The sequence below is a fragment of the Sphingomonas sp. SP4 genome (assembly GCF_058313375.1).
In genome coordinates this window covers 617,751-727,414 of sequence record NZ_JBZFLE010000001.1, presented here as the reverse complement: position 1 = coordinate 727,414, position 109,664 = coordinate 617,751, and the positions used below count along the sequence as shown (strand labels likewise).

At 62.8% G+C, this 109,664-nt stretch carries 119 protein-coding genes and 3 pseudogenes (2 of these 122 cut by a window edge); 54 read left to right on the top strand and 68 right to left on the bottom strand.

Annotation, left to right across the window (positions count from 1 at the left end):
* From nuoL to AC4GYV_RS03655, 18 genes are all read right to left on the bottom strand, one after another.
* Positions 1-1,516, bottom strand: partial view of an NADH-quinone oxidoreductase subunit L gene (gene nuoL / locus AC4GYV_RS03740; RefSeq protein WP_491099315.1) — the 5' portion only. Its footprint begins 527 nt before the window's first position; the window shows 1,516 of its 2,043 coding nt (coding positions 1-1,516); the start codon lies at positions 1,514-1,516; the stop codon falls past the left edge of the window.
* Positions 1,516-1,821 carry an NADH-quinone oxidoreductase subunit NuoK gene (gene nuoK, locus AC4GYV_RS03735; protein WP_491099314.1) on the bottom strand — a complete coding sequence of 102 codons (306 nt, stop codon included), beginning with the start codon at positions 1,819-1,821 and terminating at the stop codon, positions 1,516-1,518. The genes nuoL and nuoK overlap by 1 nt, the downstream gene beginning before the upstream one ends.
* Positions 1,818-2,423 carry an NADH-quinone oxidoreductase subunit J gene (locus AC4GYV_RS03730; RefSeq protein WP_491099313.1) on the bottom strand — a complete coding sequence of 202 codons (606 nt, stop codon included), beginning with the start codon at positions 2,421-2,423 and terminating at the stop codon, positions 1,818-1,820. The genes nuoK and AC4GYV_RS03730 overlap by 4 nt, the downstream gene beginning before the upstream one ends.
* A gap of 24 nt (positions 2,424-2,447) precedes the next feature.
* A complete protein-coding gene (gene nuoI, locus AC4GYV_RS03725; protein WP_491099312.1) occupies positions 2,448-2,930 on the bottom strand; it encodes an NADH-quinone oxidoreductase subunit NuoI in 483 nt (160 codons plus the stop codon).
* A complete protein-coding gene (gene nuoH, locus AC4GYV_RS03720; RefSeq protein WP_491099311.1) occupies positions 2,927-3,979 on the bottom strand; it encodes an NADH-quinone oxidoreductase subunit NuoH in 1,053 nt (350 codons plus the stop codon). The genes nuoI and nuoH overlap by 4 nt, the downstream gene beginning before the upstream one ends.
* A complete protein-coding gene (nuoG, locus tag AC4GYV_RS03715) occupies positions 3,976-5,985 on the bottom strand; it encodes an NADH-quinone oxidoreductase subunit NuoG (RefSeq protein ID WP_491099310.1) in 2,010 nt (669 codons plus the stop codon). Before nuoG ends, nuoH begins: the two co-directional genes overlap by 4 nt.
* On the bottom strand, positions 5,978-6,112 hold the full coding sequence (locus tag AC4GYV_RS03710; protein WP_491099309.1) for a hypothetical protein: 135 nt from the start codon (positions 6,110-6,112) through the stop codon (positions 5,978-5,980). The genes nuoG and AC4GYV_RS03710 overlap by 8 nt, the downstream gene beginning before the upstream one ends.
* Positions 6,109-7,419: an NADH-quinone oxidoreductase subunit NuoF gene (gene nuoF / locus AC4GYV_RS03705; protein WP_491099308.1), complete on the bottom strand. Its 1,311-nt coding sequence runs from the start codon at positions 7,417-7,419 to the stop codon at positions 6,109-6,111. The genes AC4GYV_RS03710 and nuoF overlap by 4 nt, the downstream gene beginning before the upstream one ends.
* Entirely contained in the window at positions 7,419-7,565 is a 147-nt protein-coding gene (locus AC4GYV_RS03700; RefSeq protein ID WP_491099307.1) for a hypothetical protein, read from the bottom strand. The genes nuoF and AC4GYV_RS03700 overlap by 1 nt, the downstream gene beginning before the upstream one ends.
* Positions 7,562-8,254 (bottom strand): NADH-quinone oxidoreductase subunit NuoE, encoded by a 693-nt coding sequence (gene nuoE, locus AC4GYV_RS03695; protein WP_491099306.1) that lies wholly within the window; start codon positions 8,252-8,254, stop codon positions 7,562-7,564. The genes AC4GYV_RS03700 and nuoE overlap by 4 nt, the downstream gene beginning before the upstream one ends.
* Positions 8,254-9,561 (bottom strand): NADH-quinone oxidoreductase subunit D, encoded by a 1,308-nt coding sequence (locus AC4GYV_RS03690; protein WP_491099305.1) that lies wholly within the window; start codon positions 9,559-9,561, stop codon positions 8,254-8,256. Before AC4GYV_RS03690 ends, nuoE begins: the two co-directional genes overlap by 1 nt.
* A complete protein-coding gene (locus AC4GYV_RS03685) occupies positions 9,558-10,448 on the bottom strand; it encodes an NADH-quinone oxidoreductase subunit C (RefSeq protein ID WP_491099304.1) in 891 nt (296 codons plus the stop codon). The genes AC4GYV_RS03690 and AC4GYV_RS03685 overlap by 4 nt, the downstream gene beginning before the upstream one ends.
* Positions 10,448-10,996: a NuoB/complex I 20 kDa subunit family protein gene (locus tag AC4GYV_RS03680; protein WP_491100381.1), complete on the bottom strand. Its 549-nt coding sequence runs from the start codon at positions 10,994-10,996 to the stop codon at positions 10,448-10,450. The genes AC4GYV_RS03685 and AC4GYV_RS03680 overlap by 1 nt, the downstream gene beginning before the upstream one ends.
* A 23-nt stretch (positions 10,997-11,019) precedes the next feature.
* On the bottom strand, positions 11,020-11,397 hold the full coding sequence (gene ndhC / locus AC4GYV_RS03675; RefSeq protein WP_491099303.1) for an NADH-quinone oxidoreductase subunit A: 378 nt from the start codon (positions 11,395-11,397) through the stop codon (positions 11,020-11,022).
* Between the two features lie 71 nt (positions 11,398-11,468).
* Positions 11,469-12,281 (bottom strand): inositol monophosphatase family protein, encoded by an 813-nt coding sequence (locus tag AC4GYV_RS03670; RefSeq protein WP_491099302.1) that lies wholly within the window; start codon positions 12,279-12,281, stop codon positions 11,469-11,471.
* Between the two features lie 3 nt (positions 12,282-12,284).
* Positions 12,285-12,848 carry an elongation factor P gene (gene efp, locus AC4GYV_RS03665; RefSeq protein WP_491099301.1) on the bottom strand — a complete coding sequence of 188 codons (564 nt, stop codon included), beginning with the start codon at positions 12,846-12,848 and terminating at the stop codon, positions 12,285-12,287.
* A 65-nt stretch (positions 12,849-12,913) separates the two neighbouring features.
* Positions 12,914-13,522, bottom strand: a complete 609-nt coding sequence (locus AC4GYV_RS03660) for a M23 family metallopeptidase (RefSeq protein WP_491099300.1) — start codon at positions 13,520-13,522, stop codon at positions 12,914-12,916.
* Positions 13,523-13,539: 17 nt separating this feature from the next.
* The gene (locus AC4GYV_RS03655) at positions 13,540-14,631 is read right to left on the bottom strand and encodes a L,D-transpeptidase family protein (RefSeq protein WP_491099299.1); all 1,092 of its coding nucleotides are present in this window, start codon (positions 14,629-14,631) and stop codon (positions 13,540-13,542) included.
* Between the two features lie 40 nt (positions 14,632-14,671).
* Between AC4GYV_RS03655 and AC4GYV_RS03650 the strand changes: the two genes are divergently transcribed.
* On the top strand, positions 14,672-15,421 hold the full coding sequence (locus AC4GYV_RS03650; protein WP_491099298.1) for a DUF72 domain-containing protein: 750 nt from the start codon (positions 14,672-14,674) through the stop codon (positions 15,419-15,421).
* On the opposite strand, the gene thiE is transcribed toward AC4GYV_RS03650, so the two are convergent.
* From thiE to tkt, 5 genes are all read right to left on the bottom strand, one after another.
* Complete coding sequence (thiE, locus tag AC4GYV_RS03645; RefSeq protein WP_491099297.1) at positions 15,402-16,076, bottom strand: thiamine phosphate synthase; 675 nt, start codon at positions 16,074-16,076, stop codon at positions 15,402-15,404. The genes AC4GYV_RS03650 and thiE overlap by 20 nt on opposite strands.
* 2 nt (positions 16,077-16,078) lie before the next feature.
* A complete protein-coding gene (locus AC4GYV_RS03640; protein WP_491099296.1) occupies positions 16,079-16,978 on the bottom strand; it encodes a fructose bisphosphate aldolase in 900 nt (299 codons plus the stop codon).
* A 2-nt stretch (positions 16,979-16,980) separates the two neighbouring features.
* Entirely contained in the window at positions 16,981-18,189 is a 1,209-nt protein-coding gene (locus AC4GYV_RS03635; RefSeq protein WP_491099295.1) for a phosphoglycerate kinase, read from the bottom strand.
* Positions 18,190-18,303: 114 nt separating this feature from the next.
* Positions 18,304-19,311 (bottom strand): type I glyceraldehyde-3-phosphate dehydrogenase, encoded by a 1,008-nt coding sequence (gene gap / locus AC4GYV_RS03630; RefSeq protein ID WP_491099294.1) that lies wholly within the window; start codon positions 19,309-19,311, stop codon positions 18,304-18,306.
* Positions 19,308-21,296, bottom strand: a complete 1,989-nt coding sequence (gene tkt, locus AC4GYV_RS03625) for a transketolase (protein ID WP_491099293.1) — start codon at positions 21,294-21,296, stop codon at positions 19,308-19,310. The genes gap and tkt overlap by 4 nt, the downstream gene beginning before the upstream one ends.
* A 129-nt stretch (positions 21,297-21,425) precedes the next feature.
* Between tkt and AC4GYV_RS03620 the strand changes: the two genes are divergently transcribed.
* From AC4GYV_RS03620 to AC4GYV_RS03605, 4 genes are all read left to right on the top strand, one after another.
* A complete protein-coding gene (locus AC4GYV_RS03620) occupies positions 21,426-21,599 on the top strand; it encodes a hypothetical protein (RefSeq protein WP_491099292.1) in 174 nt (57 codons plus the stop codon).
* A complete protein-coding gene (locus AC4GYV_RS03615; protein ID WP_491099291.1) occupies positions 21,599-21,934 on the top strand; it encodes a cell division protein ZapA in 336 nt (111 codons plus the stop codon). Before AC4GYV_RS03620 ends, AC4GYV_RS03615 begins: the two co-directional genes overlap by 1 nt.
* A gap of 205 nt (positions 21,935-22,139) precedes the next feature.
* Positions 22,140-22,712, top strand: a complete 573-nt coding sequence (locus AC4GYV_RS03610) for a 5-formyltetrahydrofolate cyclo-ligase (protein WP_491099290.1) — start codon at positions 22,140-22,142, stop codon at positions 22,710-22,712.
* A gap of 54 nt (positions 22,713-22,766) precedes the next feature.
* Positions 22,767-23,258: a PilZ domain-containing protein gene (locus tag AC4GYV_RS03605; RefSeq protein ID WP_491099289.1), complete on the top strand. Its 492-nt coding sequence runs from the start codon at positions 22,767-22,769 to the stop codon at positions 23,256-23,258.
* 53 nt (positions 23,259-23,311) lie between these two features.
* On the opposite strand, the gene AC4GYV_RS03600 is transcribed toward AC4GYV_RS03605, so the two are convergent.
* The 4 genes from AC4GYV_RS03600 to AC4GYV_RS03585 all read right to left on the bottom strand — a co-directional run bounded on the left by AC4GYV_RS03600 (position 23,312) and on the right by AC4GYV_RS03585 (position 26,180).
* Positions 23,312-24,802, bottom strand: coding sequence for a PAS domain-containing protein (locus AC4GYV_RS03600; protein ID WP_491099288.1), 1,491 nt, complete (start codon positions 24,800-24,802; stop codon positions 23,312-23,314).
* Positions 24,803-24,948: 146 nt separating this feature from the next.
* A complete protein-coding gene (locus AC4GYV_RS03595; protein ID WP_491099287.1) occupies positions 24,949-25,575 on the bottom strand; it encodes a MarC family NAAT transporter in 627 nt (208 codons plus the stop codon).
* Positions 25,576-25,701: 126 nt separating this feature from the next.
* A complete protein-coding gene (locus tag AC4GYV_RS03590) occupies positions 25,702-25,863 on the bottom strand; it encodes a hypothetical protein (protein WP_491099286.1) in 162 nt (53 codons plus the stop codon).
* Positions 25,864-25,985: 122 nt separating this feature from the next.
* Complete coding sequence (locus tag AC4GYV_RS03585; RefSeq protein ID WP_491099285.1) at positions 25,986-26,180, bottom strand: hypothetical protein; 195 nt, start codon at positions 26,178-26,180, stop codon at positions 25,986-25,988.
* A 156-nt stretch (positions 26,181-26,336) separates the two neighbouring features.
* Between AC4GYV_RS03585 and AC4GYV_RS03580 the strand changes: the two genes are divergently transcribed.
* The 4 genes from AC4GYV_RS03580 to AC4GYV_RS03565 all read left to right on the top strand — a co-directional run bounded on the left by AC4GYV_RS03580 (position 26,337) and on the right by AC4GYV_RS03565 (position 29,925).
* Entirely contained in the window at positions 26,337-27,725 is a 1,389-nt protein-coding gene (locus AC4GYV_RS03580; protein ID WP_491099284.1) for a serine hydrolase domain-containing protein, read from the top strand.
* A gap of 7 nt (positions 27,726-27,732) precedes the next feature.
* A complete protein-coding gene (locus AC4GYV_RS03575) occupies positions 27,733-29,130 on the top strand; it encodes a leucyl aminopeptidase family protein (RefSeq protein ID WP_491099283.1) in 1,398 nt (465 codons plus the stop codon).
* A 107-nt stretch (positions 29,131-29,237) separates the two neighbouring features.
* Positions 29,238-29,618 (top strand): MarR family transcriptional regulator, encoded by a 381-nt coding sequence (locus AC4GYV_RS03570; protein ID WP_491099282.1) that lies wholly within the window; start codon positions 29,238-29,240, stop codon positions 29,616-29,618.
* A 91-nt stretch (positions 29,619-29,709) separates the two neighbouring features.
* Positions 29,710-29,925 carry a hypothetical protein gene (locus AC4GYV_RS03565; RefSeq protein ID WP_491099281.1) on the top strand — a complete coding sequence of 72 codons (216 nt, stop codon included), beginning with the start codon at positions 29,710-29,712 and terminating at the stop codon, positions 29,923-29,925.
* A 1-nt stretch (position 29,926) separates the two neighbouring features.
* On the opposite strand, the gene AC4GYV_RS03560 is transcribed toward AC4GYV_RS03565, so the two are convergent.
* From AC4GYV_RS03560 to AC4GYV_RS03545, 4 genes are all read right to left on the bottom strand, one after another.
* Positions 29,927-30,256 carry a hypothetical protein gene (locus AC4GYV_RS03560; RefSeq protein ID WP_491099280.1) on the bottom strand — a complete coding sequence of 110 codons (330 nt, stop codon included), beginning with the start codon at positions 30,254-30,256 and terminating at the stop codon, positions 29,927-29,929.
* Positions 30,253-31,215 carry an endolytic transglycosylase MltG gene (mltG, locus tag AC4GYV_RS03555; protein ID WP_491099279.1) on the bottom strand — a complete coding sequence of 321 codons (963 nt, stop codon included), beginning with the start codon at positions 31,213-31,215 and terminating at the stop codon, positions 30,253-30,255. Before mltG ends, AC4GYV_RS03560 begins: the two co-directional genes overlap by 4 nt.
* Complete coding sequence (gene fabF / locus AC4GYV_RS03550) at positions 31,212-32,471, bottom strand: beta-ketoacyl-ACP synthase II (protein WP_491099278.1); 1,260 nt, start codon at positions 32,469-32,471, stop codon at positions 31,212-31,214. Before fabF ends, mltG begins: the two co-directional genes overlap by 4 nt.
* 107 nt (positions 32,472-32,578) lie before the next feature.
* Positions 32,579-32,815: an acyl carrier protein gene (locus AC4GYV_RS03545; protein ID WP_491099277.1), complete on the bottom strand. Its 237-nt coding sequence runs from the start codon at positions 32,813-32,815 to the stop codon at positions 32,579-32,581.
* 98 nt (positions 32,816-32,913) lie between these two features.
* Between AC4GYV_RS03545 and AC4GYV_RS03540 the strand changes: the two genes are divergently transcribed.
* Positions 32,914-33,360, top strand: a complete 447-nt coding sequence (locus AC4GYV_RS03540) for a vgr related protein (protein ID WP_491099276.1) — start codon at positions 32,914-32,916, stop codon at positions 33,358-33,360.
* A 4-nt stretch (positions 33,361-33,364) separates the two neighbouring features.
* Here AC4GYV_RS03540 and AC4GYV_RS03535 read toward each other — a convergent pair whose 3' ends face one another.
* Together AC4GYV_RS03535 and hrcA are read right to left on the bottom strand one after the other, a co-directional pair.
* Positions 33,365-33,913 (bottom strand): nucleotide exchange factor GrpE, encoded by a 549-nt coding sequence (locus AC4GYV_RS03535; protein WP_491099275.1) that lies wholly within the window; start codon positions 33,911-33,913, stop codon positions 33,365-33,367.
* Complete coding sequence (gene hrcA, locus AC4GYV_RS03530; protein ID WP_491100380.1) at positions 33,910-34,944, bottom strand: heat-inducible transcriptional repressor HrcA; 1,035 nt, start codon at positions 34,942-34,944, stop codon at positions 33,910-33,912. Before hrcA ends, AC4GYV_RS03535 begins: the two co-directional genes overlap by 4 nt.
* A gap of 71 nt (positions 34,945-35,015) precedes the next feature.
* Here hrcA and rph point away from each other — a divergent pair, with 71 nt between their 5' ends.
* Genes rph through hemW form a run of 3 tightly spaced genes read left to right on the top strand, consistent with a single transcriptional unit; the run spans position 35,016 to position 37,506 of the window.
* Positions 35,016-35,732: a ribonuclease PH gene (rph, locus tag AC4GYV_RS03525; protein ID WP_491099274.1), complete on the top strand. Its 717-nt coding sequence runs from the start codon at positions 35,016-35,018 to the stop codon at positions 35,730-35,732.
* The gene (rdgB, locus tag AC4GYV_RS03520) at positions 35,729-36,340 is read left to right on the top strand and encodes an RdgB/HAM1 family non-canonical purine NTP pyrophosphatase (RefSeq protein WP_491099273.1); all 612 of its coding nucleotides are present in this window, start codon (positions 35,729-35,731) and stop codon (positions 36,338-36,340) included. Before rph ends, rdgB begins: the two co-directional genes overlap by 4 nt.
* A complete protein-coding gene (hemW, locus tag AC4GYV_RS03515) occupies positions 36,337-37,506 on the top strand; it encodes a radical SAM family heme chaperone HemW (protein ID WP_491099272.1) in 1,170 nt (389 codons plus the stop codon). The genes rdgB and hemW overlap by 4 nt, the downstream gene beginning before the upstream one ends.
* Here the strand turns inward: hemW and AC4GYV_RS03510 are convergent.
* On the bottom strand, positions 37,469-37,876 hold the full coding sequence (locus tag AC4GYV_RS03510; protein ID WP_491099271.1) for a hypothetical protein: 408 nt from the start codon (positions 37,874-37,876) through the stop codon (positions 37,469-37,471). The two genes, hemW and AC4GYV_RS03510, sit on opposite strands and share 38 nt — an antisense overlap.
* A gap of 83 nt (positions 37,877-37,959) precedes the next feature.
* Here AC4GYV_RS03510 and rsmI point away from each other — a divergent pair, with 83 nt between their 5' ends.
* The 3 genes from rsmI to gshB are packed head-to-tail and all read left to right on the top strand — an operon-like array spanning position 37,960 to position 40,130.
* Positions 37,960-38,793: a 16S rRNA (cytidine(1402)-2'-O)-methyltransferase gene (rsmI, locus tag AC4GYV_RS03505; protein ID WP_491099270.1), complete on the top strand. Its 834-nt coding sequence runs from the start codon at positions 37,960-37,962 to the stop codon at positions 38,791-38,793.
* A complete protein-coding gene (locus tag AC4GYV_RS03500; protein ID WP_491099269.1) occupies positions 38,790-39,140 on the top strand; it encodes a YraN family protein in 351 nt (116 codons plus the stop codon). The genes rsmI and AC4GYV_RS03500 overlap by 4 nt, the downstream gene beginning before the upstream one ends.
* Before the next feature lie 33 nt (positions 39,141-39,173).
* Positions 39,174-40,130 (top strand): glutathione synthase, encoded by a 957-nt coding sequence (gshB, locus tag AC4GYV_RS03495; RefSeq protein WP_491099268.1) that lies wholly within the window; start codon positions 39,174-39,176, stop codon positions 40,128-40,130.
* Positions 40,131-40,326: 196 nt separating this feature from the next.
* Here the strand turns inward: gshB and AC4GYV_RS03490 are convergent, their stop codons facing one another.
* Together AC4GYV_RS03490 and AC4GYV_RS03485 are read right to left on the bottom strand one after the other, a co-directional pair.
* Positions 40,327-41,262 carry a tyrosine recombinase XerC gene (locus AC4GYV_RS03490; RefSeq protein ID WP_491099267.1) on the bottom strand — a complete coding sequence of 312 codons (936 nt, stop codon included), beginning with the start codon at positions 41,260-41,262 and terminating at the stop codon, positions 40,327-40,329.
* Positions 41,235-41,807 carry a DUF484 family protein gene (locus AC4GYV_RS03485; protein ID WP_491099266.1) on the bottom strand — a complete coding sequence of 191 codons (573 nt, stop codon included), beginning with the start codon at positions 41,805-41,807 and terminating at the stop codon, positions 41,235-41,237. Before AC4GYV_RS03485 ends, AC4GYV_RS03490 begins: the two co-directional genes overlap by 28 nt.
* A gap of 95 nt (positions 41,808-41,902) precedes the next feature.
* Between AC4GYV_RS03485 and AC4GYV_RS03480 the strand changes: the two genes are divergently transcribed.
* A complete protein-coding gene (locus AC4GYV_RS03480; RefSeq protein ID WP_491099265.1) occupies positions 41,903-42,520 on the top strand; it encodes a hypothetical protein in 618 nt (205 codons plus the stop codon).
* A 76-nt stretch (positions 42,521-42,596) separates the two neighbouring features.
* Here the strand turns inward: AC4GYV_RS03480 and AC4GYV_RS03475 are convergent, their stop codons facing one another.
* Both AC4GYV_RS03475 and fsa read right to left on the bottom strand, forming a co-directional pair.
* Positions 42,597-42,755: a Flp family type IVb pilin gene (locus AC4GYV_RS03475; protein ID WP_491099264.1), complete on the bottom strand. Its 159-nt coding sequence runs from the start codon at positions 42,753-42,755 to the stop codon at positions 42,597-42,599.
* A 200-nt stretch (positions 42,756-42,955) separates the two neighbouring features.
* A complete protein-coding gene (fsa, locus tag AC4GYV_RS03470) occupies positions 42,956-43,609 on the bottom strand; it encodes a fructose-6-phosphate aldolase (protein WP_491099263.1) in 654 nt (217 codons plus the stop codon).
* 86 nt (positions 43,610-43,695) lie between these two features.
* Between fsa and AC4GYV_RS03465 the strand changes: the two genes are divergently transcribed.
* Complete coding sequence (locus AC4GYV_RS03465) at positions 43,696-44,460, top strand: enoyl-CoA hydratase (RefSeq protein WP_491099262.1); 765 nt, start codon at positions 43,696-43,698, stop codon at positions 44,458-44,460.
* On the opposite strand, the gene AC4GYV_RS03460 is transcribed toward AC4GYV_RS03465, so the two are convergent.
* Genes AC4GYV_RS03460 through AC4GYV_RS03450 form a run of 3 tightly spaced genes read right to left on the bottom strand, consistent with a single transcriptional unit; the run spans position 44,461 to position 46,870 of the window.
* Positions 44,461-44,886 (bottom strand): TadE/TadG family type IV pilus assembly protein, encoded by a 426-nt coding sequence (locus tag AC4GYV_RS03460; protein ID WP_491099261.1) that lies wholly within the window; start codon positions 44,884-44,886, stop codon positions 44,461-44,463. It lies immediately after the preceding gene.
* On the bottom strand, positions 44,883-45,413 hold the full coding sequence (locus tag AC4GYV_RS03455) for a TadE/TadG family type IV pilus assembly protein (protein ID WP_491099260.1): 531 nt from the start codon (positions 45,411-45,413) through the stop codon (positions 44,883-44,885). The genes AC4GYV_RS03460 and AC4GYV_RS03455 overlap by 4 nt, the downstream gene beginning before the upstream one ends.
* A complete protein-coding gene (locus AC4GYV_RS03450; protein WP_491099259.1) occupies positions 45,413-46,870 on the bottom strand; it encodes a pilus assembly protein TadG-related protein in 1,458 nt (485 codons plus the stop codon). Before AC4GYV_RS03450 ends, AC4GYV_RS03455 begins: the two co-directional genes overlap by 1 nt.
* Positions 46,871-47,093: 223 nt before the next feature.
* Here AC4GYV_RS03450 and AC4GYV_RS03445 point away from each other — a divergent pair, with 223 nt between their 5' ends.
* The 4 genes from AC4GYV_RS03445 to AC4GYV_RS03430 all read left to right on the top strand — a co-directional run bounded on the left by AC4GYV_RS03445 (position 47,094) and on the right by AC4GYV_RS03430 (position 51,923).
* Positions 47,094-48,302 (top strand): toxic anion resistance protein, encoded by a 1,209-nt coding sequence (locus AC4GYV_RS03445; RefSeq protein ID WP_491099258.1) that lies wholly within the window; start codon positions 47,094-47,096, stop codon positions 48,300-48,302.
* 5 nt (positions 48,303-48,307) lie between these two features.
* Entirely contained in the window at positions 48,308-49,093 is a 786-nt protein-coding gene (locus tag AC4GYV_RS03440; RefSeq protein ID WP_491099257.1) for a hypothetical protein, read from the top strand.
* Between the two features lie 68 nt (positions 49,094-49,161).
* Positions 49,162-51,096, top strand: a complete 1,935-nt coding sequence (locus tag AC4GYV_RS03435; protein ID WP_491099256.1) for a hypothetical protein — start codon at positions 49,162-49,164, stop codon at positions 51,094-51,096.
* A gap of 149 nt (positions 51,097-51,245) precedes the next feature.
* Entirely contained in the window at positions 51,246-51,923 is a 678-nt protein-coding gene (locus tag AC4GYV_RS03430; protein WP_491099255.1) for a hypothetical protein, read from the top strand.
* Here AC4GYV_RS03430 and AC4GYV_RS03425 read toward each other — a convergent pair.
* The gene (locus tag AC4GYV_RS03425; protein ID WP_491099254.1) at positions 51,920-53,116 is read right to left on the bottom strand and encodes a CaiB/BaiF CoA transferase family protein; all 1,197 of its coding nucleotides are present in this window, start codon (positions 53,114-53,116) and stop codon (positions 51,920-51,922) included. The genes AC4GYV_RS03430 and AC4GYV_RS03425 overlap by 4 nt on opposite strands.
* Positions 53,113-54,771 (bottom strand): phytoene desaturase family protein, encoded by a 1,659-nt coding sequence (locus AC4GYV_RS03420; protein WP_491099253.1) that lies wholly within the window; start codon positions 54,769-54,771, stop codon positions 53,113-53,115. Before AC4GYV_RS03420 ends, AC4GYV_RS03425 begins: the two co-directional genes overlap by 4 nt.
* 86 nt (positions 54,772-54,857) lie before the next feature.
* Here AC4GYV_RS03420 and AC4GYV_RS03415 point away from each other — a divergent pair, with 86 nt between their 5' ends.
* Positions 54,858-56,165: a S41 family peptidase gene (locus tag AC4GYV_RS03415; RefSeq protein WP_491099252.1), complete on the top strand. Its 1,308-nt coding sequence runs from the start codon at positions 54,858-54,860 to the stop codon at positions 56,163-56,165.
* Between the two features lie 3 nt (positions 56,166-56,168).
* On the opposite strand, the gene gorA is transcribed toward AC4GYV_RS03415, so the two are convergent.
* Both gorA and pgi read right to left on the bottom strand, forming a co-directional pair.
* Positions 56,169-57,509, bottom strand: a complete 1,341-nt coding sequence (gene gorA, locus AC4GYV_RS03410; RefSeq protein ID WP_491099251.1) for a glutathione-disulfide reductase — start codon at positions 57,507-57,509, stop codon at positions 56,169-56,171.
* Positions 57,509-58,996, bottom strand: coding sequence for a glucose-6-phosphate isomerase (pgi, locus tag AC4GYV_RS03405; protein ID WP_491099250.1), 1,488 nt, complete (start codon positions 58,994-58,996; stop codon positions 57,509-57,511). The genes gorA and pgi overlap by 1 nt, the downstream gene beginning before the upstream one ends.
* Before the next feature lie 79 nt (positions 58,997-59,075).
* On the opposite strand from pgi, the gene lepB reads away from it, so the two are divergent.
* Genes lepB through era form a run of 3 tightly spaced genes read left to right on the top strand, consistent with a single transcriptional unit; the run spans position 59,076 to position 61,497 of the window.
* The gene (gene lepB, locus AC4GYV_RS03400) at positions 59,076-59,936 is read left to right on the top strand and encodes a signal peptidase I (RefSeq protein WP_491099249.1); all 861 of its coding nucleotides are present in this window, start codon (positions 59,076-59,078) and stop codon (positions 59,934-59,936) included.
* Complete coding sequence (rnc, locus tag AC4GYV_RS03395) at positions 59,933-60,598, top strand: ribonuclease III (protein ID WP_491099248.1); 666 nt, start codon at positions 59,933-59,935, stop codon at positions 60,596-60,598. Before lepB ends, rnc begins: the two co-directional genes overlap by 4 nt.
* Positions 60,595-61,497 (top strand): GTPase Era, encoded by a 903-nt coding sequence (era, locus tag AC4GYV_RS03390; RefSeq protein WP_491099247.1) that lies wholly within the window; start codon positions 60,595-60,597, stop codon positions 61,495-61,497. The genes rnc and era overlap by 4 nt, the downstream gene beginning before the upstream one ends.
* On the opposite strand, the gene AC4GYV_RS03385 is transcribed toward era, so the two are convergent.
* Positions 61,494-62,195, bottom strand: a complete 702-nt coding sequence (locus AC4GYV_RS03385) for an NAD-dependent deacylase (RefSeq protein ID WP_491099246.1) — start codon at positions 62,193-62,195, stop codon at positions 61,494-61,496. The genes era and AC4GYV_RS03385 overlap by 4 nt on opposite strands.
* 47 nt (positions 62,196-62,242) lie before the next feature.
* Between AC4GYV_RS03385 and AC4GYV_RS03380 the strand changes: the two are divergent.
* The 7 genes and pseudogenes from AC4GYV_RS03380 to nth form a co-directional block, all read left to right on the top strand.
* Positions 62,243-62,560: pseudogene (locus AC4GYV_RS03380) on the top strand (YybH family protein); the annotation flags it as partial.
* A gap of 38 nt (positions 62,561-62,598) precedes the next feature.
* Positions 62,599-62,760, top strand: a pseudogene (locus tag AC4GYV_RS03375) (nuclear transport factor 2 family protein); the annotation flags it as partial.
* A complete protein-coding gene (locus AC4GYV_RS03370; protein ID WP_491099245.1) occupies positions 62,757-63,497 on the top strand; it encodes a DUF72 domain-containing protein in 741 nt (246 codons plus the stop codon). The pseudogene AC4GYV_RS03375 and the gene AC4GYV_RS03370, both read left to right, overlap by 4 nt.
* Before the next feature lie 9 nt (positions 63,498-63,506).
* The gene (dapB, locus tag AC4GYV_RS03365; protein WP_491099244.1) at positions 63,507-64,223 is read left to right on the top strand and encodes a 4-hydroxy-tetrahydrodipicolinate reductase; all 717 of its coding nucleotides are present in this window, start codon (positions 63,507-63,509) and stop codon (positions 64,221-64,223) included.
* Positions 64,220-65,548, top strand: coding sequence for an APC family permease (locus tag AC4GYV_RS03360; RefSeq protein WP_491099243.1), 1,329 nt, complete (start codon positions 64,220-64,222; stop codon positions 65,546-65,548). The genes dapB and AC4GYV_RS03360 overlap by 4 nt, the downstream gene beginning before the upstream one ends.
* Positions 65,545-66,618, top strand: coding sequence for a pyridoxal phosphate-dependent aminotransferase (locus tag AC4GYV_RS03355; protein WP_491099242.1), 1,074 nt, complete (start codon positions 65,545-65,547; stop codon positions 66,616-66,618). The genes AC4GYV_RS03360 and AC4GYV_RS03355 overlap by 4 nt, the downstream gene beginning before the upstream one ends.
* Complete coding sequence (gene nth / locus AC4GYV_RS03350) at positions 66,615-67,373, top strand: endonuclease III (RefSeq protein WP_491099241.1); 759 nt, start codon at positions 66,615-66,617, stop codon at positions 67,371-67,373. The genes AC4GYV_RS03355 and nth overlap by 4 nt, the downstream gene beginning before the upstream one ends.
* On the opposite strand, the pseudogene alr reads toward nth, so the two are convergent.
* The 3 genes and pseudogenes from alr to AC4GYV_RS03335 all read right to left on the bottom strand — a co-directional run.
* A pseudogene (alr, locus tag AC4GYV_RS03345) lies at positions 67,258-68,280 on the bottom strand (alanine racemase); the annotation flags it as partial. The gene nth and the pseudogene alr sit on opposite strands and share 116 nt — an antisense overlap.
* Before the next feature lie 18 nt (positions 68,281-68,298).
* On the bottom strand, positions 68,299-68,673 hold the full coding sequence (locus AC4GYV_RS03340) for a GFA family protein (protein WP_491099240.1): 375 nt from the start codon (positions 68,671-68,673) through the stop codon (positions 68,299-68,301).
* 82 nt (positions 68,674-68,755) lie between these two features.
* Positions 68,756-69,094, bottom strand: coding sequence for a UrcA family protein (locus AC4GYV_RS03335; protein WP_491099239.1), 339 nt, complete (start codon positions 69,092-69,094; stop codon positions 68,756-68,758).
* A 111-nt stretch (positions 69,095-69,205) separates the two neighbouring features.
* On the opposite strand from AC4GYV_RS03335, the gene AC4GYV_RS03330 reads away from it, so the two are divergent.
* Positions 69,206-70,135: a LysR family transcriptional regulator gene (locus AC4GYV_RS03330; RefSeq protein ID WP_491099238.1), complete on the top strand. Its 930-nt coding sequence runs from the start codon at positions 69,206-69,208 to the stop codon at positions 70,133-70,135.
* Here the strand turns inward: AC4GYV_RS03330 and AC4GYV_RS03325 are convergent.
* Both AC4GYV_RS03325 and glmS read right to left on the bottom strand, forming a co-directional pair.
* Positions 70,132-71,346 (bottom strand): flavin monoamine oxidase family protein, encoded by a 1,215-nt coding sequence (locus AC4GYV_RS03325; RefSeq protein WP_491099237.1) that lies wholly within the window; start codon positions 71,344-71,346, stop codon positions 70,132-70,134. The genes AC4GYV_RS03330 and AC4GYV_RS03325 overlap by 4 nt on opposite strands.
* Positions 71,343-73,166, bottom strand: coding sequence for a glutamine--fructose-6-phosphate transaminase (isomerizing) (glmS, locus tag AC4GYV_RS03320; RefSeq protein ID WP_491099236.1), 1,824 nt, complete (start codon positions 73,164-73,166; stop codon positions 71,343-71,345). The genes AC4GYV_RS03325 and glmS overlap by 4 nt, the downstream gene beginning before the upstream one ends.
* Positions 73,167-73,417: 251 nt before the next feature.
* Here glmS and AC4GYV_RS03315 point away from each other — a divergent pair, with 251 nt between their 5' ends.
* Together AC4GYV_RS03315 and AC4GYV_RS03310 are read left to right on the top strand one after the other, a co-directional pair.
* Complete coding sequence (locus AC4GYV_RS03315; RefSeq protein WP_491099235.1) at positions 73,418-74,032, top strand: hypothetical protein; 615 nt, start codon at positions 73,418-73,420, stop codon at positions 74,030-74,032.
* 1 nt (position 74,033) lies between these two features.
* Positions 74,034-74,519, top strand: a complete 486-nt coding sequence (locus tag AC4GYV_RS03310) for a hypothetical protein (protein ID WP_491099234.1) — start codon at positions 74,034-74,036, stop codon at positions 74,517-74,519.
* Between the two features lie 52 nt (positions 74,520-74,571).
* On the opposite strand, the gene glmU is transcribed toward AC4GYV_RS03310, so the two are convergent.
* From glmU to AC4GYV_RS03270, 8 genes are all read right to left on the bottom strand, one after another.
* Entirely contained in the window at positions 74,572-75,927 is a 1,356-nt protein-coding gene (gene glmU, locus AC4GYV_RS03305; protein WP_491100379.1) for a bifunctional UDP-N-acetylglucosamine diphosphorylase/glucosamine-1-phosphate N-acetyltransferase GlmU, read from the bottom strand.
* Between the two features lie 55 nt (positions 75,928-75,982).
* Positions 75,983-76,399, bottom strand: coding sequence for an ExbD/TolR family protein (locus AC4GYV_RS03300; protein WP_491099233.1), 417 nt, complete (start codon positions 76,397-76,399; stop codon positions 75,983-75,985).
* A 128-nt stretch (positions 76,400-76,527) separates the two neighbouring features.
* The gene (locus AC4GYV_RS03295) at positions 76,528-76,962 is read right to left on the bottom strand and encodes an ExbD/TolR family protein (RefSeq protein ID WP_491099232.1); all 435 of its coding nucleotides are present in this window, start codon (positions 76,960-76,962) and stop codon (positions 76,528-76,530) included.
* Positions 76,963-76,974: 12 nt separating this feature from the next.
* Complete coding sequence (locus AC4GYV_RS03290; protein ID WP_491099231.1) at positions 76,975-77,463, bottom strand: ExbD/TolR family protein; 489 nt, start codon at positions 77,461-77,463, stop codon at positions 76,975-76,977.
* Positions 77,464-77,536: 73 nt separating this feature from the next.
* The gene (locus AC4GYV_RS03285) at positions 77,537-78,319 is read right to left on the bottom strand and encodes a MotA/TolQ/ExbB proton channel family protein (RefSeq protein ID WP_491099230.1); all 783 of its coding nucleotides are present in this window, start codon (positions 78,317-78,319) and stop codon (positions 77,537-77,539) included.
* A 47-nt stretch (positions 78,320-78,366) separates the two neighbouring features.
* A complete protein-coding gene (locus AC4GYV_RS03280) occupies positions 78,367-79,023 on the bottom strand; it encodes a TonB family protein (protein ID WP_491099229.1) in 657 nt (218 codons plus the stop codon).
* A 209-nt stretch (positions 79,024-79,232) separates the two neighbouring features.
* Entirely contained in the window at positions 79,233-79,649 is a 417-nt protein-coding gene (locus AC4GYV_RS03275) for a dihydroneopterin aldolase (protein ID WP_491099228.1), read from the bottom strand.
* Positions 79,646-80,380, bottom strand: a complete 735-nt coding sequence (locus AC4GYV_RS03270; RefSeq protein ID WP_491099227.1) for an SDR family NAD(P)-dependent oxidoreductase — start codon at positions 80,378-80,380, stop codon at positions 79,646-79,648. The genes AC4GYV_RS03275 and AC4GYV_RS03270 overlap by 4 nt, the downstream gene beginning before the upstream one ends.
* Before the next feature lie 81 nt (positions 80,381-80,461).
* Here AC4GYV_RS03270 and AC4GYV_RS03265 point away from each other — a divergent pair, with 81 nt between their 5' ends.
* Genes AC4GYV_RS03265 through AC4GYV_RS03255 form a run of 3 tightly spaced genes read left to right on the top strand, consistent with a single transcriptional unit; the run spans position 80,462 to position 82,787 of the window.
* Complete coding sequence (locus AC4GYV_RS03265; RefSeq protein WP_491099226.1) at positions 80,462-81,028, top strand: DUF1285 domain-containing protein; 567 nt, start codon at positions 80,462-80,464, stop codon at positions 81,026-81,028.
* Complete coding sequence (locus tag AC4GYV_RS03260) at positions 81,025-81,606, top strand: CoA pyrophosphatase (RefSeq protein WP_491099225.1); 582 nt, start codon at positions 81,025-81,027, stop codon at positions 81,604-81,606. Before AC4GYV_RS03265 ends, AC4GYV_RS03260 begins: the two co-directional genes overlap by 4 nt.
* Positions 81,597-82,787 carry a CCA tRNA nucleotidyltransferase gene (locus AC4GYV_RS03255; RefSeq protein ID WP_491099224.1) on the top strand — a complete coding sequence of 397 codons (1,191 nt, stop codon included), beginning with the start codon at positions 81,597-81,599 and terminating at the stop codon, positions 82,785-82,787. Before AC4GYV_RS03260 ends, AC4GYV_RS03255 begins: the two co-directional genes overlap by 10 nt.
* Here AC4GYV_RS03255 and AC4GYV_RS03250 read toward each other — a convergent pair.
* On the bottom strand, positions 82,784-84,010 hold the full coding sequence (locus tag AC4GYV_RS03250) for a glycosyltransferase (protein ID WP_491099223.1): 1,227 nt from the start codon (positions 84,008-84,010) through the stop codon (positions 82,784-82,786). The two genes, AC4GYV_RS03255 and AC4GYV_RS03250, sit on opposite strands and share 4 nt — an antisense overlap.
* Positions 84,011-84,096: 86 nt before the next feature.
* Here AC4GYV_RS03250 and AC4GYV_RS03245 point away from each other — a divergent pair, with 86 nt between their 5' ends.
* Positions 84,097-84,846 (top strand): DUF2334 domain-containing protein, encoded by a 750-nt coding sequence (locus AC4GYV_RS03245; protein WP_491099222.1) that lies wholly within the window; start codon positions 84,097-84,099, stop codon positions 84,844-84,846.
* Here the strand turns inward: AC4GYV_RS03245 and AC4GYV_RS03240 are convergent.
* The 4 genes from AC4GYV_RS03240 to AC4GYV_RS03225 form a co-directional block, all read right to left on the bottom strand.
* Positions 84,843-85,166 carry a hypothetical protein gene (locus AC4GYV_RS03240; protein ID WP_491099221.1) on the bottom strand — a complete coding sequence of 108 codons (324 nt, stop codon included), beginning with the start codon at positions 85,164-85,166 and terminating at the stop codon, positions 84,843-84,845. The genes AC4GYV_RS03245 and AC4GYV_RS03240 overlap by 4 nt on opposite strands.
* 89 nt (positions 85,167-85,255) lie before the next feature.
* Complete coding sequence (locus AC4GYV_RS03235; RefSeq protein ID WP_491099220.1) at positions 85,256-86,941, bottom strand: putative bifunctional diguanylate cyclase/phosphodiesterase; 1,686 nt, start codon at positions 86,939-86,941, stop codon at positions 85,256-85,258.
* Positions 86,942-87,067: 126 nt separating this feature from the next.
* A complete protein-coding gene (parC, locus tag AC4GYV_RS03230; RefSeq protein WP_491099219.1) occupies positions 87,068-89,299 on the bottom strand; it encodes a DNA topoisomerase IV subunit A in 2,232 nt (743 codons plus the stop codon).
* A 43-nt stretch (positions 89,300-89,342) separates the two neighbouring features.
* Entirely contained in the window at positions 89,343-90,296 is a 954-nt protein-coding gene (locus AC4GYV_RS03225; RefSeq protein WP_491099218.1) for a LysR substrate-binding domain-containing protein, read from the bottom strand.
* A 158-nt stretch (positions 90,297-90,454) separates the two neighbouring features.
* On the opposite strand from AC4GYV_RS03225, the gene AC4GYV_RS03220 reads away from it, so the two are divergent.
* The 4 genes from AC4GYV_RS03220 to purC all read left to right on the top strand — a co-directional run bounded on the left by AC4GYV_RS03220 (position 90,455) and on the right by purC (position 93,872).
* Positions 90,455-90,643 (top strand): hypothetical protein, encoded by a 189-nt coding sequence (locus AC4GYV_RS03220; RefSeq protein ID WP_491099217.1) that lies wholly within the window; start codon positions 90,455-90,457, stop codon positions 90,641-90,643.
* A 35-nt stretch (positions 90,644-90,678) separates the two neighbouring features.
* A complete protein-coding gene (locus AC4GYV_RS03215) occupies positions 90,679-90,855 on the top strand; it encodes a hypothetical protein (RefSeq protein ID WP_491099216.1) in 177 nt (58 codons plus the stop codon).
* 132 nt (positions 90,856-90,987) lie between these two features.
* Complete coding sequence (locus tag AC4GYV_RS03210; protein WP_491099215.1) at positions 90,988-93,012, top strand: S9 family peptidase; 2,025 nt, start codon at positions 90,988-90,990, stop codon at positions 93,010-93,012.
* An 80-nt stretch (positions 93,013-93,092) separates the two neighbouring features.
* On the top strand, positions 93,093-93,872 hold the full coding sequence (gene purC / locus AC4GYV_RS03205; RefSeq protein ID WP_491100378.1) for a phosphoribosylaminoimidazolesuccinocarboxamide synthase: 780 nt from the start codon (positions 93,093-93,095) through the stop codon (positions 93,870-93,872).
* A gap of 7 nt (positions 93,873-93,879) precedes the next feature.
* On the opposite strand, the gene AC4GYV_RS03200 is transcribed toward purC, so the two are convergent.
* Positions 93,880-94,179 (bottom strand): hypothetical protein, encoded by a 300-nt coding sequence (locus AC4GYV_RS03200; RefSeq protein WP_491099214.1) that lies wholly within the window; start codon positions 94,177-94,179, stop codon positions 93,880-93,882.
* Between the two features lie 49 nt (positions 94,180-94,228).
* Between AC4GYV_RS03200 and AC4GYV_RS03195 the strand changes: the two genes are divergently transcribed.
* Complete coding sequence (locus AC4GYV_RS03195; RefSeq protein WP_491099213.1) at positions 94,229-96,391, top strand: primosomal protein N'; 2,163 nt, start codon at positions 94,229-94,231, stop codon at positions 96,389-96,391.
* A 1-nt stretch (position 96,392) separates the two neighbouring features.
* Here AC4GYV_RS03195 and AC4GYV_RS03190 read toward each other — a convergent pair whose 3' ends face one another.
* The gene (locus AC4GYV_RS03190) at positions 96,393-97,295 is read right to left on the bottom strand and encodes a CPBP family intramembrane glutamic endopeptidase (RefSeq protein WP_491099212.1); all 903 of its coding nucleotides are present in this window, start codon (positions 97,293-97,295) and stop codon (positions 96,393-96,395) included.
* Between the two features lie 190 nt (positions 97,296-97,485).
* Between AC4GYV_RS03190 and AC4GYV_RS03185 the strand changes: the two genes are divergently transcribed.
* Positions 97,486-98,685, top strand: coding sequence for a TIGR03118 family protein (locus tag AC4GYV_RS03185; RefSeq protein ID WP_491099211.1), 1,200 nt, complete (start codon positions 97,486-97,488; stop codon positions 98,683-98,685).
* Here the strand turns inward: AC4GYV_RS03185 and AC4GYV_RS03180 are convergent.
* Positions 98,682-99,749: a bifunctional transcriptional activator/DNA repair enzyme AdaA gene (locus AC4GYV_RS03180; protein WP_491100377.1), complete on the bottom strand. Its 1,068-nt coding sequence runs from the start codon at positions 99,747-99,749 to the stop codon at positions 98,682-98,684. The genes AC4GYV_RS03185 and AC4GYV_RS03180 overlap by 4 nt on opposite strands.
* A 47-nt stretch (positions 99,750-99,796) precedes the next feature.
* A complete protein-coding gene (locus AC4GYV_RS03175) occupies positions 99,797-100,261 on the bottom strand; it encodes a DUF1203 domain-containing protein (RefSeq protein WP_491099210.1) in 465 nt (154 codons plus the stop codon).
* A 234-nt stretch (positions 100,262-100,495) separates the two neighbouring features.
* On the opposite strand from AC4GYV_RS03175, the gene AC4GYV_RS03170 reads away from it, so the two are divergent.
* The 8 genes from AC4GYV_RS03170 to AC4GYV_RS03135 form a co-directional block, all read left to right on the top strand.
* A complete protein-coding gene (locus AC4GYV_RS03170; protein WP_491099209.1) occupies positions 100,496-101,050 on the top strand; it encodes a F0F1 ATP synthase subunit delta in 555 nt (184 codons plus the stop codon).
* Between the two features lie 4 nt (positions 101,051-101,054).
* Entirely contained in the window at positions 101,055-102,584 is a 1,530-nt protein-coding gene (gene atpA, locus AC4GYV_RS03165; protein WP_491099208.1) for a F0F1 ATP synthase subunit alpha, read from the top strand.
* Between the two features lie 19 nt (positions 102,585-102,603).
* A complete protein-coding gene (locus tag AC4GYV_RS03160; RefSeq protein ID WP_491099207.1) occupies positions 102,604-103,497 on the top strand; it encodes a F0F1 ATP synthase subunit gamma in 894 nt (297 codons plus the stop codon).
* 27 nt (positions 103,498-103,524) lie between these two features.
* Entirely contained in the window at positions 103,525-105,036 is a 1,512-nt protein-coding gene (atpD, locus tag AC4GYV_RS03155) for a F0F1 ATP synthase subunit beta (RefSeq protein WP_491099206.1), read from the top strand.
* Positions 105,037-105,224: 188 nt separating this feature from the next.
* Positions 105,225-105,482: an ATP synthase F1 subunit epsilon gene (locus AC4GYV_RS03150; protein ID WP_491099205.1), complete on the top strand. Its 258-nt coding sequence runs from the start codon at positions 105,225-105,227 to the stop codon at positions 105,480-105,482.
* A gap of 73 nt (positions 105,483-105,555) precedes the next feature.
* Positions 105,556-107,133 (top strand): ArnT family glycosyltransferase, encoded by a 1,578-nt coding sequence (locus tag AC4GYV_RS03145; protein ID WP_491099204.1) that lies wholly within the window; start codon positions 105,556-105,558, stop codon positions 107,131-107,133.
* Positions 107,134-107,309: 176 nt separating this feature from the next.
* Complete coding sequence (locus AC4GYV_RS03140; protein WP_491099203.1) at positions 107,310-108,830, top strand: TadA family conjugal transfer-associated ATPase; 1,521 nt, start codon at positions 107,310-107,312, stop codon at positions 108,828-108,830.
* A gap of 237 nt (positions 108,831-109,067) precedes the next feature.
* Positions 109,068-109,664 carry the 5' portion of a PQQ-dependent catabolism-associated beta-propeller protein gene (locus AC4GYV_RS03135; RefSeq protein WP_491099202.1) on the top strand. It continues 303 nt past the right edge of the window, so only the first 597 of its 900 coding nucleotides appear in the window; it begins with the start codon at positions 109,068-109,070; the stop codon falls past the right edge of the window.

Genomic DNA, 109,664 nt, shown 5'->3' with positions numbered 1-109,664 from the left:
GGACGAGGATCGACAGTGGGCCTTCGTGCGGATGATAGCCGGCGGTTCCGGGCGGCGGCAGGCCGGGGTCATGGGCGCTGTCGCCATGCTCTTCGTCGGAGGATTCGTGCACGCCGTGAACGGCGTGCTGGATGTGCTCCGAGGCTGCCCAGCGAGGTTCGCCGAAGAAGGTCAGGAAGATCAGGCGCCAGGAGTAGAAGCTGGTCAGCAGCGCAGCTAGCGAACCGGTCCAGAAGGCGATCGTACCGGGCACGCTGCCGCTGGCCCACGAAGCCTCGAGGATCGCGTCCTTCGACCAATAGCCGGCGAAGCCGATGCCCGCGACGCCAACGCCGGTGATTGCAAGCGTGCCGATCACCATCACCCAAAAGGTGATCGGGATCTCCTTACGGAGCGCGCCATAGTAACGCATGTCCTGCTCGTGGTGCATCGCGTGGATAACCGAGCCTGCGCCGAGGAACAGCAGCGCCTTGAAGAAGGCGTGCGTGAACAGGTGGAACATCGCGGCGCCATATGCGCCGACGCCCGCCGCGAAGAACATGTAGCCGAGCTGCGAGCAGGTCGAATAAGCGATCACGCGCTTGATGTCGTTCTGGGCGCAGCCGACCGTGGCCGCGAAGATGCAGGTGAAGGCGCCGACATAGGTCACCACGTGGCGCGCCGTCTCGCTCACCTCGAACATCGGCGACAGGCGGCAGACCATGAACACGCCCGCGGTCACCATCGTGGCGGCGTGGATCAGGGCGCTGACCGGAGTCGGGCCTTCCATTGCGTCCGGCAACCAGGTGTGGAGCGGGACCTGCGCCGACTTGCCCATCGCGCCGACGAAGAGGAGCAAGCAAAGCAAGGTCATCGTGTCGACGTGCATGCCGCCAAAGCCGATCGTTGATCCCGCCATGCCCGGAGCAGCAGCGAGGATCGCCGGAATCGAGACAGTGCCGAACACCAGGAAGGTGCCGAAGATGCCGAGCGAGAAACCGAAGTCGCCGACGCGGTTGACTACGAATGCCTTGAGGGCCGCCGCGTTGGCGCTGGGCTTATGGTACCAGAAACCGATCAGCAGGTAGGAGGCGAGACCGACGCCTTCCCAGCCGAAGAACATTTGCACCAGGCTGTCGGCCGTCACCAGCATCAGCATCGCGAAGCTGAACAGCGACAGATAAGCGAAGAAGCGGGGCTGGCTCGGATCGTCCGACATGTAGCCCCAGCTGTAGAGGTGCACGAGCGACGACACCGTCGTGACGACGACCAGCATCACTGCGGTCAAACTGTCGAGCCGCAGCGCCCAGTTCACGTCCAGCGTACCGGACTTGATGAAATCCAGCACCGGCACGACGACCGGCTGCGCGTCGCCGCTGATGTACTGGAAGAAGATCGGCCAGCTCAGCATCGCGCCGATGAACAATGCACCGGTCGTGACGCTCTTGGCGGCGGTCTTGCCGATCCAGCGGCCGAACAGGCCCGCGATGATCGCGGCGATGAGCGGTAGGAATACGATGAAAATCAGGGGGTGCATCAGCCGCGCATCCGGTTGGCGTCGTCCACCGCGATCGAGCCGCGGCGACGGAAGAAGATCACTAGAATGGCAAGGCCGATGGCGGCCTCTGCGGCGGCAACCGTCAGGACGAACATCGCCAGCACCTGCCCAGTCAGGTCGCCGAGGAAAGCCGAGAAGGCCACGAGGTTGATGTTCACCGCGAGCAGGATCAACTCAATCGCCATCAGCATCAGGATGACGTTTCGGCGATTGAGGAAGATCCCGAGCACGCCGATCGTGAACAGAACGGCTGCGACGACGAGATAGTGCGCGAGGCTGATCATAGCTTCATCCCCTCGCCCACGCCCGGATCGACGGTCTTCACCGCCTCTTCCGGCCGCCGTGCAATCTGCTTCCAGATCTTCTGCGGCCGAGTGTCGCGCCGGCTGCGCGACGTGAGGACGATGGCGCCGATCATGGCGACCAGCAGGATCAAGCCCGCGATCTCGAATGGGAACAGGTAGCGGCTGTAAAGCAGCTGACCGAGTGCCACGATATTCGGCTGGGTGGTTGCTGGAATGGCCGTATCGGTCATCCCGGGGCGCGCCTTCCAGGCACTGTCTGCGACAAAGATCTCCGCTAGCAAAACCAGCGCGATGATGATCCCAAACGGCAGTTCTTTCGTGAAGCCGGACCTGAGCTCCGCGAAGTCGATATCGAGCATCATGACGACGAACAGGAACAGCACCGCGACCGCGCCGACGTAGACGATCACCAGCACCATGGCGATGAACTCGGCGCCGACGAGCAGCATCAGCCCCGCCGCGTTGAAGAAGGCGAGGATCAGCCACAGCACCGAATGCACCGGGTTGCGCGCGAAAATCACGCACAGCGCCGGCAGAATGGTGAGCGCAGCGAATAGGTAAAAGGCGATGATAGCAATCAAACGGGGGACCCTGTTGCGGCGCGCTTATCGGTAGGGCGCATCGGCGGCAAGGTTAGCGGCAATCGCCTGCTCCCACTTGTCACCGTTCGCCAGAAGTTTGGCCTTGTCGTAGAGCAGTTCCTCACGCGTTTCGGTCGCGAATTCGAGGTTCGGCCCTTCGACGATCGCATCCACGGGACATGCCTCCTGGCAGAGGCCGCAGTAGATGCATTTGACCATGTCGATGTCGTAGCGCGTGGTGCGGCGGCTGCCGTCCTCCCGCGGTTCGGCTTCGATCGTGATTGCGAGCGCCGGACAAACCGCCTCGCACAGCTTGCACGCGATGCAGCGCTCTTCGCCGTTCGGATAGCGGCGCAGCGCATGCTCACCGCGGAAGCGCGGGCTCTGCGGCGCCTTCTCGTACGGATAGTTGATCGTCGCCTTGGGCTTGAAGAAATACTTCAAGGTCAGCGCGTGAGCCCGCAGGAATTCCCACAGGGTGAAAGCCTTGAGCGTGCGCGTAATCATGCGCCGGCTCCATAACGCGTCAGCATCAGCCATCCAGAGACGAGAACGACAAAAATGAGGCTCAGTGGCAGGAAGATCTTCCAGCCGAGCCGCATCAGCTGGTCATAGCGATAGCGCGGCACCGTCGCCTTCACCCAGCCGAAGCAGAAGAAAAAGAAGGACATCTTCAACAGCAGCCAGATGATGCCGGGCACGAGATAGAGCGGAGCCCAGTCGACCGGCGGCAACCAGCCACCCCAGAACAGGATGGCGTTCAGCGCGCACATCAGGATGACGTTGGCATATTCGCCGAGCCAGAAGAGCGCGAAGCTCATCGACGAATATTCGGTCTGGTGGCCGGCAACGAGCTCGCTCTCCGCCTCGACCAGGTCGAACGGCGTACGGAACGTCTCAGCCATCGAGCTGATGAAGAACACGACCCACATCGGGAACAGCAGGATGTTGAAGAAATAGCCGTTCACGATGCCGAGGCCGTGACCCTTCTGCGCCATCACGATTTCGCTCAGGTTGAACGAGTTGGAATAGAGCACGACGGTGATCAGCACGAAGCCGATAGAAACTTCGTAGCTCACCATCTGCGCTGCAGCGCGCAGCGCAGAGAAGAACGGATATTTGGAGTTGGATGCCCAGCCCGCGACGATCACGCCGTAAACGCCCAGCGAGCTGGCCGCGAGGATGTAGAGTAAGCCGACATTGACGTCCGCCAGGACTACGCCTGCGTCGAAAGGCACCACCGCCCAGACGATCAATGCGACGGTGAAGGTCACAATCGGCGCGATCAGGAACAGGCCCTTGTTCGCGCTCGTCGGGATGATGGTTTCCTTGAGGAAGACCTTCAGGCCGTCGGCGAAGCTCTGCAGCAGGCCCCAGGGACCGACCACGTTCGGACCGCGACGAAGGGCGATAGCCGCCCAGATCTTGCGCTCGGCATAGATGATCATCGCGACCGCCAGCATCAGCGGCAGTGCGATAACGAGGATTCCGATGGTCGTGGCGAGGAACCACGCCCAGTCGTACATCATGCCATGGCGGACGAAGAAGTCGGTCACTCAGCCGCCTCCCGCGTCTCGATGCCATGCACCAGCTCTTCCGAGCATATGCGCATGGTCGGGCTGTTGCGGCAGATGGCGTTGGTGAGGAAGAAGTCCTTGATCGGATAGTTGATCGCGCCTTCCGCCTTGGCGGCGAGCTTCGGCGGCGACCAGGGAAGATCGAGGAGGCCATTGACGCCGAGCTGCGGATATTCGGCAACCATCTGCTGACGAAGCTGCGCGAAACTGTCGAACGGCAGAGTCGAACCGGCCAGCTGCGACACGGCCCGCAGGATCGTCCAATCCTCTCGTGCCTCCCCCGGCGGGAACGCCGCTTTCTCACCGCGCTGCACGCGGCCCTCGGTATTCACATACGTGCCGTGCTTTTCGGCATAGGTCGCACCCGGAAGCACCAGGTCCGCCATTCGTGCACCGGCGTCACCGTGGTGGCCGATGTAGACCTTGAAGGCGCCTTTGAAGCGGTCTGCCGCTACCTCGTCTGCGCCTAGCAGCAGAACAACTTCGGGAGCCGCCGCTTCGACATCGGCGATGCCGCCAGCCTGTGCATAGCGGAGGATCAGAGACGCCATGCGCGACGCAGACGTGTGCAGGACATTGAAGCCGTTCCAGCCATCGCGAACCAGCTTCAGCGAATTGACGAGACCCAGCGCGGCACCAAGACCGCCCGCCGCAAGCGCACCCGCACCAACGATGACCGCCGGACGCTCCGCAGCCGCGAAGGCATCCGCAACATTCTTCGGCAGCTTGCTCAGCAGCTTTAGATCGTTGCCGACCCACTCGACCTTCATGCCGAGGTCGATCTCCGGCCCGACGCCGAACACCTTGCCGCCCTTTCGCGCGACCTTGCGCACGCGCGTCGCGATCAGCGGCGCTTCCCAGCGCAGGTTCGTGCCGATCAGCAGGACCGCGTCAGCATTCTCGATGCCGGCGATGGTCGAGTTGAAGTTGACTGCCGCGAGGCTGGTGACGTCGTAAGCGAGACCGGTCTGGCGGCCTTCAAGCAGCGTCGAACCCTGCGCTTCCAGCAGCTTCTTCGCGGCGTACATTGTCTCGGCATCGAGCAGGTCCCCTGCGATCGCCGCGACCTTCGCGCCGGCCTTCTTGAGGCGCTTGGCGAAGACATCCAGCGCGTCCTGCCAGCTGATCTCGCGTAGCTTGGCCTTCTCGCGCACCCACGGCCGGTCGAGGCGATTACGGACGAGTGCGTCGACGTGATGACGCGTCTTGTCGCTGATCCACTCCTCGTTCACGTCCTCATGGACGCGCGGAAGAATGCGCATGACCTGGCGCTGGCGGACGTCCAGACGGATGTTCGATCCGACCGCATCCATCACGTCGATGCCCGGCACGCGCCGAAGCTCCCATGGGCGCTGCTCGAACAGCTGCGGCTTCTGGAGCAGTGCACCGACCGGGCAAACGTCCGCGAGATTGCCGGCCAGCTCACCGTGGACCGTCCGCTCGAGATAGGTCGTGATCTGGCTGTCCTCGCCGCGGTACAGCATGCCGATCTCGTTCACGCCCGCGACTTCGGACGAGAAGCGGATGCAGCGCGTGCATTGGATGCAGCGGGTCATCGAGGTCTTGATGACCGGACCCATGTACTTGTCGTCGACCGCGCGCTTGTTCTCTTCGAAGCGCGAACCGCTGCGGCCGTAGGCCATCGCCTGGTCCTGAAGGTCGCATTCACCGCCCTGGTCGCAGATCGGGCAGTCGAGCGGGTGGTTGATGAGCAGGAACTCCATCACCCCTTCGCGCGCCTTCTTCACCATCGGCGTGTCGGTCTTGATCGTCTGGCCGTCGGCCGCCGGCAACGCACAGCTCGCCTGCGGCTTGGGCGGTCCCGGAGCGACCTCGACCAGGCACATGCGGCAATTGCCGGCGATCGACAGGCGCTCGTGGTAGCAGAAGCGCGGGATCTCCTTGCCCGCAAGCTCGCAAGCCTGCAGCACGGTCGCGCCCTGCGGGACCTCGATCTCGATGCCGTCGACTGTAACCTTAGGCATCGCCGCCGTCCTTGTCCTTCTCTACAGTGCGCTCGATGGTCGTGACGCGCGGTCCGCTATTCCGGCTCGCGATGATTGCGATCAACGCGACAGCCGCAACGATGATGATGATTGCGGTCGTGCTCACTCCGCCGCCTCCAGCATCGCTCGGCCGGCGCGCTCGGCGATGCGGCGCTCCAGTTCGGGGCGGAAGTGGCGGACGAGGCCTTGGATCGGCCAAGCGGCGGCGTCGCCGAGGGCGCAGATGGTGTGGCCTTCGACCTGCTTGGTAACGTCGATCAGCTTGTCGATGTCCTGGACCTCGGCGTCGCCCTCGCGCAGCCGCTCCATCATGCGCCACATCCAGCCAGCGCCTTCGCGGCACGGGGTGCACTGACCGCAGCTCTCGTGCTTGTAGAAGTAGCTGATGCGGCTGATCGCGCGAACGATGTCGGTCGACTTGTCCATGACGATGACCGCCGCCGTGCCGAGGCCTGAACCGAGCGCCTTCAGCCCGTCGAAATCCATCGGCGCGTCCATGATTTCGGCTGCCGGCACCAGCGGCACCGACGATCCGCCCGGGATCACCGCCAGCAGATTGTCCCAGCCGCCGCGGATGCCGCCGCCGTGGCGGTCGATCAGCTCGCGGAAGCTGATGCCCATCGATTCCTCGACGACGCAGGGAGTGTTGATGTGGCCCGACAGCTGGAACAGCTTCGTGCCCTCATTCTTCTCGCGACCAATGCTTGCAAACCAGGCCGCGCCGCGGCGCAGGATGGTCGGGACGACCGCGATGGACTCGACGTTGTTGACCGTCGTCGGGCAGCCGTAGAGGCCTGCGCCCGCCGGAAACGGCGGCTTGAGGCGCGGCTTGCCCTGCTTGCCCTCGAGGCTTTCGAGCATCGCGGTCTCTTCGCCGCATATGTAGGCGCCCGCACCGCGGTGGACGAACAGGTCGAAGTCGTAGCCTGAGGCCGCGGCATTCTTGCCGAGCAGGCCAGCGTCGTATGCCTCGGCGACCGCATGCTCCAGCACGCGCGCTTCCTGGATGAACTCGCCCCGGATGTAGATATAGCCGGCGCGCGCCCGCATCGCGTAGGCCGCAATCAGTGCGCCTTCGATCAGCTTGTGCGGATCGTGACGGATGATCTCGCGATCCTTGCACGATCCCGGCTCGGATTCGTCGGCGTTGATGACGAGAAAGTTCGGCTTACCGGGCTTCGGCTCCTTGGGCATGAAGCCCCACTTCATGCCGGTCGGGAAGCCAGCGCCGCCGCGGCCGCGCAGGCCCGACGCCTTCACCTCTTCGATGATCGCGTCCTGGCCGACGGCCATTAGGCCCTTGGTGTTGTCCCAATCGCCGCGCGCCTCAGCAGCCTTCAGCCACGGCTCCTGGAAGCCGTAGAGGTTGGTGAAGATACGGTCCTTGTCGGGAAGCGGTCCGGTGTAGCCCATTATCTGATCCGCTTCGTGCCGAACTTGTTCTGCGCGAACATGACAACGCCCACGCAGAGCGCGACGATGATCGCGATCTTGAGCAGGTGAAGGATCGCGCCGAACAACAGGATGCCGATAATGACGGCGATGATGATGCCGATCATTGTGCGCCCTCCCCGGCCGTCGCCGTCCACTGCGAGCGATAGTCGTAGTTGCGCTCAGCCATCTTCTTGAGCGTGGTTGGGCCACCCTCGGGACAGCTGGTCTGGCGCTCGACCTGCGGGCCCGGTCTCGGCATCTTGCCGGCCGCCAGCGCGTCGAGGATCGCGCCCATGCTCTCCTCGGTGAGGTCCTCGTAATTGTCGTCGTTGATCTGGACCATCGGCGCATTGGCGCAGGCGCCGAGGCATTCGACCTCGCTCAGCGTGAAAAGGCCGTCGTCGGTCGTCTTGCCCTTCTTCAGCCCGCGCTTGGCGCAGGCGGTGAAGACGTCGTCCGAGCCGCGCAGCATGCACGGCGTCGTTCCGCAGACCTGCACGTGGAAGCGGCCCACCGGCTCCAGGTTGAACATGGTGTAGAAGGTCGCGACCTCGAGCACGCGGATGTACGAAGTGTCGAGCTCCTTCGCGACAAACTCCATCACCGGGATGGGCAGCCATCCTTGGGTATTCGTCTCCGCCCCGACCTGCCGCTGCGCCAGGTCAAGGAGCGGGATTACCGCCGAGACCTGACGGCCCTCCGGGTAGCGCGCGATATACTTCTTCGCCTCGCGCGCATTCTCGGGCGTCCACTCGAAGCCTTCCCAGCGAGCGCGCTGCTCGGAATTGTCGAGGATACCTGCCTGGCCGGCCATTAGCGGTCCACCTCCCCAAAGACGACGTCGATGGCGGAAAGCACGGCGGTCGTATCCGCGAGCATGTGACCCTTCATCATGAAATCCATCGCCTGCAGGTGCGAGAAGCCGGTCGGGCGGATCTTGCAGCGGTAGGGCTTGTTGGTGCCGTCGGCGACCAGATAGACGCCGAACTCGCCCTTGGGGCTCTCGGTTGCGACGTAAACTTCGCCGGCGGGCACGTGATAGCCTTCGGTGTAGAGCTTGAAGTGGTGGATGAGGGCCTCCATTGAGGTCTTCATCTCCGACCGCGACGGCGGGAAGGCCTTTCGGTCCTCGCTTCCGACCGGGCCCTTCGGGATTTCCCTGAGGCACTGGCGCATGATCTTCGCCGACTGCCGCACTTCCTCTACGCGCACCATGAAACGGTCGTAGCAATCGCCGTTGGTCCCGACCGGAATCTCGAAGTCCATGCGGTCATAGACCTCGTACGGCTGCGACCGGCGAATGTCCCACGGAATGCCCGCCGCGCGGATCATCGGGCCGGAGAAGCCCCAGGCGATCGAATCTTCCTTCGAGACGACGCCGATATCGACGTTGCGCTGTTTGAAGATGCGGTTGTCGGCGACCAGACTGACGGCGTCCTCAAACAGCTGCAGCCGATGGTCGAGCCAGTCCTGCAGGTCGACGAGCATTTTCTCAGGCAAATCGTAGCGGACACCGCCGACACGAAAGTAATTGGCGTGCATGCGCGCACCGGACGCCCGCTCATAGAATTGCAGCGTGTCCTCACGCACCTCGAACATCCAGAGGTTGGGCGTCATCGCGCCCACGTCCATGATGTGGCTGCCGAGGTTGAGCATGTGGTTGGAGATGCGGGTCAGCTCCGCCATCAGAGTGCGGATGTACTGGGCGCGGATCGGCACCTCGAGACCCATCAGCTTCTCGACCGCCAGGACGAAGCTATGCTCCATGCACATCGGCGAGCAGTAGTCGAGCCGGTCAAAGTAAGGCAGCGCCTGCGCGTAAGTCTTATACTCGATCAGCTTCTCGGTGCCGCGGTGAAGCAGGCCGACGTGCGGGTCGACGCGCTCGACGATCTCGCCGTCCAGCTCCATGATCAGGCGAAGCACGCCGTGTGCAGCCGGGTGCTGCGGGCCGAAGTTGATCGTGTAGTTACTGATCGCCTCGTCGCCAGGATCGCGGGGGTGGCCGAGCTCGGTCCCCTGGCCGCCAGCGCCGACGCTGACTTCGACGCGGCGGGGCTTCTTCGGCTGCGCGCCGGTTCCGCCGCCTTCGGTGCGAAGATCGGTGCGGGTGTCGGTCATGCTGGACCTCCGCCCTTACGGGGACGGCCGGAACCCTTCGGCTTGGGATCGGGCCCTGCTTCCGGCTTGCTCACTTCCTTCGCAGCCTTGGCCGCGCGCGGCTTACGTGCCTCCTTCGTGGCCTGAACGTCGGCCGGTTTGCCCGCACCCGTATCGGACGGCTTGTCAGTCGTCTTCGGCGTCTTGGCAGGAGTCTTCACGTTCTCTGCCGAAGGGGCATTGGGCGCAGGTGCAGGCGATGGCGCGCCAGCCGCTTCGGCCGTGGCCTTCTCGTCGCCGGGCAGACGATATTCCGGCCCTTCCCATGGCATGAGGAAATCGAAGGTCCGGAAGTCCTGGGGCAGCGAGACGGGCTCATAAACCACCCGCTTCTCGGCTTCCGAGTAGCGCAGCTCGACATGCCCTGTGAGCGGGAAGTCCTTGCGGAACGGATAGCCCTCAAAGCCATAGTCGGTCAGGATGCGGCGAAGGTCGGGATTACCGACGAACGGAACGCCGTACATGTCGAACACTTCGCGTTCGAGCCAGCCGGCGACGGGCCATAGCCCCGTGACGCTCGGTACCGGCGAGGCCTCGTCGGTCACGACCTTGACCTTGATGCGGCGGTTTTTGGTGAGCGACAGAAGGCAATAGTTCACGTCGAAGCGCTCCGCGCGCTCGGGATAGTCGACGCCGGCGATTTCCATCAGCTGCTGATATTCCAGGCCGGGCGTGTCGCGCAGCGCCCGGCAGACCTCGACGATGCTCTCCCGACGCACGGTCAGCATGATTTCGCCGACATGTTCCGCCGCATCTAGCAGCGCGTCGCCGAGCGCCTTCCTTGCGGCGTCGATCACGCCTTCGTCCGAAGCCATCTTCGGAACATGGGTTGCGAGCTGGACGGGCATCAGCGCTCGATCGTCCCTTCGCGGCGGATCTTCCGCTGGAGCTGCAGGATCCCGTAGAGCAGCGCCTCTGCGGTCGGCGGGCAACCCGGCACGTAGATGTCGACCGGCACGATACGATCGCAGCCGCGCACGACGCTATAGCTGTAGTGGTAATAGCCGCCGCCGTTGGCGCAGCTGCCCATCGAGATGACGTAGCGCGGTTCGCTCATCTGGTCATAAACGCGGCGAAGGGCCGGGGCCATCTTGTTGCAGAGCGTGCCCGCGACGATCATCACGTCCGACTGGCGCGGAGACGCGCGCGGCGCAGCGCCGAAGCGCTCCAAGTCGTAGCGGGGCATGTTCACGTGGATCATCTCGACCGCGCAGCAGGCGAGACCGAAGGTCATCCACCACAGGGAACCGGTACGAGCCCAGGTGAACAGATCCTCGGCGGTCGTGACCATGAAGCCCTTTTCGTCGAGGTTCCGGCGGAGCTCCTCGAGATGCTTCTTGTCGATGTCGCCGGGAACCAGCCCTGCGAGACGAGCAAGCTCATTCTCATTGGGCATCGGGTCTTCGTCGGGGCGGAGCATCACTCCCATTCGAGCGCTCCCTTCTTCCAGGCGTAAGCGAGGCCGAGACCAAGCTCGACGAGGAAGATGATCATTGCGATCCAGCCGGTCCACTTGGTGAAGTCGAGGCTGACTGCCCACGGGAACAAGAACGCGGCCTCAAGGTCGAAGACGATGAACAGGATCGCGACGAGGTAGAAGCGAACGTCGAATTCGGCGCGCGCATCCTCGAAGGCGGGGAAGCCGCACTCATATTCGCTAAGCTTGGCCGGATCCGGCTTGTGAGACCCCGTCAGTCGCGACACGATCATGGGCAGCACGACGAACGCCGTAGAGAGCCCCAACGCGATGATGAGGAACAGCAGGATCGGCAGGTAGCCGGCGGCGACACTTGCCAAGGGAGAACTCCAAAACTCGAATTTGGCGGCGCTTTAGGACAGCGAGTTGCAGGTCGCAACCACTTGACACACTATCTCAAGGCACCTGCGATCAGCTTGTGAAGGCGTGAGTGAATTTCGCCATTGGCGGCGATATATTCGCCACGCTTGAACATCTGGTCCGACCCTCGGTAGTCACTGACGAAACCGCCGGCTTCGCGGACCAGCAAGGTGCCGGCGGCGGTGTCCCACAGATCGAGATCGTCTTCCCAGAAGGCGTCCATGCGTCCGGCGGCGACCCAGGCTAAGTCTAGAGCGGCAGACCCGAAGCGCCGGATTCCGGCGACATTCGGAGCGACGTTCGAATAGATCTTCGCCCACTGCGGAATGTCACCGCGGCCCAGGAACGGGATTCCCGTGCCGATAACGCAATCGGCAAGGTCGCGGCGCGCAGAGACACGCAGGCGGGCGTCGTGAAGCCAGGCACCACGGCCCTTCTCGGCCCAGAAGCCCTCGTCCGTTAGCGGCTGGTAGACGAGACCCTGCGTGATCTCGCTGCCGCCACCCGGCTTCCGCTCCTCGACCGCAATCGAGATCGAGAAATGCGGGATGCCGTGGAGGAAGTTGGTCGTCCCGTCGAGTGGGTCGACGATCCAGCGCGGCTTGTCGGGATTGCCCTCGATCTCCCCGCCTTCTTCGAGCAGCATGCCCCAGTCGGGGCGCGCGTTGCGGAGTTCCTCGACGATGGTCTGCTCGGCGCGCTTGTCCGCCATCGAGACGAAGTCGGCTGGCCCCTTGCGGCTGACCTGCAGCTGCTCGACCTCGCCGAAGTCGCGGCGAAGCCTCGGCGCCGCCTTGCGGGCGGCGCGGGTCATGACGGTGATCAGGCCGGAGTGCGAAACCATGACTCAGTCCGCGCGGCGGACATATTCCCGGTTGTAGACGTCGACGACGATCTTCGTGCCGGCCGTGATGTGCGGCGGAACGAGGACCTTCACACCGTTGTCCAGCACAGCAGGCTTGTAGCTCGAAGAAGCCGTCTGGCCCTTCACCACGGCGTCGGCCTCGACGATCGTCGCTTCGACCTGGTCGGGAAGCTGAACGCTGATCGGGCGCTCGTTGTAGAGCTCCATCACCACGTCCATCCCGTCCTGGAGGAAGTCGCCGGCTTCACCGAGCAAGTCGGCAGGAAGGCTGATCTGCTCGTAATTGTCCTTGTCCATGAAGGTCAGCATGTCGCCATCGTGAAACAGGAACTGGAAGTCCTTGGTGTCGAGGCGGACGCGCTCGACGGTCTCGGCTGAGCGGAAGCGGACATTGGTCTTGCGGCCGTCGATGAGGTTCTTCATCTCGACCTGCATGTAGGCGCCGCCCTTGCCCGGCTGCGTGTGCTGGATTTTCACGGCGCGCCAGATGCCGCCCTCATATTCGATGATGTTGCCGGGACGGATGTCCACGCCGCTGATCTTCATGATCGCCTACCTGCTAAGACTGATGAAAGAGCCGCCGTGGAGCGATCCACGGATTGGCGGGCGCCTTAGCCGCTGCCCCCTTTTCCGGCAAGCAGTGGATAGGGATTGATCGGCGTCCCCTGCCACCAGCGTTCACCCTGGCCCATCGAATTGATGGCAAAGTGGAGGTGCGGGCCTTCGGCGCTCGCGTCGCCGGTATGGCCGACGCGGGCGATCACCTGCCCACGCTTGACCTGCTGCCCTTCGTGCAGACCGGGAGCGTAGGCCGAGAGGTGGGCATAATAGTAGATCCACTTCTGATCCGGCGAGCGAACGTAGACCGTCATCCCGCCGCGGACGCTGTTGAACAGCTTCTCCACGGTGCCGTCCGCCGCGGAGATCACCGGTGTCCCTTCATTGGCCATGATGTCGATTGCGTCGTGGCGGCGCCCAGCGCCGCGCGCCGCATCATACGTGTCGGTGAGCTGATTGGCCTTGATACCGGTTACGGGGATCGCGAGGCCGGACGGAGAAACCGCCACCTGCTCTGCTACGACGACAGGTTCGGACTTGTCCGGCTTGACCGTCACGAGGTTACCGCTGCGCGCGACCGAAGCCGGCCGAGACGGCACCAAATTGTAGAACCATATCCAGAAAGCGCTGACCACGACCGCCGTGAAAACGGCCGTGAACAATGCGGTAGTGGCAGTCCTCAGCTTCGCCCTCCCTGTTCGAAGATCGCGGGGAAGCCGGGCTTCATCATGATCCGCGCCAAGCGCATCACGTCCCAATTGGTAAGCCTCAGACAGCCATGGCTTTCGGTGTGACCGATGGTCGACGGCTCAGGCGTCCCGTGGAATCCGTAATGCTCCTTCGACAGGTCGAGCCATGCGACGCCAACCGGTCCGTTCGGTCCCGGCGCCAGCATATGCTCCTGCGAAGTGTCCTTGGCGTCCCAGAACAGGTCCGGCTGGTAGTGGAACTTCGGCAGGAAATCGAAGGCGAGCACCTTCCACCGGCCGATCGGCAGAGGATCATGCTCCGACCCCATGGTGACCGGGAATTGGGCCACGAGACGCGCACTGCCGAGGTCCACGTTGCCCTCCTCCGGATCGCCTTCCGGGACCGGCCCGTCATAGACCTGAAGCACGCCCTCCTTCTTCTTTACGACGACGAACGTGCCTTTCGGCTGCTGCCCATCGACGTTGAGGAGGTTCATCAGATAACCGCCCTTGTCAGGCGAGCCGCTGTAGTCGCGAGACTTCGGCGCCACGTTCGGCAGGCGCAGCGTCTGGCCGAGACCGATCCTCTTGTCGGGACCGTTGAGTGCCACCACGGCGGCCGGACTAGTGTGATAACGCTCAGCGACCTTTTCGAGCATGTTGCGGTAGCCGAGGAAGGGGATTTTGTACTGCTTGTCGGGATCCTTCGGCAGCGGATAGACATAGGTGCTCTTCACGTCGTCCGGCCCGAGCTTCACGTAGGCCGTCGACGGCTTGTTGTTCTGTAGCAATGCCTGCTTGGTCGGGCCGTCGAGCTTGCCCGTCACTTGCAGCCCATTCGCCTTCTGAAAGCCGCTCAACGCCTGAGTGAGCGATGTGCCCTTTTTCCCATCGATGGTGCCCGGCGAGAAGCCGGCAGCATCGAGCAAGACCTGGGCATGGAAGATCTGCCCGTCGATCGGCGATCCGGGCGTGCCCGGTGCGACCCAGTTGCTGGTCTTTGTCGCAGGCTTTGACGGCTGCTGAGCGACGGCCGCCGCAGCCGCGGCGCCCAAGGCCATGGAAGCAAGAAGGAAACGCAACGCAACTCTCCGACGGAATCAATGGTTCGGCGTTGCAACGATGCAGGCTCCAAACGTTTCCCAGATTCACGTCGGCTGCTCAGGCTGGGTGTACAAGCATTGGCGCGGGATCCTCTATCCGGAGGGACTGCCGCAGCGCCTTTGGTTCCAGCGCTATGCGGAGGAATTCGACACCGTCGAGATCAACGCCAGCTTCTATCGAGTGCCGCTCGAAACCACGTTCGACGGGTGGAGGGAGAAGGCGCCGGCTGGCTTTCGCTACGCGGTTAAGGTCAACCGCTTCATCACCCACCTCAAGAAACTGGTTGGCGTCGCAGAGGAGGTGGATCGCTTCATCGGCCTGGCGCGTCGGCTGGGTGGCTCGCTCGGGCCCCTGCTCTACCAGCTCCCTCCCAGCCTCCACAAAGATCTGCCGCGTCTAGACGCCTTCCTCGCACGGCTGCCGAAGGATCTCGAGCATGTCGTCGAGTTTCGGCACAGGAGTTGGTACGACGAGGAGACTCTCGCCTTGCTCAATCGGCACGCCGTCGGCTTCGTCGCTCATGACCTGCGAGGATTGATCTCTCCGCGCTGGGCCAGTGGCCGCACTGCCTACATCCGCTTCCACGGTTCGGGCGGACGATATTCCGGCCGCTATACCGACGAGGCGCTGATCGAATGGGCCGACTGGTGCCTAGAGCAGTCGCGGCAGGGCCGAAGTGTCTGGTGTTACTTCAACAACGACATCCACGGCCACGCCATCGACGACGCGCGAACACTCAAATCGATGGTCAGGCAGATGAGCCGCTGAGCACGCTCTCAAACGCCTTCACGGCGGCGACTGGATCGTCTTTCCCCCACACCGCCTGACAGACTGCAAGGAAGTCCGCCCCTGCATCGACCAGCGGCAAAGCGTTATCTGGCGTAATTCCGCCGATGGCGACGCAAGGAATCTCGAACAGGGTGGACCACCAGGCGAGGATCGACGGCTCCGGACGGTAATCTGACGGCTTGGTCGTGGTCGGGTAGAAAGCGCCGAACGCGACATAGTCTGCGCCCTGCTCACCCGCCTCCATCGCAAGGTGGCGGCTGTCGTGGCAGGTCTTGCCTATTTGAGCATTGGGGCCAAGCAGCGCTCTTGCCTCTCGAATATCCCCGTCCTGCTGGCCCAGATGCACGCCGTCCGCTCCGAGCCGCTTCGCCAGCTTCATGCTGTCGTTGACGATGAACGCGACCTCCGCATCCGAGCAGATACGCTGCAGCGGCTCGGCGAGCCGCGCCAGCTCATGCTCCTCGACATCCTTCACGCGGAGCTGGAAGGCAGCTGCAATGCCTGGTTCCAGGGCAGCCCGGAGCCGGTCCGGGAACACGCCGCCGACTTCCTGCGGGCTGATCAGGTAAAGCTTCGCAGGCTCCGTCCGCTTCTGCGGCGGAAAATCGATCGGGTCGAACTCAGCTTCGTCCAATGTCAGGCGGGAACCTTCTGGGTGGAGGCCTCGTAGATTTCGTCGATCGCGCTTCCGAGCGTCTGATCGAATTCCTGCTCGCTCTGCTGTGAACGCAGGTCGGACAGAAGCGCGCGGCTGAAGCTCGCGATCATGCCCGGATTCTTCGCTAGCTCGCGGCAGGCCTCTTCACGAGAGAAGCCGCCTGAGAGCGCCACCACGCGCAGAACCTTCGGATGATCGACCAACGGCTGGAACTTGCCTGCCTCGGCCGGGATCGACAGCTTGAGCATCACCTGCTGGCCGTCGGTAATCTCGTCCAGTTCTTCGAGAATCGCGGAGAGCAGGAGACCGTCGCTCTGCGCACGATCGGTGCTCTTGATGTTCACTTCGGGCTCGATGATCGGCATCATTCCGTGGGCAAGCACCTGCTTCGCAACCTGGAATTGCTGGGCGACCAGCACGGCAATCCCCGCTTCGTTGGCGGCATTGATGACCGATCGCTCCTTGGTTCCGAAGACGCCCAGCGACTTGGCGCGCTCTAGCAGCTCGTCGAGTTCCGGCATCGGCTTCATCATCTGAACGCCGTTCTCTTCGGCTTCCAAACCCTTGTCGATCTTCACAAAGGGCACGACGCCGCGGTCCACGAGCGCTTGTGGCGTCGGCTTTCCAGCTACCGTCCCGTCCATCGTCCGCTCGAACAGGATCGCCCCGAGCACCTTGCCGCAACCGAAGCAAGGCGACGTGATGATCCGCTCCCGCATCTTGTGGATGAGGCCGAACATCTCCTCATCGTTCGACCAGGCGCCTTCCTCCACGCCGTAACCGGCGAGCGCCTTGGGCGTCGATCCGCCCGACTGGTCGAGCGCCGCAATAAAGCCGTCACCCTGTTGGATCTTCGCGGTCATCTCTGCCTGGTTCATGGTCACCCCTGTTGTTCCAACGCCGCGACGCCTGGAAGCGTGCGGCCTTCCATCCATTCGAGAAATGCTCCGCCTGCGGTCGAGACGAAGGTGAAATCCTGCGCCACGCCTGCATGGTTGAGCGCGGCGACGGTATCGCCGCCGCCCGCGACCGAGATCAGCGACCCTTCCTTCGTCAGCGCGGCTGCGGTTTTCGCGAGCGCGACTGTGGCTGCATCGAAGGGCGGCGTTTCGAAGGCACCGAGCGGTCCGTTCCAGACCAGGGTGCGGCAGGTCTTGAGCGCATCGGCGAGGGCCTCAACGGCAGCAGGACCGACGTCGAGGATCATCTCGTCCGCCTGGACCTCGTGGACGTTGCAGGTGCGCATGCTCGGCGGATTGGGCGCGAACTCTTTGGCGACCACCACGTCGTAAGGAAGGTGGATCGTGCAGCCGGCTTCTTCGGCGCGATCGAAGATCGCATTGGCTTCCCCCGTCAGCTCGTGCTCGCACAGCGACTTGCCGACGTTGACGCCGCGGGCGGCGAGGAAGGTGTTGGCCATCCCTCCGCCGATGATCAGGTGGTCGACCTTGCCGACAAGATGACCGAGCACGGCGAGCTTGGTTGAAACCTTGGCACCACCGACGACGGCCGCGACGGGCCGCTCAGGATTGCCGAGTGCACGCTCGAGCGCCTTGAGCTCGGCCTCCGTCGCTCGGCCCGCGAAGCTCGGCAGATAGTGCGTGATCCCTTCCGTCGACGCATGGGCGCGGTGCGAAACGGAGAAGCCATCGTTGACATAATAGTCGCCGAGCGCGGCCATTCCCTTAGCGAGGTCAGGATCGTTCTTCTCTTCGCCGAGGTGAAAGCGCGTGTTCTCCAGGATGCCGATGTTCCCAGGCAGCATCGTCGCGATGGCGCGCTCCGCTTCAGGTCCCTGGCAATCCTCGATGAAGCGTACCGACCTACCGGAAAGCCGGTGGACCGGCAGCACGAGCTGGGCCGTCGACATATCCGGCCTCTTCTCACCTTTCGGACGACCGAAGTGCGACAGCAGCAGCACGATGGCTCCCCGATCGCTCAGCTCCAGGACCGTCGGGAGCATCGCCCGGAGGCGCGTGTCATCGGTGACCCTCGCCCCGTCCATGGGAACATTGAGATCGACGCGGACCAGCACCTTCTTGCCGGTCAGGTCCTCAGGCAGGTCGTCGAGGGTCTTGAACTTGCTCATTGAGAACGAATCTTCACCAATCTTCGCAGTGACGAGCCATTCTGCGCTGATCCGGATCCCGAATGCCCGTTCCCCGGATTCAGCATAGACGAGGCTCCGAACTGTAGGACAGTCTTAGCCCAGCTTCGCCATAGCGCAGGCGGTGTCGACCATTCGGTTCGAGAAACCCCATTCATTGTCGTACCAGCTGACGACCCGGACGAGCTTGCCTTCCAGCACCGCCGTCTCGAGGCTGTCGACCGTCGAGCTTGCCGGCGTGTGCATGAGGTCGATCGAGACGACCGGCTCATCGGTATAGTCGAGAATGCCCCTGAGACGCGGCGTCTCCGAAGCAGCTTTCAAGATTTGGTTGACCTCTTCGCGCGTGGTGTCGCGCTTCGGCTGAAAGGTGAGATCGACCAAGCTGACGTCCGGCACCGGAACGCGGATCGCCGATCCGTCGAGCTTACCCTTCAGCTCCGGAAGCACCTCACCGACCGCGCGCGCAGCACCCGTCGTCGTCGGAATCATCGACATGGCCGCAGCACGGGCGCGGCGCAGATCGGAGTGGATCTGATCGAGGATCTTCTGATCGTTGGTGTAAGCGTGAACCGTCGTCATCAGTCCACGCTCGATGCCCAGCGCGTCGTTCAGCACCTTGGCGACCGGAGCGAGGCAGTTGGTCGTGCAGGACGCGTTGGAGATGATCGTCATGTCGGCGGTCAGCTTGTCGTCGTTGACGCCGTAGACGACGGTGAGATCGACACCCTTTGCCGGGGCAGAGATCAGGACGCGCTTGGCGCCTGCGTCTATGTGCTTCTGAGCGCTCGCGCGGTCGGTGAAGAAGCCGGTGCACTCAAGCACCAGCTCGACGGCCTGCTCGCCATGCGGGAGGTTGGCCGGATCTTTCTCAGCAGTGACGCGGATGCGCTTGCCGTCGACGACGATGTCGTTGCCGTCGGCCTTCACGTCGCCTGGGAACTTTCCATGGACGCTGTCATGCTTGAACAGCCAGGCATTCGCCTTCGCGTCGGCGAGGTCGTTGACCGAAACCAGGTCCAGCCCGCAGTCCGGCCGCTCGAGGATCGCGCGAGCGACGAGACGGCCGATGCGGCCGAAACCGTTGATTGCAACTTTGGTCATTGAATGCCTCTTTGCTTCATGAAGTCGGTGATGCGGGTGGCGACCTTGTCTGGCGTCAGGCCGAAATAGTCGTAGGCGTCGGGCGCCGGGGCTGAGACGCCGAAACGGTCGATGCCAATGCGAAGCCCATGAAGGCCGGTGTAGCGCTCCCAGCCGAACGTGGTGCCTGCCTCGATCGAGACGCGCAGGATCTCGCGATTGCTGACGTCCGGCAGGATGTCTTCGCGATATTCAGACGGCTGCGCATCGAAGCGCTCGGTGCAGGGCATGGACACCACGTCGGTGCCGATCCCTTGCGCTTCAAGCTTCTCAGCGGCGTCGAGCGCGATTTCGACCTCTGATCCGGTGGCCATGATTATCACCTTGCGCGCATTGCCGGCCGCCTTGAGGCGGTAAGCGCCGCGGGCGGAGAGGTTCCCGGTCCATGCGCCTGTGCGGACCGGGCGCAGGTTCTGGCGGGTAAGCGCCAGGATGCTCGGGTCCTCGCTGGTCAGCGCCAGCGCCCAGCATTCGGCCGTCTCGACTGCATCGGCAGGTCGGAAGACGTCGAGCTGCGGCATGGCTCGAAGGCTCTGCAGATGCTCGATCGGCTGGTGCGTCGGTCCGTCCTCGCCGAGGCCGATGGAATCGTGCGTCATCACGTAGATGACCTGCGCTTCCTGCAGCGCTGAGAGGCGGATCGCCGGACGCGCATAGTCGGTAAAGACGAGGAAGGTACCGCCGTATGGGATCACGCCGCCGTGCAGCGCGAGGCCGTTCATCGCGGCGGCCATGCCGAACTCGCGAATGCCGTAATAGACGTAACGGCCCGCATAATTCTCCGCCGTCAGCGGCTCGATATTCTTGGTCTTCGTGTTGTTGGAGCCGGTCAGGTCGGCCGAGCCACCAATGGTCGCCGGGATGGCAGCGTTGATTGCCTCCAATGCCATTTCCGACGCCTTGCGCGTTGCGACCGGCTTCAGATCCGCGAGGAGCTTGTCGACGTAAGGCTTGAGCCAGGCGTCGCTGACCTTGCCGTTGATGCGTGCGAGGAAGTCATCCTTGCGGCCGCTCTGTTCCAGGCGGTCCTTCCACTGCGCGTGATCGACTGCGCCCCGCTTGCCCGCGCTGCGCCAGGCGTTGAGCACGTCGTCAGGGACGGTGAATTCCTGTGGTTCGAGTCCAAGCTCGGCGCGTGCCGCTTCGACTTCATCCTTGCCGAGCGCTGCGCCGTGGGTCGCGGCAGTGCCCTGCTTGTTCGGAGCGCCGTAGCCGATGATGGTCCGGCAGCGGATCAGGCTCGGGCGCGGATCAGCAATGGCTTCCTCGATCGCGCGACTGACATCGGCACCGTCGAGACCGTCGCATTCGGTCGTGTGCCACTGCGCGGCCTGATGGCGCGCCACGACGTCCTCGTTGCGCGAGAGGTCGGTCGAGCCGTCGATGGTGATGCTGTTGTCGTCCCAAAGAACGATCAGCCGTCCGAGCCTCAGATTGCCCGCGAGCCCGATCGCCTCATGGTTCACGCCTTCCATCAGGTCGCCGTCCCCGGCGATCACGAAAGTGCGGTGATCGACCAGGTCGTTGCCGTAGATGGCGTTGAGGTGGCGCTCGGCGATGGCCATGCCCACTGACATGGCGACGCCCTGACCTAGCGGCCCAGTTGTTACCTCTACGCCCGCGAGTTCGAAATTCTCCGGGTGGCCTGCCGTTGGGCTCCCAAGCTGACGGAAGCGCTTGATGTCGTCCATCGTTGGCCGCTCGTAGCCCGCGAGATATAGCAAGGCGTAGATCAGCATCGAGCCGTGCCCGGCCGACAGGATGAAGCGGTCACGGTCGGGCCAGTGCGGATCGGCCGCATCGAACTTCAGGTGACGGGTGAAGAGAGCCGTGGCGGCATCCGCCATGCCCATCGGCATTCCAGGATGGCCGCTGTTCGCAGCCTCCACAGCGTCCATCGCGAGAGCGCGGATGGCATTGGCGAGGCGGCGGTCGTTAGGCTGCATAGGCTCCGCTTATGGGGTTCGGTCCGGGAGTCCGGACGATGCTGCCGCCCCATTAGCTGCCCTGCCCGTGGCGTCAAATCGCCGCTTCCGTACTTGCTCGAAATTGCCAACTTGCGTAGCGAAGAGCGGATGGAGGACGAGGTCCTTTTTTCAGCACTCGATCGCGCCGAAGCTGCGTTGCAGCGGATTGAGCGCGCGCTTGCCCAGCGCCAGCCCGCCGCTGGGCGGGACGAACAGCTGCGCGCGCGTGTTCGCGAAGTCGTGGAAGAGCTCGACGAGCTGATCCGCGAGGCTGCCGCCTGATGTCGGCGCTCGTGGACATCAACATCGCCGGCCGCAGCTACCAGGTAGCCTGCCGCGAGGGTGAGGAAGACCAGCTCCGCACCGCTGCGCGTCTCGTCGACGGCAAGGCTCGCGAGGCTCTGGCGGGGCTGGGCACATTGTCGGAAGCTCGCCAGTTCCTCTTTGCCTCGCTGCTCCTGGCTGATCAGCTGATTGACAAGCCCGATCGCGAGGGCGAACCTCAGGCGATAGTTCCTTCGGGGCCGGATCCACGCCTCGTCAGCCGCGCCGAAACGCTCGCAGCTCGCCTCGAATCGCTCGCGGACGCACTTGAGGGCGAGGCCGCGAATCCCTAAGTTCGAACGCGACGGGAACTGCCCGGTGCGAGCCTTCGGAAAATCCCTGAGGCGATTCAATCCACCTGGGAGCTGACCCTGCTCTGGACCCTGGTTTGGAGCAATCGGCGCCCACCTGACGTTTTGGCGTCAGAGGATTTTAGGGCAAACGGCCACGGTGGTCCCGTCACCTCCCTTCCCGCCCGGGCCCCGAACGGGGCCTGAGATGCCGCCGCTATCCAAGGAATCGCTCCGGCGAGCCGCGCTGGATGCGCGGAAAGCCTATGTGCGAACGCTTAGCGACGCGGAGCGCACGTTGCTCGAACAGCGACTCGCCCAGCATCTCACCTCGATCTGCGCAGGTGCGGCCGTCGTGGGCGGCTACGCGCCGCTCGGGTCCGAGATCAGCCCCGCTGCCGCAATGGAGGAAGTCCGCGCCGTCGGCCGAATCGTGGCCTTTCCCGCCTTCGACAATCCGGCAAAGCCGTTCAAATTCCGCGCCGGCGATCCTCTCCAGCCTGGGCCGTTCGGGATCATGCAACCCAAGCGAAGCGCGCCGGTCGTCGAACCTGACCTGGTCCTCGTTCCGCTAATTGCGATCGACAGCCGCGGTACACGGCTGGGCCGCGGCAAGGGACATTACGACCGCGCGTTGGTTCGACTGAAAACCATGCGGGTGAAACTGATCGGCGTTGGCTGGTCGCTTCAGCTCCTCGCCGACACGATCCCAACAGACGAATGGGACGTGCCTCTTGATGGCTTCGCCTCGCCTGACGGGCTGACGATGTTCGCTGGATAACAACCATTTGTTCACTTCCCGAAGGCAAAATCGCGCCGACGAGGAAGATCTCACATGGCTGAAGCAGCAAAACGTGCCGAGTTGAAACCGGAGCGCAGACGCGCTGGGCGTGCAGCGCTTAGCCTCACCGCCACGATGCGCGAGGGCAGCCGGAGCAAGGTCCAGGTTCGGATTATCGACATTTCGACCGGCGGTTGCCGGATCGAATGCTCTTCGGCGGTGCCGGTGGACGCCAATGTCTGGCTGACCATCCCCGGCCTCGAAAACCAATATTGCCGAATCGTCTGGCACTGCCAGGAGTTCGTCGGCATCGAATTTGAAAAGCCGCTAGCGCAGGCCGTCTTCGATCGCCTTCTGGCGGATCAGGGACATCTGCCTGAAAAGGCGATTTCGGAGCTCCGCGACATCGCGAACCGCGCTCACTGGCTCGCGACCAATGCTGAGATCGACGACATTCACATTCTCGCGGAGCTTTCCCGCAAATGTGCCGTCGATGCGGTCGTCGAGGGCTTCCGCCTCAGCGAGTCGAAGCGCCCGACCAAATAAGTCGGAAGTTTAGGTTTGAGGTCTCCGCCTCTGCGAGGCGAAGCCCTATTTCCTTACGCCGCTTTGGCTGTTCCGTTGAGGATCGGACCGATGCCGCCGGCTTCCTCGATGCGCTGCACCAGCGAACCGCGCGGCAGGTCCTGATCGATCGCCCAGGCAAGCACAGCTTCGAGCTGGGCGATCGTCGCGTCGTCGCACATGTCCTGGAAGGCGAGCTTCACGACCGGACGCATGGGCGCACGGAGCTGAATCTTGAGGCCGGCGCCTTCGACCAGCCGTAGATATTCTTCGGGGCTCTCTTCTGCCTCGAGTGCGAAATCGTAGGCGGCGCTGAGCCCTTCATAGAGAGCTGCGTTCGCGCGCAGCTTCGCCAGGCGGGCCTCGTCGGCCATCGCCCGTACTTCGGTGAGTTTGCTCTGCAAGGTTCCCTCCGACGCTGAACTGGATTTGCGCGGCTCTTCCCTAGCCGCCACTTCGAGATGATCTTCAGGTTGCAGCACGAGCTCTTCGGGCTCCTCTGCAACCACGTCTTCTTCTTCAAAGATTGGCTCCGCCGCTTCCTCAGCGACCGGCTCCAGAATCTCTTCAACCGGCTCAGCCACCTCTTCAGCTGCCGGCTCTTCCACGATTTCTTCGACTTCCCGCTTCGCCTTGGGAGCCGCGGGCATCACGGGTTCAACCTTTACGGGCGCCGATCCATAGAAGCCCGTCGCTGCTGCAAGGGTCTTGAAGGAGAAGCCAGCCGCCTTCTTTGGTGCGGGCGCTGGTTCGTCTTCGACCGGCGCGACATCCACCACTTCGTCGACGACCTCCTGCGGCTCTTCTTCAGCGAAATCCTCGACGGGCTCCCGCCGCTCATCGACAATGTCTTCAACCACATCCTCTTCGACCGGTTCTTCGAGTTCCAGCGCCTCGTCCTCAGGCTCACCTGCCTCGTCAGTAAGGGCTTCCTCAAGCGCAACGACTTCGTCGGGCTCTTCGAGCTCCGCAGGTCCATCGGCCGCTTCTTCCGGCTCAGAGGCCTCTTCAACGACCGCAACCTCTTCGGCTTCAGCTTCAGGTTCTTCGGGGTCAGCCTTCTTCTGCTTCTTGGTCCCCTCGCCCGTTTCGGTCTCGAAGGTCACATAGCCGTAGACATAGTCGACCCAGGCGCCCGCGGCGCTCAGCGGCAGCAACGTAACCCAGCAGCGGGTCGTCGTTCCGTTGGCTGAGAATTCGTCCTCGAAAGCGAGGAAGTTACGCGAAATGGCGACGATCGAGAGCTTGCGCGCAATGCTCGACAAGAGCGACGGACGAGCCGCCTGCGAGATCCTGTCGACGGCGTCGCCGTCCTTCAGCTTCTCGCCGACATGACGGACTTCCGCGTCTTCACCGCCTCCGATCAGCTCCAGCAAGACCGAATGCGGTGCGGCGTCGGAGATTTCCAGCGGATCAAGATCGCGCAGCGGCGGCAATTCGCGATTGCCGCGAATCGACAACCAGTAAGCGAGGACCGCCTCGTGCTTGCCGAGCTCAGCGGGCTCTATCGCCTTGAATACGTCCAACAGCGCGTCTGCTGCCGGTTGTCCGGCTGCTTCCATGCTTGAACCGGGCGCACCCATTCCCTGCCTCCGCTCCTCGTATGCGAAGGCCCTTTGTGCGCTGCTCCCTCTTAGAAAAGGTTAAAGCGGATGAAGTTTTCTTCGCCCACCTAGATGTGGGGGAGCTGGAAAAAATCGCTGACCCCCACGAGCAGGAACTGCATTCCGATGCAGATGAGCAAGAAGCCGAATATCCGCGTCATCGCGTCGATACCCGAAGGCCCCAAAGCCCGGGCCATCCACGCGGCCGCTCTCAACACCATAAACGCGAACAATACGGTTATCGCCAGGCCAAGGATCACGCCCGCGTAGACGACCAGATATTGCTCCGGATGCTTGCTCCAGATCTGCGACGCGGCGGTGATCACGACCGACATCGACCCCGGTCCCGCCAAGCTTGGCATGGCAAGCGGGGTGAAAGCGATTTCATGATCCCTCGGCTGACCTGGACCGGGGTCTGTCGTCATCATTGAGCCGCCCGGGAAAAGCATGCGAAAGCCGATCACTGAGATGATCAAACCACCGGCAATCCGCAGGCCAGGAATCGAAATTCCGAAGAAGTCGATGATCGCGACGCCAAGGAGCAGCGACAAGACCAGGATGGCGAAGGCGTAGATACAAGCCATCAGGGCGTCCCGATGGCGTCGCCGCTCACTGAAGCCGGCGGTCAGCGATATGAAGAGTGGGGCAGTGCTGAACGGGTTCATGATCGGCAAGAGCGTGCCGATGGTCAGCACAGCCGCTTCGCCGAATATACCGATGGGACCTCTCCCGCGGCATTGAACCCAGGCTCGGCGTGCCGGGCACAGGGATGATCCTCAATCGGGATTACCCTGAGCCAAAGAAAGCGAAGATTTGTGGTGCTACCAGTCCTGGCCAGTCCTATACGTCATGCCGATGGCGTGGAGCTTGCGCTCCTCCTGGCCGATCAATTCCGACAGTACGATCTTCCGGCGCTGGTTGGTCTCTGACGCGATCATCGAACGATAGAGTTCGAGCGTCCTGCGAACTTCGAGCTCGTCCATCACTGCCCCCTGTGAACACACGATCCGACAGGCAAAGCCTCTGCCTCGGGAGGTTGACCCGGAATCAGGTATTTCCCTGATATTGTGCCACGCTGGGATCGCCTGAGTGCGCTTCAGTCACGTTAGCTGTCTTCGTGGACCGAGCGCATGTGGGCTCGCGTGAGTTCGGCCCCGCGTTTGGCAGTGGCTACGGCCGCGCGAAGACGAGAGGACGCCGGCTCGTCACCAGCGTGCAGTTCAAGGAGCTTTGAGAGCCGATCCGCCAGTTCCTCGAACTGGGCCTCGACAATCCTCAATTGATCCAACTCGGCGGTCACTCGGTTACTCGCTCGTTACGCTAAACGGCTGAAAGGAACGCCATAATTGCGGCTAGTCGCCAAGAGCGAAGGTTGGCGCAGGCGTGTGTGCATGTCCCGGATCGGGAATTTTTCAGCCCGACTCGACAGGCAAACAGCCGTCGCTAGGGTGCCGCCATGCTCAAACATGCCTCCGCGCTGCTCGCGCTAGTTGCCGCCCCTGCCCTCGCCCAATCCCTGACTGCGCAAGAAACAGCCAAGATCGACAAGATCGTAGCGGATGCCCTTGCCGCAGACTCGGTGCCGTCCGCGCAGGTTGCGGTCGTTCGCGACGGGAAGATCGTCCTGTCAAAGGGCTACGGGAAGGCAAGTGATCGGCTGCCGGCAACCGCGAACCTGCCTTATCAGATCGCGTCCAACTCGAAGCAGTTTACGGCTATGGCGCTGCTGCTCCTCGAGGACGAGGGCAAGCTGAGCCTCGACGATCACGTCTCGAAATATTTGCCGGGCATCACGGATGGCGACCAGATCACGCTGCGCCAGCTGCTGTCGCATACGTCGGGACTGCAGGACTTCTGGCCGCAGGATTACAGCTTCGAGGCCATGTCGCATCCGACGAACCCGCAGGGCATCGTCGACCGCTGGGCGAAGAAGCCGCTCGACTTCAAGCCCGGGGACCAGTGGCAATATTCGAACACGGGCTACGTTGTTGCCGGCATGATCGCGGAAAAGGTCAGCGGCGAACCGCTGATGACCTACCTCAACCGCAAGATCTTCAAGCCGCTCGGGATGACGAGCGTGAAGAACCAGGACGACACTTACACGCCGGCCTATCCGACGGGGTACGGTCGCTATGCGCTGGGTCCGGTTCGCGCCGTAACGCCGCCGGCACGCGGTTGGCTCTACGCCGCTGGCGAGCTGTCAATGACCGCCGAAGATCTCGCGAAATGGGACATCGCGCGCATCAACCGGTCGCTTGTGCCGGCCGACGACTGGCAGGCGCAGGAAACGTCGGTGAAGCTCAACGACGGCAAGGACAGCAATTACGGCCTGGGCGTCTTCATCAGGCCTGGACCGCCGCGCGCGATCACCCATGGCGGCGAGGCCGTCGGCTTCCTGTCGGCGAACAATGTCTATCCTGATCAGAAGGCCGCGGTCGTCGTCCTGACGAACAGCTGGTCGGGCGGCGCCTACAACCGCATCGCTCGTGAGATCGCGAAGGTCATCCTGCCGGCAGCCCCGCAGGACGCTGTGCAGATCGCCCAGGCAACGCGGGCCAGGAACGTGTTCGACCAGCTTCGCCACGGGCAGCTCGACCGGTCACAACTGACTGCCAATGCCAATTACTATTTCACGCCGCAGGCGATCGCCGATTACGCATCGAGCATCGGGCAGTTCGGCGAGCCGACGTCGTTCGAGCCCGACGGCAAGCCGGTTCTGCGCGGCGGATACGTGATCCAGAGCTATACGATTAAATATCCGAACAAGACGCTGGACCTCTCGACATTCTATGAGCCGGGAGCCAACGGGCGCATCGAACAGTTCCTGGTGACGCCCGGAGACTAAGCGCCTCATGACCGACTTTGCATCGCTTCTCGTCGCCGACCGCGGCCAGAAGGCGCGGCCGATCCATCTTGTCGACAAGGAGAGTTTCGCGGCCTGGGTGAAGCGCCGGCCCGCCGAGGATCGGGCGCTGCTCGAAGCACATCGCTTCGATGGGAAGAGCGACGGAGCATTCGCGATCCTTCCCCGCGGCGGCGATTTCGAGGTCGTCGGCGCGGTGAAGAAGGCGGGCTCGTTGTCAGCGTGGTGCCTGGCGAAGCTCGCAACGAGCCTGCCCGAAGGCACTTACAAGCTTGTCGAAAATGAACCGGGCAAGGCGGCGTTGGGCTGGCTGCTCGCGCAACACCGCTTCGATGACTACCGTTCGAAGAGGCCTGAGACGGAGCGCGGCGATCGCACCCTCGTCACTGGCGATGCGGCGCGAATCGATGAAGCCGTTCGTCTGGCGGAAGCGACTGCCCTCGTACGCGACCTCGTCAACACGCCGGCCGCCGATCTCGGTCCCGCCGAGCTTGAGGAAGCCGCTCGCGAGGCCGCGAGCACCGGTGGCGTTCAGCTGCGAGTGATCAGTGGAGACGAACTAGCCGATGGCTACCCGCTGATCGCAGCCGTAGGCGGCGCCGCGTCACCCGAGCGCGCACCGCGCCTGATCGAACTGGAATGGGGAAAGCCCGACGATCCGCGCGTGGCAATCATCGGCAAGGGCGTGTGCTTCGACAGTGGCGGTCTCGATTTGAAACCTGCCAGCGGCATGCGTCTAATGAAAAAGGACATGGGCGGTGCGGCCCACGCGCTCGCCCTCGCCCGGCTGATCATGGCCGAGCGGTTGCCGGTCCGCCTCCACCTCCTCATCCCAGCCGTCGAGAATGCCGTCTCCAGCACCGCCTATCGTCCAGGAGACGTGGTGAAGTCCCGCAAGGGGACATTCGTCGAGGTCGACAATACCGATGCCGAGGGGCGCCTAATCCTGGCCGATGCACTGACCAGGGCCGTCGAAGGTAAGCCTGAATTGATCGTCGATTTTGCGACGTTGACAGGTGCAGCTCGCGTTGCGCTCGGCCCGGACCTGCCGGCCTTCTTCGCCAACTCCGACGATCTCGCGGCCAGCGTCGAGCGGCTCTCGCGCGATGTAGAAGATCCGATCTGGCGCATGCCGTTATGGACGCCGTACGAAGAGATGCTGAAGAGCGACATCGCGGATTTCGCCAATGCATCGAACACGCCGATGGCGGGCTGCATCACCGCAGCCTTGTTCCTGAAGAAGTTCGTGCCTGACGAAATAAGTTGGGCGCATTTCGATACTTACGCGTGGCGCGATGCGGCAAAACCGGGACGTCCCAAAGGTGGCGATGCACTCGGCCTGCGGGCGGTTTTTGCGACGCTCGCAGATCGTTACTTACAGGCGTGAAAAGTTAATTGCCGGAGAAATACGGAATTTTCGAGTAATCGCGCTGCAACATTTCGCGTCCTTACCGGTTTACTCCCGCACTACGCTTAACGCGACGGAGTGTATCAATGAGCGAGGTTTCGCTGACCGGTTGGATGAAGGCTCTCATCGCCTATGTCCGTTCGGGCGAACCAGATCTCACCAATCGTCAGATGGCACTGCTGATGCTCGTCTATCTGACGCCGGGTCCGCATACGGTCCGGGGGTTGGCGCGGGTCCTTGGAGTTTCGAAGCCAGTTGTCACTCGTGCCTTGAATACGCTTGGGGCACTCGGCTATCTCCGCCGTGAGAGGGATCAGGACGACCGGCGTAACGTATTCGTCGTCCGCACGAACAGCGGGGCAGAATTTCTTGAAGGGTTCAAACGCAACCTCCGCGAGGGCGACAACGGCTCCGCGGCACACCGGCCAATTATCGGACAGGCACCCGCCTACGCCCACCAGCGCTGACGAGTTCGCACTCGCCGGCCCATCGGTCGCGCCCGACCCGGAATACAACGCCTACCGCAAGGACCTTGCCGACGTCGCGCTCGCCGGGCGAGTGATCGCTTCGCATTACGCCGAACCGGTCGACCGGGAGATCGCGAGCTCCACGCCGCTTCGCGCGACGCCATCGGAGGATGGCGAAGTGATCCGCGAACTGGCGGCGGGCACGCATTTCGCGATGCTGGACGATAGTCTTGGCTGGGCCTGGGGCTACGCCGGGGACGATCGCCGCGTCGGGTACGTTCACCTATCGGCGGTCGACGGCGCCTGACCTAACTCAGAAGCGAGCGGGTCCAAATCAACTGGTAGATGCTCGTCCCAACGAGAAGCGCGAGTACGCCGGCAACCGCCCAGTCACGCCGTGGCTTTCGCGGCCGGCGCTGCGGGAACAGCAGCCACCCCGACAAGGCGCAGAGAATCAGCGTTCCAATCGCACTGTTGCGAACGAACTGAGCGACGACCGTTCGCACATGCTCAGTGCCGTCGGCGACGGATGGTCCATGCGGGCTCATCAACAGCGCGACGCTCCAGGCGATCACTGCCGCGAAGAGCAAGACCGAACCCATGAACATCCGGGCGCGACCGATCCCGCGGTTGCTCACATCTGCCCCCGCTGGCGGCGGATGGCGAACCACTTCGCGACGTTCGCATTATGCTCCGCCAGCGTGTCCGCGAACACGTGCCCGCCCGTGCCATCCGCGACGAAATAAAGCGCCTTCGTTTGGGCAGGGTGCAGCACGGCTTCGATGCTCGCCTTGCCGGGATTCGCGATCGGCCCATCCGGAAGGCCGGCCCTGCGATATGTATTGTAGCCGTTGTCGGCATTGAGTTCGGACCGCAGGATGCGCCGGCCCAAAGGTTTACCCTTCGTCACGGGGTAGATTACGGTCGGGTCGGCATCGAGTTTCATGCCGATGCGGAGACGGTTGCAATAAACTCCGGCGATCATCGGACGCTCGGACGCTTTGCCGGTCTCTTTCTCGACGATCGACGCCAGCACGATCGCCTGCTCCTTCATCGCGATCGGGCAATCGGTGCTACGATTCGGCCAGAGCTGATCAACTGTGCGCGTCATCGCGTTCTCCATACGGGCGACGATCGCTGCGCGGCTCTCTCCGCGCTGGTAGCCGTAGCTGTCGGGCAGGACCGAGCCTTCCGCGATCGCAGGCGAAGTACCGGTCAGATAGGGAACAGCGGCCAGCTTCTCCTGAACGAGGATGGAGGGCATGCCCTCGGTCACGGTGATCAGCCGCTGGACGGGCTTGCCGTGCTGGAGCAGGTCCAGAACCGACGCCCCGCTCATGCCTTTGGGAATGCGGAACTCACCGGCCTGGATCGGATCGGGAGACCCCAAGATACGGGCCATGGCGTAGAAGGTTCGGGCGCTGCCCGGGATCGCGCCTTGCTTGGCGAGCTGGCGAGAAACCATACCTAGCGTCGTCCCCTCCTTGACGACGACGTCGTGCGGACCGGGCTTCGGACCGGGCGCCCACCACAGGAAGTAGATGACCAGCAGCCCCGCGACGAGAAGCGCGGCGGCGGCGACGAAGATCCGCCTCACACGGCCTTCATGATCAGGCTGGCGTTCGTTCCGCCGAATCCGAAGCTGTTGTTCAACACTGCCTTGACCGGCCGTTCCTTCGCCTTGTGCGGAACGAGGTCGACGCCCTCACAGCTTTCGCTCGGATTATCGAGGTTGAGCGTGGGCGGGACGATCTGATCGCGCAGTGCGAGGATGCAGAAGATGCTTTCCACAGCGCCCGCGCCGCCGAGCAAGTGGCCGATCGCCGACTTGGTCGAGCTCATCGAGACATTCGCGATGGCGTTGCCGAACAGGCGGCGAACGGCGCCAAGCTCGAGCTCATCACCGAGCGGCGTCGAGGTGCCGTGGGCGTTGATGTAATCGATGTCCGAAGGCTGCAGGCCCGACTTGCGCAGCGCCATCTCCATCGACCGGTAGCCACCCGAACCTTCCGGATGCGGCGCCGTCACGTGATAGGCGTCGCCCGACAGGCCGTAACCGACCACCTCGGCGTAGATCTTCGCGCCGCGTTTCTTCGCGTGCTCATATTCTTCGAGGACGACGACGCCGGAGCCTTCGCCCATGACGAAGCCATCGCGGTCCTTGTCGTACGGTCGGCTCGCCTTTTCGGGCTGATCGTTGAATTGGGTGCTGAGAGCGCGGGCCTGGGCAAAACCCGCAATGCCGATTGGGCAAATGGTCGCCTCAGCGCCGCCGGCAAGCATGATGTCGGCATCGTCCATCGCGATCATCCGCGCCGCGTCACCGATGGAGTGAGCGCCCGTGGAGCAGGCTGTAACGACCGCGTGGTTCGGGCCCATCAGGCCATGCTTGATCGACACCTGGCCCGAAATGAGGTTGATCAGCCGTCCGTGAACGAAGTGCGGGCTGACCCGGCCCGGCCCCTTTTCATGAAGCACGAGGCTCTCGCTCTCGATGCCCGGAAGGCCACCAATACCTGAGCCGATCGAAACGCCGGCGCGGAGGCGCGTCGCCTCGTCCATGTCGGTAAGACCCGCGTCTTCGATGGCCTGCCCCGCCGCATCGATGCCGTAGACGATGAAGGGATCGACCTGGCGCTGGATCTTGTGGTCCACGCGCTTGTTGGAGTCGAAGCCATATTCGTGATCGGCCGGTTTCACTTCGCAGGCGATGCGGCATTTCTGGTCGCTGGCATCGAAATGCGTGATCGGTCCGGCGCCGCTCTTCGCGGCAAGGATATTCTTCCAGCTCGTTTCGACGTCACCGCCGAGAGGGGTCACGAGACCCAGGCCAGTCACCACGACACGGCGCATGTTTTCCACTCCGTATTACCCTTCAAAAACAAACGGCCTCCCGATTGGGTTCGGGAAGCCGTTCGTGCCGCCTTTCGGCGTGATGGCGGCAGGTCAGCGGACCCGATTTAGCCCTTGTTCTGATCGATATAGGTGATCGCGTCGCTAACCGTAGTGATCTTCTCCGCGGCGTCGTCCGGAATCTCGACTCCGAACTCTTCCTCAAAGGCCATGACCAGCTCGACGATGTCGAGGCTGTCGGCGCCCAGATCGTCGATGAAGCTTGCATCCTCGGTCACCTTGTCCGGCTCGACGCCGAGATGTTCGACGACGATCTTCTTCACCCGATCGGCTGTCTCGCTCATGTGGGGCTTCCTCCGTTATCTAATTTTGCCTTGCCCTAGCGTTGGGCTTTGAACGCTGCAAGTGGCGCTCTGACCGGCCGAGCGCTAGTCCCAATTCCATGGAAGGCCGATTTCTCACGTCAGGCGAGATCGAACTCGCGCGTTCAGTGTTCGGCGATGCCATCGACTATTCCCGCGTGCAGCTGTTCAAAGGCAAGTGGTGGCCTTTCCATCCCCGCAATGCGGCCATGGCGCCCACGGGCAATATCTGGTTCCATCCCGAAGGCAGCGTCTTTTCGGAGGATTTCTCGAAGGAGCCGCTCGGCCGGCAGGGATTCTTCATCCACGAAATGACCCATGTTTGGCAGGCCCAGAGAAGCGGGCGCTTCTACCTGCCGCTGATGCGGCACCCGTTCTGCCGCTATTCCTACGAGCTGAGGCCGGGGAAGCCGTTCCTTCGCTATGGCCTTGAGCAACAGGCGGAAATCGTGACCCACGTCTTCCTTGCAGAGCACGGAGCGCGGCTGCCACAGGTGCCGCCGCGCAACATGCTGCCGTTCGCTTGAGGGGTTAGTCGGGCTTCTTCGCCACTCCGACCAGCGCGGGCCGTAGCAGCCGGTCCTTCATCATGTAGCCGGGCTGCATTTCCTCGATAACCGTGCCGGGCTCCTGATCGCTCGGGAGCTCCACCATCGCCTGATGCTTGTGCGGATCGAGCTTCTCGCCCTTCGCCTGGATGCGATTCACGCCGTGCCGGTTGAACACCGAATCCAGCTCACGCGACGTCGACTCGATGCCGGCGAGGAACTGGCTGGCGACCTTGTCCTGACGGAGCTCTTCGCTGACCGCAGCAAGCGCACGGTCGAGGTGATCCTTGATCGCCAGCATGTCGCGCGCGAAGTTCGCGGCCGCATAGCTGGTCGCCTGCTGCAGCTCGCTCTCAAGGCGGCGGCGCACGTTCTGCGTCTCGGCAGCCGCGTAGAGTGCCTTGCTCTTGGCTTCCTCAAGCTGCTTTTCCAGCTCGGCCACATGGTCGTGCTCGCGCAGCTCGGGCGCGCCTTCCGCGGTTTCGTTGCGGATTTCCTCGGCCTCGTCGTGAAGCTTCTCGTTCTCAATCATGCCATCAATCTCGTCAGTGCTTTCGCTGTGAAATCCACCATGGGGACCACCCGCGCATAGTTCAACCGCGTCGGGCCGATGACCCCCACAACGCCCACGACCTCCCCCTGGCTCCCGCGATATGGCGCGGCAATCACGGATGAGCCGGATAATGCGAACATCCGATTCTCGGAGCCGATGAAGATGCGGCAGCCCGGCGCGTCGCGAGCGCCCTCGAGAAGACGTGCGATTTCCTGCGCTTCTTCCAGCTCGTCGAGTAGCTTGCGGACGCGGTCGAGATCCTCGGCGGCATGTTCATCGATGAGGTTCGCCTGGCCACGCACGATCAGAACCGGACGGCGGGACTGATCCTGGCTCCACGCTGCCAGGCCTGACGCCACCAGCTCGGCTGCAGCAGCATCTATCGCTTCCTTGCGCTCTCGAATCTCGCTGCGGAGCCGCGTTTCCGCTTCGGCCAGCGTGAGACCGGCGAGACGTGCATTCACGAAGTTGCTCACCTCGATGAGCGCGCTGGGAGTCGTTCCGTCGTCGAGCGAGACGACTCGGTTCTCCACCGTGCCATCGGCTCCCACGAGGACGGCAAGTGCGCGGGTATGGTTGAGCGGTACGAAGCTGAGCTGACGGAGACGCAGCTCCTGCTTCGGTGCAAGCACCACGCCTGCCGCCTGCGACAGGCCAGACAACGCCGCCGATGCAGCGGCCAGCGCATCCTCGATCGGCTGATCTCGAACGATCTGACGCTCGATTTCCCGCCGTTCACGAGGATCGGGCGCAGCGGCCTGCATGATTCCATCGACGAAGAGCCGGAGCCCGCTCTCCGTGGGAATGCGCCCTGCCGAGGTGTGCGGGTGCGTGAGGAGGCCCCGCTCCTCCAGTTCCTGCATCACACCGCGGATCGAGGCCGGGGACAGGCTAATGCTTCCGGCGAGCACCTTCGATCCGACCGGCTGCCCGCGTTCGAGATAGGCTTCGACCACGCGGCCGAAGATTTCCCGCATGCGGTCTGTCAGTTCGCCGATGGGCTGGGTCATGTGTTGCATCTAGGATTGGCGAGCAGTGCGGTCTAGGGACGCCGCAAACCCGTACCAAATGAGGAGTCTGCATGCGCCCGTCCGGACGCGCCCCCGATCAAATGCGCGAACTTCGTTTTGAGCCCGGCTTCACTCGCCACGCCGAGGGCTCCTGTCTTGTAAGCTTTGGCGACACGCGCGTGCTGTGCACCGCCAGCGTCGAAGAAAGGGTCCCACCCTTCCTCCGTGGCAAGGGTCAGGGCTGGGTTACCGCCGAATATGGGATGCTTCCGCGCGCCACGCACACTCGCGGAAACCGCGAGGCGGCGAAGGGCAAGCAGTCGGGACGCACGCAGGAAATCCAACGGTTGATCGGCCGCTCGCTCCGCGCTGTTGTCGATCTGCCCAAGCTCGGCGAGCGCCAGATCATCGTCGATTGCGACGTGATCCAGGCTGACGGCGGAACGCGCACAGCGTCTATCTCGGGTGGCTGGGTCGCACTTCGGATTGCGGTGAACAAGCTTCTCGCAAGCAAAGGCCTGGCGGAGGATCCAATCCGCACGCAGGTGGCTGCTGTCAGCTGCGGTATCCACAACGGCGCCGCAGTGCTCGACCTTGATTATGACGAGGATTCGACCGCTGGCAGCGACGGCAATTTCGTGCTGACCGCAGACGGAGCCATCGTCGAAGCGCAGCTCACCGCCGAAGGTGAGACTTTCGATGAGGAAGGACTGCTTCGCCTCCTTCGCCTGGCGCGCATTGGTTGCGACCAGATCTTCCAAGCGCAATTGAAAGCGGCAGCACTATGAGGCCGATCGGCGACAAGCTCGTCATTGCGACGCACAATCCCGGCAAGCTTCGCGAAATCGCGGCGCTGATGGAGCCGCTGGGGATTTCATGCGTCGGCGCGGAGGAACTTGGTCTGCCAGAGCCCGAGGAGATCGGGAATACGTTTGCCGACAATGCCGACCTGAAAGCGCGCGAAGCCGCGGACCTTTCCGGCCTCCCTGCCCTCGCCGACGATAGTGGTCTGTGCGTCGATGCGCTGCATGGGCGCCCCGGCATTTTCTCCGCTCGCTGGGCGGAAGACGAGCAGGGCAACCGCGACTGGATGCGCGCCATGGAAAAGGTGTGGCGCGAGACCGAAGCAACGGAGCCGGACGCTGCTCCGGCGGCGCACTTCATCTGCTCACTTGCGATCGCCTGGCCCAATGACGGCCAGGCCGAGACGTTCGACGGGCGCGTGGACGGAACGCTCGTCTGGCCGCCACGGGGCGATCGCGGATTCGGCTACGATCCGATGTTCGTGCCAGTCGGATACGAGCAGACTTTCGGTGAGCTCGATCCGGAGCTGAAGCACTCGATCAGCCACCGCGCCGACGCATTCCGCAAGCTCGTGCAGGCCCTCAACGAATGACAAGCGAGCCGCTGGCGCTCTACGTCCACTGGCCGTTCTGCGTCAGCAAGTGCCCATATTGCGACTTCAACAGCCATGTCCGCGCCGGCATCGATCAGGAAGCTTGGCGCGATGCGTTGCTGACGGACCTAGCCCATGAGGCGCAGCTTTTGCCGGGCCGTCAGCTGACCTCGATCTTCTTCGGCGGCGGAACTCCCTCGCTGATGAAGCCCTCCACGGTGGCGGCGCTGATACAGGCTGCACAGGGTTACTGGCCCGCCTCTGACAAGATCGAGATCACGCTGGAAGCCAACCCCAATTCGGTTGAGGCAGCGCGCTTCGCCGACCTTGCTTCGGCCGGAGTGAATCGGCTGTCACTCGGACTGCAGAGTTTCGACGATCAAGCCCTGCGTTTCCTCGGCCGCGCTCACTCGGCTGTCGAAGGGTGGCGGGCGCTTGAGATCGCTCAGAAAAACTTCAGGCGGGTGAGCTTCGACCTGATTTACGCGCTGCCCAGCGACACCGAAGATCGCTGGTCGGCAACGCTCGCCCAGGCGCTAAGCCTCGGCACCACGCATCTGTCGCTTTACCAACTGACGATCGAGCCTGGAACGCGCTTTGCGTCGATGGTCGCGAAGCATGATTTCGAGCCGCTCGATCCCGATGTCGCCGCAACCCTCTACGAGCTAACGGACGCCATGACGTCAAGCGCCGGCATGCCCGCCTACGAAATCAGCAATTATGCGCGGCGGGGCCATGAGAGTCGGCACAATCTGACCTACTGGCGCTACGGGGATTATGCCGGCGTCGGCCCGGGAGCGCATGGACGCCGACTTGGGATGCGCACGGTGCGGCACCGCAAGCCCGAGAACTTCTTGTCCGCTCTCCGTCGCAACGGTCACGGGATCGTCGAGGAAGTGCCGCTCACGTCGGTCGAGTCGGCCGACGAGGCTCTGGTGATGGGACTGAGGTTGTCAGAAGGCATTGATGCCGATGCCGTGGCCCGCCGGTTCGGGTTCGACACCATCGTGGACTGGAAAAAGGTCGACCGACTGGTCGCCTCAGGCCACCTCCGGAAAGAGGGCGGCAAGATTGCGCCGACGCCCGAAGGGCGCCTCCTGCTCGATCACATCCTCGGCGAAATCGCCGCTACTTCGGCTGCACCGCAGGAGTCGGCGGCGGCGTAGGCGACGCATCGGCTGCCTTGGGCGCACTCGCTTCCTGCTTCTTCGGAGCAGGGTCCGAAGCGTTCACATATTTGTAGCGCTCCGTCGCACTGTCCATCATCTCGCTGACCATGGAGGCGGCGTCGTCATCTGACGCCTTCTTGGACATCTTGTTCGACATGTCGAACTTGACGACGGCCCCTTTCAGTGAGCTCAGCTGACTGCTGCACGCGTTGCGGACATACGCCTCATAGGCATCCGCCGTGACCTTTTCGCTTGCAGCTTTGGTGGATGTTTCCTTCACGCAGGCCCTGAATGCCTCACGCGGTGCATTGATCGATGCTTGAAGCGCCGTCAGAACGATCGATGACGTAGCCAACAATATGATCATCGAACCTCTCCCCAGATTCTCGATGAATGACAGGATGATGACTCTTTTTGAGGTGGGTGGGAAGCGAATAATGGCGTCTCAAAATGGATGATCCTCTGCCGCCCGGCCTTCACATTGTTGCTACTCCCATCGGCAATCTCGGCGACCTGTCGCCTCGGGCGGCCGACACGCTTCGGCGCGCCGACCGGATCCTCGCGGAAGACACCCGCGTGACGGCGAAACTGCTCGCTCATGCCGGCGCGAAGACGCCAATGCTGCGCTACGACGATCACACCGAGGAGGTTCAGCGCGAGCGCATCGTCGCGAAGCTTGGCGAGGAGGCCGTCGCACTAGTCAGCGATGCAGGAACGCCGCTGATTTCCGATCCCGGCTACAAGCTGGTGCGCGCGGCGCGTGCCGCTGGATACGCGGTTCACACAATACCCGGACCTTCGGCAGCCATCGCGGCGCTGACGCTGGCTGGGCTGCCGACTGATCGATTCCTGTTCCTCGGCTTCCTTCCAGCCAAGGCCAAAGCGAGAGCCGACGCCATCGCGGAGATGGCGCCCGTTCGCGCGACGCTCGTGCTTTACGAGAGCGGACCGAGGCTCGGTGACACGCTTGCGGCGCTCGCAGAGGGTCTGGGCAATCGCGATGCCGCGGTCGCGCGTGAGTTGACCAAGCTCCACGAGGAGTGCGTGACGGGCACTCTGCCTGATCTCGCGACGCGCTACGCCGATGCTCCGCCCAAGGGCGAGATCGTCGTAGTTGTCGGACCCCCGCCCCAAGCTGAAGCGGCGAGCGACCATGATCTGGATGCTGCACTCGAGGAAGCTCTCACGCGGCTGAGCCCCTCGCGGGCTGCCGCAGAGGTTGCGGGACTGCTGAGTGTGCCGCGCAAACGGGCGTACGCCCGCGCACTCGAACTCACCAAGTGAAGCGGCAGGAGGCGGAAAAGCGCGGCCGCGGGGCCGAGACACTCGCCTGCTGGTGTTTGCGCCTGCGAGGGTGGCGAATTCTCGCACGACGCGCCCGGGTTCCGGGGGGAGAAGTCGATATTGTTGCGCGACGAGGACGGACTGTGGCCTTCGTCGAAGTGAAGGCGCGTGCGACCGAAGATGCCGCGGCCTTTTCGCTTGATCACTATCGTCTTCGCCGCGTGGCCGTTGCGGCCGAGCGCCTTGCACCGCGCTTCATGAGGACCGGCGACGATGTCCGTATAGACGCGATGTTCGTCGTTCCGGGCCGCTGGCCCCGTCACCTCACCAACGTGTGGCAAGGGTGACAAAGCAGCGGTGAAACTTTAGCGCTCCCGCTCATGTCACTGCGCGTTGCCTTTCAGATGGACCCGCTGGAGCAGATCAACATCTCCGGCGATTCAACTTTCGCGCTGATGCTCAAGGCGCAGGACCTCGGCTACAAACTCTACCACTACCTAGCCGAGGATCTGACCTACGAACGAGAGCGGCTCTATGCCGGCGCGCACGAAGTCAGCGTGCGGGCGGTTGCAGGCGATCATTTCAAGGAAGGCGAGTTCGTGATCCTCGACCTCGGCTCCGATATCGACGTCGTGATGATGCGCCAGGATCCGCCGTTCGACCTTGGCTATATTACAGCCACGCACCTTCTCGAGCGGATCCAGCGCGAGACGCTGGTGGTGAACGACCCTGCGTCAGTGCGGAATGCACCCGAGAAGCTCTGGGTGCTGGACTTCGCGCAATTCATGCCGCCGACGGTCCTGACGAGGTCCATCGGCGTTGCGCGAAAGTTCCTGGCCGAGCAGGGCGATATCGTGATCAAGCCGCTGCACGGGTTCGCCGGCGGTTCGGTGTTCCGGATCGGCCGCGACGGCCAGAACCTTGCTTCGTTGATGGAACTGTTCAACCGAACCTACCGTGAGCCGCACGTGCTCCAGGCCTTCGTCCCGGAGATTGTCGAGGGCGACAAGCGCATCGTCCTCGTCGATGGCGAAGTTGCGGGAGCGGTCAATCGCGTGCCGGGCCAAGGCGAGATCAGGTCGAATCTCGCTGTCGGGGGCACTGCTGCAAAGACCGAGCTGACTCAGGGCGAACAAGAAATCTGCGCGACCCTTGGTCCGAAGCTAAAGGAGCGCGGGCTGCTCTTTGTCGGCATCGACGTCATCGGCGGCCGCTGGCTCACGGAGATCAATGTCACGTCGCCTACGGGGATCGTCGCCATCGACAAGTTCAACGGGAGCGACACGCCAGGCCTGATCTGGAAAGCGATCGAGCGGCGCGTGGCCGCGCTGCGCTGAACGAACTGCAGCCGTTTCTGAGGTAAAATCCGTTCGAAGTCGGGGCCTTAGCTCATCGCTCGATGTCACCGTTATGGTTGTTTAGTGCCTGATTTACCTGTCGAATCCTAACCCGACTGAGCCGCGGTGCTGGCCGGTTTCCCCACTAACCGGCGTGCCGCGGCGCCTTGGTTCAGGTCTGGCTTGAGGCCTCTGCTCAGGCCCGGGGGTGGGCGTGGCGATACACGTCCAAAAGGTGCGCCGCGTCCACCGCCGTATAGATTTGCGTCGACGAGAGGCTCGCATGTCCGAGCAACTCCTGAAGCGAACGCAAGTCGGCTCCGCGCGCGAGCAAATGCGTCGCGAAGCTGTGCCGCAAAGCATGCGGTGTAAGGCTTTCCGGAAGTCCCAGACGCCGTCGGGCTGCGGCGACGGAGCGGCGGACGAGATCTGGATTGAGTGGCCCTCCCCTCGCTCCGACGAACAGCGGCGCATCGCCGCTGATCGGATAAGGGCACTCGCGCACATAGACCTCGATAGCCTCACGAGCGGCCTGCACGATGGGCACCACTCGCGTTTTCGACCTCTTGCCCGTGACTCGCATTGTCGCTCCGATGGGCAAAGCTCGCCCAGTCAGGGACAATGCCTCTGCAACGCGCAGGCCGGCGCCATAGAGCAGCAGCAAGATCGCAAGGTCGCGCGCGCCGATCCAGGGCTGGTTCGCAGCTTCCGCCGCGTCGGCTGCCAATTCCAGTGCATCGGCCGGCGACGCGGGTCGCGGCAAGGTGCGCGGACGTTTGGGCGCGCGTGTACGCGGGATCTGAGCATGCTGGCCGGCCTGGGCAGCAGCATATTTGAGGAAAGCGCGTACCCCCGACAGTTCTCGCGCTGCCGATGAGGCGCCGAGATTTTCGGCACGTCGCTGTGCGAGGAAAGCGCGCAAATCGGCTGGAGCGAGGCCGAGCAGGTCGGAGGGACGGATCTCCTCAGCTCGATATCGACCGAGGAAATCGATGAATCGATGAGCCGTCGCCACATAAGCGCGAACCGTGTGCGCCGAACGGCGCCGATCGTGTTGAAGGTGACTCGCCCAGCGCGCGGCGAGTTCGCGCGCAACGTGTGAGGTCAGATGTCCTGCGGGTTCGTCAGCCACTTGCGGATCATAGCCGCAAGACTGCGCCCGAGGAACATCAGCAATTCAGAGCCATGACGCGCGTCCAGGCTCAGCGCCTGACGTTGCCCTAGAGCGAGTAGACCCACCGGAAGCGGCGGATCGCAATCGATGCGAATGAGCGCTTCGGCGCGGATGAGCTCGCAGGCCGGCCCAAACAAGGGATGCCCCCGCTCGACCGTCCGCATTTCGACGCCGTCGACCTGGCCGATTGCACGCCGCAGGATCACCGGTTCGACGCGCTGCACCCCGCCCCCGTCCGCGCGGAAGCCCTGGTCCCCGACGATCAGCGAAAGGGCAACGGAATCGATGCCAAGGATCAGCGGCCATTCCTGCGTGACCACATGAAAAAGCCCATCGATGCCGTCTGCCTCGATCGCGGCCAGGACGGCCGCATGGATGGAAGTGACCGCACCCGAATGGCCACGCGCGAACGCGATAAGATCCTGGTTCGCTTCTTCGGCTGCACCCAGGCGCTCACGCAAATGGGCAACTGCCCGCTCTTCGAAGGGAATTACCGTCGCCATCGCGGATGAGGATACGCCCGCATCGGTTAATTTCCTATGGCGGTAGGAAGGCTAATGGGTAAGCTGACCGGAATGGTAACGGAGATCACTGCCCAATGAGTCCAATCCTCGTTGCTCTTGCGGCCGCGCAGTTCGGTGCACCGGTGCCCTTAAACGCCCAGGACTGGGTGCATTATGACGACGTCCCCGTGAGTACACTACCAGTCGACAGGCAATTCCAGGTCGGCTTTCGCGTGACCGTCAGTCCCGGCGGCAAGCCCACGGCCTGCCGCGTGGAATTGAAGAGCGAATTTGGTTGGCTTGATTCATTGTCTTGCTCGCTCGTGATGAGGCGAGCGCGATTCACCCCAGCTCACGGTGCCGATGGCTCGTCGATGTACGGGGTCTACGAAAGCAACATGACATGGTGGGTGGGAAGCAAGCAGGAACCGCCGCCATCACGTCTGTTCGCCGGAGATCTGGCGTTCGTCGTCAATGGTTTGCCCGTGGGCGCCAAGTCACCGACAGACGTAGCAGTCATGTTTGCGGTAAGCGAGCAAGGTGAGGCGTCGTCCTGCACCGCTGAAAAGCGGGGGACAGAAGCGCCAGCTGAGTTAGTTCGAATTGCCTGCGAACGCGTTTTGGAAGAGCTGAAGATCTCGCCAGCCAAGAATCAGGCGGGTACCCCTGTCCCCTCCGTGCAAGATGCAGTGGTGCAGTTCTCCACCAACTAGTCCGCACAAACGAAGAGCGGCGGCACCTTTCGGTACCGCCGCTCCGTAAGCTTAACCCAGAAAACTGGGCTAGAACTTAGAGGTGGCCAGCAACGTTGTTGAACGTGTTGTTCAGCGAGTTGCCGATGCCCTGCATCGCGCCAATGGCCGCAACGGCGATAAGAGCCGCAATCAGGCCGTACTCGATGGCGGTGGCGCCCTTCTCGTTCTTAATCAGCTTCAGAAACTTGCTCATGGTCTACTCCTCGGTTCCAAGTGCAGCGGCGTAAAGCCGCCGCGACCTGCAGTTCCACATCGCAGGATGGGCATATCTTTAGAGCCCGACCGGTTAGGAAAGAGTTACGACCGAGGGTTGCGCAAAGGTTAAGAGAAATTTTCTAAGCGATTGATATAAAATGGGTTTGGATTTTCGAAGCGCATCAATGATGCGCTCGATTATACGATTTTCTGGCCCGTTGCCTGCCAATCCTTAAGGAAACTGGCGATCCCGGCATCGGTCAGCGGGTGCTTGAAAAGCTGGTGAATGATCTTTGGCGGCGCAGTCATCACGTCTGCCCCGATCTTGGCAGCTTCTACCACGTGAACCGGGTGACGAACACTCGCGACCAGGATCTCCGTCGCGAAATCATAATTGTCATAGATCAGGCGGATATCAGCGATGAGCTGCATTCCGTCGAAGCCATTATCATCGTGACGTCCGACGAAGGGCGAGATGAAGGTCGCGCCGGCCTTTGCCGCCAGCAGCGCCTGAGCCGCCGAGAAGCACAGGGTCACGTTGACCATCGTACCGTCCGACGTGAGCGCTTTGCAGGTGCGCAGGCCAGCGGGCGTCAGCGGAACCTTGATCGCGATATTGTCGGCGATCTTACGGAGAACCTCCGCCTCGCGCATCATTCCCTCATGGTCTAGCGCGACGACCTCGGCCGACACCGGGCCGTCCACGACGCCGGCGATCTCGCGAACGACCTCGATGAAGTCGCGGCCAGACTTGTGGATCAGGCTGGGATTGGTCGTGACGCCGTCGAGCAAGCCTTCCTCAGCAAGCTCACGGATTTCGGCGATCTCGGCCGTGTCGGCGAAGAATTTCATGCGGTTTGCGTCCGTCTCTGCTTTGATGAATGTGGCCCCACTAGCCGCTGCGGCGGGCCACGTCATCCGATTCGAAAGGTAGCGAAATGAGCGAACATGTTCGGATCGAACGGCAAGGCGAAGTGCTGGCGATCACGCTGGCGCGGCCGGAACGGCGCAATGCCATCACGGTCGCCATGTATGCGGCGCTGGCGGAGGCGATCGAGGGCGCGGCTGGAGATCCAAGCGTTCGGGTGATTACCTTCCGCGGCGAAGGCCAGGACTTTGCGGCGGGCAACGATCTCGCGGATTTCATGGCTGCGCTGCCGCGCGACACTTCCGACATTCCCGTTTGGCGGCTGCTCCGAGCTCTCGCTACCTGTGAGATCCCGCTTGTCGCAGCGGTGCAGGGCAATTGCGTCGGGATCGGCACGACCATGCTGTTACATTGCGACCTTGTCGTTGCGGAAGACGGCACGCGTTTTTCGTTACCCTTCGTCGATCTTGCCTTGGTGCCTGAAGCTGCAAGTACCCTGCTCCTGCCGCGTCTCGCAGGGCGGAGGCGCGCAGCAAAATATCTGCTGTTGTGCGAGCCGTTCGACGTCGACGAAGCGCTGGAGATCGGCCTGATCAGTCACCGCGCGGCTGCGGGCGAGCTGGACAGCGTCTATCGCGAAATCCTCGACGGCCTGCTCGCCAAGCCGCCGGCCGCGCTTGCGGCGACGCAGCGCCTTCTGCGAACGGACACCAGCCCGAAAATCCTAGAACGAATGAAGCTGGAGGGGGAAGTCTTCGCCGAGCGCCTTACCTCTGCCGAAGCGAAAGAGGCGTTCACCGCATTCTTCGAAAAGCGAAAGCCGAACTTTCGCTGATCAGTTAGCCGCGATCCAAACTCGCTTGGACCGGCTCACCGAGACGTTTGGCCCCGGAACGAACAGGAGGTTCGTCGGCTGCCGGTAGGTAACGGTCAAATCGTAATATTGGCTGCTTCCCGTACCCCCAGGAACCACGCTGGGCGGGTCGAACGTGCCGGGGCCAATTCCGTAGACGCTCGCATTGATCTTGGCCTTAACATCGTCGACGGACGGGGTGGTGCACCCGGTACTGCTCGGATTGAGGCACAAGGTCGAGTATCGCGCGCCCTCGCCGAGCGCCTGCTGGATGCCAGCCACCGCGCGAAAGACCTGGGCGAGCTGGATGAAGATCCAGATCATGATGATGATGATCGGAAGAGCGAACGCCATCTCGATGACGGCGGCGCCCTTTTCATCGCGGCGGAGGCGACGACGCAGGATCATCTGGTCCTCATGCCCGCAGTGGCGGAGATGTGGTACGTGCCGTCCGAGGTATTGAACCCGAAGAAATGGATCGGGAACATCGGCGTGAACTTGTTCGTGACCGAAACCTGCAAGTAGCCCGCCGCTGTCTGGCCGGTGTCACAGGCAAAGTCATCGTACGTCGCGGCGTCGGTCGACGTCTGCGGCGTCATGTTGCCCGAACCGTCAGTGCACTCGAGCCGCCAGGTCACCGTGATGTCGCTGAGCGCGACCGGTGTAGGGTTACAGGTCACCCCGTCCGCCTGCACTCCGTTCACCTGGCATTGTGTTTCGTATTTCAGTGTATCTTCGACGGTCTTGTCCTGGGTCGTCTGCATGATCTTTTCGACGGCGCGCTGAGTCCCTTGCTCAAGCGCAAGCTTGCGGTTGTACGCATTGCTCATGTCGATCACGCCGATCGTCAGTAGCGCAAAGACCGGAGCGATGAGCGCGAGCTCGATCACCGCGGCGCCGCGGTGATCAGCCAGGATTTTGCCGGAGCGAAGCATTAGCCCACCAACCTGACGATCTTAACTGGTTCATCGCCGTCCATGCCGAAGGCGGCGCACTCAGAAAGATTCTTGAACTTGTTGGACGTCTTGCTGTTGCCGCTGAAGTTCAAGCGGCGGGCGATGAACCGCGTGCAAATCGCGCTCGACGTTCCGGTGCCGTTATACTCCAGTTCCTGGCTCGGAAAGTAGATCGAACCCTGGATGATCGACCCGGAATTGCCGTTGATCTTGTTGCACTGGTTGCAATCTTGCGCACGTCTGTCCTGATAAAGAACGATACCCGCGAATTTCCCGTCAGCCGGCGACGTCATATTGATGTTTGCGCTCGCATTGACCTTGATGTTGCCGATCGGGCTCGCCGAGTCCTTATTGGTCAGGACGATGGTGCACATGTCGCAGCTCAGATTGCCCTGAACGTTAAGGTCGCCACCGTTGATGTAGTAGGTCCGCGGGTGTCCCGCAGTTCCGCTGGGCAGAACCAAGGTCGTGTTGGAGCCGACGTAGATATTGGTGTAGCAATTCGCCGTGTTGCCGCTGGCGTCCTTGATATCGTCAACATGCCCATTGTCTGCGTCCGTCAGCGAACGCGGTTGATATGCGGTCGTCGTCTGCGCTTCCTGGTGTGTAACAGCGGGTTTATCGACGACCCAAACCTGGTGCTTACCCTTGTTCGTCCAGTGACCGACCTCCGGACTGTCAACAACCGTGACATAAGTTGTCGTCGTCGTCGAAGTCTGCGCACAGTTCATGTCGCTTGGGCTCGGGTCGACGTTGGCATAAGGGTCGGTCATGGATGGCGAGTAAGGCCGGTAAGCGCTCACATGGAAGTTGTCGGACTTCTGGATGCCGCCTACCCCGCCGATCGAATTCAGCGTGACAGTCGAGCTGCCTTTCGCGACCGACGTATTGGAACCGCTAGCATTGCTGAAACCGTCACAGTCCGGCGCTTCGATGTCGGCGTTGCCGGTGAAATTCAGGCCGATAAGGGCTTGGGTCTCCTGCGCCTGGAAGCAGGCGCTTCCGCCCACCGCGATCGACGCGGCGGTGGAAGTCGCAGTGATCGTTGGAGCTGCCGACATAAACAGAGAACTAAACGGAAGACGCTGCTGGATTTGCAGCACCACGCGAACGGTATTCGTCGTTCCGGCTACAGCTGGATAGTCGATAGCTGGAGAACCCGACTTCAGCGACATCCAGCTGTGGTTGTTGAGCGTCAGATCGTGCGCGACCGCCGCAGCGACCCCGCTCGTCGAACCGTCCGCATCCTCCCGAGTATAGACGCCTGCGATGGCGGCCGAGTCTGCCGCGCGCTGAAGCTGGCGCTTCCACAAGGTCCATTGAATCGTGTCGCTCGCGAGGCCCGCGGCGCCCACCACCATCGGCAATGCGGCGCCCATGATCAACAGAGCGTTGCCGCGATTGTTGTTCCACAGCTTCCTGAACCAGGAGATCATCGGTCAGTCCCCAGACAAACTTCTCGTTGTGCTGCTGTAGCGTCATCACGGTGAGCGAACTGTTGCGGAGAATGGTTAATAAATTTCAACCGTAACGATCTAACGAACGCTCCTTGCAAGGGCCTGTGTTGCACCTATAATACACTCCAAACCTCTTGCGCGGCGTCCGGCTGCCGTTCACGGTCCGCCGGCACCCGCGCCAGAGGCACGGAAAGGATAGAGAATGGCCACCGAACCGGCACCGGAAACGCAGACTTCGACGAAGCTGAAGCTTGATCCACCCGAGGTGCTGAACCCGATCGCGCCCGCAGAGGCGGCAGGTCTCGTTCCACTGAAGGCTGACGAGACCAGCGAACTGGACAAGCGCGTATCCCAATTCGTCGACGAGCTTGCGAAGCTGGATTCGAACAGTCCGGAATTCGGGAAGAAGGTGGATCAGCTGACTGCGATGGGCCGCAAGGAGATTTCCGAGGCCGCCGGCGCTTCCAATCGCTTCCTGGATCGGCCGGTCAAGGCGATCGACAAGGATACGGGCATCGGCGCCGACCTGACCGAGCTTCGTCGCACCGTCGAGGCGTTGGACCCGAAGGAAGCGACCAAGACCAAGAAGCTTCTCGGCATCATTCCGTTCGGCAACCGCGTCGATCGCTATTTCGACAAATATCGCAGCTCACAGACACACATCCAGAAGATCCTCGGCAGCCTCGCCAATGGCAAGGACGAGCTGCTCATGGATAACGCGGCGATCGACACCGAGCGCGCGAACCTGTGGAAGACGATGCACAAGCTCGAGCAGATGGTTCACATCTCCAAGAGCCTGGACAAGCAGCTCGAGGATAAGGCGAACGAGCTCGATGCCACCGAGCCCGCGAAGGCCAAAGCGATCCGCGAGACCGCCCTCTTCTATACACGCCAGCGCACGACCGACCTGCTGACTCAGATGGCGGTCACGGTGCAGGGCTATCTGGCGCTCGACCTGGTCAAGAAGAACAATGTCGAGCTGGTGAAGGGCGTCGACCGCGCTTCGACCACTACGGTCGCGGCGCTTCGCACTGCCGTAACGGTCGCCCAGGCCATGACGAACCAGAAGCTGGTGCTGGAGCAGATCGGTGCGCTCAACACGACCACCGCGGGCATGATCGATTCCACCGGTGAGATGCTGCGGACGCAGACGGGTGCGATCCATGAGCAAGCCGCGTCGTCGACCATCCCTCTGGAGACGCTGCAGCGCGCCTTCCAGAACATCTACGACACGATGGACCAGATCGATCAGTTCAAGCTTCAGGCGCTCGGCAATATGAAGCAGACGGTCGATACCCTCGGCAAGGAAGTCGAGAAGTCGAAGGGCTATATCGCTCGTGCCGAGGGCGTGAATCAGGGCAAGCTCGAAGGCTCTACCTCCCCTCTCACTCCCATTGAGGCACGGCCATAGCAGCGATGACCGACGCGACGGACAAGGTTGAACGGGCGATCGCCCGCTTCGAGCGGGTCACGCGGCAGATGGACGAGCGCGACGGCCCGGCCCGCGAGGCTGCACGGCGCGAACGGCAGCGTCTCAATGCCGATCTCGCGAGCCGGGTGAAGCGGGTCGGTATCGCAGTCCTCGCGATCAGCATCCTGACGATCGTCGTGGGTTTCATCGTCCCGATCGGGATGTTCGGCTTCCTTGCCGCCGTCGGCTTGGCGGTCGGCGTGGCAGCGTTGCTGGCGTTCTCTCCATCCCAGATGAAGAGCATCGCCGCGCCTTCGGCCGATCTGCCTAACGGCGAGATGGTGCAGCGGTTCGACTCCTACCTCTACCGCACACGGCGCGCCCTGCCCGCGCCCGCGCAGGCAGAGATCGACGCCATCAGCTCGGCCTTGCCCGGATTGCGCCAAACGCTGGAGCGGGTCGGAGCATTGGATCCCGACGCGCAGGACGCGCGGCGCTTGATGTCGCTCCACCTTCCCGGCCTCATCGACCGCTACACGCACGTTCCCTCTGCTTTTCGCAACGAGCGCGACGGCGAAGACAAAACCGTGGACGAACGCCTGGTTGAAGGCTTGGCGGCCGGACGCGTCGCTCTCGGAGAAATTTCGGAAAAGCTTGCCCGCGCGGACATGGCGGCGTTCGAAACGCAGGGCCGCTTCATTCAGTCTCGTTATGGCAGCGAAGGCCCGCAAAGCAGCCTACCGCCGCCTCTTCCGAAGAAGGACGAAAACGGGACGACCGTCGATAGCTGATTGATTTTGTTCGGCGTGCTATGCACGCAGACGGGCCGTTCTGGGGCAACGTCCAAAGGCTGACGTGCATGGCGACGCGTTTTTGGGGATCATTGCAGTGGCCAACGCTGGTGGCGCCGCGGATCCCCGAGCGCGTGCCACCGATGACCGGCGTCTCGGTGAAGATCTTCGAGGCCTTCTGGTTCATCTGCTTCGCGCTCGCCCTCGCGGGGCCGATTGCGGGCATCTGGTATCGCTTCACCACGCCGGCGGAAAACAGCGCGCTGATGCTCGGAAGCCGAGCCGGTTTGGTGCTTTCCCAGGACGATCTTACCTACGTCCGCTTCCCTGTAGGCAACGCTGCTACCGCTGCTGGAGTCCGCCCAGGCGACAAGATTGTCGCGATCGAGGGGCTGCCGATTTCCAAGACCGTTCCGCTCGACCCACGTAAAGCCACTGGTCCGGGTCACGCGACCGATACGGACTATGCGCTTTTCTCGCCGATCATTCAGGGCAGCGATCCGATCGATCTCAACCTGACCCTGCGCTCGGAAGCCGGTGAAACCCGGGCCTTCCAGGTACGTACGGGCGAGCAGCATATCGAGCAGGCTGCGGAGAGCACTCGCGGCATCAGCCCTGCCTTTCTCAAGATCGTCGACCTCTTCCACGTCCTGACCTACCCTTTCTTGCTGTTCGCTGCCTGGCTGCTCCACCGGCGCAAGCGCGACGATCTGGTCAGTTCGATCCTCTCGCTAGCCGTGCTTCTCACCGTCGGCTCGGAACAGCCATCCGCGACCTTCCTCAGCTACGTCGCGCACATTCCGGTCTCATTGCACCGGCACCTCTACGACCTCGGCAATATCTGCCTCCTAGCCGGCATCTTCCTGTTCCCGTTCGGGCAGCTCCGACCTCGTATCGTCGTGCCCTTCTTATGTCTGTTGCCAATCCTCTTCGTCCTGCGGGGCGACGTTTATCGAATGACCTTGGCCATCTTCATGGTCGCTGGCGTCATGACCTTATTGGTCCGGCTGCGGCGTACGCCGCCCAGCGCCGCCCGGCAGCAGATCAAGTGGGCCCTGTTCGGCTTCTCCGGCTATTCGATGTTTTTGTCCGTGTCTCTGGCCTGCGACATGGCGAAGCTCACGGTCGGATCATTCGGCTCGCAGCTGACCCTGGAAGTCCTGGCCGGGCTGATGTTCGGACTGGCCTTCCTCAGCCTGCAACTCGGCCTCCTGATCGCGCTGATGCGCTTCCGTCTCTACGACGCGGAGACGGTGATCAGCCGGTCCGCGAACGTGGCCCTGATCACGCTAGGCGTTGCAGCAGTCTTCGCCGCGACGGCCGATGCGCTGAAGCAGATCATCTATAACTATTATGGAAACTCCAACAGCGAAGGTCCGGTGATCTTCGCGGCTGCGCTTTCGACGGTCCTCGTGAACCCGATTCAAGAGCGAATTACGCGCTGGTCGGAAAAGCGCTTCCAGCACGCGCTGGTGATCATGCGCGACGAAATCCCGGATACGGTCCGAGACCTTCGTGAAACCGGCAACCTTGGCGAACTTATCGATGATGTGCTGTCGCGCGTGATGAAAGGCGTCGTGACGACGCACGTTGCGGCCCTGATCGACCAAGGCGTGTTTCGCACCCGTGGCATCACCAAGGACAAGGTCGAGGAATGGCGCGACAAGACACCCGATTGGGCCGCCCCCGACCATAAATTCTATCCTAAGGACAAGATGTTCCCGTTGCGCATTGCGTTACGCAGGAACGAAGGCGAAGAGCCGGTCGGCTTCCTGCTCGTCGGCCCCCGACCCGACGGATCACCGCCCAGCAAGGACGAGCAGAAAGCATTGCGCGAGGTCGCCGAGCCGATCGCCCGTGGTATCCGCAACGTCGTCCAGAGGGTCGCCTATGAGCGGCGCTTGGAATCGATGATCGAATCGAATGCGCGGCGACTCACTGAGCTTGAAGCGCGCATTTTGGGCGCTCCGATCGAGGCCGTTCCCTCTTCGCGACGAGGCTGATTTCCCTTGGGTTTATTAACGTTAATTGACCCCGTTCAAATCCAAGCATAATTTGCCGGCACTTCCACATGGGGACCGACTCGGCCGCCATCGACGCATGTCAGGCGGCTCAATGCTGTGTCATCGAATCGATCAAGGGAGCAGAAGTAATGCGGACGAAGCTAATGCTGTGGGGCGCAGCAATTGCCGTCGCCCTGGGCTCATCGGCAGCCGTAGCGAGTGTTGTCGTCGTTAAGTCTCTCGGACCTTCCGCGAAGGCCTATCCGCCGGGCAAGACCCTACCGGAGAGCGCAAAAATCTCGCTTCAGGGCGGGGACGTGGTCACGGTCCTTGGGCCGGCCGCCGCGCAGACGCTTCGCGGACCCGGCAATTTCGCAGCGGGCCAGGTCACTATGGCTTCGGCTGAGAGCAAGCGCGGCCGTTTCGGCGCGCTGCGTGCTTCCGAGGTCGCTTCCAATCCGAGCATCTGGGACATCGACGTGACCCAGAGCGGCAAGATGTGCGTCACCAACACCGGTGCGGTGAAGCTTTGGCGGCCGGACAGCGATGCTGCGGTGAAGATCAATGTCCGGTCGTCCGACGGCAAGTCGGGCGAAGTGGACTGGGCGGCCGGCAAGGCTTCGGCTTCGTGGCCGGCGTCCGTGCCGATCACCTCGGGCGGTCAGTATCAGCTTGAGTGGCCGGATACCGGCGACAAGAGCAGCGTGACCTTCATCGCCGTGCCGAACACGCCGTCTGACGTTGTCGGCGCTGCCCAGGTCCTCATTGAGAAGGGTTGCCAGCACCAACTCGACCTTCTCGTCGATGGTGCCAGCAAGACCAGCTAGGCGATTACGCCTTCGCGCTTGAGCCGTTCGACTTCGGACGGCTCAAGCCGCAACCCAGCGATCACTTCATCGGTATGCTCGCCTAGCCCGGGCGGCGGCAGTTCGCTGTCCGCGCGGGCTCCGTTCAGCCGGACCGGAGATCCCACGACGGGCACACCGCCAAGCTGCCTGACCGTTCCCCTGTGCTGCGCCTGAATGTCGGCGAAAGCCTGCGTGATGGTGTTGATCGGACCTGCCGGAATTCCTGCGGCCTCAAGCTGGTCCAGCCAGTACTCCGCAGGCCGCTCGCGGATGATCGTAGCGATCATCGGCACGATCTCGGCCCGGTGTGCAACGCGCGCTCCGTTGGTTGCGAAACGCTCGTCAGTCTCCCACTCAGGATGGCCGCAGATCTCCGCCAGCCGAGCGAACTGCCGATTATTGCCGACGGCAATGATAATCGGCTGATCTGAAGCGTCGAACGGTTGATAAGGCACAATGTTCGGGTGCGTATTGCCCTGCCGGGGCGGATCCTTGCCCGAGATCAGCGCATTCGATGCCTGATTGGCCATCACCGCGATCTGCGTGTCGAAGAGGGCCATGTCGATGGTAGCGCCCTCGCCCGTCTTCTCGCGAGCGTAGAGGGCGGCGAGGATCGACGTGCAGGTGTAGAGGCCGGTGAAGAGGTCTGCGATCGCCACGCCCGCCCGCATCGGCCCGCCGCCGGGCTGTCCGTCCGGCAGGCCAGTCACGCTCATCATTCCGCCCATGCCTTGAATGATGAAATCGTAGCCCGCGCGGTCGGCGTACGGGCCGTCCTGCCCAAAGCCCGTAATCGACGCGTAGATCAGCCGCGGATTGGCGACCCGAAGCGATTCCGCATCGAGCCCGAACTTCTTGAGGCCGCCAACCTTGAAGTTCTCAACGACGACGTCTGCGCTTCGAGCAAGCTGGCGAACAAGCGCGGCACCCTCGGGGAGCGAGAAATCGATTGCGGCCGACTTCTTACCCCGGTTGGCGCTCAGGAAATAAGCCGCGACCCGGCCTTCACCTTCCCCGTGCCACGGCGGTCCCCAGTGGCGCGTATCGTCGCCGCTGCCCGGCCGTTCGATCTTGGTCACCTCCGCGCCGAGGTCCGCCAGCAATTGCGTGCACCAAGGGCCCGCAAGCACCCGGCTGAGGTCCAGAACCCTGACGCCTTCGAGCGGCCTCAATGCCGTTTCCAAATCCGCCGGTCGGACAGAAAGGCGTGGGCTGCATTATGACCCGGGGCGCCGGTTACGCCGCCGCCCGGATGAGCCCCGGATCCGCACAAATAAAGACCCTTGAGCGGCATCCGGTAATCGGCCGCGCCGATCATGGGACGAGCGCTGAACAGCTGGTCCAGCCCCATCTTTCCGTGGAAGATGTCGCCTCCGACCAGGCCGAATCGGCGCTCCAGGTCGAGCGGCGAATGAATCTGCCGTCCGAGTATCGACTTGGCGAACCCCGGCGCATGACTGTCGACCGTAGCGATGATCGCATCGGCAGCCTTCTCCCGCTCATTGTCCCAGCTGCGACCGGGTCCAAGGTCGTAGCGAAAGTGCTGGCAGAACAGCGACGCCACATGCTTGCCCTTGGGCGCCAGGCTGGGATCGAGCGTCGACGGGATCAGCATCTCGATGATTGGCTTCTTCGCCCAGCCGTCGACCGAAGCATCCAGCCACGCGCGGTGCATGTAATCGAGGCTCGGCGCCATGATGATGCCGGCGGTCAGGTGGTTGCCCTTCTTCGGCAGCACCGTGAACTTGGGAAGCTCCGACAACGCAACGTTCATGCGGAAGGTCGCGCTTTCGCATTTCCAGCCGTGCATGCGGCTGGCGACGTCGGAATCAACCGCACCGTGCGGGATGAGCCGGTCGAACAGCAGCTTCGGGTTCACGCCCGCGATCACGCCCTTGGCGCGCCAGGCCTTGCCGCCTGCAACCACGCCCGCGGCGCGCCCATTAGAGACTATCACCTCTTCAACTGGCGTATTGAGGACAATGTCCACGCCGGCTTCTCGGCAAGCCTTTGCCATCGCCTGGGTGATCGAGCCCATGCCGCCGATTGCGTGCCCCCATGCTCCCGGCACGCCCGCTGCCTCACCGAAGAGGTGATGGAGCAGGACGTAGGCAGTCCCGGGGGTCTGCGGCGACGCGAAATTGCCGACCACGCCATCGAAGCCGAAGAGCGCCTTCGTCAGGTCGCCCTGGAAATGGCGATCGAGAATGTCCGCTTCGCTCCGCACCGCAAAGTCGTGGACGATCCGCGTCTCGGCCAGCGAGAGCCCCGCCATGTCGCGCCCAAGGCTCAGCAGCTTCGGAATGGCGCTGACCTTCTTGCCGACGTTCGGCGGAGCGCGGAGCAGCCACTTCTTGAGCAGCCGCACCACCGTCTCGAGCTCATGATGGTAACGGTCGTAGGCTTCAGCATCCGCCTTATGATGACGCGCGATTTCCTTGCGCGTGAGGCCGCCCCGGCCTGCCAGCAGGTAATCGCCGTCGCCGGGCAGGAAATTGTCGGTCTTTCGCAGCACCACTTTCAGGCCGTGCCGCTCCAGCTCCAGGTCGCGGATCACCTTCGGATTTAGCAGGCTGACCGTGTAGCTCGCCGCTGAATTCCGGAATCCCGGAAGGAATTCATCGGTCACGGCAGCGCCGCCGACGGTGTCGGCTGCCTCCAGCACCGCGACCTTCAGGCCCTTTTTTGCAAGGTAGTAAGCGCAGGTAAGGCCATTGTGGCCAGCGCCGATCACGACGGCGTCGAAGTCCATCATTGCTCCACTGTTGGGCGAACGCCTCCGCCTAAAGCTCCGGCTGCCGCCCGTCCAGATGTACGGCTGTGCCAAATTCTGGCGCAGCGAGGCTCGTCTTCGCAGTTTCTTGGCTTGCGTATTATGTTAGCAACACACCTACACACTCAAGGGGTAACTCAATGAAGGCATTGATCCTCGCGGGCGCGGCGGCGCTCGCTTCACTCCCAGCGGCGCTGCAGGCGCAGACCGGCCCGCAAGTGGACGCGCAGAAGACCGTCGCTGACGTGCGCCGGATCATTGCGGCCAATTATGTCCTGGCGGACGTTCGGCCCAAGCTGGACGCTGCACTGGCTCAGGGCCTGGCGTCGCACCGCTACGATGTCAGCGATCCCATGGCTCTCGCCGAGCGCATCAACGCCGACATGAGCGCCGTCGCCCACGACAAACATCTCGGCATGCATTTCGACCCCAAAGAGCAGGCGCGGCTGGCAGCGCTGCCGCCGGGCGCGGGTGACGACGACGCCCCGCCGAGCGCCGAGGAAGTCCGCCAGGCGACCAAATTCAACCATGGCATCCTCGAGATGAAGGTCCTGCCGGGCAACGTCCGATACATAGACCTGATGGGCTTCTTCTGGGGCGGCAAGCCGACCGCCGCAGCCTATGACAATGCCATTCGCTTCCTGAAGGACGGCGATGCGGCGATCATCGACCTCCGCCACAACGGCGGTGGAAGCCCGGATGCGGTGCAATATTTGATCAGCCACTTCCTTGAGCCGAACCGGCCGATCGTCACCTTTTACATGGGCGCGAACAAGGTCGATCATCTCAGGAGCCTTGCTGCACTGCCCGCCGGAAGACTGGTCGGGAAGCCGCTTTACGTCCTGACGAGCGGCATGACCGCTAGCGCCGCCGAGGAATTCACGGGCCACGTCGCAGGGTTCAAGCTCGGCGAAGTGATCGGCGAGAACACGGCGGGCGCTGGATTCCGCAACACCTTCTTCCCCGTCGCTGGCGGCTATGTGATCAGCGTATCCGTCGGTCGCGCAGTCCTGGCCTCGACCGGCAAGGACTGGGAAGGCGTCGGGATCGCACCGACCACCAAGGTCGATGTGGACAAGGCACTCGACGTCGCCCAGGTCCACGCGCTCCAGCGCATCGCCTCCACCGCAGATGGTGACGAGAAGCGGATGCTCCAGTCGCGTGCGGCGATCCTCGAAGCCAAGCTCACGCCCGTCGCCACTGCGCTTCCGATAGACCGCTACGCCGGCAAATATGGCGAACGCGTCGTGTCCCTCGACGGTGGAGCGCTCAGCTACCAGCGCCAGGGCGGGCCCAAGATCACGCTTGTCGCCGTCGGTCCGAATGAGTTCGGCTTCGACCAGGATCCGATGAGCCGCATCCGCTTCACGGTCGCGGGTAGCTCGGTGACTGCGTTGAAGCTGGTTCGGGGCGATGGATCGACCGTCGACGCTCAGCGGACGCAGTAAGCGTCAGCGCATCAGGACGAGTTCTTCTGCCATCGTCGGATGCAGTGCGATCGTCGCGTCGAAATCGGCTTTCTTGAGCTTAGCCTTCACGGCGATCGCTGCCACCTGCAGCAGTTCCGGCGCGTCGGGACCGATCATGTGCACACCGACGATCTCGTCCGTCGCCTCGTCGACTACGAGCTTATAGAGCGAACGCTCATTGCGGCCTGCGAGGACGTTCTTCATCGGACGGAAGTCCGACGTGTAGGTCCGGACGGGGCCAAGCCGGTTCTTCGCCTCGCCCTCTGTAAGACCGACGCCGGCCAACGGCGGGTGGCTGAAGACAGCGGATGGAATGCAGCCATAATCGACGCGCGTCGGCTTGTTGCCAAAAAAGGTATCGGCGAACGCGTGTCCCTCTCGGATCGCAATCGGTGTGAGCTGAACGCGATCGGTGACGTCGCCAATCGCGAAAATCGAAGGCACTGACGTGCGATTATCCTCGTCGACCTTGACTGCCCCATGATGGCCGAGTTCGACGCCGATGTTCTCGAGGCCGAGCCCTTCGGAGTTCGGATTCCGCCCGACCGCGAACAAGAGTTGATCGGCGTCGATGTCATTGCATCCGACCATGTGGATGTGCAGCGATCCGTCATCCTTTTTCGTGACCCGATCGATCGTCGCGTTGAAGCGGAACTCGATACCCTTGCGCAGCGATATTTGGATCAGCCGGTCGACGACCTGCTGGTCGTAATGGCGGAGCATGACGTCGGTTCGGTTGACGAGGATCACCTCGCTTCCGAACTGGTGGAAGATGCCCGCGAACTCGTTGGCAATGTAACCGCCACCCGCAATGACGATGCGCTTCGGCAGCTTCTCAAGGTTGAAGACCTCGTTCGAGCTGATCGCATGCTCGATGCCTTCGATCTTCGGCATGACAGGACGCGCGCCCGTCGCGATCAGGATCTTGTCGACCGTGAACTCACGTCCGCCGGCGAGCTTGACCGTATTGGGTCCGGTGATCTCCGCCCGCTCTTGGAAGACGGTGACCTTATGGCTTGTCAGCGTTTCGGTGTAGGCGCTTTCCAGCCGCGTCACTTCGGAGAGCACATTGTCACGCAGCGTAGGCCAATCGAAGCGCTTCTGCGGCAGGTCCCAGCCGAACATGGCGGCGTCGTCGATGTCTTCGGCGAAGTGGGCGCCGTAGACGAGCAGCTTCTTCGGCACGCAGCCCCGGATCACGCAGGTGCCGCCGACCCGGAATTCCTCGGCCACGGCAACCCGGGCGCCGTAACCCGCCGCGATCCGGGAGGCGCGAACGCCGCCTGATCCAGCCCCGATCACGAAGAGGTCGAAATCGGCCATCAGATTCCTGCTCTTTCCATCAGTGCGCGCGTCGACGGATCGAGGCTTTCGTCGTCCGTCCCTTCCGCCAATTGCCGTGCGATCTGCTTGCCGAGCTCGACACCGAACTGATCGAATGGATTGATTCCAAGCAGCACCGCATTGGCGAAGGTGCGATGTTCGTAGAATGCGATGAGCGCGCCGAGCGCCCGGGCGTCCAGGCGATCGAGTAGCACGGTCGAGCTTGGGCGGTTACCGGGATAGCTCCGCTGCGGATCGTCACTTGTCCTGCCCTGCATCAGCGCGGCGCCTTGAGCGAAAGCATTGAGGAGCAGCAGGCGATGATGCTCGGGGTCCTGATCGTCATCCTGCTCGCGAACCGCGAGGAATTCGACCGGCACGAAAACCGTGCCCTGGTGAAGCAGCTGGAACACCGCATGCTGGGCGTCCGTGCCGCTGCCGCCCCACGTGATCGGCGCCGTCGGATGATCGACTGGCTTGCCGTCCTTCGTCACCGACTTGCCGTTCGATTCCATCTCGAGCTGCTGGAGGTAGAAAGGCAGCAGGCGTAGCCTTTCATCATAAGCAAATACCGCGCGGCTCTGGGCTCCGGCTTGCTCGACGTAGAGCCGATCCGCGAAGGCCGCGATCAGGGGAACATTGGCCGCAGGCTCGCTGAAGCGGAAATGGCGGTCCATTTCGGCGGCACCTTCCAGCAGTTCCTCGAAAGCATCCCAGCCGAGTGCCAACGCCGCAGTCACGCCAACCGCGCTCCACAGCGAGTAACGCCCGCCGACGCCCTCGCCGAACTGCAAGATGCGGGTTTCGTCGATCCCCGCTTCGACGGCCGCTTCCGGTTTGGCGGTCACGGCAATGAAGCGCCCATCCGGATCGATCACGTCGCCGGTCTGCAGCCATTCGCGCGCGGCCTCGAAGTTCGACAATGTTTCCAGTGTGGTGAAGGTCTTCGACGCTACCACCACGAGCGTGGTCGCCGGGTCGAGCGGCTTCACGGCGTCGTCGAACGCCGCCCCATCGATGTTCGACAAGAAGCGGACTGTAAGCTTCGAGCTCCGCCGCCCAAGCGCATCCACAAGCAAAGCCGGACCGAGCACCGATCCGCCAATGCCGATGTGCAGCACGCCCGTGACATCACCGAACGCGCCCGCCTCGATCGCATCGACCAATGCACGCATTCGCTGCAGACGCGCCTTGGCAAGATCGACGTCCTCGGGTGCGCCGTTGCCGCGTTCGGCAACGTGGGTCGCGGGACGTCCTTCGCTCGGGTTCACGACTTCGCCTGCGAAGAGCGCATCGCGCACCGCTGCGAAGCCCATTGCCTCGGCGCGCTTCGCGAACTGGGCGATCGCATCTTCATCGAGATGCGTCTTGGACCAATCGAAATAGAGGCCGGCGGCTTCGAAGCTCAGGCGCGAAAGCCGATCCGGCTCCGCCTTGAAGAGCTGCTCCAGCGTGCGGAATTTGGCTTGCTGCTGCGGGGTTTCCATGCCCCGAGGCACATAATGGGCGTGCGGTGAATTGCCACCCCGCCTTGACCGTTCGCGATCGGGCGGAAACAAGCATGTCGTGCAATGGCCGATTTCGCGAAGCCGCCCGAGCGGAGATGAAGCGCCCGCTCAGGAGCGTCCGCGCGAAAGCGCTCAAAGCACCGCGCGCTTCATCCTGACGCTGGCGATTGTGGCCTGGGCCTTCCGCAGCTTTGTCGCGGCGCCGTTCACGATCCCGTCGGGCTCGATGCAGCCTTCGCTATACATCGGCGATTATCTGATCGTGGCCAAATGGCCCTACGGCTATTCGCGTTACAGCTTCCCTTTTCAGTTTCCGCCTCTGAGCGGGCGGATCCTCGGTAGCGTTCCGGATCGTGGCGACGTCGTCGTCTTTCGCCACCCAAACGATCCTGAGGATTTGATCAAGCGGGTCATTGGCATTCCGGGCGATACGGTCGAATTGCGCGGGGGCGAGGTGATCCTCAACGGGAAGCCCGTGCCGCGGACGGCTCTTCAGCCATACAAAATGCCGATAAGCGCCAATACTGCCTGCAAAGTCGTGCCGCCTGCCACGCCGATGATCGCAATGTCCGGCGGGCGAGAATATTGCGTGTTCCCGGCTTATCGCGAGACGCTGCCCGGCGGCCCGAGTTATACAGTCTTCGACCAAACCACGACCGCGGCTGACAATTTCGGACCGCTGAAGGTTCCTGAGGGGCAAATCTTTCTGATGGGTGACAATCGCGACGACAGCCTGGATAGCCGATTTGGGAGCAGCGATGGCGGCATCGGCACGGTACCCATGGAATATCTCATCGGTCGCGCTGGTTTCACCTTCTGGTCGACCGACGGAAGCGCGTCTTACTGGAAGCCTTGGACCTGGTTCAGCGCCCTTCGTGGCGGCCGCATCGGCAATCGCTACTCGGGCGATGCAGAATGACGGATGACATTCCGACCTTCGTCCGCAAGCAGCTGGGTCACGAGCCCAAGGACACGCGTCTCTTCGAGCTAGCGTTCACGCACTCCAGCGTGGGCCGCGACAGCTACGAGCGGCTGGAGTTTCTCGGCGATCGCGTGCTTGGCATGGTCATCGCGAACGCGCTCTACCAACGTTATCCGAACGAGCCGGAAGGCTATTTATCACGCCGTTACAACGGGTTGGTCGATCGCGAGACCTGCGCCGAAAACGGGCGAGAGATCGGCGTTCCCGCGCTCATTCGGCTCGGGAAGCAAGCGCGCGAGGACGGCGCAAACCAGAGCGAGAATGTCGTCGGCGACGTGGTCGAGGCGCTGATCGGGGCATTGTTCCTGGACGGCGGGATCGAGGCGGCGCAGCAATTCATCCTGAAGCTTTGGGAGCCCGATCTAACCAGTCAGCGCCGCGCACCGCAGCATCCGAAGTCTGCGCTGCAGGAGCTGGCGGCGGCGAAGGGCTGCAAGCCACCGACGTACGAAGTCGTATCGCGCTCCGGCGCTCATCATGCGCCGAAGTTCACGATCCGTGTCTCGGTCCCGAAGCTCGGCGAGGCGATGGCTGAAGGATCGAGCAAGCAGGAAGCGGAAACCTCAGCCGCCACGGCTTTGTTATCCCAGTTGAAATGACCGAAGAGAACACCCGCGCCGGCTTCGTCGCCGTGATCGGCGCACCAAACGCCGGCAAGTCCACCCTCGTGAATGCCCTCGTCGGGCAGAAGGTCGCGATCGTAAGTCCGAAGGCCCAAACCACGCGCGCCCGGCTCATGGGCATTGCCATTGAAGACAAGACGCAAATCCTGCTCGTCGATACGCCCGGAATCTTCGAGCCGAAACGCCGCCTCGATCGCGCGATGGTCGCGGCAGCGTGGACGGGCGCCCAAGACGCGGACCTGATCCTGCTCGTGATCGATGCTGCTGCAAAGTTGAGCTCGGAGGTCGAGAAAATCATCGCCTCCCTCGACCAGCGCGAGCACCCGCTCCTTCTCGTGCTGAACAAGATCGACCTGGTGAAAAAGGCTGAGTTGCTGGCGCTCTCTATGAAGCTGACGGGGCGGTTGAACCCCGACAAGGTCTTCATGATCAGCGCCGCTCAGGGCGACGGCGTACCGGACCTCAAACATGCGCTCGCCGAAGCCATGCCCAACGGACCATGGCTCTACCCGGAAGACGAGGTTTCGGACGCCACGGACCGCATGATCGCCGCCGAGCTCACGCGCGAGCAGATCGTCAATCAGCTCCACCAGGAGCTGCCCTATTCGACCGCCGTCGAGACCGAGACGTGGGAAGACCGCCGCGACGGCTCAACCGCCATCCGCCAGCAGATCCTGGTCGAGCGGGACAGCCAGAAGGCCATTGTCATTGGTAAGGGCGGTCGGCGCCTCAAGGCGATCGGGGCCGCCGCGCGAGCCGAAATCACAGAGCACCTAGGGCGCCCTGTGCACCTTTTCTTGCACGTGAAGGTAAATCCCCGGTGGGACGAAGACCGCGGCCTTTATCGCGAGATCGGGCTGGAGTGGGCGGACTAAGAACCGCTCAGGACCTCATCCACCCATTTGGGGACCAGCTCGCCCGCCCTGCCGGTCCGGCTCTGCTCAAACATGAAGCTGCCCAGGCTTGGCTCGAGGTTCATCTCAAGCGTCCGCGCTCCGCAATAGCGCGCGGTCTGGACGAAGCCGGCGGCAGGGTAGACTGCGCCCGATGTCCCGATCGATACGAACAGGTCGCAGCGTTGCAGCGCGTTATCGATCCGCTCCATGTCGTACGGCATCTCACCGAACCAGACGATGTCTGGACGAACAAATCCCTGAACCCCGCAAGATGAACAGGTCGCTGCTTCCCCCATCGGACCTGCCCAGGGAAATCGCTCGTCGCAGGCGAGACACCATCCGCTGGTCAGCTCACCGTGCATGTGAAGGAGGCGCTTCGACCCTGCGCGCTCGTGCAGATCGTCGACATTCTGGGTGACGAGCAGCAATTCGCCATCCCACTCCGCATCGAGCCGCGCGAGCGCTTTGTGCGCCGCATTCGGCTCGACGCTTCCAAGCCTTGCCCGACGCGCATCGTAGAAATCGTGCACGAGCTTGGGATCGCGCCTGAACGCCTCCGGCGTCGCGACATCCTCGACGCGGTGGCCCTCCCACAGGCCATCGGGTCCTCGGAATGTCGCGAGGCCGCTCTCGGCGGAGACCCCGGCGCCAGTCAGGATGACGATGTTCCGAATCATGCGCTCCGACCTAGCCGAACGGTCGAAGCCGGGCACTGCTTTGTGGTATGCGGGTCCGTAAGGAGCAGCCGATGAATCGCCTAACGAAGCTTCTGTTGGCCACAACCTGCCTTCTGGTGGCGTGCGATAAGGCCGATCACCGCGCTTCGGCGGCCGATGCGAAGACGATCGCCGGCGACGACGAGCAGAGAGCGCGAGCCTCCATGGCGCGCTGGCTCCAGGTCATCCAAGGTAAGGACGCGCAGGCCATCGCATCCTTCTACACCGACGACGCTGTGCTGATGGCCCCCGGGCAGCCGATGGTCAGTGGTCAGGACGCGGTCCATCGCTTCTGGCAATCGTCGGTGAGCATCCCAAACATGACGCTGAAGCTGAAACCTGAAGTGATCGAGTTTCGGGCGCGGGCGACATCGCGATCGACCGCGGCACCTACCACTTCTCCGGCAAGCAGGGCGGCAAGTCGCTGGAAGAGAGCGGCAAATATGTCCTCGTCTGGAAAAAGGTCGCGGGCAGCTGGAAGGTTGCCGCAGACATCTGGAACTCCGATACGCCATCGCCGGCATGAGCGAAGTCCGGATCGGTATCGGCGGGTGGAATTATGCGCCCTGGCGAGGGGTATTCTATCCCGAGAAGCTCGCTCAGGCGAAGGAGCTTGAGTATGCGTCGCGCGCACTCACCACGATTGAGATCAACGCGACTTTCTATGGCCGACAGAGCCCAAAGAGCTGGGAGAAATGGGCCAACACCGTACCTGACGGTTTCCAGTTTGCGGTGAAGGGGTCGCGCTTCTGCGTGATGCGCACCAAGCTGGCCGAAAATGCTGACGGTCTCGCCGGGTTCTTCGCCCAAGGGTTTACCGCGCTCGGACCGAAGCTCGGTCCGATCATGTGGCAGTTCGCGCCGCGTCGGAAATTCGATCGCGACGATATCGCGGCGTTCATTGACCTGCTGCCGGCGGAGCTGGAAGGCATGAAGGTGCGGCATGCAATCGAGCCGCGGCACGAGAGCTTCCGCGACGAGAAGTTCTTCGACCTCTGCCGAGCTCGCAACATCGCCATCGTGCTCGAGGATTCCGATGAATATCCGACGATCGACGCGGACACGGCAGATTTCACCTACGCCCGCCTACAGCGCATGAATGAGGACGTCGTGACGGGTTATGACGACGCGGCGCTGGACGGCTTTGCAGAGCGCGCGAAGGAGTGGCTGAAGGACGGCCGCGACGCCTACATCTTCATGATCAATGGAGCGAAGGTGCGCGCGCCGGCCGCCGCTCTGGCGCTGCAGGAACGGCTTCGCTAACCAACGGCGATGCGCACTGTCGACCAGCCGATCCGCGTCAGCCTCTTCGCGCCCGACGGTCGCATGGGGAAGGCGATTGCTTTCGCGATTGCCGAGGATGCTGGCTTCACACTTGATCAGGATCACGGCGACGTCCTGATCGATTTCTCTGCGCCTGCAGTTCTTCCATCGAGCCTGGACCGCGCCGTCTCGGCGGCCGTTCCCGTCCTGATCGGCACCACCGGCTTGGATGAACTTGCCGATCAGCGAATTGCGGCGGCAGCGCAGGACGTCGCAGTGCTTCGAGCGGCGAACACTTCCCTTGGCGTTGCACTCCTTGCGGAGTTGGTCGAGCGGGCGGCCGGGGTGCTCGGTCCCGAGTGGGACATTGAGATCGCCGAGACGCATCACCGCATGAAAACGGACGCTCCGTCCGGGACCGCCCTGATGCTGGGCGAAGCGGCTGCGCGGGGACGCGGATCCGGCCTTCACGCGGAACGCGGACGCGACGGAACAGGATTGAAGCGCGAGCGGGGCGCAATCGGATTCGCAGCGCTCCGCGGCGGCTCAGTAGCAGGCGACCACGACGTCATGTTCCTCGGGCCGGACGAGCGCCTGGTTCTCTCCCATCGGGCGGAGAATCGCATGATCTTCGCTCGCGGCGCGCTGGCTGCCGCTCGCTTCCTGGTCGGTAAGCCTGCCGGCCTTTATTCGATGCGCGACGTGATCGGAGCGCATCTCGGTTGAGCCAAGCCGACAAGCCAGTTGAGTCCCATGGTCTCGCCCGCAAGCTTGGCCTGTTCGACGCGACGATGCTCGTCATGGGCGGGATCATCGGCTCGGGCATTTTCGTCAATCCGGCCGAAGTCGCGCGGCACGTCCACTCGCCGCTGCTCATCGTGGCCGTCTGGATCATTGGCGGGATCGTCGCGCTCGCCGGTGCTCTGGTTTACGCAGAGCTCGCTGCGCGCCGGCCGGCCGTGGGTGGGCAATACGCCTATTTGCGGGACGCTTACGGTCCCCTGCCCGCATTCCTTTACGGCTGGTCACTGCTGCTGGTGATCCAGTCGGGCGGAATGGCCGCGGTAGCCATCACCTTTGCGCGTTATCTAGGCGATCTCGTTAGTTTGCCTGTGTCCGACGGCGTTGTTGCAGTTGCCTCGCTCGCGATGCTGACCGTCATCAATTGCTTCGGCGTTCGATCCGGAAGCAATACGCAGAACCTGCTGATGGTACTGAAGATCTTGGCCATCGCCGCCCTTGTGCTCGTTGGCCTGGTCTTCGCACCCACTGCGCCAGCCACAACATATCACGAGACGAGCAATCCGCTCTCGTTGTTGGGCGGGATCGGCGCCGCGATGACGGCCGTTATGTTCGCCTACGGTGGCTGGCAGACGTCGAGTTTCGTCGCCGGCGAGATGCGAAACCCGCAGCGCGACCTCGCCCGCGGTCTCTTGCTCGGCGTGACCGGCGTCCTCATCCTCTACACTTCCGTCGCTTTCATCTGCGTTCACGCACTCGGTCCCGAGGGCCTCGCGGCATCGAAAACGCCGGCAAGCGACGTGATGCGACTGGCGCTCGGAGAGAGGGGTGTGACTTTCATCGCAGCCGGCATTGCCGTTTCGGCGCTCGGTTTCCTCAGCCAGGGAATGCTAACCGCCCCGCGCGTTTATTTCGCGATGGCGGAGGACGGCGTCTTCTTCCGCCAGCTCGCGACCGTAAACGAGCGCAGTCGGGTTCCCGTCCTCGCAATCGTCGTGCAAGGCGTTGTTGCGGCCATCATCGCGCTGTCGGGGAGCTACGGCCAGATCCTTAGCTATGTGGTCTCCGTCGACTTCATCTTCTTCGGACTGACAGGCGCAGCTCTCTTCATCTTCCGCCGTAATGCTGAAGGTCCGCACAACGGCTTCTCGGCTCCGGGTCATCCGTTCACCACAGGTCTGTTCGTCATGGCCTGCTTCGTCGTCGTCATTGCGACGGTAATAAACAGCCCGATCAACAGCCTAATCGGTTACGCCATCCTGATCGCGGGCGTTCCGGCCTTCCTCTACTGGCGTAAGGCGAACGCATGACTGGGCGCATCATGCAGTCGGACTATATGCATTGGGCGAAGTTCAAGCCGCCGGTGCGATATCCGCTGACCGGCAGCGAAGTGCCGCATTTTCGAATGGAGAAGCTTGGGGTCAGCCTGGCCGACTTGGACATGGATGGCGCGAGTCATCCGCGTTATGCGCCGCTGCGCGAACGGATTGCCGCCCGCAACAACGTGCCGCCTGAGCAGGTCGTTGCCGCCGACGGTACCTCGATGGCCAACTTCCTCGCCATAGCGACGATAATCCGCCCCGGGGACGAAGTGCTGATCGAGCAGCCGACCTATGAGCCGCTTCTAGGCGCGGCGTCCTTCCTCGGGGCGCATCTCAAAAGGTTCGAGCGCAAGCATTCGGAAGCCTTCCGCCTGGACCCCGACATTGTGCGTGCGAATATGTCTGAACGCACGCGCCTGATCGTCATCACCAACCTGCACAACCCGAGCGGCTCCTTGGCGAGTGAGAGCGAGTTGCAAGCCCTTGGCCGACTCGCCTCGGAAGTCGGAGCGAAGGTGCTCGTCGATGAGGTCTATCTCGACGCTGCAGCGCGCCCGAGCGCGGTGCATCTTGGGCCCGAGTTCGTGTGCACCAACAGCCTCACCAAGGTGTACGGCCTGAGCGGGCTTCGCTGCGGCTGGATCCTCGCGGAGCCGGATCTGGCCGAACGCATGTGGCGCCTCAACGATCTGATGGGCGTAAACCAGGCGCATCAGGCAGAGCGCCTCGCCTGCATCGCGTTCGATCGGATCGGAGACGTCGTTGGCGATATGCCGGCCGTGCTCGAGCGCAATCGCGTCCTCTTCAACGCATTTGTCGAAGGTCGTGACGACATCGACTGCGTGCCTGCTGACTACGGCATCACCGCGTTTCCGCGCTGGGCAGGCGGCGACACGGAGAGGCTCAACGATCATCTTCGCGAGAAGTATGACTCTGCCGTCGTGCCCGGTCGCTGGTTCGAGATGCCGGAGCATTTCCGCGTCGGATTCGGGCTACAGCCGTCCGAGTTCGAGGAAGCGTTGGGCCGGCTGGGATCCGCACTGGACGACCTCAGGTGAACCGCGATCAGGTCTTCGAGTTGTTCCGGCGATTGGCCGAGGCGAACCCAGCGCCGACCACCGAGCTTGATTACACCAACCCGTATACGCTGCTGGTTGCGGTCGTCCTTTCAGCGCAGGCGACCGACGCGAGCGTCAATATCGCGACGCGAACGCTGTTCGAGCACATCCAGACGCCGCAGCAGATGGTCGATCTGGGGGAAGAGAAGCTGCGGGAGGCGATCAAGACGATCGGCCTGTTCAATACCAAAGCGAAGAATGTCATCGCTTTGAGCCAGGCGCTGATCGGTCGCGACTTGCCTCGCACCCGCGAGGAGCTGCAGGCGCTCCCCGGCGTCGGCCGCAAGACCGCCAATGTTGTTCTCAACACAGCTTTCGGCGAGGAAACATTTGCGGTCGACACGCACGTCTTCCGCGTCTGTAACCGCACCGGCCTGGCGCCGGGCAAAACCGTGGACGAGGTCGAAGCCAAGCTCGAAAAAGTCGTGCCGCAGCCGTTTCGCCGCGACGCTCACCACTGGCTGATCCTGCATGGCCGCTACACCTGCAAAGCACGGCTTCCGGAGTGCTGGCGCTGTCCGGTGACCGACCTCTGCCGCTATCGGCCGAAGACCCTTCCGCCTGAAGAGCAGGCTAAATCCAGCGCCGCTCGAAGCGGTCGCCCAGGGCCGTCAGCAGCTCGTACTGCGAAAGGCCGGACTGCTCCGACGCCGAAGGCAAGTCGTAGTCGATCTCGACCCACTCGCCTTCCTTGAGGCCGGGCGCGGCGTCGACGCAAACCGCGATCAAATCCATCGACACCCGTCCCAGGACCGGCAGAGCAAACTCACCCGCGAAGGCAGACCCGCGTGACGAGAAACCGCGAAGGTATCCGTCGGCATAACCGATGTTGAGGATCGCCGCCTCGCAATCCTCCTCCGCGATGAAGGTCGCGCCATAACCGCAAGTTTCGCCCGCCGGGATCGTCCGGCGCTGGACGATCTGCGCCTCGACGCGAGCAACCTGGCGGATATGGCCTTCAGCTTCCTCACGAGGAATTCCGCCGTAGAGCGAAAGGCCGGGCCGAACGAGGTCGAAGCTGTAGTCTCGACCCAGGCAGATGCCCGCCGAATTGGCGAAGCTGTAGCGCTTCGCCGGCACTGCGGACGCAACCGCGCGGAAGCGCTCGAGCTGCATCGCATTCATGGCGCTGTCCTCGTCACCGCAGGCGAGATGGCTGTGCAGCGTCTCGATGGCGAGGCCTTCGAGTTCGCCGATCTCGGTCGGGCGCAGACCGAGGCGATTCATGCCCGTGTCCATCATGACATCGCACTGCTGCCCGTTTGCGACCTGCTTCCAGCGCGCGACCTGATCGACACTGTTGAGGCACGGCCGCGCCGGCAAGCTCCGCGCCGCTTCAGTGTCATCAGGGCCAATCCCGTGGAGGACCACGAGATTGGCGCTATCCGGCAGGTTCGTGAGCTCGGCCGCCTCGGTCCAGGTCGATACGAAAAAGTCCCGGCAACCCGCCTCCAGCAGCGCCTCTGTCGCCTCGCGAGCGCCGAGGCCGTAACCGTTGGCCTTCACGGCTGCCCCCGAAGTCACGCCCGCTCGTTCCTGAAGCCAGCGCCAATTGGACTGGAGAGTAGATCGGTCGATCGTCAGGCGTAGTGGGCGATGCATGGGCTCGCCGTAACCGGGCTATTCCGGCGCGTCGAGGTTCGCCTTGGCTTGCTCCCAGTTCCTTCCGTCGAACTGCTCGACCGCAAGCTCGAGCGGCTGGTCGAGGCAGTTGGCGTTCACGCTCCACGCCTCGGGGTGGGATCGCGGCTGATAAAAGCTTTTCACCCCGCAATAACGGCAGAACAAATGCTCCGCGGCACCGGTCCCGAAGCGATAGCTGCTTAGAGCGTCCCAGCCTGTCACGAGCTCGAATTGCTCATGCGGCACCATGACATGCAGAAATCCCGTCATTCGGCACACCGAACAATTACAGTCGAGCGCGGGCACCGGAGGATCCGGCACATCCGCCTCGAATCTCACCGCCCCGCAATGGCATCCACCTCGAATCTTCATGCGGGGCCGGTACTTTCGACGCGCCGTCGAAACAAGAAGGCCGCCGAGGGGACCCGGCGGCCTTCTGCCAGTGTACGGCGGTTCAGCGGCGCGCAGCGACGAGGATGCCTTGGCCGCTCCCGCTGGCGAGCAGCGAATCGCCGCGAGCTCGCGCCTTGGCGAGGACGTCCTTGCGGCACTGGCGCTCGGCATTTTTGCCTGCAAGATCGGCATCCGAGGCGGTCCCGCAAACTTCGCCGGCCGCAATCACCAGACGCTGATCGAGCTGCCGGCGCCCGGCATCGGTGCCAAGGTTCAGATCCGCCGTGTGGACCACGGTCACGTTTGCAGGCGGGACCGGCTCGGCAAGCGCTGGCGCGGCCTTGATGACGAGTGCCGCGGCAAAGAACGAGCCGATGGCGATCTTGAGGGAGCTGTTCATGTCGCGTCTCCTGTTCGAGTGCGACCAACCATTTAGTCCTCTTTCGCAACTTACGTGAGCAACGATGTCGTGCTATCATTCTGCAAAATTGCAGAACGATCGGCGTGAACCATGGCGCTAGATGGTGGCGGGATGCTCGACTGGAACGACCTTCGTTACTTCCTTTCAGTGGCCCGGGAAGGCAGCACGCTTGCGGCCGCGAAGAAGCTTCGCACCAGCCAGACGACTGTTGCGCGCCGCGTTGGAGCGCTGGAGCGCGCGCTCGGCTTCCCTCTCTTCGACAAGAGGCAGGCAGGTTACGTGCTCACGCCTGCGGGTGAGCAACTGCTGCCCCAAGCAGCAAGGGTCGAAGTAGAGGCACTTCAGTTTGCAGAAGCCGCCAGTGCCCAGACGCGAGAGCTTCGCGGCACCGTCCGCATTACGACGGAGGAGGTCTATGCGATCACCCTCCTGGCGCCGATGCTGAAGGAACTGCACGACCAGCACCCGGAGATCCTGATCGAAATGGACACCTCGCAGGCTGTCCGGGACTTGGGCAGCGGTGACGCTGACATTGCGTTGAGGAGCACCGTGGGCGACCAGCCCGCCGGAATCGTTGGCCGGACCGTCTGCGCGGACGATTGGGCGCTTTACTGCAGCCGCGACTATGCCGCACGACACGGCGTTCCGACCTCGCTCAAGGAGCTGAAGAATCATCCGTTCGTGGGCGGCGGGGGAGGAAATCTCTGGCGCCATTACGAGGCGTGGCTGAAAAGTTTGGGGCTGGAGGACCGCGTCGCCGTCCATCATGGGACGTCGGCGGGTCTCCTCTCTGGCGTACGCTCGGGGTTCGGCATTGCCGTGCTGCCCTGCATCGTGGCCGATTCCGACCCCGACTTGATTCGTTGCCTGCCTCCGCGGGTCGACCATGGCCGCGTGCTATGGCTCCTGACGCACGAGCGCGTCCGCTACATTCCGGCCGTCCGCGCAGTGATCGACTTCATGTACGACCGGCTGAGCCGCCAAGTGCGGCAGCTGCAGGAGAAGCGAGCCGCCGCCTAACCGAACAGCTTGCGGACTGCCGCTCTTCCACTGTCGAACGCCCCGTGAGCGGTCGAATAGTCATTCTTCGATACGGCCTCGCCTGCAAACACGATGCGGTCGTCGCCGGCAGTTGCCAGCCGCTGGCGACAACTGGCGCGACCCGGGAGGGCATGACTGTAGCTCCCGCCGATCCACGGTTCATGGCCCCAGCGCGAAACGGCGATTGGTGTCAGCCGCTTGCGGATCCCGCTTCCTAGCAGCGCCACGAGCTCATCGATCGCGAACTCGAAGGCGCGACCGTCTCCGGCATGCTCCAGAGTGTGTGCGCCAGTGCCCCCGAAGAAACCCTCAACTACCGGCATGCCGAGTGGGTTGATGAAGTAGCTTCCCGTCTCTGAGGAATGCGGGTTGCCGAGAAGGTGCGCGTTGTGTGGAAATTCTTCCGCCTCTTCGAGCGCCAGGAACATCTTGTTGGCGAGGCCGAGCGGCAGCTTTTCAACCGCCTCGAACAGACCATCGAAAGGAGGGTCGAACCGAATGCGATGTAGTGTCGCCGTTGGAACGGTGACGATCACGCGCTCGGCGTCGATCGCCCCTTCCGAGGTCGTGACTTGCACCGCATCCTTAAGGCGGCTGATGGCAGTGACTGGCGTCGCAAGCTGTGCTTCCAGACCTGCTCCAATGGCGCCGAGCAGGCCGCCGTACCCGCCTGCTAGCCGCCAGTTCTGGTTGCTCGCGGCATTGTCGTAATTGAGCCAGTCTTCGACCGAGACCTGGTCCAGCGGCGCGCCGTTGATGTAGCCGCTCAGTGCATTGAGGAAGGGGTTCCAGGCATTCCCGGATTCGAGGCCCTCGGAAGCCCGGTCGGATGAGGGCGGGGTGCTCTGGATGCGTTCGTCGAGAGCTTCGAACGACGCAAAGGCTTCTTCCTGTTCCTGTGGCGAAAATCCAAGGTTGCGAAACTGCGAGAACCAGCGAGTGCCGTTGCGATCGATGGAAAAGCCAAGTCGCTCTGCCTCGACACGCAAGCTGTTGCGCTCGGCCGAGTGCATCCAGGTGCAGCCGAGATCGAGGTGGTGGCCATTCCAGGCGATGCTGTGCGCTCTGCCGCCAAGCCGGTTTTCCGCCTCAACGATCAGCGCATCGATGCCGCGCGCCTTTGCTGACGCAGCAGCACCAATTCCGGCCGCGCCCCCGCCGACAATGACGAGGCCGCGATGGCTACTCACTCTACCGTCACGCTCTTCGCGAGGTTGCGGGGCTGGTCGACGTCGGTGCCCTTGAGAACCGCCGTATGGTAGGCGAGCAGCTGCACAGGCACCGCGTAGACGAGCGGTGCGATGAGCGGGTGAACTTCGGGCATTTCGATCGTTGCCATGCACCCGTCACCAGCCTGCGCGATCCCACGAGCATCGCTGATCAAGACGATCTTGCCGCCGCGCGCGCGGACTTCCTGCATGTTGCTCACGGTTTTGTCGAACAGAGGACCTGACGGCGCGATCACGATCACCGGCACATTGTCGTCGATGAGGGCGATGGGTCCGTGCTTCATCTCGCCGGCGGCATAACCTTCGGCGTGAATGTAGCTGATTTCCTTGAGCTTTAACGCCCCTTCGAGCGCCATCGGGTAATCGGGACCGCGGCCGAGATAGAGCACGTCGCGCGCGGGCACGATGTGGTGCGCCATGGCCGCAATCTCTTCGTCATGATTGAGCGCGGCGTTCAGTGCAGCGGGTGATTCTTGGAGATGCGCAACGATCTCCTGCTCTTCCTCACGGGTCAGGCGCCCTTTCGCGCGAGCAAGGTTCGCGGCAAGCGCGGCAAGGACCGCAAGCTGGCAGGTGAAGGCCTTGGTTGAAGCGACGCCAATCTCCGGTCCTGCGTGCGTCGGCAAGATCAGGTCGGCCTCACGCGCCATCGAGCTGGTCGGCACATTCACTACAACGGCAATCCGTTGCTGCTGCGCGCGTGCGTGCCGCAGCGCCGCCAGCGTATCGGCGGTTTCTCCGGACTGGCTGATAAACAGCGCCAGTCCGCCCGGCTCCAGCACCGGCTCGCGGTACCGAAACTCGCTGGCGACATCGATGTCGACTGGAACGCGCGCGAACTGCTCGATCCAATATTTGGCGACCAGCCCCGCGTAAAAGCTGGTGCCGCACGCGACGATGGTCAGGCGGTTCACCGAACTGAGATCGGCGTCGGCGACTGGAAGGGCCACTTCACCCTCGAACGGGCGCACGTAGGTCTGGAGAGTCTGGGCAACGACGATCGGCTGCTCGAAGATCTCCTTCTGCATGTAATGGCGATAGTTGCCCTTCTCGACCGGGGCGGAGGAGGCGCCGGACTGGACGATCTCGCGCTCCACCGGTCGATTGTCGCGGTCGAAAATCTCAATGCCTTCGCGGCGGACCACCGCCCAATCGCCTTCTTCGAGGTAGGCGATGCGCTGAGTCCAGGGCGCGACGGCAATCGCGTCCGATCCCAGGTAATTCTCGCCCTCGCCGTAGCCGACGGTCAGCGGCGCACCCATGCGCGCCGCGATCAGTAGGTCAGGATCGTCGCGGAACAGGAAGGCAATCGCAAAGGCCCCATGCAGTCGAGGGAGAACCGCAGCAACCGCGTCCTGCGGCGGAGCCCCCCGCTCGACCTCGCGAGCAACGAGATGGCCCACGACCTCGGTATCCGTCTCACTCTCGAACTTGCGCCCCTCGGCGATCAACTCGTCGCGAAGCGGCTTAAAATTCTCGATGATGCCGTTGTGGACCAAAGCGACCGATCCGACGATGTGCGGATGAGCATTGCCGACCGTCGGTGCTCCATGGGTCGCCCAGCGCGTGTGCGCGATGCCGATGCGTCCGCCCAGCGGCTCCCGCTCCAGCTCACGCGCAAGATTGTCGAGCTTGCCCTCCGCGCGGCGTCGAACCAGCTCGCCATGGTCGATCGTGCAGATCCCAGCGGAATCATAGCCGCGATATTCCAGACGCTTCAGCCCATCGAAAAGCCGCTGCGCAACATCAGACTTCCCGACAATTCCAACGATTCCGCACATATAACCTCACTGGACGACCACGTCCTGATGGCCGCCGACGTAATAGGTCCGTTATGGATGTAAACCGGCTTAGATGCGGCGCATTCGGTTTCCGTTAACTCATCGTATTTAACGACATCTCGCGGTCGCAAGAACTTTAGGGTCCGCTTCGGGTCATTCGCAATGCTGACCGAGCCATCCTGATCGGAGTCCTGGCGCTTCCATTGCTCGGATCTGCTGTTAGGCTGGCCGCGGGGAAAAGGGGGTTTTAAGTGAAGATGAAGTCTGCGGGCGCTGTCGCGCTCCTGTTCGCGTGCGTCCACAGCGCAAGCGCAAACGCGCAATCTGCGCCGACTGCGCAGCCCGAGGTCGCCGCTACGCCGGTCAATACGCAACCACCCGAAACGTCTGCATCGACCAGCTATAAGCTCGCAGCACTCACGCCGATCGAGCTTGAGATTCTTACTCCAGCCAGCAGCAAGACCAGCCACCAGGGCGATCAGGTCCGGATCAAGCTCATCGAGCGCGTGATCGTAGATGGGCATGAGATCCTTCCCGCCGGCACCGAGGGATTCGCCGAGGTCATTCAGGTTTCGCGCGGCGGATTCGCTGGCAAAGCCGGAGAGCTCACTCTGGGCTTATCCTATCTGCAGCTGGGACAGCTGAAGATCGGTCTGAAACGACTGCGATATGGTCCGAGCAGCGGGCGTGGAAACGATGCTGCCGCGATGGTTGCAACCGCCGCGATCGGCCTTCCGGGGATGCTCATTTCCGGAGGCAACATCGACATTCCGAGTGGAACGCGCGCGAGTGCGGTCGTGACGACCGACACTTTGATCCCGGTCCCAACCACATCGCCAGAAGGTTCAACAGAGGGAGTGAAATAGAATGCGCTTGAAGTTCCTGTTTATTGCAGCAGCTGCCGCGGCAGTTTCCGCCCCAGCTTATGCGGGCGACGAGACGACGACGGAGAGAGCCGTTAGCGCGGCTCCGGCGATTGGGGCTCCGCCGGCAGGGATGGGCCAAGTCGTGTTCTACCGCCCTTCCTCAATGGGTGCATTGATCAGCTGCCGAGTCAGCGAGGGCGACAAGGTCGTCAACAAGCTCCCGCCGGGCAAGTATTTCGTCCAGACCACGGCGCCGGGCATCCACGAATATGCAGTGCACAGCGAAGCCAAGGACACTCTGCGCGTCAACGTGGAAGAAGGCGAAACTACGTACGCCCGTTGCGCGATCGGCATGGGATTTTTCGCGGGTCGTCCGAATCTGTCGACCCAGGACCGCGCTGACTTCGACAAGCGGGGCAAGCATCTGAAGCTTCAGCCGCCGTTCCAGGCGAAGGAAGATGCCGACGCCGATCAGCCGAAAGGCTAAAGAGAACGCCCCTGCCGCTCGCCTCCGCGGCGCGGGCAGGGGCTCTTCTGGTTTACTCCGCCGCTTTCCGCGTCATTCGCTCGCGGAAGTGGCGGGCCCAGCCCGCGATCCCTTTTTGCTCGCCACGCTCGACGGCGAGGCTGTCCGGCTCCACGTCCTTTGTGATGACTGAGCCGGCGCCGACAATGGCGCCCTCGCCTATACTGACCGGGGCAACGAGTGCCGTGTTTGATCCGATGAAGGCTCCCGGCCCGATGACCGTCTGGTGCTTTCCGAAGCCGTCGTAATTGCAGGTGATCGTACCGGCCCCGATGTTCGCGCGAGCGCCGACTTGGGCATCGCCGACGTAGGAGAGGTGATTGACCTTCGCGCCTTCGCCAACTGTCGCTTTCTTCAGTTCGACGAAGTTGCCCACTTTCGTGCCCTCCGAAAGGTTGGTTCCTGGGCGGATACGGGCAAAAGGCCCGATGCTGGCTCTCGCACCAATCAGCGCACCTTCGATGTGGCTGAACGCATGGATGGTCGCGCCGTCCGCAACTGATACGCCGGGACCAAACACGACATGTGGCTCGACCGTGACGTCACGGCCCAGCTTCGTATCGTAAGCGAACCAGACGCTCTCCGGGTCGATCAGCGTGGCACCATCGTCGAGTGCCTGCTCACGGCGCCGGCGTTGCCATTCCAGCTCGAGATGCGCGAGTTCGGCGCGGCTATTGACGCCCGCCGTCTCGTAAGGATCGCCCTCGATTACGACGGCCTCGCGCCCTTCCGAGGCCGCAATATTGACGATGTCCGGCAGATAATATTCGCCAGCCGCGTTGTCGTTGCCGACCTCGCTGAGCCAGCGGAACAAGTCAGTCGAGCGGACCGCCATCATTCCAGAATTGCACAGGCGAACGGCCCGCTCCTCCTCAGTCGCGTCCTTGTACTCGACCATCTTGGCGATCCGGTCACCCTCGCCGAGAATGATGCGTCCGTATTTGAGCGGATCTTCAGGCGATGAGGCCAGGACGACGACCCCAGGACCGCCGTCACCATCGAGCCTGTCGAGCATACGCCGTAAGGTTTCTGCCTCGACGAATGGCGTGTCGCCGTAGAGGACGACGACCGGTCCGTCGTAGCCCGACAGCGCTTCGGCCGCCTGCTGCACGGCGTGACCCGTGCCCTTCTGCTCCGACTGGATCGCGGTGAGGACCTCGCGGCCCCTAATGGCTGCTTCGACCTGCTCGCGGCCCTTCCCGACCACTACCACCTTCCTGTCGGCCCCGAGCGCATCCAGCGTATCGAGGAGATGAAGCAGCAGCGGACGGCTGGCGATCGGATGAAGAACCTTGTGCGTATCGGAACGCATCCGCGTTCCTTGGCCGGCGGCAAGGATGATTACGGCGAAGCGGCGCTGGTCAGTCATCGCCGCGAGCAATGGCATGGCGCCCTGTGAAGCGCCAGTACCAGACCGGCGCGAGCTACCTGACCGCGTAAGCCTCGTTGCCGACGAAGCCGAACTTCTGGACATGCTCACGCTTGATCATGCCGAGCACATCGTCAACGACCTCATATCGCGCCGCCGCATCAGGCCGCAGATGCAATTCGGGAACCGCTGCCATCTGCTGACTGGCCTGGAGAGCCCCCTTCAACTGATTCCGAGTTACCGCTCGCCCATTCCATAGCAACGTGCCGTCGGCCGTAATTCCGATCTCATTCTTGGTCGTTTCGATGATTGGGGCCGGTTCGGCACTTGGAAGGTCGAGCTTCACCGCATGGGTCTGCAGCGGGATCGTGATGATGAACATGACGAGAAGGACCAGGAGCACGTCGATCAACGGCGTGATGTTCATTTCCATGATCGGGGCTGGCTGGACTGCAGGTGCACGACTAACCATCGCTTCCTCCGTCAAGTTATGAGATACTATCTCATAGACGGACGAGACGGTCAAAGGGCCGGACGGAGCGCAAAAAGAAAGGGCGGCTCCAGCCGGAACCGCCCTAGAGTTCGTGCCTTACCGAACGCCTAGAAAACGTTCATGTAATATTCGTTGCCGACGAAGCCCATCTTCTGGACGTGGGCCCGCTTGGTCACCGCGAGAACCTCGTCGACCAGCTCATAGCGAGCGGTCGCTTCCGGCTGCAGGTGAAGCTCCGGAACCGGATTCATCTGCTGCGTGGTGTCGAGGTAGTTGCGGAGCTGGTCCATGCTCACGGGAGCACCGTTCCACAACACCTGATCCTGCGCATTGATCGACAGGACGTTCTTCACCGGATTGATCGGCGGAGGCGTCTGGTTCGGCTGGTTCACCGGAAGATCGATCTTCACGGCGTGCGTCTGGATCGGAATGGTGATGATGAACATGATCAGGAGAACCAACATGACGTCGATGAGCGGCGTCACGTTCATATCCATCATGGGTTCGCCGTCAGCGTTGTCGCTGGTGGTCTGCATTGACATGGCGAACTACTCCTATTCGGACCGGTAGCCGGTCAGCGGCGGCGGCTCGGAAATAAAGCCGACACGCTGGAAACCAGCCTGCTGCATGGTGATGATCGTCGCGCCGATGCACTTGTACTGAGTGTTGATGTCAGCACGAATGTGCGCTTCGGGCATATTGTCTTCGTTGATGTTGGCGACGCCACCCACCGCCTTGACCAACGCTTCGAGTTTCTGGACGCCACGGTCGAGAAGTTCCTTCTGGGTGACCTTGGTCACGCCCCAGTAGACTTCGCATGTGCCGCCAGGACCGTTGCGAACGGTAAGCGAGACGTTTTCCGGCTTGGTCATCGTCGGTTCGTAGCGAACGTTCGGCAGCTTCACCGGGACTGCCTGCTTGATCACCTGCGTGGTGATCAGGAAGACGATCAGAAGCACGAGCATGACGTCGGTCAGCGGAACGACGTTGATGTCGGACAGGGCTTCTTCTTCGCCTTCGGAGGAGATCGTAGTTCCTGCCATGGGGCCGGTATCTCTCTTTCAGTTCAATTCGATTGGGGGTTCGGCCCGCAAAGAGCCGAACCCCGCAACACGATTACTTGGCGGGAGTCGGGGTCCGCGTCGGCTCGCTGGTGGTCGCAGCCGGACGGGTCGGAGCACCGGTCTTCGGCGCGCCGCCGTCCATGCGCGGCTTCACCGCACCGGCCGACATGAGGTAGCCGTGAAGGTCGTTCGTGAAGGCCGCGAGGTCCTCCATGATCGACTTGTTGCGGCGAACCAGCCAGTTGTAGGCAAGCACCGCCGGAACCGCGACGACGAGGCCGAGGGCAGTCATGATGAGCGCTTCACCGACCGGGCCGGCGACGGCGTCAATCGAGGCCTGACCCGACGCACCGATCTTGATCAGCGCGCGGTAGATGCCGACGACGGTACCGAACAGACCGATGAACGGAGCGGTCGAACCGACGGTCGCGAGGAAGGCGAGGCCTTCACCGAGACGGGCGCCGATCGCACCCTGGCTGCGAGCCAGGCTGTTGGCCATCCAGTCGTGCTGATCGATCGGGTCGGTCAGCTTGCCGTGCTGCTCCTGCGCAAGAAGTGCATCGTCGACGATCGAGCGATAGGCGCTGCGTGCCTCGAGCTTCGTGGCAGCCTCGCGCAAGTTCGGCGAGTTCCAGAAGCTGGCGCGGACCTTACGGCCTTGGCTGATGATCTTCTGCTGCTGCATCAGCTTCGTGAAGAGGATGTAGAAAGAGAAGATCGACATCAGAACGAGGATGGCGAAGACCGAAATGGCGATGATGCCGCCCTGCTGGAGAGCGGGAATCAGACCATACGGATTGTTTCCTGCGGCTGCGGCTGCGGGTGCTGCTTGCATTGCTGATATTTCCTTTTCGAAACTTAATTCAAAGATTCAAAGCGAGTTTATTCGGCGAGCCGCCAAGTCACGGTTTGCGGACCGTAGGTGCTCGTCGTGGGATTACCGTTCTCGTCCTGGGCGGGGCTGAAGCGCGCGCGGGCCGAAGCGATTCGGCAGGTCGCGTTCTTCAGCGTGCTGGATGCGTTGCCAGTGGCGTTACATCCGGTGACGCGACCGCTCGGACCGATCGTCAGGGTCACGCTCACGCTTCCCTGCTCGTTATTATCCATCGCGCTCGGCGGATAATCGTCGTTGGTGAACACGGACTGGAGACTGCCCGTGAGACTGCGGGCCTGCGACTGACGCGGCGCGGGCGGCGGTGCCGGGCGCGGCGGTGCCATGACCGGCGGCGCTACCGGCGGGATATTCGGGGACTCGACGACCTGGATCGGCGGTTCCGGAGCCTGCAAACGCACCAGCGGCGGCGGCGTCATCGGTGGCGGCGGGACCTTGGGCATGTCCGGCGGCGGTGGCGGCGGCTCTTCCGGTGGTGGCGGCGGCTCCTCAATGTCTATGACTTTGAGGTTTTCGGCCGTCTTCTTAACCACATTGTAAGCGAGCCCCGTGACAATCGCGTACATCAGTCCACCGACCACAACGGCGGTGAAGATGATGGACATCGTGCGGTTGCCGCTCAGCTCCTTCTTTGAGGCGTATGACATTAACCCGCGATTCTCCTCGACACGCCGTGGAAAAGCCACGGCAAGACCGGGCGCACTTGTCGCTTGCCCGGCCCTTGTTGGATCCACCGATGTATCAACATATCATCGGCAACAGGCGCGCATCCTTATATCCGCCTCAAAGGCCGCGCAACGGATTTTGTTCCACAGGCGCAAGGCCTGAAACCGACCTTGCTGCGTCCTGTTGTTAACTATTCCGGCCACTGCCCGGAAAATGAAGCGATTTCAACGCCGACGCCGTGTGCCTGAGCGTAAACATCAGGCTTCGACGTCTTCACCCTCAGGGCGCTTACACCGCGGAATGCAGCGATCCTGTCAAAGATCGCATGGGCAAGAGTCTCCTGCAAGTTGTAGCGGCGGCTAGTGGCAAGCTCTTCCACCTCGGTACGCAGGAAGTCGTAGTTCCACGCTCGGACAGGGTCGTCGCCTTCTGGGACCGCGACCTCTTCGAGCCAGATCTCGACGCTGATCAACAGGCGCTGCGGAGTGCCGACCTCGAAATCGTGGAAGCCGATGTCGGTCTGCACCTCCAGCGATTCGAGCAGGATGCGGGCCGAACGAACCTTCAGATGTTGCGGAATCAGGCCGATCAGTTTCGTCTCACTCATGCGTCACCCAAGAATTGTACGTCCCGTTCGAGGGCCATGAAGCGCTGGCCCGAATCGATGACCAGGACTTGGCCCGTCACGCAGCGCGAACCGACGAAGTAGCGAATCGCCCCGACGACATCTTCGGCCGCCACCCCGCGGCGAAGGGGGTTGCTCATATGCATGACCTCGAAATTCTCCTCACTCTGCCCACTCGAGCGGAGCATCAGGCCGGGCGCAATTCCGTTCACGCGGATCCCCTTCGAAGCAAACGCCCGCGCTGCCAGGTCCGTGAAGGCGCCGAGCGCCGCCTTTGACAAGGTATAGCTGAGGTAATCGGGATTGGGCGCAGCCAGCTTCGAATCAAGCAGATTGACGACAAGACCATCCTCACCGCTGGCGTGAGCACGCGCAAAGCGCTGCGTCAGCAGAACGGGTGCCCGCACGTTGACGCCCATATGCTGCGCGAACTCGTCCGCACTCAAATCGTCGGCGGTGTCCAGCGCGAAGCGAGCCGCGTTGTTGATCAGCAGGTTGACGGGCGGCAGGCCAACAGCAGCTTCAAAGATCAGATCCGCGCAGTCGATATCGGTCAAATCCGCAACGACTTTGATGGCGCCCTCGGGCACCGTGTCGGCGACGTGATGGGCGTGCGCAACGACGTTCCAGCCGTCCGCAAGCAGCGATCGAGCGATCTCGGCGCCGATGCGCTTGCCTGCGCCGGTCACGATGGCGGTGCGTTCAGCGGTCATGTCGAAGGACGAAGTGACGAAGCAATCCTGTCGGCGCAAGCTGGATTGCGTCGCTCCGCTCGTGGTGACTAGTGAGGCCCCATGCCCGAAAGCCAGCCTCCTATCGACCTCCAGGGAATCAGCCTGGCCGATCTGCAGAAGCTCATCGATGAGCGCCGGCTGCCTCCCGTGGAGCAATGGAACCCGGAACGCTGCGGCCATTCAGGAATGCGCATCGCGCGGGATGGGACCTGGTACCACGAGGGCGCGCCCATCAACCGGCCTGCTATGGTTCGGCTTTTCTCCACGGTGCTGCGGCGCGAACCGGACGGCCGGCACGTCCTCGTCACCCCGGTCGAGAAGCTCGACATCGATGTCGAAGCGACCGCCTTTCGGGCGGTGGAAATGCACTGCGAGGGTGAAGGCGCTCAGCGAACGATAGCATTCAAGCTCGACAGCGGAGATGCTGTCGTCCTCGGCCCGCAGCATCCGCTGCGCGTGTCAGAGGGGGAGCACGGCCTCTCACCCCGGTTGCTCGTCCGCCACGGCTTGGAAGCGGAGCTCACCCGGCCGGTTTATTACGAGCTGGCCGAGCTTGCCCTCTCCGAGCAAGGCGACATTCCCGGCGTTTGGAGCGATGGCGCCTTTTTCCCGCTGGAGCCTCAGTGAGCCTGGCGGACAGACTGCGAAACGCGCTGTCCTCGCCGGCCGCTCAGCCGCCTCTCGTGGGCGACTTGCCGGAGTTGCGCGGGCAAGCAGACATTCCCGCTGCGGTGCTGATTGCAATCACCGATCGGCCGGAGCCGGGAGTCATTCTCACCGTTCGCCGCGACAACATGCGTACTCATGCGGGGCAGGTAGCCTTCCCTGGCGGAAGGATGGATCCTGGCGAGGACGCTACGCAGGCTGCCTTGCGAGAAGCGCATGAGGAACTCCTGCTAGATCCGGCAGAAGTCGAGTTCATCGCTACTGTCGAGCCCTATCGTACCGTGACTAAATATATAGTCACGCCGGTGATCGGCGTCTTACCACCCGATCTTCCGCTAACGCCCCATGAACATGAAGTCGCGGACTGGTTCGAGGCGCCCCTCGCCTTCCTTCTCGACCCCGCAAACCAGCAGTGTCGAAGCGCCCTGTTCCAAGGGCAAGCGCGCCACTATTACGAGATCCTCTGGAACGAACGCAGGATTTGGGGGGCGACTGCGGCAATGATCGTCAATCTTTCGCGCAGGCTGCAATGGAGCTGAGGCTCGACGCCGCAAAGTGGCGGAAGCAGCGTGGCATGAAGCGATTGCTGGACGCGCTCGGCGCCGACGAGGGGCTGACGCGCTACGTCGGGGGCGCAGTGCGCGACGCGCTGCTCGACCTTCCGATTAGCGACATCGACCTCGCGACGCGGATCGAACCGCATGAGGTCGTGCGAAGGCTCGAGGCGGCAAAGATCAAGGCCGTTCCTACGGGCATCGATCATGGGACAATCACGGCAGTCAGCGACGGTCATCCTTTCGAGATCACGACGCTTCGCCGCGATGTCTCTACCGATGGCCGCCGGGCAACGGTGGCTTTCACCGACGACTGGAAGGAAGACGCGGCGCGCCGGGACTTCACGATCAACGCGCTCTCGGCGGATCCGAACACGGGTGAGATCTTCGACTATTTCGGCGGCCTCGACGACATCCAGCATCGGCACATCCGGTTCATTGGTAATCCCCTCCAGCGGATTGCCGAAGATCACCTCCGAATCCTTCGCTTCTTCCGCTTCCATGCTCGCTTCGGCTCGGGGAAGCTGGACGCAGCGGCGCTCGATGCCTGCACCGAGCGCGCCAACGACCTGATGGCGCTTTCGCGAGAGAGGATTGCCGACGAACTCCTGAAACTGCTCGCTGTGGCCGATCCCGCCCCAACCGTGGGCATCATGCTGCAAAGGGGCATTCTGAAGCCGGTTCTGCCAGAGATCGAGCCTGAACAACTGTGCGACTTGGAATCCCTCATCGCTGCGGAGCGTGATGCCCAGATTGCCCCAGATCCGTTACGGCGGCTCGCTTCACTACTGCCGCCTGATGCATCGGTTGCTCAAGATATCGCCGTCCGCCTGCGGCTCTCCAACAAGGCGCGCAAGCGCCTCGCCTGTGTCGCCGAAAGGAGCGGCGATCCTTCGCCTCGGGCGCTGGCGTACCGCGTAGGAACGGAGTGCGCGGTTGATCGCCTGCTGCTTGCCGGCAAGGCGGATGACGCTCGCGAGATAGCAGCCTGGAAGACACCGCGCTTACCCGTCACTGGCGGCACCTTGATTTCGCGCGGCCTTATCGAAGGACCCGTCGTGGCGCGGACGCTTCGCCGGATCGAAGAGCAGTGGGTGCTCGCAGGCTTTCCGTCGGGAGACGAACTCGAGCAGATCGTATCAGAAGCGCTAACAACCGCTTCCTAAGGAAGCGCTGCGGCCATCTGAGGGATTGCTTCCAGCAGCGCCACAGCCGGAACCGGCTGGCGCGCCGGAGCCGAAGCAATGTCGGAATAGCGGGCGAAGAGCTGGGCGAAATGTTCGTCCATCGTCCGCACTTGACTGGCGCGGGCAGCAGCGGCGCGCTGGAATTCGGGACCACGGTCCATAAACCGACCGATCGCGCGTTCCAGCGAACGCTCGTGGGCGGATCGATACACGGCGCCGGCGCCGCGAACGAGCTGGTCCACCGCGGCCCCTCGGTCGGGGACGATCAAGGGAATGCCGCTTGCGCGAGCTTCAGCGGCGACCATGCAGAACGTCTCTGCCTCGCAGCCGTGCACCAGTGCATCTGCACTCGCGAGCAAGCGAGCCAATTCGCCGCGGTTGGTTACCGGATCCATGACTGCCACCGACGGCAAACGCTCGGCGAGCAGCTCAAGCTTCTGGCGTTTCCGACCATCGCCGATCAGCAGCAGCCCTACTTCGCGACGTTTGCTGCAGTCTGCGACAGCACGCATCACCATGTCCCAGCGCTTTTCAGCCGAGAAGCGCCCGACGCCCACCAGAAGGGTCGCTGACGAATCGAGCCCCAGCGCCGCCAACGCCGCAGTGCGAACTTCCTGGGAGCGCAGGCGCGGTGAGAACACGCCCTGCTCCACCCCCATCGGAAGAGTCTCGCTGTTCGCGACCCCGCCCGACTTCAGTCTGTTCGACAATTGCGAGTTCGAACAGACGACCAAGTCGTACATTTCGCCAAGGCCGCGCAGGTGGCGCCAGAACATGCCGAACCACTGGTCGATCGTCTTCCTCGACGCAAATCCTCCAAGCCACCGGTAGGCGTAGGCCGCCAGAGGATCGCTGTGCATGATCAGCGAGCGCGTTGCCGCTCCCTGCCAGCGGCCGACCATGGTCGCGCTGGACCAGGGCGAGGAGGCTTCCACATGATCCGGGGCCCACTCGTCCAGCTCGGCGTGCAAAGCGCGCTCGTCGTTGAAGTAGCGATAGCGCCGATCGACGGGCAACTTCGGCGAGGGCAGCGTCACGAGCACAGCTCCAGGCCCCCGTTGGATCGTCTCGTATCGCTCTCCCGGAGCAATGACGATGATCTCGTGGCCGAAGCGCCCGGCGGCGCGAAGCTTGGCATTCACATAAGTCCGAACACCCCCACCGCTGGGAGCGTAAAAGGCACAAACGTCGACAATCCGCATGCCAAGCAGAAACCGGCAGGGCGCATGAAGCTCAAGTGAAGCTTTGTTAATGGGACTTGGGCCAGCTCGCGCGCTAGGCGGGGCCAATGAGCGAGCCCCTAAATCGGCTGCTTCTTGCCTCCATCCACGACGTGTCGCCGCGCTTCGAAAGTGAGGTCGATGCGCTGATGGATTTGCTGCGTGCGCACGTGGGTGAGCGCGTGGCAATGCTCGTCGTGCCAAATCACTGGGGCGACGCCCCGATCGTGCCGGGTTCACCCTTCGCGACACGCCTGCGCGGGTGGTCAGATGCCGGGGTCGAGATCTTCCTCCACGGCTTTTACCATCGTGACGAGAGCAGCCACGCTCGCTCCTCGGACAGGCTGCGCGCCAGGTTCATGACGGCAGCCGAAGGTGAGTTTCTGGGGCTCTCCCGATCACAGGCAGCTGAGCGAATTCAGTCGGGCCGCAAGTTGCTCGAATGTGTGACCGGCCGGCCCGTTGCTGGCTTCGTCGCGCCGGCTTGGCTCTACGGTAAGGGCGCGCTCGAGGCGCTGGCCAATGAGCGCATGCCGCTTGCCGAAGACCATATGCGCGTTTGGTCTCCAGCAACTGGTTCCAAGCTTGCGAGCGGACCGGTAATTACCTGGGCAAGCCGAACGAAACTGCGCCTAGCCTCGTCCCTCGCGGCCTCAGCCGCCCTTCGCAGATCGCCGATCAGGGCATTGAGGATCGGCGTTCATCCACCGGACGTTCGCCACCCCGGGCTAGTGAGAAGCATCGAGGCGACCATGCGCACCGCCTCGCAAAGGCGGCGGCCCGCACGTTATTCCGATCTTCTTCCGGCGAGCGACTAGAATTTCATTTGGAAGGTGATTGCCGGCTTGCGCGAGCGGACCGGCTTGTCGCCTGGCCTGAAGTCACTGCCACGCCGTTTGTACATGTTCGCAAGACCGAGCCCCACGCTAGCATTGGCTCCGAAGTCGCGGTGAACGATCATGCTTGGAGCCAGCCGCGAGGAGCTAGAATATGCAGCATCTGGCGCAAGCCTGAGATCGAGGGTGCGAGTCTTTACGAGGGCTGCGGTCTCGACGGCGCCAAGGCCCTTCATTTGCGCTTGAGCGCCAGATGATCCGAGCAGCCCCAGACCGGCTGCCCACACGAGCCATCGCCCCATGGCCTCGTACTCCCCTGTTCCGGGAGCTTAACATCATTCCGGAACTAACGTTCCGAGTCTATTGGGGCTGCCCCTGAAGGGGACAGAAGTCAGCGGCGGCGCGACTTCCAGAAGTCTAGCGCGGCGTCGGCTTCGAGAGGCTTAGCGAAATAGAAGCCTTGACCAGATGAACAGCCAAGCGTTGCTAGCGTCGTCGCCAGTTCGACGGTCTCGATACCTTCGGCGGTCGTCGACATGCCGAGCGCTTCGGCGAGGCTGAGCACGGCACGGACGATCGCAACGCTGTCCGGATCGACCATCATTCCCGAAACGAAGCTGCGGTCAATTTTGAGCACGTCGATCGGCAGACGCTGCAGATAGGCAAGGCTGGAATAGCCCGTACCGAAATCGTCCATGGCTACGGTCGCATCGAGTGCCTTCAAGGCGTCGAAGACGCGCGTCGCGCGAACAGGATCCTGGACGATGGAGCTCTCGGTAAGCTCGAGCGTGATGCGGTCGCCGCTCAGGCCACTCGATTTGAGGGCGCTTTCGACGACCTCGGCGATATTGTCGCGAGCGACTTGAATGGCGGACAAATTGACACCGACGTACAAGGGCAACTTCTCGCCGGCCTTTTCGTCCCAACCCGCCAGCGTTTGAGCGGCGCGATCCATCGCCCATCGGCCGAGCTGCAAAATGAGCCCGCTTTCCTCGGCGACCGGAATGAACTCCGTCGGACTGATCTCGCCGCGATCCTCATGATCCCAGCGCGCCAACGCCTCAAAGCCCGAGACTTCGCCGGTCTTCAAGTTGATCAGCGGCTGATAGAACAACTTAAGCTGATCGCGATCGAGGGCACGGCGAAGCTCTGTCTCGATCGAAAAGCGACGGCGAGCCTCAGTGGCCTGCTTCGGCTCATAAACTTGCGGCTTTCCGGCCAGCTTCGCCTGCTTCACGGCGAACTGGGCGTTGCGGAACAGTTCTTCCGGATCCTGACCCGCATGCATCAGCGCAACGCCGATGGCACACTCGACCCGAATCTCGAGATCGGAAATCTTGAACGGCGCGGCCATCACTTTGGTGATCCGCTCCGCCGCCTTCAGCGCGTCTTCGATCCCGCGCCGCAGCGAGACGAGAATGCCGAACTCGTTCCCGCCTGTTCTCGCGAGGATGTCACCGGCCCGCAGGGCCAGGATCAGCCTGCGGGCGAATGTAATCAGCAGCTCGTCCCCCGCGAGACCGCCCATCGATTCATTGATGCGCGAGAAACGAAGCATGTCGACGACCAGCACGGCGTGATCGACGTTGCGCGCAGGGTTCTCGCCAGCCTTCTCGATTGCCTCCGAGAAAGCGAGGCGGTTGGGGAGGCCGGTTAGGCTGTCGCGCAGCATCTCCGCGCGCAGCGTACGCTCTGCCTGCACCTCGACCGTGCGATCGACGACGCTCAGCAGGCAGCGCGGCGTATCGCGATCGACCTTCGGAAGCGGCGCAAGCTTCACTCTGAAGTAATGCGACGAGACGCCCTCTCCGTCCTTGAAGTCGAGCTCGCCGTCGATCTGGGATCCGTCGAAGAAGCCGCGGATCAGCTCAGCGATGGGGCCGGACTTGAGGCAGTCCGCGTCATTCCAGTCGAGGGCCACGCAGCTCGATTGATCAACCGTTGAAGAAAAACGGCTGTTGTGAGCTGCGACCTTTAATTCGCCTTTGGTCGTTTGCTCGATGATTGCCGCCGCAATCGGCAGGGCGTCAAGCAAGCCGCTGTCGTCCGCAGACCCAATCTGCGGGGCACCCCTCATCTTTTCCGACCGCCGATGCACGTGCGCATTCGGCAGGCGGCTCGCCGCAGCCTGCATGAGACCGGCTTTGCAGGAGAGGTGTTAATTCTCCGTTGCCGCACGCGTTAAATCCGTTGCTTCAGAGGACTAAGTGAAGCGGTTACTCCGAGGGAAGCCGATCGGCGGCATCCTTCCAGCGGCGCCTCGTGCGGCTCGCCAGGGTCCCAAATCGCTTTCGGTGCGTACGCGGCCACTCTCCCCCCCGAGCGCCCAACTAAGCCCATCTTCCAGACGGAAAGCAATAACGTCCGCCAATCCACCGTCGCGATAGCGCTGCAAGGTTACTCCCTGACCTCGCGCCAGCTCAGGAAGTTCGGCCAGCGGGAAGACGAGCATCTTCCGGTTCTCACCGATGACGGCCACTGCATCCGCAGCTTCGGCGATAGGCCTGATGACTGCCACCTTGGCTCCGGCTCGCAGGTTAACGAGTTGCTTCCCTTTGCGGGTCTCGGCGAGCGTTGCGTCACCGCTGGTCACGAAACCCTTGCCGTCCGTCGAGGCGATCAGGAGCTTGAGGTCCGGGCGGACGACGAGGAGCTGAATGATCTCGACCTCGGCTTCGAGATCAATGAACAGCCGCACCGGCTCGCCGAAACCACGCGCTCCCGGCAGCTTGTCGCCCGCCAGCGTGTAGACGCGGCCGTTCGAAGCGAAGAGAGCAATGCGGTCCGTCGTCTGCGCGTGGAAGTGGATGAACGGACCGTCGCCCTCGCGCCACTTCATCTCCGCGACTTCTTCCAGCGCCACATGGCCCTTCATCGCCCGGATCCAGCCGCGCTGCGACAGGATGACCGAGATCGGCTCCTTCTCAATCATCGCCGACCAGTCGATTTCCGCGCGAGCAACCGCTGCTTCCGGCCTTACGTCCGTTCGGCGTTCATCTCCGAACTTCGCCTTCATCGCGGCAAGGTCCTTGAGCAGCCGTCTTTTCTGCCGCCCCGGCTCATTGACTAGTTTGTCGAGTTCCTCCCGCTCTTTGGCGAGAGCTGCGCGCTCCTTGTTCAGCTCCATTTCCTCGAGCTTGCGCAAGCTGCGCAGGCGCATGTTCAGGATCGCCTCGGCCTGACGGTCGGTTAGACCGAACTCGGCGATCATCACAGTCTTAGGCTCGTCCTCGTTCCGTATGATCTCGATAACCCGGTCGAGGTTGAGGAAGGCGATCACGAAGCCGTCGACCAGCTCCAGCCGCTCGTCGATTTTGCTAATCCGGTGACTGGAGCGGTTCACCAAAACAACAATCTGGAAATCGAGCCAGGCCGCCAGCGCCTCCTTCAGGCTCATCACTCCAGGCGTGCGTGTCTTGTCGAGGACGTTCAGGTTCAGTGCAAAACGAGTTTCAAGATCGGTCAGCTTGAACAGGCTTTCTTCGAGAAGCGCGGCATCGACAGTGCGTGACCTCGGTTCCAGCACGATCCGCAAATCGTCGGCGCTCTCGTCCCGAACATCCGCCAGGATCGGCAATTTCTTGATGGCGATCAGTTCGGCGATTTCTTCGATCAGTTTGCCCTTCTGCACGCCATAGGGAATTTCGGTAACAAGCAGGTGCCAGCCGCCCCCTTTCTCGATCACCTTCTCGATCTTCGCTCTGACTCGGAAGCTACCGCGCCCGCTAATATAAGCTTTAGTGATCGTCTCCTCGTCGTCGATCAGCACGCCGCCGGTTGGAAAGTCCGGACCCCTCACAATCCGGATGAGCTCTCGATCATCTGTCCTCTTGTCGCTGAGAAGTTTCATCGCCGCCTCAGCGAGCTCGCCGACATTATGCGGCGGGATTGAGGTCGCCATGCCGACAGCGATTCCGCTCGCGCCGTTGGCGAGCAGGTTCGGGAATAGACCTGGAAAGACCTCCGGCTCTTCCTCTTCCCCATTGTAAGTGGGCCGGAAATCGACGGTACCTTCGTCAAGGCCCGCCATCAGCTGCATGGCAACGGCGGTCAGTCGCGCTTCCGTGTAGCGGTAGGCTGCGGCGTTATCGCCGTCGATGTTGCCGAAATTGCCCTGACCGTCGACCAAGGGATATCGGAGCGCAAAATCCTGAGCGAGGCGGACCATCGCGTCGTAGACCGATTGGTCGCCGTGCGGGTGATATTTGCCGATGACGTCGCCGACGACGCGCGCGCTTTTCTTGTAGGCGCCGGCCGGGTCCAGGCGGAGCAGCCGCATCGCCCATAGCAGGCGACGGTGAACGGGCTTCAAGCCATCCCGGACGTCCGGGAGCGATCGCGCCGTAATCGTCGACAGCGCGTAGACGAGGTAGCGTTCGGAAAGGGCGGCGTCGAAGGGAGTTTCGATGACGGACGAGATGTCGGAATCAGGCATGACCGATGCCTAGCAAGCCGATCGTCGGCCTGCCAACGGTGACTTATTCCGCCGCCTCTGCTGCTGGTTGCGGCCAGCCGCCCGCAGCGTCCTGAACCGAGCGCTGCATCTCGGCCAGCAGCCATTCCTTGAAGCGCTTGATCTTGGGCGTCAGCCGGCGATCGGACGGATAGATCAGCCAATAAGCCCAGCCACGCACGGAGATCCGGTCGGGGAATGGAACCGCGAGCCGTTTCGCGGCCACATCGCCTTTCCAGAGCAATGGGGTAAGCAAGGCAAAGCCCTGTCCGGCCATCGCAGCATGGCCCTCATTGGCCTGGTTTTCGAGGCGAATGCCGGGGCGCTTAACGATGGACTCGTCGGCCGGCACGCCGTTGTCTGCGAACCACTGCTGCCACCAGTCATCCGCTGGATTGATGAGGTTCTGCCCCGGCATGTCGTTGGGCTCCATCTTGCGTCCCAGCTTCCGCTCGACAGCCGCAATGCAGTCGGGGCTGGCCATGGGCGTGAAGGCGGAATCGAACAGCCGGTGATGCTCCATCCCTTCCCATCCGCCGGCACCCGCTCGGATCGCGACGTCCGCATCCCCTGCGCGCAAATCGCAGAGCTCGTTGCTCGTCGTCATGCGGACCGCGAGGTCGGTATGCTCCATCTGGAAGCCGCCAAGCCGCCAGGCGAGCCATGTATTGGCGAACGTGTGGGTCGTCGTCACCGTGAGGAGCGACTCATCTTCTTCCCGGTGTGAGGCGAAGGCCGCCTCGATGGAATCGAAGGCGCTCGACAATGAGGGCAACAGGCGCTGGCCTAATGGCGTCAGCCTGGCCCGACCCTTTTCCCGAATGAAGAGCGGTGAGCCGAGCCGCTCTTCAAGGCTCTTCACCTGATAGGAGACTGCGGCCTGGGTCATGCCCAGCTCAGCAGCGGCGGCGGTGAAATTCTCCGTGCGCGCAGCCGCCTCGAAAGCGCGGATCGCAGCCAGTGGTGGAAGCCGCCTCATAAGCTCACCTCATAAGGCCAGTTTATTACATCTGTCGAGTGTTTGATTGGCGAAACGACGGCTGGAATCATACATACGATTCAGCCGTCGGCGAAGGAAATCCCCTCCCCTCACAGCCCCCTCGCCGGCGGCTCACGAAAAGGGAAGGACGAACTGCCATGACTTATGGCCTCAGCACTCGTGCGTTCATCGAAAACGGCCCTGAAGTGCAGGTCGCCCAGGCGAGCTCACTGCGCTCGACGGCAAGGTCATGGCGCGCCCTCGATGAAGCCCACCGCCTTGAACTGATCGAGCTGGCCCTCCGGCCCGCGAACGATCGGCACGACGAATTCCCGCTGGCGCTCTGATGCCGACGGAAAAGGGAAGGAAAGGAATGGTTACCATGGTGGATGAGATTTTCGACCGCCAGTACCAGGCGGGACGCGAGCAGCTTCATGCGTCGATCATCAACGCAATCGGACGGCTAGGACATGCCATCGGCGATGCCTTCGAGGTCCTCGTAAAGATCGAATATGACGCGCCCTGGAACAAGAAGACCAAGCGCGCCCGCGTCAACTGATTGATAAGGCAACAGGATAGGAGGAGCGTGGAAGCTTGCACCGCGCTCCTCCTTACTTTTTTGGATTCGCTAAAGGTTTCGATTGCTGTTATGCCCCGGTAACACACTTGCTTGTGTAGAAGGGGGGTCCAAATGCGTAGTGTTTTGAGCCTGACTTTGATCGCCTCGACATTCCTCGCGGCACAGCCTTCCACCGCTGCGGACATCAACTCCGTTCCACTGATCGAACGCGCGAAGCTTTTCGGGAACCCCGTCAAGGCGAACGGCCAGATATCGCCTGACGGCAAATGGCTGAGCTGGACGGCGCCGCGTGACGGAGTCCTGAACGTCTGGATCGCGCCGGTCGGCAATCCCGATGCCGCCAAGCCAATGACCAACGAACGCGAGCGGCCGGTGCGCTCCTATTTCTGGTCGCCGGATTCCACGCAGATCCTGTTCATCCAGGACAAGGGCGGCGATGAGAATTTCCTGCTTTACGGCGTCAATGTCGCAACGGGTAAGCAGACGACGCTGACGCCGTTCACGAAGACGCGCGCCATTCTCGTTGGCAGCTCGAGCAAGCACAAGGAGCGCATCCTCGTCGGCCTCAACAACCGAAATCCGAAGTGGCACGACGTTTACAGCCTCAATCTCGGCACCGGTAAGCTCACGCTGATCCAGCGAAACGACGGCTATGCGGGCTTCATTGCCGACGACGACTTGAAGCTGCGCATCGCCAGCAAATCGCGCGACGACGGTGGCACGGATTATTACCGGATCACCAATGGTGTGATTGAGAAGAAGCCGTTCGGCAGCGTCGGCTTGGAAGATTCGCTGACGACAAGCCCGGCCGGGTTCACGGCCGACAATAAGACGCTCTATTGGATCGACAGCCGCGGCCGGAACACGGCGGCGCTAATTGCTCAGGATGTCGCAAGCGGGAAGACCACCGTACTGGCTGAAAGCCCGAAGGCCGATATCAGCAACGTCCTCCAGAACCCCAAGACCCTTCGCGCTGAAGCCTATCAGGCCCAATATCTGAAGCCGGAGTGGAGCGCTCTCGATCCGTCCATCGGCCAGTCGCTGGACTGGCTCAAGGCGAAGCTCGGAGCCTCGCCGGTAGTGCAGTCTCGCACCGACGCTGACGACAAATGGATCGTCAGTGCGGATCCCGTGATCGAGCCGGCCTCAGTCTACCTGTTCGATCGCAAGGCAGGGTCGTTGACCAAGCTTTACACCGGGCGGCCGGAGCTGGTCGGCGCGCCGCTGGTCCCGATGTGGCCGGTCGAGATCAAGTCACGCGACGGTCTCACCTTGCCGAGCTACCTGACGCTTCCCGCAACCGCTGATCCCAATGGAGACGGCAAGGCAGATGCGCCAGTTCCGCTCGTACTCTTCGTTCATGGCGGACCTTGGGGCCGGGACGATTACGGCTATGACCCGTACGCTCAATGGCTCGCAAACCGCGGCTACGCGGTCCTGCAGGTCAACTTCCGGGCGTCCACTGGGTTCGGTAAGGACTTCATCACCGCCGGCAACTTGCAGTGGGGCCGCAAGATGCACGACGATCTTGTCGACAGCGTGGATTGGGCGGTGAAGAACGGCGTCACGACAAAGGACAAGGTGGCCATCATGGGTGGGAGCTATGGCGGCTATGCCACGCTCGCCGGTCTCACGGTCACGCCGGACGAGTTCGCGTGCGGCGTCGACATCGTCGGCCCTTCAAACCTTTTTACCCTGCTGCAGACGATCCCGCCCTACTGGGAGGCGATCAAACGTCAGTTTTACCAGCGGATGGGCGATCCCACGACCGAGCAGGGCCGCGCAGTTCTCCAGGCGGCCTCGCCGCTGACCTACGTCGACCGGATCAAGAAGCCTCTGCTTATCGGCCAGGGCGCCAACGACCCGCGCGTCAACAAGCGCGAGTCTGATCAGATCGTCGCCGCGATGAAGGCCAAGAACATCCCGGTGACGTACGTTCTATTCCCGGACGAAGGACACGGCTTCGCACGGCCGGCGAACAACGTCGCCTTCAACGCGGTTGCGGAAAATTTCCTGCAGACCTGTCTTGGCGGGCGCGCCGAGCCGATCGGCGAAGGCCTCAAGGGCTCGTCGATTCAGGTCCTAAATGGATCGGATTACGTAAGCGGCCTCAAGCAAAGCCTGGCCGCAAAGTAAGGCGAGGCTCCAATTGCGGAGGGGCGGCGGCTCGCTTATAGCCGCCGCTCTTTTCCGATTTCCTTGGAGTGATGCGAACCGTGGCTCGCCGCCGCCAGATTTACGAGGGTAAGGCCAAGATCCTTTACGAGGGTCCGGAGCCGGGCACGCTCATCCAATATTTCAAGGACGACGCGACCGCGTTCAACGCGCAGAAGCGCGGCACGATCAGCGGCAAGGGCGTCATCAACAACCGCATCTCCGAGCATATCTTCACATCGCTTGCGGCGATCGGTGTCCCCACCCACTTCATCCGCCGCCTCAACATGCGCGAGCAGCTGATCCGCCAGGTCGAGATCATCCCGATCGAGGTGGTGATCCGGAACGTTGCAGCAGGTTCGCTGTCGAAGCGGCTCGGGATCGAAGAAGGCACGCAGCTGCCGCGGACGATCATCGAATATTATTACAAGGACGACGCGCTCGGCGACCCGATGATCGCGGACGAGCACATCGCCTGCTTCGGCTGGGCGACGCAGGACGAGATGAACGACATCGCCGATATGGCGATTCGCGTGAACGACTTCCTTTCGGGCATGTTCGCGGCCATCGGCATTCGCCTGATCGACTTCAAGCTCGAGTTCGGACGGGTCTGGGACGGCGATTATTCGCGTGTCATCCTGGCCGATGAGATCAGCCCCGACGGCTGCCGCCTATGGGACATCAAGACTAACCAGAAGCTGGACAAGGACCGCTTCCGCCAGGACCTCGGCGGCGTCGAGGAGGCCTATCAGGAAGTCGCCCGTCGGCTCGGGCTACTTCAGCCTGAAGACGATTCCGCGGTCCTCGATTTCGACACGCACCGGAAGAAGCGCGGCAAGTAGGTCCGGCTCACTCGATCACTTCGAAATGCACCACCTCCGGCTCTAGCTCGAGCAGGAAGTCAGGATCGAAGTCATAATATTTGGCCTTGGTCAGCTCGTCACCCGCGAAGCGCCGGATCGCGTCCAGGTCATCCCACAGCGTGAACATCTCGATGTGGACTACGTCGCCTTCCGCACGATGCAGGCACCAGGCGCCGCGATTGCCCTCGGTCGACCGATAGTCGGCGAGGCCGACCTCCTCGGATAGCTTGAGATATTCCGCGGCCTTGGCTGCGGGAACTCGGCCGTGCCAGCGTCGTGCGATCATTCGAACGTCCTCTTGCTTGACGTCCCCTCAGCCAGCACATGCGATAGCAATGAAGCGCGCCCGTGTCGTCACGTTGAATGCAGCGCTCGGGCCGCTCGATTACCGGGTGCCCGAGGGCATGGCCGTGGAACCAGGCTCCGTCGTGGTCGCGCCGCTCGGCCCGCGGCAATTGCTCGGTGTGGCTTGGGATGCCGACCGGCTCGAGAGCAACGAGGTGCCGGATTCGAGGCTTCGGCCCCTGGCCGGCATGCTCGATGTGCGGCCAATTGCACCCCCTCTCCGCCGGCTCTGCGAATGGACCGCCGATTATTATTTGTCCCCGTTGGCGTCCGTGCTGCGAATGGTCCTGCCGTCTTCGGCAGCGCTGGAGGGCCCTCGCCAGCTGACGGAATATCGGCCGACCGGTTTCGTCCCCGATCGCATGACGCCGCAGCGCGCCAAGGCGCTTGCCGAGATCGAGGGGCGCCAGGGCACAATCCGCGAGTTGGCCGACCGCGCCGGCGTTAGCGACGGCGTGATGCGCGGACTGATGAATGCCGGCGCGCTCGAACCGGTCGCGGTCGATGCCGATCGCCCGCTCGACTGCCCCGATGCGGACCATGCGCCGCCCGAGCTGAATGACGATCAGCGTGAGGCGGCTGCCAGCCTGGCAGCCTCGGTAGGCAAGGGCTTCGATCCAATCCTGCTCGACGGCGTCACGGGCTCGGGCAAGACCGAAGTCTATTTCGAGGCGATCGCCGAATGCCTTCGTCAGGGGAAGCAGGCGCTTGTCCTGCTGCCCGAGATCGCGCTCACGGAGCCGTTCCTCAAACGCTTCGAGGCTAGGTTCGGATGCGCCCCGGTCGCCTGGCACTCCGACCTCCGCTCCTCGCAACGCCGCCGCGCGTGGCGGGGCATCGCAAGCGGAGAGGCCAAGGTCACGGTCGGCGCACGGTCAGCGCTTTTCCTCCCCTACCCCAACCTCGGCCTGATCGTCGTCGACGAGGCGCACGAGCCATCATTCAAGCAGGAAGATGGCGTCCAGTACCACGCTCGCGACACGGCAGTGATGCGCGGCTTGTTCGAGCAAATCCCGGTGATCCTCTCGTCGGCGACACCGGCCATCGAGAGCCGCCACATGGTCGAGGTCGGCCGCTACCGCGAAGTCAGCCTGCCGGAGCGCTTCGCCGGCGCTTCGATGCCGGCGATCCAGTCGATTGACCTCACGCAGGACCCGCCGCCTCGCGGCCGCTGGCTTGCGCCGCAGCTGGTGCAGGAGCTTGAGGCCAATCTGGAACGGGGCGAGCAGTCGCTGCTGTTCCTCAACCGGCGCGGCTTCGCGCCGCTCACCTTATGCCGTCACTGCGGCCATCGCTTCCAATGCCCGAACTGCACCGCCTGGATGGTAGAACACCGGTTGATGCACCGCCTCGCCTGCCATCATTGCGGGCACGTGATGCCTCCGCCGAAGGAATGTCCGGAATGCGGGACTGAGGACAGCCTTGTCGCCTGCGGACCGGGCGTGGAGCGCATTGCCGACGAAGTCGCGGAGCTATTTCCGGAAGCGCGAACCGCGATCGTCACCTCCGACACGATCTGGTCCCCCCAGCGCGCTGCTGAGTTCGTAGGCGCGATGGAGCGCGGTGAGATCGACATTGTCGTCGGCACTCAGCTGGTGACCAAGGGCTACCACTTCCCAAACCTCACGCTCGTAGGTGTCGTCGATGCGGACCTGGGTCTCGCTGGCGGAGACCTCCGCGCGGCCGAGCGCAGCTTCCAGCAGATCCAGCAGGTCGCCGGCCGAGCCGGGCGCGGCGACAAGCCTGGCCGCGTCTTCGTCCAGACCCACGATCCCGAAGCTCCGGTGATCTCCGCGCTAGTCGCCGGTGATGCGCCGGGCTTCTACGCCGCCGAGACCGAAGCGAGGCGCGAGGCGGCAATGCCGCCCTTTGGCCGCCTCGCGGCAATCATCGTATCCGCAGAGGACGCATCCGAAGCTGACAACGTCGCGAGACGCATCGGCAACGTGGCCCCGCAAGTGGAAGGCATGGCGGTCTTCGGCCCCGCCCCCGCTCCACTGGCAATGCTAAGGGGCCGACACCGTCAACGGCTTCTGGTGCATGCGAGCCGAAGCCTCGACGTGCAGGACGTCATTCGGGACTGGCTCGCCGATATCGAATGGAACTCAAAAATCCGCGTCAGTGTGGACGTGGATCCTTATAGCTTCTTGTAGTCTAGGCCGCCGCTAGCCGCCGTCGCCGGACCCACCACGGCTGAACCAGCTGACCAGCTTTGATGGCTAACCATAGCAGCCAGAGTCCGAACACCGTTGCGATCACGATCGTGATCAGCGACGCTTCCAATCCGAACCCAGCGCCCGTGAGCAGCGGATCACCCTCAAGCCTTCCCTTTACGATGCCGTGCACCGTCGTGCCGGAAACGGGGATGTTGTAGATCTCGCCTTGAGTGAAGTTCCATGCGGCGTGGATGCCCATCGGCAGCCACAAGCTACGGGTCAGCATGTAAGCCGCCCCGAGCATCACGCCGGCTTCGAACGCGATTCCGATTGCTGCGATCGGGCTGGCGTTTGGATTGGCGAGGTGCGAGGCGCCGAAGAATGCGGACGTGAGAAGCAACGCGGCCCAACTGCCACCGAATTCCTCGAGCCAGCGGAACAGAATCCCGCGGAACACCAGCTCTTCGGAGATAGCCGGGAAAATCGCCGACGCGATGAGCGCCGGGAGGAAACCCGACAGATCACCGAGGCCATCTACCCGATAAACCCCGAGCAAAGCGGCAACTGCTACCGCAGCGGAGAACACCAGAAATCCCGCGGCGAGCCCCAGCCCGAGACGGCGTGCCCACTGTGGGTCCCGGAAGTCGTCACGGGGATTTTCGCCGAGGTGCCGAATGAGAAGTTCATAGGCGAGAATGACAATCGGGATAGCGAGGAGGTCGAACTTCATTCCCTGCGTGAAGCCGGGAATATCCGGAACAACGAACTTCCCGAGCAGAAGAGCAAGGGCGAAGCAGGCGATCGTGATCGCTAGCGCGATGACCATCGCGACGAGGGGGAAGTCGACGATGCGCCGCCACAAGGGTTTCCGCGCTTCCGGCGTTGGCACCACTTGATCCATCATTCCCCTCCACCCGTTTGCTGCTGTTGAGCCGAACCGGAGAGCCTCGGCAAGGACCTATTCGACGAGCAGGACCAGCGGATGTGGACCCCCTTTCCTACGATGAACTTCAGCGCGTGGCGCCGGCACATACCGGTTGGTGCGTCCCGGCTATCGAGCTGCCGGTGCGCCATATCCATGGAGGAAGCCCATGCGCCTACGCATTGATAGGGCGCGTCTGCGGACGGCGATCTTCGCCGGCGTGGCCGCGATTGCACTTCCCTGTTCGACACAAGCTCTCAGTCAAATCGCTCAGCAGATTAACTTGGTGACGGACAGCAATACATTCCTGACGAGCCAAGGCTTCACAGCCGCGAACACTGAGGACCCCAACCTCATCAATCCGTGGGGCATGAGCTTCGGTGCGACGAGCCCCTTCTGGATCTCGAACCAGGGGAGCAACACTTCCACGTTGTACACGGGGAATGGGACGCCGGCGCCAGTTGGAAGCCCGTTGATCGTGACAATCCCGTCGCCAAGTGGGCCGCCTAGCGGACCTACGGGCCAGGCTTTCACCGGCGGTGGCGGCTTCGCGATGTCCGGCGGCGGCAACGCGATCTTTGTCTTCGCGAACCTGGACGGCAGCATCTCCGCATGGAACGGCGGTACGACAGCGGCCGCGCAAGTCGACGTGGATGGAGCCGTCTATACGGGCATCGCAACAGGTAGCACTGGCGGCGCAAATTACCTTTATGCAGCCAACAACGCCCAAGGCCGGGTGGACGCGTTCGACCAGACCTTCACGGCGCATTCTTTCGGTGCCGGAGCGTTTACGGACCCGAACCTTCCTTCGGGGCTCAGCCCGTTCAATGTCACCAATATCGGCGGCAATCTCTTCGTGACTTACGCAGCCGGGGGCCCCGACGCAGATGAGCAAGAGCTCGGCACGGGCGTCGTCGATGTGTTCAGCCCGGAGGGAGTCCTCCTTCAGCGCTTTGCCACCGGCAGCCTTTCCGGCGGCGACATCGACAGCTTGGTGTCGCCCTGGGGCGTTGCTCAGGGCACTTTCGGTCCACTCAGCAACGCGATCCTGATCGGCAATTTCTCCGATGAGGATGGCTTCATCAACGCCTTCGACGCCAGCGGGAATTTCCTGGGCACGCTGACGTTGGGCGGCGATCTGTTCAATATGCCCTACCTCTGGGCCTTGGGCTTCAGGACAGGCGGCGCCAACACGAACCCGACGTCGCTCTATTTCACCGCTGGGATCGGCGATGAGGAGCACGGCCTGTTCGGTGAGCTTAGGCCGGTTCCCGAGCCTTCCACCTGGGCCATGATGCTGGTCGGGTTCGGTGCGATGGGCCTGGCGTTGCGCCGTCGGCCAACGCCCGCGCTCGCTCAGGCCGCTTAGTCGGCCAACGGCAGTTCCGGAGACGCGGAGGCATGGCCCTCCGCGTCGAGGAGCTTGCGCTTGCGGTCGAGACCTCCGGCATAGCCGCCTAACGTTCCGTCGCTGCGGATCACCCGGTGGCAGGGAATGAGAACCGCTACGTGGTTGTCGCCGTTCGCGGTGCCGACTGCTCGGACGGCACCGGGCTGACCAATTGCCGCTGCGATCTGAGCGTAGCTGCGGGTTTCGCCAGCAGGGATCTTCCGAAGCTCACGCCAGACCGCTTCCTGGAAAGCCGTGCCGGCCACGTCGATCGGCAACTCACGAGCCAAAAGCGGCTGCTCGATCGCCTCGAGCGCGCCTTCGATCAGGTCCTTGAGGCCGCCCGCGTCCTCCACAATCGTCGCCTTCGGGAAGCGTCTCCGAAGCGATTCCTCGCTGTCGTCGAAGGTCAGGCGGCAAATGCCCTTGCTCGTCGCAGCGATCAGCATCTGCCCAAGGGGGCTGTCGAAGTGCGTCCAGCGGATCGTCTCGCCGCGGCCGCCGTCGCGCCATGCCGATGGGGTCATGCCAAGCCGTTCCTTCGCATCGCTGTAGAAGCCACTTGGGCCCGAATAACCCGCGTCGTAGACAGCGTCAGTCACCCGCTCTGTCTGCTTGAGCGCGTCCTCCGCTCGCCTGTTACGCAGACCGCGTGCGTATTCCGCAGGTGAGACGCCAAGGTCTCGCTTGAAGATGCGCTGGAAGTGGTGCGGTGCATAGCCGACGGCTTCCGAGACTTCAGCAAGGCTCGGCGCTTCCTCGGCCTGTTCGATCAGCTTCACCGCCGCAGCTACCGCCTCCCGGTCGCGGCCCACCTCGTCCGGCTTGCACCTCAGGCAAGCACGAAAGCCGGCCGCCCGAGCCTCTTCAGCCGTGGCATAGAAGTCGACATGCTCGCGCTTCGGGCGCCGCGCTGGGCAGCTCGGCTTGCAGTATATGCCAGTGGTCTTCACCGCGCCCACGACGCGCCCGTCCCACGCCCGGTCGCGGCGCATGAAGGCCGCCCAAGCGGTGTCCGCATCGAGGCGCGACACGTTCGACATATCGTCCGATCTAAGCTCCTCGATCGTCTGTGCAAGCGCGCCCATGGTCAGTTCCTCTCGATCTTCGCGGAGAAGCACCCACGCGTCGCATTGTGAGCGTGAATGGTCTGAATCTCGGGATTGGCGAACAGCTTGCGGATTCCGGCCTCGGCCTCACCCGGCTGGGTAAGGATCGCATCGGCCATCATCCCGTCGGCATCGAAGCCACGAAGCGAGAGAACCCGCGTCTGAAAGACGGGCGGCACTTCATCGACATATTCCGCCGCCTCTTGCTGATTTTCGGTGACGAAGATCGCGTGGCTCGCAAGATAAGGCCCCGCGACATCGTGGCTAACGTGATTGAGCAGCAGCACGCTTTCGCCCACTGCCCGATCGGTAAGGCTGACGCGGCACGGATATCCGCCCCCGTTCACGGTCATCCGGACGATGCCCTGCTCCGCCAATTCCTCGTCGCTCTTTCCGAACAGCGGCCGGTAAGGCGTCGGATCAAGACCTCGAACCACATAAGACATGCGAATTGCTCCTTCCGTGGTTCGGTGTAGGAGGTCAGCGACGCTCACGCTTCCGAAGGCTTGCGTTCAAACCGGGTCAGCAATTTCCCGCAGCTAAATCAGGCTTAGTCGCCTTGCATCGCTGCCAAGCGCTTGCTAGGGGCCGCGCCAACTGGTGGGGGCGTGCGGGGCTAACCCGTTTTCACGCCCCGATTTTCGCATCAGGTAACATTCCGTTTCTGGAGCTATTCGCGCGTGGAGACATCCGGCGGCATTCGAGCCAGCTTAGCAGGGCGCTATGCGTCGGCCCTGTTCGATTTGGCACGCGACCAGCGGCAAATCGATGCGGTTGCCCGCAGCCTTGATGCCCTGAATCAGGCGCTGGCCGATTCGAAGGACTTCGCCGAGCTGGTTGAGAGCCCGCTCGTGTCGCGCGAGGAGTCCAGCAAAGCGTTTGGCGCCGTGGCGTCTCAGCTGAACCTGGACCCGGTCACGGCCAACTTCCTCGGCGTGCTGGCCAAGAACGGCCGCAAGAACCAGCTGCGCCCGGTGATCCGTGCATTCCGCCGCCTCGCTGCCGAACATCGCGGTGAAACCACGGCAGACATCGTGACCGCTCGCCCGCTCAACGACGACCAGCTCAGCGAGCTGAAGCAACAGCTTCGCGCTCGCGCCGGTCGTGACGTCACCGTCGACGCACAGGTCGACCCCAACATCCTCGGCGGAATTGTCGTGAAGCTGGGCAGCCAGCGCATCGACGCCTCGATCCGCACCAAACTCAACCGACTCGCTCAGGCGATGAAAGGCTAATTGAATGGATATCCGCGCCGCTGAAATCTCTCGCGTCATCCGCGACCAGATTGCGAACTTCGACGCCGAAGCCGAGGTCTCGGAAGTCGGCACCGTGCTGTCCGTCGGCGACGGCATCGCGCGCATCTACGGCCTCGACAATGTCCAGGCCGGCGAGATGGTCGAGTTCGACAACGGCACCAAGGGCATGGCCCTGAACCTGGAAGCCGACAACGTCGGCGTCGTGATCTTCGGCTCGGACGCGGAGATCGAGGAAGGTTCGAGCGTCAAGCGCACCGGCGCCATCGTGGACGTTCCGATCGGCAAGGGCCTGCTCGGCCGCGTCGTCGACGCCCTCGGCAACCCGATCGATGGCAAGGGCCCGATCGAGTACACCGAGCGCCGCCGCGTTGAAGTTAAGGCTCCTGGCATCATCCCGCGCAAGTCGGTGCACGAGCCGGTCCAGACCGGCCTCAAGGCGCTCGACGCGCTCGTTCCGATCGGCCGCGGCCAGCGCGAGCTGATCATCGGCGACCGTCAGACCGGCAAGACCGCCGTCGCGCTCGACGCCTTCATCAACCAGAAGGAAGTCAACAAGGGCAGCGACGAGAGCCAGAAGCTCTACTGCATCTACGTCGCCGTCGGTCAGAAGCGTTCGACCGTCGCGCAGATCGTTCGCGCGCTCGAAGAGAATGGCGCGATGGAATATTCGATCGTCGTCGCCGCGACCGCTTCGGAGCCCGCTCCGCTGCAGTATCTCGCGCCCTACACCGGCGTCGCGATGGGTGAGTATTTCCGCGACAACGGCATGCACGCCGTGATCGTGTACGACGACCTTTCGAAGCAGGCCGTCGCTTACCGCCAGATGTCGCTTCTGCTCCGCCGTCCGCCGGGCCGCGAGGCCTATCCGGGTGACGTTTTCTATCTTCACAGCCGCCTTCTCGAGCGCGCCGCGAAGATGAACGAGGACAATGGCTCGGGCTCGCTGACCGCGCTTCCGATCATCGAAACGCAGGCTGGCGACGTGTCGGCCTACATCCCGACCAACGTGATCTCGATCACTGACGGCCAGATCTTCCTCGAGACGGATCTGTTCTATCAGGGCATCCGTCCGGCGATTAACGTCGGTCTCTCGGTCAGCCGCGTCGGTTCGGCCGCGCAGACCAAGGCGATGAAGAAGGTCGCCGGCTCGATCAAGCTGGAGCTCGCTCAGTATCGCGAGATGGCCGCGTTCGCCCAGTTCGGCTCGGACCTCGACGCGTCGACGCAGAAGCTGCTCGCTCGCGGCGCTCGCCTGACCGAGCTGCTGAAGCAGCCGCAATATGCGCCTATGCCGGTCGAGGAGCAGGTCGCCTCGATCTTCTCGGGTACGCAGGGTTTCCTCGACGCCGTGGATGTGAAGGACGTGGTCCGCTACGAGGCTGCGCTGCTGAGCTTCCTCCGCTCGGAGAAGCCGGAAATCCTCGCCAAGATCCGCGACACCAAGACGCTCGACGACGACACGGCAGCGGCCCTCAAGGACGCGCTGACGACGTTCGGCAAGCAGTTCGCTTAAGGACCGGCGCGGCTAGACGATGGCGAGCCTCAAAGCCCTCAAGATCCGCATCGGCTCGGTGAAGTCGACGCAGAAGATCACCAAGGCGCTGAACATGGTCGCGGCGTCGAAGCTGCGCCGTGCCCAGCAGAACGCGGTCGCGGGACGACCCTATTCGTCGCGCATGACGGATGTGGTTGCATCCCTCGCCTCCCGCATCACTCCGGGCCCGCAAAGCCCGAAGCTACTGAGCGGTACCGGCAAGGACGACACGCAACTGATCATCGTCGCGACCAGCGATCGTGGTCTTGCGGGCGCGTTCAACAGCAACATCGTCCGCATGGTCCGCCGCAAGGCCGATGAGCTCATCGGTCAGGGGAAGACGGTCCTGTTCTACATCGTCGGCCGCAAGGGCCGTCCGGTGATCCAGCGCCTCTACCCGAAGCAGATCATCGCGCAGTTCGACACGAGCGAGATGAAGAACCCGTCGTATGCGGAGGCCCAGGCCATCGCGAAAGACATCATCGACCGCTACACGACCGACGGCATCGACGTCGTTCACCTGGCTTATGCGAATTTCGTGTCGACGCTGGTGCAGGAACCGACGATCCAGCAACTTATCCCGGTCGCACCGGCCCAAAGCGACGAGACGTCCAAGCCAGCCGCTGGCGCCGCGCTGGCAGCAGTCGAATATGAGCCGGACGAAGAGGAAATTCTCGCCGACCTGCTCCCACGGAACGTCGCGATCCAGATCTATCGTGCGCTGCTCGAAAATCAGGCCGGTTTCTACGGTTCGCAGATGACCGCAATGGACAATGCGACCCGAAACGCCGGTGACATGATCAACCGTCTGTCGATTGCCTACAACCGGCAGCGCCAGGCCGCGATCACCACCGAACTCGTCGAAATTATCTCGGGCGCCGAAGCGCTCTAACCAAACACGAAGGCAAGGAAGACAGACATGGCCACCGCCGCCGACACCAAGCCCCGCACCAAGAAGGCTGCTGCCGCCGACACGACGGCCAGCGCTGCGGCCACGAGCAACCTGACCGGCCGCGTCAGCCAGGTCATCGGCGCCGTCGTCGACGTCGCCTTCGACGGCGACCTCCCGCCGATCCTCTCCGCGCTTGAGACCGACAATGGCGGCAACCGCCTGGTCCTCGAAGTCGCGCAGCACCTCGGCGAGAACGTCGTCCGTACGATCGCCATGGACTCGACCGACGGCCTCACCCGTGGCCAGGTCGTCAACGCGACTGGCTCCGAGATCCGCGTTCCGGTCGGCCCGAAGACCCTTGGCCGCATCATGAACGTCATCGGCGAGCCGATCGACGAGCGCGGCCCGATCGGCAGCGACCTGTCTGCGCCGATCCACGCTGAAGCCCCGGCCTTCGTCGACCAGTCGACCGAAGCCAGCATTCTCGTCACCGGCATCAAGGTGATCGACCTCCTCGCCCCATACGCGAAGGGCGGTAAGATCGGCCTGTTTGGCGGCGCGGGCGTCGGCAAGACCGTGCTCATCCAGGAGCTGATCAACAACATCGCCAAGGGCCACGGCGGCGTGTCGGTGTTCGCCGGCGTCGGCGAGCGTACCCGCGAGGGTAACGACCTCTATCACGAGTTCCTCGAGGCGGGCGTTATCGCCAAGGATGCCGATGGCAATCCGACGCCTGAAGGCTCCAAGGTGGCGCTCGTGTTCGGCCAGATGAATGAGCCGCCGGGAGCCCGCGCACGCGTCGCTCTGTCGGGCCTCACTCAAGCGGAATATTTCCGCGACGTCGAAGGCCAGGACGTGCTCTTCTTCGTCGACAACATCTTCCGCTTCACCCAGGCGGGTTCGGAAGTGTCGGCGCTTCTCGGCCGTATTCCTTCGGCCGTGGGTTATCAGCCGACGCTGGCGACCGACATGGGTCAGCTTCAGGAGCGAATCACCTCGACCAACAAGGGGTCGATCACCTCGGTGCAGGCCATTTACGTGCCCGCCGACGACTTGACCGACCCTGCCCCGGCAACGTCCTTCGCCCACCTCGATGCGACCACGACGCTGAGCCGCGCGATTTCGGAGCTGGGCATCTACCCGGCCGTCGACCCGCTCGACTCCGTCAGCCGCGTTCTCACACCGTCGGTTGTCGGCCAGGAGCACTACGAGACCGCTCGTGCCGTTCAGGCGACGCTGCAGAAGTACAAGAGCCTGCAGGACATCATCGCCATCCTCGGCATGGACGAGCTCTCGGAAGAGGATAAGCTGGTCGTCAGCCGCGCGCGCAAGATTCAGCGCTTCCTCAGCCAGCCGTTCCACGTCGCGGAAGTCTTCACCGGTATTCCGGGCAAGTTCGTCCAGGTCGAAGACACGGTCCGCTCGTTCAAGGCGGTCGTGAACGGCGAATACGATCACCTGCCCGAAGCAGCCTTCTACATGGTCGGCGGCATCGAAGAGGCGATCGCCAAGGCCGAAAAGCTCGCTCAGGAGGCCTAAGCACTGGCCGGCGAACTTCGCCTCGAAGACTGCGTCAACGACGTCTGTCCCTGGTCCGGCAAGCCGGTCACCGCGGATAGCCTGACGCTCTACCGAGGCAAGGTCGTCGGCTTCTGCAACACCGGTTGCCGCGACAAGTTCGAAGCTGCTTCGCGCGCCTTCGATCAAGCAATTGAAAGCAAGGAATAATGGCCGATCTGCACTTCGAGCTCGTCACGCCCGACCGCCTGGTGATGTCGGAAGACGTCTACATGGTCGTCGTCCCCGGCACCGAGGGCGAATCCGGCATCATGGTCGGCCACGCGCCCTACATGACCACGCTCCGCAATGGTGAGATTGCCGTTTACCGGACTCAGGGCGCTCAGCCCGAGCGTATCCCCGTCACCGGCGGCTTCGCCGAGGTTGGCGCCAACGGCCTGACCGTGCTCGCGGAGAGCGCCGGCTAAGCGCGGCGGTAACAGCGCCTTAACCATAGAGAAGTAGCCCTATCCGGCCCGCTCGAAGGGTTTGGGGGATTCAGTGTCGCACGCCATTGCCAGGCAATTGAGCCACAGCGGCGGCACCGCGAAGCAAGCCTTCGCCAAGCTCCTTGCGAGCCCGCTAATCGTCCTGGGTTTGATCTTCGTGGTGACGTTGATCCCACGGCTCGCATGGCTCGGCAATCCCGATTACCACATGGACGAGCAGTTCTACTTCGTCGTGGCCGATAGAATGTGGCACGGCGACTTGCCCTACGTGGACATCTGGGACCGCAAGCCGATTGGCCTGTTCCTGATCTACGCCGCACTGAGACCTTTCAGCGGCGACAGCCTGATCGCAATCCAGCTCGCCGGCATCGTGTCGGTCACAGCCACGGCTTTCGTCGTGTGGCGCATCGCGCGGCGTCAGGGAGACGATCTGGCAGCGCTCATTGCTGCCACGCTTTATCCGGTTTGGATGAGCGTCTTCGGCGGCGCGAATGGCCAGGCACCTGTGTTCTACAATCTGCTGGTTGCCGCCGCCGCGCTGCTTGTCCTGCGCGTGTTCGACGAACCCGCAACCGCAACGCGCCGAGGCGCGCTAGCCATGATCCTCGGCGGCCTAGCCATCCAGGTGAAGTACACCGCCATCTTCGAAGTTGCGTTCCTCGGACTGGCGCTGACCTGGCTAGCGTGGCGGAGCATGGCGTGGGGTAAAGCCATCGGCCGCGTGGCATTGTGGGCGTCACAGGCGCTCCTCCCGACCCTCGCAGCCTGGGCGGTCTACGCAATCATCGGCCATGGCCCCGAATTCGTGCAGGCGAACTTCACGTCGATATTCCTGCGAGCTCCGGTCCACCCGACCTATTTCCGCATGCTGGTCGCTACTCTCGCAATTACCAGTGCACCCTTGTTCGCAGTGGCGTTGGCAGGCGCTTGGAAGCTCGCACGCGACCGCCAAACCAGCGAGCGCCTTTTTTTGCTGGGGTGGGCTGCTGCGGCGCTATGCGGCTTCGTCGCCATCGGGAATTTCTACGATCATTATACGTTGCCCGTGATCGCGCCGTTGATGCTCGTCAGCCTCCCCATCTTTCGCCAGCGCCTGCTGGGACCCCTGACCGGGGGCTTCGTAGTCGCCTGGTCAATCTATCTCGCGCCGCCCGAGACCGCGGCCGCCACGCAAGTGTCGCGAGCAACGATCAGTCGTCTGTCGAGCGAGGCTAAGCCGTTCCTGCAGCACGGGCCCATGTACATGTGGGACGGCCCCTCGATCCTCTACACCGTCGGCGGCGCCGAGATTCCGACGCGCTTCGCCTTTCCGGGCCATTTGGACGATCTCGTGGAGCAGCATGCCATGGGGATCGACACCGGCGAAGAAATACGCCGCATACTCGCGCAGCGCCCGGCGGTGATCATCACCACCAGCCGCGCATATGTGCCGAACGTGAACCCGATCACGTACGCCGCCGTCGCCGAGGCATTGTCTCGCGACTATGTCGAATTGGACCGCCAGCCAGATGGGTGGCGGCGGCGCGAATACATTCTCGCGGTCCGTCGCGACCTCTGCGGCGGCTGCGGCAAATTGCCGCCGGCCCGGATCGAGGATCACCCGCAGGTTCCAGCTGAACCCACACGCTAAACTGTGATCAAGGGACGATGAACAACGGCGCCGGTTCTGTGCGCTTCGCCTTACTCAAGCCATAGTGCAAAGGCGGTCGCGGTTAATGCCGTGACGTCATCAGTTAGCTTTTTCTAAAAGGTTTCACCCCTATTCACCACCCTGGATCTCGTGAGAACCGTAACGGTAGGGTGACAATGAGCGCATTCGGTAAACGTGCTGGCGTGGGCGGGGGACGTCCGAGCTTTGGCGTCGCAAAGCCGATGAAGGGCGGAGGCGCCGTTACTCATTCGACGCCGGAACCGGGCGGCGATCAGTTCCCACCACTGGACGATCTCACCCCTCCCGCAGACGGCGCACCTGAAGGCACGACTGTTTCGCAGGGTGGCGCGATGGACCGCCTCACCGCTCGCCAGAACGCGAGCGGCGAAGCCGGCAGCAGCAAGGCGGAAGGCTTCGAAGCCTCCGTTCACCGCATCAAAGAGCAGGTGCTTCCGCGCCTGCTTGAGCGTGTCGATCCGGAAGCCGCAGCGACGCTCAGCAAGGACGAGCTCGCCGAAGAATTCCGCCCGATCATCAGCGAGGTCCTAACCGAGCTCAAGATCAACCTGAACCGGCGCGAGCAATTCGCGCTCGAAAAGGTGCTGGTCGACGAACTTCTTGGTCTTGGACCGCTAGAAGAACTCCTTGCCGACCCGGCCATCAGCGACATCATGGTCAACGGTCCCGAGCAGACCTACGTCGAACGTAAGGGCAAGCTCGAGATCGCGCAGATCACCTTCCGCGACGAAGAGCATCTGTTCCAGATCGCTCAGCGCATCGTGAACAAGGTCGGCCGCCGCATCGACCAGACGACCCCGCTCTGCGACGCCCGTCTCCAGGACGGCAGCCGCGTCAACGTCATCGTTCCGCCGCTGTCGCTCCGCGGCACCGCCATCTCCATTCGTAAATTCTCCGAGAAGCCGATCACGCTCGACATGATGCGTGGGTTCGGTTCGATGTCGGAGAAGATGGCGACCGTGCTCAAGATCGCGGGCGCCAGCCGCATGAACGTCGTCATCTCCGGCGGTACCGGCTCCGGTAAGACCACGATGCTCAACGCTCTGTCGAAGATGATCGACCCGGGCGAGCGCGTGATCACGATCGAAGACGCGGCCGAGCTTCGTCTGCAGCAGCCCCACTGGCTGCCGCTCGAAACCCGCCCAGCGAACCTCGAAGGCCAGGGCGCGATCACCATTCGCGACCTCGTCATCAACGCCCTGCGTATGCGTCCCGACCGCATCATCCTCGGTGAGATTCGCGGACCGGAATGCTTCGACTTGCTCGCGGCCATGAACACCGGTCACGACGGCTCAATGGCGACGCTCCACTCCAACTCCCCGCGTGAGTGCCTCGCGCGTATGGAGAACATGGTGATGATGTCGGACATCAAGGTGCCGAAGGAAGCCATTTCGCGTCAGATCGCGGACTCGGTCGACCTCATCGTCCAGGTGAAGCGCCTCCGCGACGGTTCGCGCCGCACGACCAACGTCACCGAAGTGATCGGCATGGAAGGCGACGTGATCGTCACCCAGGAGCTGTTCAAGTTCGAGTATCTCGACGAGAGCGCCGACGGAAAGATCATCGGCGAGTATCGCTCGATGGGCCTGCGCCCCTACACGCTCGAAAAGGCCAAGCAGTTCGGCTTCGACCAACCCTACCTGGAAGCCTGCCTCTAAGGGGTCACGCCGCTTCGCGGAGCGGCGGCGAGATGTGGTCTACGGCGAGTCCGCTCATGAAGCGCTCGGTGCATTGCGCGTCTGCCTCGCCATCGTTCACTCGACCCGACTTCGTCCTGCTCCTATGCGCGGCGCATAGTTCGGGAGGACCGCGTTATTCGTCCGTTCCAAATAGTCGCCCTAGCGGCCTTCGCCCTCCCTGCGTGCACCCAGCATTCGCAGCCGTCGAACGACACGGTGTTCGTCTCGAATGAAGGAACGAACCGCGTCGATCTCGTCGATGGCGCCACCGGCCGCATCGAGGGTCAGCTCGCAACTGGGGCAAGGCCACGCGGGATGCAAATCTCGCCTGACCGCAAGCTGCTCTACGTCGCAGCCAGCAACGCGAACCGCATCGAGGCATGGGACGTCCACTCACACAATCGCGTCGCGAGCTTCAATTCGGGACCTGACCCGGAGCGCTTCTCTACCAGCCCGGACGGTTCGACCATCTACGTAGCGAACGAAGACCATAGCGCGGTGTCGTTCCTTGACCTTAAGAGCGGCAAGATCACCCGCGAGGTCCGCGTCGGTCCCGAGCCTGAAGGCATAAGCGTAAGCCCTGACGGCTCGCTCATCATTGCCACATCCGAGGTTGCCAATCTCGCTCACTTCATCGACGCGAAGTCAGGCGAGCTCCTCGACAGTGTCCCCGTCGGCAGCCGCCCCCGCTTCGTGCTCTTCCTGCGCGGCGGGCGCACAGCATGGGTCTCGTCGGAACAGCGCGGCACGATCAGCGTGTTCGACACGGCCACGCGCCAAATCGTTCACACCATCGATCTGACCAAGAGCTTT

Excerpts from the sequence above, each read along its gene's own strand:
- nuoK (WP_491099314.1), bottom strand. The coding sequence starts at position 1,821 with ATGATCAGCCTCGCGCACTATCTCGTCGTCGCAGCCGTTCTGTTCACG.
- nuoI (WP_491099312.1), bottom strand. The coding sequence starts at position 2,930 with ATGATTACGCGCACGCTCAAGGCTTTCACCCTGTGGGAATTCCTGCGG.
- nuoG (WP_491099310.1), bottom strand. The coding sequence starts at position 5,985 with ATGCCTAAGGTTACAGTCGACGGCATCGAGATCGAGGTCCCGCAGGGC.
- nuoF (WP_491099308.1), bottom strand. The coding sequence starts at position 7,419 with ATGGGCTACACCGGACCGCTTCCCGACAAGGACCGTATCTTCACCAAC.
- AC4GYV_RS03700 (WP_491099307.1), bottom strand. The coding sequence starts at position 7,565 with ATGATCGGCATCATCATCGCCGTCATTATCGGCATCCTGTTGTTCGGC.
- nuoE (WP_491099306.1), bottom strand. The coding sequence starts at position 8,254 with ATGGCCGGCCAGGCAGGTATCCTCGACAATTCCGAGCAGCGCGCTCGC.
- AC4GYV_RS03690 (WP_491099305.1), bottom strand. The coding sequence starts at position 9,561 with ATGACCGACACCCGCACCGATCTTCGCACCGAAGGCGGCGGAACCGGC.
- AC4GYV_RS03685 (WP_491099304.1), bottom strand. The coding sequence starts at position 10,448 with ATGCCCGTCCAGCTCGCAACCCATGTTCCGAAGATGGCTTCGGACGAA.
- AC4GYV_RS03680 (WP_491100381.1), bottom strand. The coding sequence starts at position 10,996 with ATGCCCAATGAGAATGAGCTTGCTCGTCTCGCAGGGCTGGTTCCCGGC.
- AC4GYV_RS03670 (WP_491099302.1), bottom strand. The coding sequence starts at position 12,281 with ATGGTTTCGCACTCCGGCCTGATCACCGTCATGACCCGCGCCGCCCGC.
- efp (WP_491099301.1), bottom strand. The coding sequence starts at position 12,848 with ATGAAGATCAGCGGCGTGGACATCCGTCCCGGCAACATCATCGAATAT.
- AC4GYV_RS03650 (WP_491099298.1), top strand. The coding sequence starts at position 14,672 with ATGCAGGCTCCAAACGTTTCCCAGATTCACGTCGGCTGCTCAGGCTGG.
- AC4GYV_RS03640 (WP_491099296.1), bottom strand. The coding sequence starts at position 16,978 with ATGAACCAGGCAGAGATGACCGCGAAGATCCAACAGGGTGACGGCTTT.
- AC4GYV_RS03635 (WP_491099295.1), bottom strand. The coding sequence starts at position 18,189 with ATGAGCAAGTTCAAGACCCTCGACGACCTGCCTGAGGACCTGACCGGC.
- gap (WP_491099294.1), bottom strand. The coding sequence starts at position 19,311 with ATGACCAAAGTTGCAATCAACGGTTTCGGCCGCATCGGCCGTCTCGTC.
- tkt (WP_491099293.1), bottom strand. The coding sequence starts at position 21,296 with ATGCAGCCTAACGACCGCCGCCTCGCCAATGCCATCCGCGCTCTCGCG.
- AC4GYV_RS03620 (WP_491099292.1), top strand. The coding sequence starts at position 21,426 with ATGGAGGACGAGGTCCTTTTTTCAGCACTCGATCGCGCCGAAGCTGCG.
- AC4GYV_RS03615 (WP_491099291.1), top strand. The coding sequence starts at position 21,599 with ATGTCGGCGCTCGTGGACATCAACATCGCCGGCCGCAGCTACCAGGTA.
- AC4GYV_RS03610 (WP_491099290.1), top strand. The coding sequence starts at position 22,140 with ATGCCGCCGCTATCCAAGGAATCGCTCCGGCGAGCCGCGCTGGATGCG.
- AC4GYV_RS03605 (WP_491099289.1), top strand. The coding sequence starts at position 22,767 with ATGGCTGAAGCAGCAAAACGTGCCGAGTTGAAACCGGAGCGCAGACGC.
- AC4GYV_RS03590 (WP_491099286.1), bottom strand. The coding sequence starts at position 25,863 with ATGGACGAGCTCGAAGTTCGCAGGACGCTCGAACTCTATCGTTCGATG.
- AC4GYV_RS03580 (WP_491099284.1), top strand. The coding sequence starts at position 26,337 with ATGCTCAAACATGCCTCCGCGCTGCTCGCGCTAGTTGCCGCCCCTGCC.
- AC4GYV_RS03575 (WP_491099283.1), top strand. The coding sequence starts at position 27,733 with ATGACCGACTTTGCATCGCTTCTCGTCGCCGACCGCGGCCAGAAGGCG.
- AC4GYV_RS03570 (WP_491099282.1), top strand. The coding sequence starts at position 29,238 with ATGAGCGAGGTTTCGCTGACCGGTTGGATGAAGGCTCTCATCGCCTAT.
- fabF (WP_491099278.1), bottom strand. The coding sequence starts at position 32,471 with ATGCGCCGTGTCGTGGTGACTGGCCTGGGTCTCGTGACCCCTCTCGGC.
- AC4GYV_RS03545 (WP_491099277.1), bottom strand. The coding sequence starts at position 32,815 with ATGAGCGAGACAGCCGATCGGGTGAAGAAGATCGTCGTCGAACATCTC.
- AC4GYV_RS03540 (WP_491099276.1), top strand. The coding sequence starts at position 32,914 with ATGGAAGGCCGATTTCTCACGTCAGGCGAGATCGAACTCGCGCGTTCA.
- AC4GYV_RS03535 (WP_491099275.1), bottom strand. The coding sequence starts at position 33,913 with ATGATTGAGAACGAGAAGCTTCACGACGAGGCCGAGGAAATCCGCAAC.
- hrcA (WP_491100380.1), bottom strand. The coding sequence starts at position 34,944 with ATGACCCAGCCCATCGGCGAACTGACAGACCGCATGCGGGAAATCTTC.
- rph (WP_491099274.1), top strand. The coding sequence starts at position 35,016 with ATGCGCCCGTCCGGACGCGCCCCCGATCAAATGCGCGAACTTCGTTTT.
- rdgB (WP_491099273.1), top strand. The coding sequence starts at position 35,729 with ATGAGGCCGATCGGCGACAAGCTCGTCATTGCGACGCACAATCCCGGC.
- hemW (WP_491099272.1), top strand. The coding sequence starts at position 36,337 with ATGACAAGCGAGCCGCTGGCGCTCTACGTCCACTGGCCGTTCTGCGTC.
- AC4GYV_RS03510 (WP_491099271.1), bottom strand. The coding sequence starts at position 37,876 with ATGATCATATTGTTGGCTACGTCATCGATCGTTCTGACGGCGCTTCAA.
- rsmI (WP_491099270.1), top strand. The coding sequence starts at position 37,960 with ATGGATGATCCTCTGCCGCCCGGCCTTCACATTGTTGCTACTCCCATC.
- gshB (WP_491099268.1), top strand. The coding sequence starts at position 39,174 with ATGTCACTGCGCGTTGCCTTTCAGATGGACCCGCTGGAGCAGATCAAC.
- AC4GYV_RS03485 (WP_491099266.1), bottom strand. The coding sequence starts at position 41,807 with ATGGCGACGGTAATTCCCTTCGAAGAGCGGGCAGTTGCCCATTTGCGT.
- AC4GYV_RS03480 (WP_491099265.1), top strand. The coding sequence starts at position 41,903 with ATGAGTCCAATCCTCGTTGCTCTTGCGGCCGCGCAGTTCGGTGCACCG.
- AC4GYV_RS03475 (WP_491099264.1), bottom strand. The coding sequence starts at position 42,755 with ATGAGCAAGTTTCTGAAGCTGATTAAGAACGAGAAGGGCGCCACCGCC.
- fsa (WP_491099263.1), bottom strand. The coding sequence starts at position 43,609 with ATGAAATTCTTCGCCGACACGGCCGAGATCGCCGAAATCCGTGAGCTT.
- AC4GYV_RS03465 (WP_491099262.1), top strand. The coding sequence starts at position 43,696 with ATGAGCGAACATGTTCGGATCGAACGGCAAGGCGAAGTGCTGGCGATC.
- AC4GYV_RS03460 (WP_491099261.1), bottom strand. The coding sequence starts at position 44,886 with ATGATCCTGCGTCGTCGCCTCCGCCGCGATGAAAAGGGCGCCGCCGTC.
- AC4GYV_RS03455 (WP_491099260.1), bottom strand. The coding sequence starts at position 45,413 with ATGCTTCGCTCCGGCAAAATCCTGGCTGATCACCGCGGCGCCGCGGTG.
- AC4GYV_RS03450 (WP_491099259.1), bottom strand. The coding sequence starts at position 46,870 with ATGATCTCCTGGTTCAGGAAGCTGTGGAACAACAATCGCGGCAACGCT.
- AC4GYV_RS03445 (WP_491099258.1), top strand. The coding sequence starts at position 47,094 with ATGGCCACCGAACCGGCACCGGAAACGCAGACTTCGACGAAGCTGAAG.
- AC4GYV_RS03440 (WP_491099257.1), top strand. The coding sequence starts at position 48,308 with ATGACCGACGCGACGGACAAGGTTGAACGGGCGATCGCCCGCTTCGAG.
- AC4GYV_RS03435 (WP_491099256.1), top strand. The coding sequence starts at position 49,162 with ATGGCGACGCGTTTTTGGGGATCATTGCAGTGGCCAACGCTGGTGGCG.
- AC4GYV_RS03430 (WP_491099255.1), top strand. The coding sequence starts at position 51,246 with ATGCGGACGAAGCTAATGCTGTGGGGCGCAGCAATTGCCGTCGCCCTG.
- AC4GYV_RS03415 (WP_491099252.1), top strand. The coding sequence starts at position 54,858 with ATGAAGGCATTGATCCTCGCGGGCGCGGCGGCGCTCGCTTCACTCCCA.
- gorA (WP_491099251.1), bottom strand. The coding sequence starts at position 57,509 with ATGGCCGATTTCGACCTCTTCGTGATCGGGGCTGGATCAGGCGGCGTT.
- pgi (WP_491099250.1), bottom strand. The coding sequence starts at position 58,996 with ATGGAAACCCCGCAGCAGCAAGCCAAATTCCGCACGCTGGAGCAGCTC.
- rnc (WP_491099248.1), top strand. The coding sequence starts at position 59,933 with ATGACGGATGACATTCCGACCTTCGTCCGCAAGCAGCTGGGTCACGAG.
- era (WP_491099247.1), top strand. The coding sequence starts at position 60,595 with ATGACCGAAGAGAACACCCGCGCCGGCTTCGTCGCCGTGATCGGCGCA.
- AC4GYV_RS03385 (WP_491099246.1), bottom strand. The coding sequence starts at position 62,195 with ATGATTCGGAACATCGTCATCCTGACTGGCGCCGGGGTCTCCGCCGAG.
- AC4GYV_RS03370 (WP_491099245.1), top strand. The coding sequence starts at position 62,757 with ATGAGCGAAGTCCGGATCGGTATCGGCGGGTGGAATTATGCGCCCTGG.
- dapB (WP_491099244.1), top strand. The coding sequence starts at position 63,507 with ATGCGCACTGTCGACCAGCCGATCCGCGTCAGCCTCTTCGCGCCCGAC.
- AC4GYV_RS03355 (WP_491099242.1), top strand. The coding sequence starts at position 65,545 with ATGACTGGGCGCATCATGCAGTCGGACTATATGCATTGGGCGAAGTTC.
- AC4GYV_RS03340 (WP_491099240.1), bottom strand. The coding sequence starts at position 68,673 with ATGAAGATTCGAGGTGGATGCCATTGCGGGGCGGTGAGATTCGAGGCG.
- AC4GYV_RS03335 (WP_491099239.1), bottom strand. The coding sequence starts at position 69,094 with ATGAACAGCTCCCTCAAGATCGCCATCGGCTCGTTCTTTGCCGCGGCA.
- AC4GYV_RS03330 (WP_491099238.1), top strand. The coding sequence starts at position 69,206 with ATGGCGCTAGATGGTGGCGGGATGCTCGACTGGAACGACCTTCGTTAC.
- glmS (WP_491099236.1), bottom strand. The coding sequence starts at position 73,166 with ATGTGCGGAATCGTTGGAATTGTCGGGAAGTCTGATGTTGCGCAGCGG.
- AC4GYV_RS03310 (WP_491099234.1), top strand. The coding sequence starts at position 74,034 with ATGCGCTTGAAGTTCCTGTTTATTGCAGCAGCTGCCGCGGCAGTTTCC.
- glmU (WP_491100379.1), bottom strand. The coding sequence starts at position 75,927 with ATGACTGACCAGCGCCGCTTCGCCGTAATCATCCTTGCCGCCGGCCAA.
- AC4GYV_RS03300 (WP_491099233.1), bottom strand. The coding sequence starts at position 76,399 with ATGGTTAGTCGTGCACCTGCAGTCCAGCCAGCCCCGATCATGGAAATG.
- AC4GYV_RS03295 (WP_491099232.1), bottom strand. The coding sequence starts at position 76,962 with ATGTCAATGCAGACCACCAGCGACAACGCTGACGGCGAACCCATGATG.
- AC4GYV_RS03290 (WP_491099231.1), bottom strand. The coding sequence starts at position 77,463 with ATGGCAGGAACTACGATCTCCTCCGAAGGCGAAGAAGAAGCCCTGTCC.
- AC4GYV_RS03285 (WP_491099230.1), bottom strand. The coding sequence starts at position 78,319 with ATGCAAGCAGCACCCGCAGCCGCAGCCGCAGGAAACAATCCGTATGGT.
- AC4GYV_RS03280 (WP_491099229.1), bottom strand. The coding sequence starts at position 79,023 with ATGTCATACGCCTCAAAGAAGGAGCTGAGCGGCAACCGCACGATGTCC.
- AC4GYV_RS03275 (WP_491099228.1), bottom strand. The coding sequence starts at position 79,649 with ATGAGTGAGACGAAACTGATCGGCCTGATTCCGCAACATCTGAAGGTT.
- AC4GYV_RS03270 (WP_491099227.1), bottom strand. The coding sequence starts at position 80,380 with ATGACCGCTGAACGCACCGCCATCGTGACCGGCGCAGGCAAGCGCATC.
- AC4GYV_RS03265 (WP_491099226.1), top strand. The coding sequence starts at position 80,462 with ATGCCCGAAAGCCAGCCTCCTATCGACCTCCAGGGAATCAGCCTGGCC.
- AC4GYV_RS03255 (WP_491099224.1), top strand. The coding sequence starts at position 81,597 with ATGGAGCTGAGGCTCGACGCCGCAAAGTGGCGGAAGCAGCGTGGCATG.
- AC4GYV_RS03250 (WP_491099223.1), bottom strand. The coding sequence starts at position 84,010 with ATGCGGATTGTCGACGTTTGTGCCTTTTACGCTCCCAGCGGTGGGGGT.
- AC4GYV_RS03245 (WP_491099222.1), top strand. The coding sequence starts at position 84,097 with ATGAGCGAGCCCCTAAATCGGCTGCTTCTTGCCTCCATCCACGACGTG.
- AC4GYV_RS03240 (WP_491099221.1), bottom strand. The coding sequence starts at position 85,166 with ATGGGGCGATGGCTCGTGTGGGCAGCCGGTCTGGGGCTGCTCGGATCA.
- AC4GYV_RS03235 (WP_491099220.1), bottom strand. The coding sequence starts at position 86,941 with ATGAGGGGTGCCCCGCAGATTGGGTCTGCGGACGACAGCGGCTTGCTT.
- parC (WP_491099219.1), bottom strand. The coding sequence starts at position 89,299 with ATGCCTGATTCCGACATCTCGTCCGTCATCGAAACTCCCTTCGACGCC.
- AC4GYV_RS03225 (WP_491099218.1), bottom strand. The coding sequence starts at position 90,296 with ATGAGGCGGCTTCCACCACTGGCTGCGATCCGCGCTTTCGAGGCGGCT.
- AC4GYV_RS03220 (WP_491099217.1), top strand. The coding sequence starts at position 90,455 with ATGACTTATGGCCTCAGCACTCGTGCGTTCATCGAAAACGGCCCTGAA.
- AC4GYV_RS03215 (WP_491099216.1), top strand. The coding sequence starts at position 90,679 with ATGGTGGATGAGATTTTCGACCGCCAGTACCAGGCGGGACGCGAGCAG.
- AC4GYV_RS03210 (WP_491099215.1), top strand. The coding sequence starts at position 90,988 with ATGCGTAGTGTTTTGAGCCTGACTTTGATCGCCTCGACATTCCTCGCG.
- AC4GYV_RS03200 (WP_491099214.1), bottom strand. The coding sequence starts at position 94,179 with ATGATCGCACGACGCTGGCACGGCCGAGTTCCCGCAGCCAAGGCCGCG.
- AC4GYV_RS03195 (WP_491099213.1), top strand. The coding sequence starts at position 94,229 with ATGAAGCGCGCCCGTGTCGTCACGTTGAATGCAGCGCTCGGGCCGCTC.
- AC4GYV_RS03190 (WP_491099212.1), bottom strand. The coding sequence starts at position 97,295 with ATGGATCAAGTGGTGCCAACGCCGGAAGCGCGGAAACCCTTGTGGCGG.
- AC4GYV_RS03185 (WP_491099211.1), top strand. The coding sequence starts at position 97,486 with ATGCGCCTACGCATTGATAGGGCGCGTCTGCGGACGGCGATCTTCGCC.
- AC4GYV_RS03180 (WP_491100377.1), bottom strand. The coding sequence starts at position 99,749 with ATGTCGAACGTGTCGCGCCTCGATGCGGACACCGCTTGGGCGGCCTTC.
- AC4GYV_RS03175 (WP_491099210.1), bottom strand. The coding sequence starts at position 100,261 with ATGTCTTATGTGGTTCGAGGTCTTGATCCGACGCCTTACCGGCCGCTG.
- atpA (WP_491099208.1), top strand. The coding sequence starts at position 101,055 with ATGGATATCCGCGCCGCTGAAATCTCTCGCGTCATCCGCGACCAGATT.
- AC4GYV_RS03160 (WP_491099207.1), top strand. The coding sequence starts at position 102,604 with ATGGCGAGCCTCAAAGCCCTCAAGATCCGCATCGGCTCGGTGAAGTCG.
- atpD (WP_491099206.1), top strand. The coding sequence starts at position 103,525 with ATGGCCACCGCCGCCGACACCAAGCCCCGCACCAAGAAGGCTGCTGCC.
- AC4GYV_RS03150 (WP_491099205.1), top strand. The coding sequence starts at position 105,225 with ATGGCCGATCTGCACTTCGAGCTCGTCACGCCCGACCGCCTGGTGATG.
- AC4GYV_RS03140 (WP_491099203.1), top strand. The coding sequence starts at position 107,310 with ATGAGCGCATTCGGTAAACGTGCTGGCGTGGGCGGGGGACGTCCGAGC.